95 protein-coding genes and 1 riboswitch (2 of these 96 cut by a window edge) are annotated in these 115343 nt (G+C 61.7%); of the genes, 49 read left to right on the top strand and 46 right to left on the bottom strand.

Annotated elements, in window-relative coordinates; all coding sequences use genetic code 11:
* The 3 genes from gltB to hemE form a co-directional block, all read left to right on the top strand.
* Positions 1 to 2329 carry the 3' portion of a glutamate synthase large subunit gene (gene gltB, locus HBO09_RS03710; protein WP_169992069.1) on the top strand. It extends 2117 nt beyond the left edge of the window, so the window shows 2329 of its 4446 coding nt (coding positions 2118-4446); its start codon lies off the left edge, out of view; the stop codon is at positions 2327 to 2329.
* 32 nt (positions 2330 to 2361) lie between these two features.
* Positions 2362 to 3780 (top strand): FAD-dependent oxidoreductase, encoded by a 1419-nt coding sequence (locus HBO09_RS03705; protein ID WP_034105894.1) that lies wholly within the window; start codon positions 2362 to 2364, stop codon positions 3778 to 3780.
* Between the two features lie 243 nt (positions 3781 to 4023).
* Complete coding sequence (hemE, locus tag HBO09_RS03700; protein ID WP_029296084.1) at positions 4024 to 5091, top strand: uroporphyrinogen decarboxylase; 1068 nt, start codon at positions 4024 to 4026, stop codon at positions 5089 to 5091.
* A gap of 119 nt (positions 5092 to 5210) precedes the next feature.
* On the opposite strand, the gene HBO09_RS03695 is transcribed toward hemE, so the two are convergent.
* On the bottom strand, positions 5211 to 6485 hold the full coding sequence (locus tag HBO09_RS03695) for an MFS transporter (protein ID WP_169992071.1): 1275 nt from the start codon (positions 6483 to 6485) through the stop codon (positions 5211 to 5213).
* Between the two features lie 122 nt (positions 6486 to 6607).
* On the opposite strand from HBO09_RS03695, the gene HBO09_RS03690 reads away from it, so the two are divergent.
* The gene (locus HBO09_RS03690; RefSeq protein WP_169992073.1) at positions 6608 to 7501 is read left to right on the top strand and encodes a LysR family transcriptional regulator; all 894 of its coding nucleotides are present in this window, start codon (positions 6608 to 6610) and stop codon (positions 7499 to 7501) included.
* Between the two features lie 333 nt (positions 7502 to 7834).
* Here HBO09_RS03690 and HBO09_RS03685 read toward each other — a convergent pair whose 3' ends face one another.
* From HBO09_RS03685 to HBO09_RS03590, 20 genes are all read right to left on the bottom strand, one after another.
* Positions 7835 to 8284: a hypothetical protein gene (locus HBO09_RS03685; RefSeq protein ID WP_169992075.1), complete on the bottom strand. Its 450-nt coding sequence runs from the start codon at positions 8282 to 8284 to the stop codon at positions 7835 to 7837.
* 27 nt (positions 8285 to 8311) lie between these two features.
* A complete protein-coding gene (locus HBO09_RS03680) occupies positions 8312 to 9538 on the bottom strand; it encodes a beta-ketoacyl-ACP synthase (protein WP_169992077.1) in 1227 nt (408 codons plus the stop codon).
* Positions 9538 to 10266 (bottom strand): 3-oxoacyl-ACP reductase FabG, encoded by a 729-nt coding sequence (fabG, locus tag HBO09_RS03675; RefSeq protein ID WP_076961735.1) that lies wholly within the window; start codon positions 10264 to 10266, stop codon positions 9538 to 9540. The genes HBO09_RS03680 and fabG overlap by 1 nt, the downstream gene beginning before the upstream one ends.
* Positions 10259 to 10723: a hotdog family protein gene (locus HBO09_RS03670; protein WP_169992079.1), complete on the bottom strand. Its 465-nt coding sequence runs from the start codon at positions 10721 to 10723 to the stop codon at positions 10259 to 10261. The genes fabG and HBO09_RS03670 overlap by 8 nt, the downstream gene beginning before the upstream one ends.
* Positions 10720 to 11886 (bottom strand): beta-ketoacyl-[acyl-carrier-protein] synthase family protein, encoded by a 1167-nt coding sequence (locus HBO09_RS03665; RefSeq protein WP_169992080.1) that lies wholly within the window; start codon positions 11884 to 11886, stop codon positions 10720 to 10722. Before HBO09_RS03665 ends, HBO09_RS03670 begins: the two co-directional genes overlap by 4 nt.
* Positions 11883 to 12365, bottom strand: coding sequence for a hypothetical protein (locus tag HBO09_RS03660; protein ID WP_169992081.1), 483 nt, complete (start codon positions 12363 to 12365; stop codon positions 11883 to 11885). The genes HBO09_RS03665 and HBO09_RS03660 overlap by 4 nt, the downstream gene beginning before the upstream one ends.
* Positions 12362 to 13111, bottom strand: coding sequence for a class I SAM-dependent methyltransferase (locus HBO09_RS03655; RefSeq protein ID WP_178120188.1), 750 nt, complete (start codon positions 13109 to 13111; stop codon positions 12362 to 12364). Before HBO09_RS03655 ends, HBO09_RS03660 begins: the two co-directional genes overlap by 4 nt.
* On the bottom strand, positions 13108 to 14355 hold the full coding sequence (locus HBO09_RS03650) for an NAD(P)/FAD-dependent oxidoreductase (protein WP_346266401.1): 1248 nt from the start codon (positions 14353 to 14355) through the stop codon (positions 13108 to 13110). Before HBO09_RS03650 ends, HBO09_RS03655 begins: the two co-directional genes overlap by 4 nt.
* A 57-nt stretch (positions 14356 to 14412) precedes the next feature.
* The gene (locus tag HBO09_RS03645; protein ID WP_169992083.1) at positions 14413 to 16725 is read right to left on the bottom strand and encodes an MMPL family transporter; all 2313 of its coding nucleotides are present in this window, start codon (positions 16723 to 16725) and stop codon (positions 14413 to 14415) included.
* Entirely contained in the window at positions 16715 to 17365 is a 651-nt protein-coding gene (locus HBO09_RS03640) for an outer membrane lipoprotein carrier protein LolA (protein ID WP_169992284.1), read from the bottom strand. Before HBO09_RS03640 ends, HBO09_RS03645 begins: the two co-directional genes overlap by 11 nt.
* A 149-nt stretch (positions 17366 to 17514) precedes the next feature.
* Positions 17515 to 17943: an acyl-CoA thioesterase gene (locus HBO09_RS03635; RefSeq protein WP_169992085.1), complete on the bottom strand. Its 429-nt coding sequence runs from the start codon at positions 17941 to 17943 to the stop codon at positions 17515 to 17517.
* Complete coding sequence (locus HBO09_RS03630; protein WP_169992087.1) at positions 17936 to 19480, bottom strand: aromatic amino acid ammonia-lyase; 1545 nt, start codon at positions 19478 to 19480, stop codon at positions 17936 to 17938. The genes HBO09_RS03635 and HBO09_RS03630 overlap by 8 nt, the downstream gene beginning before the upstream one ends.
* Positions 19461 to 20399, bottom strand: a complete 939-nt coding sequence (locus HBO09_RS03625; RefSeq protein ID WP_169992090.1) for a glycosyl transferase — start codon at positions 20397 to 20399, stop codon at positions 19461 to 19463. Before HBO09_RS03625 ends, HBO09_RS03630 begins: the two co-directional genes overlap by 20 nt.
* Positions 20396 to 21130 (bottom strand): glycosyltransferase family 2 protein, encoded by a 735-nt coding sequence (locus HBO09_RS03620; RefSeq protein WP_169992092.1) that lies wholly within the window; start codon positions 21128 to 21130, stop codon positions 20396 to 20398. The genes HBO09_RS03625 and HBO09_RS03620 overlap by 4 nt, the downstream gene beginning before the upstream one ends.
* Before the next feature lie 236 nt (positions 21131 to 21366).
* Entirely contained in the window at positions 21367 to 23037 is a 1671-nt protein-coding gene (locus tag HBO09_RS03615) for an acyl-CoA synthetase family protein (RefSeq protein ID WP_169992094.1), read from the bottom strand.
* Positions 23034 to 23579 (bottom strand): hypothetical protein, encoded by a 546-nt coding sequence (locus HBO09_RS03610; RefSeq protein WP_169992096.1) that lies wholly within the window; start codon positions 23577 to 23579, stop codon positions 23034 to 23036. The genes HBO09_RS03615 and HBO09_RS03610 overlap by 4 nt, the downstream gene beginning before the upstream one ends.
* Positions 23576 to 23830 (bottom strand): acyl carrier protein, encoded by a 255-nt coding sequence (locus HBO09_RS03605; RefSeq protein ID WP_003209389.1) that lies wholly within the window; start codon positions 23828 to 23830, stop codon positions 23576 to 23578. Before HBO09_RS03605 ends, HBO09_RS03610 begins: the two co-directional genes overlap by 4 nt.
* A 9-nt stretch (positions 23831 to 23839) precedes the next feature.
* On the bottom strand, positions 23840 to 24109 hold the full coding sequence (locus tag HBO09_RS03600; RefSeq protein WP_169992098.1) for a phosphopantetheine-binding protein: 270 nt from the start codon (positions 24107 to 24109) through the stop codon (positions 23840 to 23842).
* A complete protein-coding gene (locus HBO09_RS03595; protein ID WP_169992100.1) occupies positions 24087 to 24899 on the bottom strand; it encodes a lysophospholipid acyltransferase family protein in 813 nt (270 codons plus the stop codon). Before HBO09_RS03595 ends, HBO09_RS03600 begins: the two co-directional genes overlap by 23 nt.
* On the bottom strand, positions 24875 to 25594 hold the full coding sequence (locus HBO09_RS03590) for a beta-ketoacyl synthase chain length factor (RefSeq protein WP_169992102.1): 720 nt from the start codon (positions 25592 to 25594) through the stop codon (positions 24875 to 24877). The genes HBO09_RS03595 and HBO09_RS03590 overlap by 25 nt, the downstream gene beginning before the upstream one ends.
* Before the next feature lie 348 nt (positions 25595 to 25942).
* On the opposite strand from HBO09_RS03590, the gene HBO09_RS03585 reads away from it, so the two are divergent.
* Positions 25943 to 26713 carry a ParA family protein gene (locus tag HBO09_RS03585; RefSeq protein WP_169992104.1) on the top strand — a complete coding sequence of 257 codons (771 nt, stop codon included), beginning with the start codon at positions 25943 to 25945 and terminating at the stop codon, positions 26711 to 26713.
* A gap of 116 nt (positions 26714 to 26829) precedes the next feature.
* Here HBO09_RS03585 and trxC read toward each other — a convergent pair whose 3' ends face one another.
* On the bottom strand, positions 26830 to 27264 hold the full coding sequence (gene trxC / locus HBO09_RS03580) for a thioredoxin TrxC (protein WP_169992106.1): 435 nt from the start codon (positions 27262 to 27264) through the stop codon (positions 26830 to 26832).
* Positions 27265 to 27501: 237 nt separating this feature from the next.
* Between trxC and HBO09_RS03575 the strand changes: the two genes are divergently transcribed.
* Positions 27502 to 27789 carry a type II toxin-antitoxin system HigB family toxin gene (locus HBO09_RS03575; protein ID WP_169992108.1) on the top strand — a complete coding sequence of 96 codons (288 nt, stop codon included), beginning with the start codon at positions 27502 to 27504 and terminating at the stop codon, positions 27787 to 27789.
* A gap of 7 nt (positions 27790 to 27796) precedes the next feature.
* Positions 27797 to 28198: a transcriptional regulator gene (locus HBO09_RS03570; protein WP_029299232.1), complete on the top strand. Its 402-nt coding sequence runs from the start codon at positions 27797 to 27799 to the stop codon at positions 28196 to 28198.
* A gap of 6 nt (positions 28199 to 28204) precedes the next feature.
* On the opposite strand, the gene HBO09_RS03565 is transcribed toward HBO09_RS03570, so the two are convergent.
* The 4 genes from HBO09_RS03565 to HBO09_RS03550 all read right to left on the bottom strand — a co-directional run bounded on the left by HBO09_RS03565 (position 28205) and on the right by HBO09_RS03550 (position 36734).
* On the bottom strand, positions 28205 to 29668 hold the full coding sequence (locus tag HBO09_RS03565; RefSeq protein ID WP_169992110.1) for a protein adenylyltransferase SelO: 1464 nt from the start codon (positions 29666 to 29668) through the stop codon (positions 28205 to 28207).
* Between the two features lie 48 nt (positions 29669 to 29716).
* A complete protein-coding gene (gene mscK, locus HBO09_RS03560; RefSeq protein WP_169992113.1) occupies positions 29717 to 33055 on the bottom strand; it encodes a mechanosensitive channel MscK in 3339 nt (1112 codons plus the stop codon).
* A 70-nt stretch (positions 33056 to 33125) separates the two neighbouring features.
* Entirely contained in the window at positions 33126 to 34868 is a 1743-nt protein-coding gene (locus tag HBO09_RS03555) for a potassium/proton antiporter (protein ID WP_169992115.1), read from the bottom strand.
* A gap of 240 nt (positions 34869 to 35108) precedes the next feature.
* Positions 35109 to 36734, bottom strand: coding sequence for a methyl-accepting chemotaxis protein (locus HBO09_RS03550; RefSeq protein ID WP_169992117.1), 1626 nt, complete (start codon positions 36732 to 36734; stop codon positions 35109 to 35111).
* Between the two features lie 274 nt (positions 36735 to 37008).
* On the opposite strand from HBO09_RS03550, the gene HBO09_RS03545 reads away from it, so the two are divergent.
* On the top strand, positions 37009 to 37239 hold the full coding sequence (locus tag HBO09_RS03545) for a hypothetical protein (protein ID WP_029299225.1): 231 nt from the start codon (positions 37009 to 37011) through the stop codon (positions 37237 to 37239).
* A complete protein-coding gene (locus tag HBO09_RS03540) occupies positions 37236 to 37529 on the top strand; it encodes a cell division protein ZapA (RefSeq protein WP_169992119.1) in 294 nt (97 codons plus the stop codon). Before HBO09_RS03545 ends, HBO09_RS03540 begins: the two co-directional genes overlap by 4 nt.
* Here HBO09_RS03540 and HBO09_RS03535 read toward each other — a convergent pair whose 3' ends face one another.
* Positions 37530 to 39332, bottom strand: coding sequence for an acyl-CoA dehydrogenase (locus tag HBO09_RS03535; protein ID WP_169992121.1), 1803 nt, complete (start codon positions 39330 to 39332; stop codon positions 37530 to 37532).
* Positions 39333 to 39567: 235 nt separating this feature from the next.
* Positions 39568 to 43521 carry a trifunctional transcriptional regulator/proline dehydrogenase/L-glutamate gamma-semialdehyde dehydrogenase gene (gene putA / locus HBO09_RS03530; protein WP_169992123.1) on the bottom strand — a complete coding sequence of 1318 codons (3954 nt, stop codon included), beginning with the start codon at positions 43519 to 43521 and terminating at the stop codon, positions 39568 to 39570.
* Between the two features lie 29 nt (positions 43522 to 43550).
* Between putA and HBO09_RS03525 the strand changes: the two genes are divergently transcribed.
* The 4 genes from HBO09_RS03525 to HBO09_RS03510 all read left to right on the top strand — a co-directional run bounded on the left by HBO09_RS03525 (position 43551) and on the right by HBO09_RS03510 (position 48400).
* Positions 43551 to 43805, top strand: a complete 255-nt coding sequence (locus HBO09_RS03525) for a hypothetical protein (protein ID WP_169991618.1) — start codon at positions 43551 to 43553, stop codon at positions 43803 to 43805.
* A 174-nt stretch (positions 43806 to 43979) separates the two neighbouring features.
* Positions 43980 to 45464 (top strand): sodium/proline symporter PutP, encoded by a 1485-nt coding sequence (gene putP / locus HBO09_RS03520; protein ID WP_169992125.1) that lies wholly within the window; start codon positions 43980 to 43982, stop codon positions 45462 to 45464.
* 189 nt (positions 45465 to 45653) lie between these two features.
* On the top strand, positions 45654 to 47690 hold the full coding sequence (locus HBO09_RS03515) for a type VI secretion system tip protein VgrG (protein WP_169992127.1): 2037 nt from the start codon (positions 45654 to 45656) through the stop codon (positions 47688 to 47690).
* Positions 47687 to 48400, top strand: a complete 714-nt coding sequence (locus tag HBO09_RS03510) for a DUF4123 domain-containing protein (protein ID WP_169992129.1) — start codon at positions 47687 to 47689, stop codon at positions 48398 to 48400. Before HBO09_RS03515 ends, HBO09_RS03510 begins: the two co-directional genes overlap by 4 nt.
* 1 nt (position 48401) lies before the next feature.
* On the opposite strand, the gene HBO09_RS03505 is transcribed toward HBO09_RS03510, so the two are convergent.
* Positions 48402 to 49670, bottom strand: coding sequence for an aminotransferase class V-fold PLP-dependent enzyme (locus tag HBO09_RS03505; protein ID WP_169992131.1), 1269 nt, complete (start codon positions 49668 to 49670; stop codon positions 48402 to 48404).
* A gap of 246 nt (positions 49671 to 49916) precedes the next feature.
* Here HBO09_RS03505 and rlmJ point away from each other — a divergent pair, with 246 nt between their 5' ends.
* Positions 49917 to 50753, top strand: coding sequence for a 23S rRNA (adenine(2030)-N(6))-methyltransferase RlmJ (rlmJ, locus tag HBO09_RS03500; protein WP_169992133.1), 837 nt, complete (start codon positions 49917 to 49919; stop codon positions 50751 to 50753).
* A 119-nt stretch (positions 50754 to 50872) separates the two neighbouring features.
* Here rlmJ and msrA read toward each other — a convergent pair whose 3' ends face one another.
* From msrA to aceE, 4 genes are all read right to left on the bottom strand, one after another.
* Positions 50873 to 51520, bottom strand: coding sequence for a peptide-methionine (S)-S-oxide reductase MsrA (gene msrA, locus HBO09_RS03495; RefSeq protein ID WP_169992135.1), 648 nt, complete (start codon positions 51518 to 51520; stop codon positions 50873 to 50875).
* A gap of 67 nt (positions 51521 to 51587) precedes the next feature.
* Complete coding sequence (locus tag HBO09_RS03490) at positions 51588 to 54278, bottom strand: GGDEF and EAL domain-containing protein (protein ID WP_169992137.1); 2691 nt, start codon at positions 54276 to 54278, stop codon at positions 51588 to 51590.
* 414 nt (positions 54279 to 54692) lie between these two features.
* Positions 54693 to 56339 (bottom strand): dihydrolipoyllysine-residue acetyltransferase, encoded by a 1647-nt coding sequence (gene aceF / locus HBO09_RS03485; RefSeq protein WP_169992139.1) that lies wholly within the window; start codon positions 56337 to 56339, stop codon positions 54693 to 54695.
* 11 nt (positions 56340 to 56350) lie between these two features.
* Positions 56351 to 58996, bottom strand: coding sequence for a pyruvate dehydrogenase (acetyl-transferring), homodimeric type (gene aceE, locus HBO09_RS03480; protein ID WP_057958114.1), 2646 nt, complete (start codon positions 58994 to 58996; stop codon positions 56351 to 56353).
* Between the two features lie 383 nt (positions 58997 to 59379).
* On the opposite strand from aceE, the gene glnE reads away from it, so the two are divergent.
* From glnE to HBO09_RS03435, 9 genes are all read left to right on the top strand, one after another.
* Positions 59380 to 62319 (top strand): bifunctional [glutamate--ammonia ligase]-adenylyl-L-tyrosine phosphorylase/[glutamate--ammonia-ligase] adenylyltransferase, encoded by a 2940-nt coding sequence (glnE, locus tag HBO09_RS03475; protein WP_169992141.1) that lies wholly within the window; start codon positions 59380 to 59382, stop codon positions 62317 to 62319.
* Positions 62320 to 62517: 198 nt separating this feature from the next.
* A complete protein-coding gene (waaF, locus tag HBO09_RS03470; protein WP_169992142.1) occupies positions 62518 to 63552 on the top strand; it encodes a lipopolysaccharide heptosyltransferase II in 1035 nt (344 codons plus the stop codon).
* A 1-nt stretch (position 63553) separates the two neighbouring features.
* Positions 63554 to 64615, top strand: coding sequence for a lipopolysaccharide heptosyltransferase I (gene waaC, locus HBO09_RS03465; RefSeq protein WP_169992144.1), 1062 nt, complete (start codon positions 63554 to 63556; stop codon positions 64613 to 64615).
* A complete protein-coding gene (locus HBO09_RS03460; protein WP_169992146.1) occupies positions 64615 to 65736 on the top strand; it encodes a glycosyltransferase family 4 protein in 1122 nt (373 codons plus the stop codon). The genes waaC and HBO09_RS03460 overlap by 1 nt, the downstream gene beginning before the upstream one ends.
* Positions 65736 to 66542, top strand: coding sequence for a lipopolysaccharide core heptose(I) kinase RfaP (rfaP, locus tag HBO09_RS03455; RefSeq protein WP_169992148.1), 807 nt, complete (start codon positions 65736 to 65738; stop codon positions 66540 to 66542). Before HBO09_RS03460 ends, rfaP begins: the two co-directional genes overlap by 1 nt.
* Positions 66542 to 67276: a lipopolysaccharide kinase InaA family protein gene (locus HBO09_RS03450; RefSeq protein WP_169992150.1), complete on the top strand. Its 735-nt coding sequence runs from the start codon at positions 66542 to 66544 to the stop codon at positions 67274 to 67276. Before rfaP ends, HBO09_RS03450 begins: the two co-directional genes overlap by 1 nt.
* Positions 67273 to 68025, top strand: a complete 753-nt coding sequence (locus HBO09_RS03445) for a lipopolysaccharide kinase InaA family protein (RefSeq protein WP_169992152.1) — start codon at positions 67273 to 67275, stop codon at positions 68023 to 68025. Before HBO09_RS03450 ends, HBO09_RS03445 begins: the two co-directional genes overlap by 4 nt.
* A complete protein-coding gene (locus HBO09_RS03440; protein ID WP_169992154.1) occupies positions 68025 to 69476 on the top strand; it encodes a lipopolysaccharide kinase InaA family protein in 1452 nt (483 codons plus the stop codon). The genes HBO09_RS03445 and HBO09_RS03440 overlap by 1 nt, the downstream gene beginning before the upstream one ends.
* Positions 69477 to 69688: 212 nt before the next feature.
* A complete protein-coding gene (locus tag HBO09_RS03435; protein WP_169992156.1) occupies positions 69689 to 69985 on the top strand; it encodes a hypothetical protein in 297 nt (98 codons plus the stop codon).
* 175 nt (positions 69986 to 70160) lie between these two features.
* Here the strand turns inward: HBO09_RS03435 and HBO09_RS03430 are convergent, their stop codons facing one another.
* Complete coding sequence (locus HBO09_RS03430) at positions 70161 to 72257, bottom strand: TonB-dependent receptor (protein ID WP_169992158.1); 2097 nt, start codon at positions 72255 to 72257, stop codon at positions 70161 to 70163.
* Positions 72258 to 72434: 177 nt separating this feature from the next.
* Between HBO09_RS03430 and HBO09_RS03425 the strand changes: the two genes are divergently transcribed.
* From HBO09_RS03425 to HBO09_RS03405, 5 genes are all read left to right on the top strand, one after another.
* Positions 72435 to 72770: a YceK/YidQ family lipoprotein gene (locus tag HBO09_RS03425; protein ID WP_169992160.1), complete on the top strand. Its 336-nt coding sequence runs from the start codon at positions 72435 to 72437 to the stop codon at positions 72768 to 72770.
* A complete protein-coding gene (locus tag HBO09_RS03420) occupies positions 72767 to 73108 on the top strand; it encodes a YceK/YidQ family lipoprotein (RefSeq protein WP_169992162.1) in 342 nt (113 codons plus the stop codon). Before HBO09_RS03425 ends, HBO09_RS03420 begins: the two co-directional genes overlap by 4 nt.
* 150 nt (positions 73109 to 73258) lie before the next feature.
* Complete coding sequence (locus HBO09_RS03415) at positions 73259 to 75013, top strand: carbamoyltransferase (RefSeq protein ID WP_169992165.1); 1755 nt, start codon at positions 73259 to 73261, stop codon at positions 75011 to 75013.
* Positions 75006 to 75911, top strand: a complete 906-nt coding sequence (locus HBO09_RS03410; RefSeq protein ID WP_262381169.1) for a glycosyltransferase family A protein — start codon at positions 75006 to 75008, stop codon at positions 75909 to 75911. The genes HBO09_RS03415 and HBO09_RS03410 overlap by 8 nt, the downstream gene beginning before the upstream one ends.
* A 226-nt stretch (positions 75912 to 76137) precedes the next feature.
* Positions 76138 to 77544, top strand: coding sequence for a hypothetical protein (locus HBO09_RS03405; RefSeq protein ID WP_346266400.1), 1407 nt, complete (start codon positions 76138 to 76140; stop codon positions 77542 to 77544).
* A 2-nt stretch (positions 77545 to 77546) separates the two neighbouring features.
* On the opposite strand, the gene HBO09_RS03400 is transcribed toward HBO09_RS03405, so the two are convergent.
* Complete coding sequence (locus HBO09_RS03400) at positions 77547 to 78203, bottom strand: phosphotransferase (protein WP_169992170.1); 657 nt, start codon at positions 78201 to 78203, stop codon at positions 77547 to 77549.
* Positions 78204 to 78327: 124 nt separating this feature from the next.
* On the opposite strand from HBO09_RS03400, the gene msbA reads away from it, so the two are divergent.
* The 3 genes from msbA to HBO09_RS03385 all read left to right on the top strand — a co-directional run bounded on the left by msbA (position 78328) and on the right by HBO09_RS03385 (position 82630).
* Complete coding sequence (gene msbA, locus HBO09_RS03395; protein ID WP_169992172.1) at positions 78328 to 80148, top strand: lipid A export permease/ATP-binding protein MsbA; 1821 nt, start codon at positions 78328 to 78330, stop codon at positions 80146 to 80148.
* A 105-nt stretch (positions 80149 to 80253) separates the two neighbouring features.
* Complete coding sequence (gene hldE / locus HBO09_RS03390) at positions 80254 to 81690, top strand: bifunctional D-glycero-beta-D-manno-heptose-7-phosphate kinase/D-glycero-beta-D-manno-heptose 1-phosphate adenylyltransferase HldE (RefSeq protein ID WP_169992174.1); 1437 nt, start codon at positions 80254 to 80256, stop codon at positions 81688 to 81690.
* A 10-nt stretch (positions 81691 to 81700) separates the two neighbouring features.
* Positions 81701 to 82630 (top strand): NAD-dependent epimerase/dehydratase family protein, encoded by a 930-nt coding sequence (locus tag HBO09_RS03385; RefSeq protein WP_169992176.1) that lies wholly within the window; start codon positions 81701 to 81703, stop codon positions 82628 to 82630.
* 73 nt (positions 82631 to 82703) lie between these two features.
* Here HBO09_RS03385 and HBO09_RS03380 read toward each other — a convergent pair whose 3' ends face one another.
* The 4 genes from HBO09_RS03380 to HBO09_RS03365 form a co-directional block, all read right to left on the bottom strand.
* Positions 82704 to 83669, bottom strand: a complete 966-nt coding sequence (locus tag HBO09_RS03380) for a metal ABC transporter ATPase (RefSeq protein WP_169992178.1) — start codon at positions 83667 to 83669, stop codon at positions 82704 to 82706.
* A 41-nt stretch (positions 83670 to 83710) separates the two neighbouring features.
* Positions 83711 to 84523, bottom strand: coding sequence for an aldo/keto reductase (locus HBO09_RS03375; protein WP_169992180.1), 813 nt, complete (start codon positions 84521 to 84523; stop codon positions 83711 to 83713).
* Complete coding sequence (locus HBO09_RS03370; RefSeq protein ID WP_169992182.1) at positions 84520 to 85695, bottom strand: FAD-dependent oxidoreductase; 1176 nt, start codon at positions 85693 to 85695, stop codon at positions 84520 to 84522. Before HBO09_RS03370 ends, HBO09_RS03375 begins: the two co-directional genes overlap by 4 nt.
* A gap of 84 nt (positions 85696 to 85779) precedes the next feature.
* Complete coding sequence (locus HBO09_RS03365) at positions 85780 to 86115, bottom strand: multidrug efflux SMR transporter (RefSeq protein ID WP_029299169.1); 336 nt, start codon at positions 86113 to 86115, stop codon at positions 85780 to 85782.
* A 201-nt stretch (positions 86116 to 86316) separates the two neighbouring features.
* On the opposite strand from HBO09_RS03365, the gene HBO09_RS03360 reads away from it, so the two are divergent.
* Complete coding sequence (locus tag HBO09_RS03360; RefSeq protein WP_169992184.1) at positions 86317 to 87207, top strand: LysR family transcriptional regulator; 891 nt, start codon at positions 86317 to 86319, stop codon at positions 87205 to 87207.
* Positions 87208 to 87230: 23 nt separating this feature from the next.
* Positions 87231 to 88508: a lipid IV(A) 3-deoxy-D-manno-octulosonic acid transferase gene (gene waaA / locus HBO09_RS03355; RefSeq protein ID WP_169992186.1), complete on the top strand. Its 1278-nt coding sequence runs from the start codon at positions 87231 to 87233 to the stop codon at positions 88506 to 88508.
* A 110-nt stretch (positions 88509 to 88618) separates the two neighbouring features.
* Here the strand turns inward: waaA and HBO09_RS03350 are convergent, their stop codons facing one another.
* Positions 88619 to 90058: a TolC family outer membrane protein gene (locus HBO09_RS03350; RefSeq protein WP_169992188.1), complete on the bottom strand. Its 1440-nt coding sequence runs from the start codon at positions 90056 to 90058 to the stop codon at positions 88619 to 88621.
* 196 nt (positions 90059 to 90254) lie between these two features.
* A riboswitch (TPP riboswitch) is annotated at positions 90255 to 90360 on the top strand.
* A gap of 150 nt (positions 90361 to 90510) precedes the next feature.
* Here HBO09_RS03350 and thiC point away from each other — a divergent pair.
* Together thiC and cytX are read left to right on the top strand one after the other, a co-directional pair.
* Entirely contained in the window at positions 90511 to 92400 is a 1890-nt protein-coding gene (thiC, locus tag HBO09_RS03345) for a phosphomethylpyrimidine synthase ThiC (protein WP_169992190.1), read from the top strand.
* A gap of 154 nt (positions 92401 to 92554) precedes the next feature.
* Positions 92555 to 93844, top strand: a complete 1290-nt coding sequence (cytX, locus tag HBO09_RS03340; protein WP_169992192.1) for a putative hydroxymethylpyrimidine transporter CytX — start codon at positions 92555 to 92557, stop codon at positions 93842 to 93844.
* Here cytX and HBO09_RS03335 read toward each other — a convergent pair.
* Positions 93813 to 94559: an RsiV family protein gene (locus tag HBO09_RS03335; protein WP_169992194.1), complete on the bottom strand. Its 747-nt coding sequence runs from the start codon at positions 94557 to 94559 to the stop codon at positions 93813 to 93815. The genes cytX and HBO09_RS03335 overlap by 32 nt on opposite strands.
* Before the next feature lie 202 nt (positions 94560 to 94761).
* On the opposite strand from HBO09_RS03335, the gene HBO09_RS03330 reads away from it, so the two are divergent.
* From HBO09_RS03330 to HBO09_RS03290, 9 genes are all read left to right on the top strand, one after another.
* Positions 94762 to 95379, top strand: coding sequence for an NUDIX domain-containing protein (locus tag HBO09_RS03330; protein ID WP_169992196.1), 618 nt, complete (start codon positions 94762 to 94764; stop codon positions 95377 to 95379).
* The gene (locus HBO09_RS03325; RefSeq protein ID WP_169992198.1) at positions 95370 to 95819 is read left to right on the top strand and encodes a DUF1249 domain-containing protein; all 450 of its coding nucleotides are present in this window, start codon (positions 95370 to 95372) and stop codon (positions 95817 to 95819) included. The genes HBO09_RS03330 and HBO09_RS03325 overlap by 10 nt, the downstream gene beginning before the upstream one ends.
* Before the next feature lie 97 nt (positions 95820 to 95916).
* A complete protein-coding gene (gene cpdA / locus HBO09_RS03320) occupies positions 95917 to 96732 on the top strand; it encodes a 3',5'-cyclic-AMP phosphodiesterase (protein WP_169992200.1) in 816 nt (271 codons plus the stop codon).
* Between the two features lie 333 nt (positions 96733 to 97065).
* Positions 97066 to 97674 carry a YqiA/YcfP family alpha/beta fold hydrolase gene (locus HBO09_RS03315; protein WP_169992202.1) on the top strand — a complete coding sequence of 203 codons (609 nt, stop codon included), beginning with the start codon at positions 97066 to 97068 and terminating at the stop codon, positions 97672 to 97674.
* A 44-nt stretch (positions 97675 to 97718) separates the two neighbouring features.
* The gene (gene parE, locus HBO09_RS03310) at positions 97719 to 99623 is read left to right on the top strand and encodes a DNA topoisomerase IV subunit B (protein ID WP_032862074.1); all 1905 of its coding nucleotides are present in this window, start codon (positions 97719 to 97721) and stop codon (positions 99621 to 99623) included.
* A complete protein-coding gene (locus tag HBO09_RS03305) occupies positions 99623 to 100618 on the top strand; it encodes an esterase-like activity of phytase family protein (protein ID WP_169992204.1) in 996 nt (331 codons plus the stop codon). The genes parE and HBO09_RS03305 overlap by 1 nt, the downstream gene beginning before the upstream one ends.
* A complete protein-coding gene (locus tag HBO09_RS03300; protein WP_169992206.1) occupies positions 100615 to 101136 on the top strand; it encodes a TIGR02281 family clan AA aspartic protease in 522 nt (173 codons plus the stop codon). Before HBO09_RS03305 ends, HBO09_RS03300 begins: the two co-directional genes overlap by 4 nt.
* 10 nt (positions 101137 to 101146) lie before the next feature.
* Entirely contained in the window at positions 101147 to 103411 is a 2265-nt protein-coding gene (gene parC, locus HBO09_RS03295) for a DNA topoisomerase IV subunit A (protein WP_057437367.1), read from the top strand.
* A gap of 176 nt (positions 103412 to 103587) precedes the next feature.
* Entirely contained in the window at positions 103588 to 104295 is a 708-nt protein-coding gene (locus HBO09_RS03290) for an ABC-type transport auxiliary lipoprotein family protein (protein ID WP_057444497.1), read from the top strand.
* 175 nt (positions 104296 to 104470) lie between these two features.
* Here the strand turns inward: HBO09_RS03290 and HBO09_RS03285 are convergent, their stop codons facing one another.
* Positions 104471 to 106003, bottom strand: a complete 1533-nt coding sequence (locus tag HBO09_RS03285; RefSeq protein ID WP_169992208.1) for an AhpA/YtjB family protein — start codon at positions 106001 to 106003, stop codon at positions 104471 to 104473.
* Positions 106004 to 106136: 133 nt separating this feature from the next.
* On the opposite strand from HBO09_RS03285, the gene serB reads away from it, so the two are divergent.
* Positions 106137 to 107348, top strand: a complete 1212-nt coding sequence (gene serB, locus HBO09_RS03280) for a phosphoserine phosphatase SerB (RefSeq protein WP_169877657.1) — start codon at positions 106137 to 106139, stop codon at positions 107346 to 107348.
* Between the two features lie 133 nt (positions 107349 to 107481).
* On the opposite strand, the gene asd is transcribed toward serB, so the two are convergent.
* The 3 genes from asd to HBO09_RS03265 are packed head-to-tail and all read right to left on the bottom strand — an operon-like array spanning position 107482 to position 110768.
* Entirely contained in the window at positions 107482 to 108342 is an 861-nt protein-coding gene (gene asd, locus HBO09_RS03275; RefSeq protein ID WP_104911461.1) for an archaetidylserine decarboxylase, read from the bottom strand.
* A gap of 16 nt (positions 108343 to 108358) precedes the next feature.
* On the bottom strand, positions 108359 to 109174 hold the full coding sequence (locus tag HBO09_RS03270) for a rhodanese-like domain-containing protein (protein ID WP_169992210.1): 816 nt from the start codon (positions 109172 to 109174) through the stop codon (positions 108359 to 108361).
* Positions 109175 to 109232: 58 nt separating this feature from the next.
* Positions 109233 to 110768, bottom strand: coding sequence for an HDOD domain-containing protein (locus HBO09_RS03265; RefSeq protein WP_169992212.1), 1536 nt, complete (start codon positions 110766 to 110768; stop codon positions 109233 to 109235).
* A gap of 166 nt (positions 110769 to 110934) precedes the next feature.
* Between HBO09_RS03265 and motA the strand changes: the two genes are divergently transcribed.
* Complete coding sequence (motA, locus tag HBO09_RS03260; protein ID WP_169992214.1) at positions 110935 to 111786, top strand: flagellar motor stator protein MotA; 852 nt, start codon at positions 110935 to 110937, stop codon at positions 111784 to 111786.
* 3 nt (positions 111787 to 111789) lie between these two features.
* Complete coding sequence (gene motB / locus HBO09_RS03255; RefSeq protein WP_169992216.1) at positions 111790 to 112812, top strand: flagellar motor protein MotB; 1023 nt, start codon at positions 111790 to 111792, stop codon at positions 112810 to 112812.
* A gap of 149 nt (positions 112813 to 112961) precedes the next feature.
* On the opposite strand, the gene rsgA is transcribed toward motB, so the two are convergent.
* Complete coding sequence (gene rsgA / locus HBO09_RS03250) at positions 112962 to 113993, bottom strand: small ribosomal subunit biogenesis GTPase RsgA (RefSeq protein WP_169992219.1); 1032 nt, start codon at positions 113991 to 113993, stop codon at positions 112962 to 112964.
* 108 nt (positions 113994 to 114101) lie between these two features.
* On the opposite strand from rsgA, the gene orn reads away from it, so the two are divergent.
* Together orn and HBO09_RS03240 are read left to right on the top strand one after the other, a co-directional pair.
* Positions 114102 to 114644 (top strand): oligoribonuclease, encoded by a 543-nt coding sequence (orn, locus tag HBO09_RS03245; RefSeq protein WP_010213620.1) that lies wholly within the window; start codon positions 114102 to 114104, stop codon positions 114642 to 114644.
* A gap of 204 nt (positions 114645 to 114848) precedes the next feature.
* Positions 114849 to 115343: the 5' portion of a trimeric intracellular cation channel family protein gene (locus HBO09_RS03240; RefSeq protein WP_169851492.1), read on the top strand. It continues 120 nt past the right edge of the window; the window shows 495 of its 615 coding nt (coding positions 1-495); its start codon is at positions 114849 to 114851; the stop codon falls past the right edge of the window.

The raw sequence follows: 115343 nt of genomic DNA, 5'->3' as shown, positions 1-115343 counted from the left end.
CAAGGGCCTGCTGAAGATCCTGTCGAAGATGGGCATCTCCACCGTCACGTCCTATCGCGGTGCGCAACTGTTCGAAGCTATCGGCTTGTCCGAAGAAGTCTGCGAACTGAGCTTCCGTGGTGTGCCGAGTCGCATCAAGGGCGCACGTTTCGTCGACATCGAAGCCGAGCAGAAAGCCCTGGCGGCCGAAGCCTGGAGCGCACGCAAGCCGATCCAGCAAGGCGGCCTGCTCAAGTTCGTGCACGGTGGCGAATACCACGCGTACAACCCGGATGTGGTCAACACCCTGCAAGCCGCCGTGCAGCAGGGCGACTACGCCAAGTTCAAGGAATACACCGCGCTGGTGGATAACCGCCCGGTCTCGATGATCCGCGACCTGTTCAAGGTGAAAACCCTGGATACGCCGATGGACATCGCCGAAGTCGAACCGCTGGAATCGATCCTCAAGCGCTTCGACTCCGCGGGTATTTCCCTGGGCGCCTTGTCACCCGAGGCCCACGAAGCCCTGGCCGAAGCGATGAACCGCCTGGGTGCGCGTTCCAACTCCGGCGAAGGCGGCGAAGACCCGGCGCGTTACGGCACCATCAAGAGCTCGAAAATCAAGCAAGTTGCCACTGGTCGTTTCGGGGTGACCCCGGAATACCTGGTCAACGCCGAAGTGCTGCAGATCAAGGTGGCCCAGGGCGCCAAGCCCGGTGAAGGCGGGCAACTGCCGGGCGGCAAGGTCAACGGCCTGATCGCCAAGCTGCGTTACGCAGTGCCAGGCGTGACCCTGATTTCGCCACCGCCGCACCACGACATCTACTCGATTGAAGATTTGTCGCAGCTGATTTTCGACCTCAAGCAAGTCAACCCGCAGGCTCTGGTCTCGGTGAAACTGGTAGCAGAGGCCGGCGTGGGCACCATCGCCGCTGGCGTGGCCAAGGCCTATGCCGACCTGATCACCATCTCTGGCTACGACGGCGGTACCGGCGCATCGCCGCTGACCTCCATCAAGTACGCCGGCGCACCCTGGGAGCTGGGCCTGGCCGAGACTCACCAGACCCTGCGTGGCAACGACCTGCGCGGCAAAGTGCGGGTGCAGACCGACGGCGGCCTGAAAACCGGCCTCGACGTGATCAAGGCCGCGATCCTCGGCGCCGAAAGCTTTGGCTTCGGTACCGCGCCAATGATCGCCCTGGGCTGCAAATACCTGCGCATCTGTCACCTGAACAACTGCGCTACCGGCGTGGCGACGCAGAACGAGAAGCTGCGCAAGGATCACTACATCGGCACCGTCGACATGGTGGTGAATTTCTTCACCTACGTCGCCGAAGAAACCCGCGAGTGGTTGGCCAAGCTCGGCGTGCGCTCCCTGGAAGAGTTGATCGGGCGTACCGATCTGCTGGACATCCTCCAGGGCCAGACCGCCAAGCAGCAGCACCTGGACCTGACGCCACTGTTGGGCAGCGATCACATCCCGGCAGACAAGCCACAGTTCTGCCAGGTAGACCGCAACCCGCCGTTCGACAAAGGCTTGCTGGCCGAGAAAATGGTCGACATGGCCGGTTCCTCGATCAATGACGCCAGCGGTGGCGAGTTCGCCTTGGATATCTGCAACTGCGACCGTTCCATCGGCGCACGGATCTCCGGCGAAATCGCGCGCAAGCACGGCAACCAGGGCATGGCCAAGGCGCCGATCACCTTCCGCTTCAAGGGCACGGCCGGTCAGAGCTTTGGCGTGTGGAACGCCGGCGGCCTGCACATGTACCTCGAAGGCGACGCCAACGACTACGTGGGCAAGGGCATGACCGGCGGCAAGCTGGTGATCGTTCCGCCAGCGGGTAGCATCTACAAGACTCAGGACAGTGCCATCATCGGCAACACCTGCTTGTACGGCGCCACCGGTGGCAAGCTGTTCGCCGCCGGTACTGCCGGTGAGCGTTTCGCCGTGCGTAACTCCGGTGCCCACACCGTGGTCGAAGGCACTGGCGATCACTGCTGCGAGTACATGACCGGGGGCTTTGTCGCGGTACTGGGCAAGACCGGTTACAACTTCGGTTCGGGCATGACTGGCGGTTTCGCCTACGTGCTGGACCAGGACAACACCTTCGTCGACAAGGTCAACCACGAGTTGGTCGAGATCCAGCGGATCAGCGGCGAAGCCATGGAGTCCTACCGGAACCACTTGCAGCACGTGCTGGACGAGTACGTCGAGGAGACCGGCAGCGAATGGGGTCGTAACCTCGCCGAAAACCTCGATGATTACCTGCGTCGTTTCTGGCTGGTCAAGCCCAAGGCTGCCAACCTGAAGTCGTTGCTTTCCAGCATCCGTGCCAACCCGCAGTGATATGCGCCTGAACAGTTTGATGAGGTTTTAACATGGCTGAACGTCTGAATAACGACTTCCAGTTCATCGATGTCGGGCGCAAAGATCCGAAGAAGAAACTGTTGCGTCAACGCAAGAAAGAGTTCGTGGAAATCTACGAACCCTTCAAACCCCAGCACTCGGCCGACCAGGCCCACCGCTGCCTGGGGTGCGGTAACCCGTATTGCGAATGGAAGTGCCCGGTGCACAACTTCATTCCCAACTGGCTCAAGCTGGTGGCCGAGGGCAACATCCTCGCCGCCGCCGAGCTGTCGCACCAGACCAACACCTTGCCGGAAGTGTGCGGCAGGGTTTGCCCTCAGGATCGTCTGTGCGAGGGTGCTTGCACCCTCAATGACGGTTTTGGCGCGGTGACCATCGGTTCGGTGGAGAAGTACATCACCGACACCGCGTTCGCCATGGGCTGGCGCCCGGACATGTCCAAGGTCAAGCCGACCGGCAAGCGCGTCGCAATCATTGGCGCAGGCCCTGCTGGCCTGGGTTGTGCCGACGTGCTGGTGCGTGGCGGCGTGACCCCGGTGGTGTTCGACAAGAACCCGGAAATCGGTGGCCTGCTGACCTTCGGCATCCCCGAGTTCAAGCTGGAAAAGACCGTGTTGAGCAATCGGCGCGAAGTCTTCACCGGCATGGGTATCGAGTTCCGCCTGAACACCGAAATCGGCAAAGACATCACCATGGAACAACTGCTCGAAGAATACGATGCCGTATTCATGGGCATGGGCACCTACACCTACATGAAGGGCGGCTTTGCCGGCGAGGACCTGCCGGGCGTGTATGACGCGCTCGACTTCCTGATCGCCAACGTCAACCGCAACCTGGGCTTTGAAAAGTCGCCGGAAGACTTCGTCGACATGAAAGGCAAGAAGGTCGTGGTGCTCGGCGGTGGCGACACCGCGATGGACTGCAACCGCACGTCGATCCGCCAGGGCGCCAAGTCGGTGACCTGTGCTTATCGTCGTGACGAAGCCAACATGCCCGGCTCGCGCAAAGAGGTGAAGAACGCCAAGGAAGAAGGCGTGAAATTCCTCTACAACCGCCAGCCGATCGCCATTGTGGGTGAAGATCGCGTCGAAGGCGTGAAGGTGGTCGAGACCCGTCTCGGCGAGCCCGACGCCCGTGGCCGTCGCAGCCCTGAGCCGATCCCCGGCTCTGAAGAGATCATCCCGGCCGACGCCGTGGTCATCGCTTTCGGCTTTCGCCCAAGCCCTGCGCCGTGGTTCGAGCAGTTCCAGATCCAGACCGACAGCCAGGGCCGCGTCGTCGCCCCGGAACAAGGCCAGTACAAGCACCAGACCAGCAACCCGAAAATCTTCGCCGGTGGCGATATGGTGCGCGGCTCTGACCTGGTAGTCACCGCGATCTTCGAAGGCCGCAACGCCGCCGAAGGCATCCTGGACTACTTGCAGGTCTAACTCTGATCCCCCGCTGCAAGGGGATCAAAAATGTGGGAGCGGGCTTGCTCGCGAATGCGGTGTATCAGTCACTAAATATGTCGACTGAGCCATCGCATTCGCGAGCAAGCCCGCTCCCACATTTGTTTTGCGGCGCTCTCATATCCGCGACAAATTGACCCGATAGACAAAAGGCTGACCTGCAACCGTGCCTTTTGCGTCCGGCTCTGAGAAAATGCCCGCACTTTTTTTGCGGATGCCGACATGACTGCCCTCAAGAACGACCGTTTCCTTCGTGCCCTGCTCAAGCAACCTGTAGACGTCACCCCCGTGTGGATGATGCGTCAAGCCGGTCGCTACCTGCCGGAGTACCGCGCCAGCCGCGCCAATGCGGGCGATTTCATGAGCCTGTGCATGAATCCGGAGTTCGCCTGCGAAGTCACGATGCAGCCGCTGGACCGCTATCCACAACTGGATGCGGCCATCCTCTTCTCCGATATCCTGACCATCCCCGACGCCATGGGCCAAGGCCTGTACTTTGAAACCGGCGAAGGCCCGCGTTTCAAGAAAGTGGTCAGCACCCTGGCCGATATCGAAGCCCTGCCGATCCCTGATCCCCACAAAGACCTCGGTTATGTGATGGACGCCGTCAGCACCATCCGCCGCGAGCTCAATGGCCGCGTACCGTTGATCGGCTTCTCCGGCAGCCCGTGGACCCTGGCCACCTACATGGTCGAAGGCGGTTCGTCGAAAGACTTCCGCAAGACCAAAGCCATGCTCTACGACAACCCACAAGCCATGCACCTGCTGCTGGACAAGCTGGCGCAGTCGGTCATTTCCTACCTCAACGGCCAGATCATGGCCGGTGCGCAAGCGGTGCAGATCTTCGACACCTGGGGTGGCAACCTGTCGGCGGCGGCTTACCAGGAATTCTCCCTGGCCTACATGCGCAAAATCGTCAGCGGCCTGATCCGCGAACACGAAGGCCGCAAAGTGCCGGTGATCATGTTTACCAAGGGCGGCGGCCTGTGGCTGGAAAGCATTGCCGACGCCGGTGCCGACGCGTTGGGCCTGGACTGGACTTGCGACCTGGGCGAAGCCCGTCGCCGTGTGGGCAACCAAGTGGCCCTGCAAGGCAACATGGACCCGACCGTGCTCTACGCCAAGCCAGAAGCGATCCGTACCGAAGTAGGTCGCATCCTCGCCAGCTACGGCAAGGGCAGCGGCCACGTGTTCAACCTTGGTCATGGCATCACCCCGGAAGTGAACCCGGAGCATGCGGGCGCGTTCCTGCGGGCGGTGCATGAGTTGTCGGCGCAGTATCACGAATAACACGCAAAACATATGTGGGAGCGGGCTTGCTCGCGAATACGGAGTGTCAGTTGATACATTCATGACTGATACAGCGCTTTCGCGAGCAAGCCCGCTCCCACATTTGAAGCAACACCGTATCAGGTCTTTACGTTCCCCAGCGGCGGTAACTTCGCCAGCTTCAGCGCCACCAGCAGTGCAACGATCAGCAGCGCAACGATAAACCCGCCAATCCCGTTCCAGCCGGCGTAATGCCAGAAAAACCCACCCGCCGTCCCGGCAATGCTCGACCCCGCGTAATAGCTGAACAAGTACAGCGACGAAGCCTGGCCCTTGGCTTTCAGGGCGCGGCGGCCAATCCAGCTGCTGGCTACCGAGTGGGCGCCGAAGAAGCCGAAGGTGAAGATCAGCATGCCGATGATGATCAGTGGCAGCGGGCCGAACAGGGTCAGGGTGATGCCGGCGAGCATCAGCACGATGGTGGCCCACAGTACGCGGCGGCGGCCCAGGCGGTCGGCCAGCGAGCCGATCTTCGCCGAACTGTAGATGCCCGACAGGTACACCACCGACAGCAAGCCCACCACCGCCTGGCTCAGGTCATAGGGATCGGCCAGCAACCGGTAGCCGATGTAGTTGAACAGCGTGACGAAGGCACCCATCAGCACGAAGGCTTCAAGGAACAGCCACGGCAGGCCGGCATCCTTGAAGTGCATGACGAAACCGTTGAGCAGGTTGCGCGGCTTGAGGCTACTGGCGCGGAAGTTGCGCGAGGGCGGCAGGATTTTCCAGAACACCGTCGCCGCAATCAGCGCCAGCGCGCCGATGATCAGCATTGCCGTGTGCCAGCTGACAAAGTCGATCAACACGCCAGTGATCAGGCGCCCGCTCATGCCACCAATCGCATTGCCGCCGATATACAGGCCCATGGCCAGGCCGATGTGCTGCGGATGGATCTCTTCGCTGAGGTAGGTCATGGCCACGGCCGCCAAGCCACTGAGGGACAGGCCGAGCAGCGCGCGCATCCACAGGATGCCTTCCCAGGTCGGCATCAGGCCGCTGGCGATGGTGCATACCGCCGCGCAGAACAGTGAGGTGACCATCACCGGCTTGCGCCCCAGGCGGTCGGAGATCGGTCCGGTGATCAACAGGCCAAAAGCGAGCATCGCCGTGGAGACTGAGAGGATCAGGCTGCTTTGCGCGGCATTGATGGAAAACTCGTGGGACAACGCCGGCATCATCGGCTGCACGCAATACAGCAGGGCAAAGGTGGCAAACCCGCCGGAAAACAGTGCCAGCACCGTGCGCATGAACATCGGCGTATCTTTTTCGATGTACACATCGTTGAGTTGCGCCACCACCTCGTCGAGGGCGGTGGGTGGCAGTTCCTGGGAGAGTGGAGCAACAGCAGATTTCACGCGGGACCTCGGTGGCAAAGGCTGCCAGGGCTGGCAATGAAAAAAGAATATAGCTGGCTAATGATTCTTTCCAATATATTGTTCGACCTGTTTGATAGCTTTTACGACCTAATGAGGTTTTCATGGAATTGCGCCACTTGCGCTACTTCATCGCCGTAGCTGAAGAGCTGCATTTCGGCCGGGCTGCCCAGGTATTGGGCATCTCCCAGCCGCCGTTGAGCCAGCAGATACAGGCCCTGGAACAGGAGGTCGGCGCCCGGCTGTTCGAGCGTACCAATCGTCGGGTCGAGCTGAGCGAGGCAGGGCGTTTGTTCCTCACGGAAGCCCGATTGGTACTGGCTCAGGTCGACAAGGCCGCAGACGTGGCGCGCCGTGCGCAGTTGGGGGAATTGGGCGAATTGAAGATTGGCTTCACCTCGTCGGCGCCGTTCAACTCCAGCATCCCAAAGGCGATTTTTGCTTTTCGCCAGGCCTTCCCGGCGGTGCACCTGAACCTACAGGAAATGAGCAGCACCGAAGTGGCGGGCGCGCTGGTGGACGAGTCGATCCAGGTCGGCTTGATGCGTCCGTTGCCCCTGCCAGACTCGTTGAGTGTCGTGGAGTTGATGCGCGAGCCCCTGGTGGCGGTGCTGAGTGCCGGCCATCCGTTGGCCCAAGGCAGCGAACGGGGTCTGCACCTGACGCAGTTGGCTGACGAGCCTTTTGTATTTTTCCCACGGGCCTACGGCAGTGGTTTATATGCGCAACTGATCAACCTGGCCCGCGATGCTGGCTTCAGTCCGTACTTCGCCCAGGAGGCCGGCGAGGCCATGACCATCATCGGTCTGGTGGCGGCGGGGTTGGGGGTGTCGGTGTTGCCGGCGTCGTACCAGCGCATCCGCATTGACGGCGTGGTCTACCGCACCTTGCTCGACCCTGAGGCAGTGACGGCGGTGTGGCTTGTGCAGCGTAAGGACCAGCAGTCGCCCATGGCCAAGGCGTTTGTCGAGCTGTTGACGCGCAAGGCGTTGGTGTAGCGGCGGTCACATATCAGGTAACGGAACCGGTTTAGCGATTTGCCTTGGCGTTGCGCAAAATCGTTTCTTTTTCACTGAGTGACATGGATGACACTTCTCTATCAACCCAAAGACAGGAGGCGTTTTGCCACGGATTGTCCTATCCGGCTTTTCAGGCATACTGCCCCGGTTCCCGAAAGGGGCTTGTGAGACTCTGAGGATCCTGGAAATCCAGCTATCGCAGAGCCGGGCAGGACAAGGGCGATGACAAGCCAGCCTGCTTGTGAAGAGGGCGCCGAAAGGCGCCCTTTGTCGTTTCTGGTGTTAGGTGGATGCTGGCTTGCCAGGCGCCACTCAGTTCTGCTTCGACGTCCCCGTCTCCTTGAACAACTGCTCCGCCGTGCCCGCTTGCGCGGCGCCGCTTGTGCGCAGCCCGGCCATGATGTCGCGGTCGAGCATGCTGATCCAGCGGTTGTAGTTGCGATGAATCTTGCCGTTCTTGTAGCCCAGTTCCTGGCTGTCACGGTAGGTGATGGCGTAGCTGGTGCCGGTATAGCGGATGTCGATTTCGGCGTAGTAGCGGTTGCGCACGTTGATCTGGGCCTGGATCAGGCGTGGGGCGGCGCGCTGGACGGTCCAGTTGCGCTTGTCCAGGGCGGTGAGGATGCTCTGTTTCATTTTCTCTTCGCTGACTTGCTCGTTGGCGGCGAGCGCGTGCTGGGTGTTGAGCACCGGTTTGCTGGTACAGCCGGCAGCGGTCAGCAGGGTCAGGGCGATGAGGGTGGCGCGTAGCAACGAAGACATTCCGTTCTCTCCAATCAAATAAAAGGCTTACTGCCAGCGGCGAAAGATCAGCGACGTGTTGACGCCGCCAAAGGCAAAGTTGTTGTTCATCACGTAGTCGTTGTGCATCTGGCGGAACTCGCCGCGCAGGTAATCCAGTTCGCCGCAGCGCGGGTCGACTTGATCGAGGTTGAAGGTCGGCACGTATTGGTCACGGTTCATCATCTCGATGCTGAACCACGACTCCAGAGCCCCGCAGGCACCCAGGGTATGGCCCAGGAAACTCTTCTGCGAACTGATGGGCATGCGGCTGCCGAACAGGCTGCTGGTGGCCAGGGTTTCGGCGATGTCGCCTTGTTCGGTGGCGGTGCCGTGGCCGTTGACGTAGCCGATGGCATCCGGCGTCAGGCCGGCATCTTCCAGGGCAAGTTCCATGGCGCGGCGCATGGTGACCTGCTCGGGACGGGTGGTGTGCTGGCCGTCGGCATTGCTGCCAAAACCGACGATCTCGGCATGGATATGCGCGCCACGGGCCAGGGCATGTTCCAGCTCCTCAAGCACCAGCATGCCGCCGCCCTCGCCGATCACCAGGCCGTCGCGACCGCTGTCGTAGGGCCGTGGGCTGGTCTGTGGGGCGTCGTTTTTCAGGCTGGTGGCGTAGAGCGCATCAAACACCATGGCTTCGGTGGGGCACAGCTCTTCGGCGCCACCGGCGAGCATCAGTGGCAGGCGGCCGAACTTGATCGCTTCATAGGCATAGCCAATGCCCTGGCTGCCGCTGGTGCAGGCGCTGGACGTGGGGATCAGGCGCCCGGTGAGGCCAAAGAAAATGCTGATATTGGCCGCGGTGGTGTGCGGCATCATGCGCACATAGGAGTTGGCGTTCAGGCCCTCGGCCACCGAGTTAAGCAGCATATTGCCAAAGGCCTTGATCTCATCGGTGCTGCCGGTGGATGAGCCGCAAGCCACGCCCATGCGCCCATCCTTGATCGACGCATCGCCCAGCAGGCCGGCGTCCCGTAGCGCCTGCTCTGCTGCCCACACGGCCAGGCGCGAGACCCGGCCCATGCTGCGCAGTTGTTTGCGGGTCCAGTGGGCCGGCACCACGAAGTCGTCAATCGGCCCGGCCAGGCGGGTGTTCAGTTCACTGAAGCGGTCCCACTCGTCCATGCGCCGGATACCGCTGCGCTGGGCACGGAAGTTGGCGACGATGGTTTCCCAGTCGCAGCCCAAGGAGGTCATGCCGGCCATGCCGGTGACTACCACACGTTTCATCAGCACAGGCCCCCGTTCACGGCCAGGACCTGGCGGGTGATGTAGCCGGCTTCGGCCGACATCAGGAAGTTCACCGCGCTGGCGACCTCTTCGGGGGTGCCCATGCGTTGTGCGGGGATCATCTTCATCAACTCTTCCACCGGCACATTCTCATCGAGCATGGCCGTGTCGATCAGGCCGGGAGCCACGCAGTTGACGGTGATCTTGCGCTTGCCCAGCTCAATGGCCAGGGCCTTGGCCGCGCCGATCAAGCCGGCCTTGGACGCGCTGTAGTTGACCTGGCCGCGATTGCCGATCAGCCCCGAGACCGAAGTAATGCACACAATGCGCCCGGCCGCGCGACGGCGGATCATCGGCATCATCACCGGGTGCAGCACGTTGTAGAACCCATCGAGATTGGTGCGCATCACCACGTCCCAGTCGTCTTCGGACAACGCCGGGAACGCGCCATCGCGGGTCAGCCCGGCATTGAGCACCACACCGTAATAGGCGCCGTGGGCTTCAACGTCGGCTTCGAGGATCTGCTTGCAGGTGGCACGGTCAGCCACATCGAATTGCAACACCCGCGCCTTGCGGCCCAGGGCCTGGACTTCGACCTGTACGGCATCCGCCTCGGCGCGACCACTGCGACAATGCAGCACGATGTCATGGCCGGCCTGGGCCAGGCGCAGGGCGATAGCGCGGCCGATACCCCGGCTGGAGCCGGTGACCAGTACGGATTCAGTCATGACGCGTGTCCTTCGATTCAGCTAAATAGTTGGCCGCCTGGGGCGGTCGAAATACGTTCAGGCGCGCGCTGGCCTGGATCCCGTCGCCGGTCAGGTGGCATTCGAACACACCCATGCCGTTGTCGTCTTCCAGGGAGCGCAGGCCGTGGATGGTCAGCTCGGTGCCGACGGGAAAGTGCTCGACGTTGCATTCGAACTTACGGGTGCCCAGCAGGAACCCCAATTCCACCGCGTCGCCGTTCTGGCGTGCGCGACAGCCAGCATAGGCGGCGACGCTTTGCGCCATCAACTCGACGCCGACCCAGGCCGGCAGGCTGCCGTCGGGGCGGTTGAACAGGCCACCGGGCTTGACGGTGAGGCGGGTGCGGATCTGCTCTTGATCGAACGACAGCACCTGGTCGATCAGGATCATGTCCCCGGCGTGGGGCAGCAGTTCGGCGAGCGGCCAATGGGTCATGGGGCGTCTCCGATAATCAGGCTGACGTTATTGCCGCCGAAGGCAAACGAGTTGCTCATCAGGCAGCGTTTTTCCAGGGTGTCGCCGACCTTGGCCCAGCGCAGGGCGGGCAGCGCCGGGTCGGCCTGGCCATCCCAGATATGTGGCGCCAGCGCGCCCTCGACCAGGCTCAGCCAGCAGAACGCTGCTTCCAGCGCCCCGGCGGCACCCAGGGTATGGCCGGTCATCGGCTTGGTCGAGGAGCACGCCACGCCAGCGGGAAACAGCGTCGCCACGGCCAGGCTTTCCATGGCGTCGTTATGCTGGGTCGCGGTGCCGTGCAGGTTCAGGTAGCCGATCTGCTCCGGTGCCAACTTCGCATTGGCCAGGGCCTTGCTCATCGCCTGCAATGCACCCTTGCCCGTGGGTTCCGGCGCGGAAATATGGTGCGCATCGCAGCTCGCGCCGCTGCCCAGCAGGGCGATGGGGGCCGGGGTTTTGCTCATCAGAAACAGCACCGCCGCCTCGCCGATGTTGATGCCATTGCGGTTCACCGAAAACGGGTTGCTACGCTCGGAGGACACTGCCTCCAGCGAGGTAAAGCCATTGAGGGTCAGCTTGCACAGGCTATCGACCCCGCCACACAGCACTGCATCGCACAGGCCCAGGTCCAGCAGGCGGCGCGCGCTCATCATCGCGCGGGCGCTGGAGGTGCAGGCCGTGGAAATCACATAGGCCGGGCCGCTCAGTTGCAGCCAGTCGGCGAGGAAGTTGGCCGGGGCGCCGAGTTCTTGTTGCCGGTAGTCGTAATCTTCGGGGAACTGCCCTTGCTGCAGGTAATGGGCAATGCCGCGACTGGCTTCATCGATGCCCGAGGTGCTGGTGCCCAGTACGATGCCGATGCGCGAGGGGCCAAAGGTCTGGATCGCCTGCTGGATCGGGCCTTCGATCTGCAAGGCGGCCTCCAGCAGCAACTGGTTATTGCGGCTGTTCTGTTGGGCCAGGTGCGGCGGCAGCGGCGCCAGTTCGCCGGGCACGCTGCCCACCGGCAGCACCCGCTCGGGTACCCAGCCGCTCTCGGCGCGCATGCCCGAACAATCCCCTGCAAACAGGTTGCGCCGCACTTGCTGCTGGCCACGGCCCAGGGCGCAGATGATCCCGAGGGCATTGAGGTAGGCGGTCATGGGCTGCTCTCAAGCGCGGTGACGCGATAGTTCAGGTGCTGGGCGGGCATGTTCACGGTAAAGATCAAGGGCGCTCGATAGAGCACTTGCCAGTGCGGCTTGAGTACCCGCACGCCATCGTCTTCACGGGCTTGGGGGTAGTTGCCTGGCAGCTCGGCGGCGGGCGTCAAAGCAAACAGCAAGGCGGCAAACAATTCACGGGCCTGGGGATTGGGCGGCAATAATCCATCTGCTTGCCAACTGCCGGCCACCAGCTTTTGCCGGGCCTGGGGGATGCCCAGTGGGTCCATCAGCGACCAGCGCAGCGCTTCGCCCTCGCGCTGGATCACCAGCAACCAGTCCTGGCGCTGGCCGTCCTGTTCGCGCTCGATATGCAATTGCAGGGGCAAGGCCAGGCTTGGCGTATGCACCGGCAGCGGCGGCTGGCTGGCGCAGGCGCTCAGCAGCAACAGGCAGCCGATCAACAACGCACGGATCATGCTTGCGGGCCTGCGAATGGCTTGCGCGCAACCACATTCACCAGGGTTTCTTCACGCTCGCCAAACGGTTTGGGCTGGCGCAGGCCCCAACGCTCCAGCAGGCCGAAGTCAGTCGAACGGCTCCACCACAGGTACGGGTACGAGACATTCTGCGGGCCGAACTCGAAACCCTGGTCGCGGATCATCTCCAGGTACTCAGCGGCGCTTTTCTGCACATGCATCGGGTGGCGGAACAGCCAGCGAATCACCCAGGTATCGATATAGGCTTCGGTGGACTCGGCAAACAGCAGGTAACCGCCGGGCTTGAGCACCCGATAAAACTCGGTCAGCGCCCGTTGCTGCTCCACCAGGTGGTGGAAGGTCTGGTGGCAGAACAGGATGTCGACACTTTCATCGGCTACGTTGAGGGTGGCGCAATCGCTGCCGATCAGTTCGATCTCAATGCCCTGGCGTGCGGCTTCGGCACGGCTCAAGTCGAGGCTGTGCGGGTCGGCGTCCAGGCCGATCAGGCGCTTGGGGGCGAACACCTGCTGCAAATAGTGGAACGACTTACCCTGGCCACAACCGGCATCCAGCAGCACCGGCGCCTGCGGCAACGGCGCGCTGAACAGGCTGCGCAGGTCGTTGATGGCCACGCGCAGCACGTGATGCTGCCAGGTATGGCTGCGCAGGAACCAGAAGCCGAATCTGGTTTCTTCGACGTAGTTTTTGCTCAAGTACTCTTTTGACACAGATGGGTTGCTCATAGGTTTTCCCCCGCGCAGATTTCCGAAAGCATCCGCAAGCGGCGCTTGGGTTCGCTGACAAACGGGTTGCGCTCGTCCCAGGCATAACCGGCGAGGATCGAGCTGATCATGCGGCGGATCTCCGGGGAGCTGCCCGGGTGGTAGATCACATCCTGGAACGTGCCGGCGTACCAGCCTTCGACGTAGCAACGGAAGGTGTCGACCCCGCGCTTGAGCGGCTCGGCAAACTCGGTCTGCCAGTCCACGCTTTCGCCCTTGAGCTGGCGGTGCAAGAGGCCGGCGGCCATGCTGGCCGAGCGCATGGCAATGGTCACGCCCGAGGAGAACACCGGGTCGAGGAACTCCGCCGCGTTGCCCAGCAGCGCAAAGCCCGGGCCGTGCAAGGTGGTGACGTTTGCCGAGTAGCCGCCGATGGTCCGCGCCGGGGTATCCCAGACTGCGTTCGCCAGCACGTTGGACAGGCTCGGGGTTTGCTCGATAAAGCCGCGCAGGCAGGCATCCAGATCCCCATCACAACCGTCGAAATGCTCCTTGGCCGCGACCACGCCCACCGAGCAGCGCCCGTTGCTGAACGGGATGGTCCAGAACCAGATATCACGTTGGGTGGGGTGGGTGGTGATGAGGATCTTGCTGCGGTCGAAGCCTGGGTGTTCGATACGGTCTTCGACGTGGGTAAACACCGCCTGGCGCAAGGGGAAGTTCGACGGTGCTTCAAGGTTCAGCAGGCGGGGCAGCACGCGGCCGTAACCGCTGGCGTCGAGCACGAAGCCGGCCTTGATGTGGTATTCGCGGCCGTTCTCGCGGCGCACATGCAGGTAGCGGTGGCCAGCAGCAAAATCCACCCCGACCAGGGTCTGGCCGTAACGGATCTCCACGCCTTGCAGCGCCGCCTGATCGGCCAGCAACTTGTCGAAATCGGCACGTTGGACCTGAAAGGTGGTGGGCTTGCCTTCGCTGAACGTGTCACCGAAATCAAAGGCACTGTAGCGCTCGCCCCAGGCAAACGCGGCACCGGTTTTCAGTTGGAAACCGGCGGCGTTGACCGCCTCGAGCATGCCGGCTTCTTCGATAAAGTCGATGCAGTGGGACAGCAGGCTCTCGCCGATGGAAAAACGCGGGAAGTGCTCGCGCTCGATGATCAACACATCGTGCCCGTTACGCTTGAGCAACGCGGCCGCAATGGCACCGGACGGACCGGCACCGATCACCACGACCTGGCGACGTTCCATTTCAACTGTGGGCACTGTGGCTCCTTGCCGGGTTGGCGATCATCACATTCAACTCAAAAAAATTAGTGGGCGTCATTGCGCATGTTCCTGGCGGCCGGCCCATGGCGCCAGCATAAAGCTGAAAGCCAGGCCCAGGCTGACCGACAGGCCGAAATTACTTACCGCAGGTGTGCTGGAGACTGCCAGCAGGCCGAAGGACAACCAGGTGGTGACGGCGGCCAGCAATGTCCCCAGCAGACTGACCGCGGCACCGCCGATCTGTTCGCGCATGAGGATCGCATAATCGACGCTGATCGCTGTGACCAGCAGCAGGCCAAACAGGCTGAACAGGGTCAACGGTTGCCCCAGCCAGCCGAGGCTGGCCAGGCTGCACAGGGCGGCCAGCAGCGGCAGGGCGACAATGCGCAGCGCGCCGCCCAGGCCAAAGGGCAGGACCAGCAGCAAGACGATCAGTACACAGGACAATAATTTCAATTCGGCGGCGCTGACCTGGGTCGCGGCAAATACCTGGTTCAAGTCGCCGAGGCGGTCTACCAGTTGCACGCCCGGCAAATCCTGGGCCTGGACCCGTAGCAGCGCCGGGTTGTTCAGGCCTTGCAGGCTGACCATCGCCGCCACGCCGCCATCGACATTGCCCAGCCACAACAGGCGCCAGGGCTCGGCCAATGGTCCGCTCAGGGCCGCGTCGATATCTTCGGTGGGCAGCGCCTGCAGTTGCGCAAGCTCGGCTTGCAGGGCGCTGGCGGGGATGCCGAGGTCCAGCAGCGGTTGCCACAGCGCCGGCAATTGCTTGAGGGCTTCGCGCACTTGCTGCTGTTCGCTGGGCGTGCTGACCAGTTGATTGAGCGCCAGGTAGCCCTGGAGCTTGTCCATATGCACCAGTTGATCCAGACGCTGGCTCAGCGCTGCCTGGCGCTCCAGCAATTGCTGTTGATTGTCCGCCCGCACCAGGAAGAACTGGCTGGTGGGCTGGTAGCCGGTGATGCGCGCAATGGCCTGGGCTTCTTGCAGCAACTGCGGCGGCGCGCCGATCCACTGGCGAATATCGTTCTTGCTGTTCAACTGCCACAGGCCACCGGCGCAGAACAGCAGGGCCAGCACTAGCAACGCCTGGCTTGGCAGGCGTTTGAGCAGCGACTCGCGCACCCCCAGCAGGAATTCGGCGACCCGCAGCGGCCATTGTGCCGGGCGCAGGTCCATGCCGCTGAGCAGCGCCGGCAACAGGCACACTGCCGACAGGTAGGCGCCCACCAGGCCGGCGGCGGAGAACACGGCGATCTGGGTCAGCGCCGGGAACGGCGTCCAGGCCAGGGCCAGGTAGCCGATGCAACTGGTGGCCAGGCTCAGGCTCAGGCCCGGCAGGGTCAGGCGCAAGGCCGGCCAACTGCGCCAGGGTTGCAGGCTCCAACTCTTGGACAGGTAGTGCAGCGGGTAGTCGACCGCGACGCCGATCAGGCTCGCGCCCAGCACCAGGGTCATTACATGCATATGGCCAAACAGCGCCACGCAGGCGACTGCGCCAAACAGCATGCCCACCAGCACCGGGACAAAGGCCAGCAACACGCGCCAACGGCGGAACGCCAGCAGTAACAGCAACAGAATCCCCACCGTTGCGCCACCGCCGACCCAGGTCATCTCGCGGCTGGCCTGTTGTTGACCGTTGGCCGCGTACAGCAGGCCGCTGGCGGCGAGCAGCTGCACGCCTTGCTCGCTGGCCTGCTCGCGGCTGGCTTGCAGGAGGTCGGCGATTTGCAGCGGCAGTTTCATATCAAAGGCATTGCCCTGGGTGCGCGCGCGCAGCAGCACCCAGCTTTGGCCGTCGGCATCGGCGATCAGCGCGCCGCTGCCGATATCCAGTTGCACCGCGCCGTGTTGCGGCTGGCTGTTCTGGATACGCCCGGTCAGGCCCAGCCAATCGTCCTGGCTCGGCACCAGGCTGAAGCCAGTAAAGGGGTCGAACAGTGCCTGCACCCGCTGCGTGATAAACGCCGCAGGCTCGCCCATCAACTGTTCGCGGTCCTTGGCCGAGAGCATCGCCAGGCGTCCTTGCAGCAGTTGTTGGCGCAGGGCTGGCAGGTCGGCCTGCAAGGTCCAGGTGACCTTTTCAAACAGGCCGCTGGCTTGCCAACGCTCACCCAGCTGTTGGGCCATGGCCAGTGCTTGCTGGCGCTCGGTATGCCCGACCAGCACCAGCATTTCGCGGTTCAGCGGTTCCTGCATGCGCTGCTCGGCCGCCAGCTCCAACGCGTTCGGGGTGTTGCCCGGTACCAGTTCCATCAGGTTGGCCGACAGCGGCGCGCCATGGCGCCATTGCCAGCCGGCCAGGGCCAGCACGGCCACCAGCAGGATCAGGAACAGGCGCGGCAACCAACGCTCACTGGGCAAAGTCGTGTTGCTCCGCGTCGCTCAAGGGTTGCGTGCTGGTGCTGTCCTGCATGCGCAACAGGGTGCTGTCGCCCTGGGTTTCCAGCAGCTCGATGGTGTGCACCAACTCGCCGCCGTCGATATTGATCTGGGTGAACACTTGCTTGAGCAGCAGCGAGCGTGGGATCAGCGTGAGTTTCCAGGCCTTGGCCTCGCCTTGCAGTTGCAACTCGAAGTCGCGCTGCAAGCCACTGCTGTCGCCTTGCAACACGGCAAGGAACAAGCGGTTCTGCTCGGCACCGGCGCTTTTGTTCGGCAGGGGCTGCCAGCCGTTGGCATCGCGACGGGCAATGCCCTGGGCGTTGATGCGGTAGTCCTGTTGCAGCGGGGTTTTGAGCAGCCAGAGCAGGCCGTGGTCCCGGGCCAATACGAAGGTGCCTTTGCTGGTCAACGGCTGGGGCAGGGCACGCAGGTGTTTCTCCTGGATAAAGTTGCCATGGATCACCGAGGGCTTGGCCAACTGATCGCTCAGTTGTTGCAAGTCGAAGGCATAAGCCCCAAAGCTCAAAAACAACCCAACCCCTGTAGGAGCGAGCTTGCTCGCGAAAAACCGGAGGACGCCGCGCAGTGTCAGGCGCCCCGCGTTATCGTTGACGACCATCGCGGGCAAGCCCGCTCCTACAGGGCCGTCCTTTCGACACTCCTTTGTAGGAGCGAGCTTGCTCGCGAAAAACCCGAGGGCGCGGCGTAGTGTCAGGCGCCCCGCGTTATCGTTGACGACCATCGCGGGCAAGCCCGCTCCCACAGGGGTCAGCATTTCAGGGCCCTTTCGACGGCGGTGGTGAACACGGTTGGCGAGGCCAGTTGCATTTCGCGGCTGGCGATTTCGACAGCCACTTGCACGGTGCTGGCGCGGGTCAGGCGTTCGCCGCTGGCAAGGTCGGTGATCAGGTAGTTGACCTTCAAGCGGTTCTCCCACTCCACCAGGCTGGCGCGCACATTGATGGTTTGGCCAAAGGTGGCGCCACGCACGTAGCGCAGTTGCATGTCGATCACCGGCCACGCATAGCCGGATTCGAGCATCGCCGTGTAGTTGTGGCCGAGCTTGTCCAGCAACGCGCAACGGGCGACTTCCAGGTATTTCACGTAATGGCCGTGCCAGACCACGTTCATCGTGTCGATGTCGAAGAACGGCACGAGGATCTGCGTGTCGCTGTGCAATACGCCGGGGCTACGCATGCAGCCTCCAGTGTTGTGCGGCGATACGTTGCAGGCACAGGCGCAGTTCGCCTTCCAGGGCGCGGTCTTCAATCACCGGCGGGAAGTCCTTGGCCAGCTCGATGTGCATGGACGCCAGGGCCGGCGGCAATGGCCGTGCATCTTCAACCTGGGCGCGCAGCCACACGCCCTGGTTGGCGGCGAGCAAGGTGGCGGCGGCCACCTGTTCGGTCAGCTCCAGCACGCGGATCGCATCGCGGGCGGCGATGGTGCCCATGCTCACCTTGTCCTGGTTGTGGCATTCGGTGGAGCGCGAGAACACGCTGGCCGGCATAGTGTTTTTCAACGCTTCGGCAGTCCAGGCGCTGGTGCCGATCTGCACAGCCTTGAAGCCGTGGTTGATCATCGCGCGATCCGCCGGGGCGCCTGACAGGTTGCTAGGCAGGCCGTGGTTGTAGCGCTCGTCCACCAGCAGCGCCAGTTGTCGGTCGAGCAGGTCGGCGACGTTGGCCACCAGGTTTTTCAGGCTGTCCATGGCAAAGGCGATATGCCCGCCGTAGAAATGCCCGCCGTGCAGCACGCGCTCGGCCTCGGCATCGATGATCGGGTTGTCGTTGGCGCTGTTGAGTTCGATCTCGATAAACGAACGCAGCCAGTTCAGGCTGTCGGCCAGCACGCCGAGGACGTGGGGCGCGCAGCGCAGCGAGTAGCGGTCCTGCAAACGGTGCAGCGGTGCGGTCGGGGCGTCGATGGCCAGGTCCTTGCGCAGCCAGGCCGCAACCTGCATCTGCCCGGGGTGCGGCTTGGCGGCGAACAGGCGCTCGTCAAAGTGCTCCGGGTTGCCTTGCAACGCCACCACGTTCAACGCGGTGATGCGCGTGGCCAGTTGCAGCAGGTAGTCGGCGCGGGCGAAGGCCAGACAGGCGAGGCCGGTCATCACGGCGGTGCCGTTCATCAGTGCCAGGGCTTCCTTGGGGCGCAGTACCAGCGGGGTCCAGCCCAGTTCGCGATGCACATCGCCAGCCTGGCGGCGCTCGCCTCGGAACAGCACTTCGCGTTCGCCGGACAAGGTCGCAGCTACGTAGGACAGCGGCGTCAGGTCGCCGCTGGCGCCCACCGAGCCCTCTTCGGGGATCAGCGGCAAGATGTCGTGTTCAAGGAACGCATGCAGGCGCTCCAGCAGTTCAATCCGCACCCCGGATACGCCATGGCACAGCGACTGCAAGCGCGCCGCGAGCACCGCACGGGTGGCCTGGGCGTCGAGCAACTTACCCAGGCCGCAGCCGTGGAAGGTGTACAGGTGACGCGGCAAAGCCTCGACATGCTGCAACGGTACCGCCACCACGCACGAGTCGCCGTAGCCGGTGGTCACGCCGTAGATCACGCCTTCCTTGTCCAGCAGCGAATCGAGAAACTGCGCGCCCTTGGCGATGCGCTGGCGGTACCCGGCATCGTCTTGCAGGCGGGTGGGCGCCTGACGGTTGGCCAGGGCCAGCACGTCTTCGATGCGCAAAGGGAGTTCGCCGAAGGTTACCGGCTCAAGCAGATGCGTCGTCATCGGTCTTCCAGAATGGGTAAAAGTTGAACCATTGTTGGGGCGCTTGCAGGCAGAACTGGCCCAGGCGCTCGGCATAGCGAGCGGCCCAGTGGGCGAGCACTTGCTGGCGGTCGCTGCGTTTCCATTCGATCAATTGGGCGAAGGGCTCGATGATCAATCGATAGCGCCCCTGGTGCTTGAGGCACATCAGCAGGTTGACCGGGCATTTGAGCAGGCCGGCCAGCAGCCATGGGCCCTGGGGGAATGCCGCGTCATGGCCGAGGAAATCCACGCGCACCGTGCGCCCGCCATGCAGCGGGATACGGTCGCCGGCAATCGCCAGCCATTCACCGTCGTCCAGGCGCTGGCTGAGCAGCAGCATCACCGCCGGGTCCAGTTCGCTGACCTGGATCAGCCGCAGGTTACTCGCCCCGGCTTCGCCCAGCAGACGGTTGAACTGTTCGGCATGCTTGGTATGCACCAGCACGTTCATGGTGACTTTCTCGCCCAGTTCCGCCAGGGCGCGACACACTTCCAGGTTGCCCAGGTGGGCGCCCACCAGCATCTGCCCGCGCTCGCCGCGCAGTTGCCCGCGCAGTTGGGCTGGGTCGATGATTTCGATCTGTTCCAGGCGCAGCTTGCCGTTCCACACATCGAGTTTGTCCAGCAAGGCGTCGGCGAAGGCCATGAACTGGCCGAAGACCTTGGTGTGGCTGGGGCGCAGGTCGTCGCGCCCGCTCCAGTCGGCCAGGCGCTGCTGGTATTGCCAGATGCTCTGGCGCGCAGTGCGGCCAAACAGGAAAAAGTACAGGACGATGCCATACAGCAACGGGCTCAGCAGCCGGCGCCCGAGGACTTTGGCGGCGAACGCGGTGAGCTTCATCAGCCAGAAACTGCCGCGCTCCTGGCGGTCGGCCCAATGCCGGGGGCTGTCGCTCATGCCTGCCACCGTCGCCACAGAATCAACGGCGCACGCATCAACATGCCGAAGAACAGCCGGGTGTGCATCGACGAAATCAGCAGGTTGTCGTGGAACAGCCGAAAGTGCGAGAGGCCATCGGCCGGGTAATGCACCTTGGTCGGCAGCCAGCGCATCGGCTGGTTGCGCCACGACAGGCGCACGAGGATGTCGGAGTCGAAATCCATGCGCTTGCCGATCCGCGCCGAGTCCATCAGCGCCAGCACCGGTGACAGGGGGTAGATGCGAAAGCCGCACATTGAGTCGCGGATTTGCAGGGACAGGCTGTTGATCCATACCCAGAAGTGGGTCAGGTAACGGGCGTAGAGGCGGCCCTTGGGCACGCTGTCGTCGTATTCGGGGTAGCCGCAGATCACCGCGTCCGGGTGGGTGCGCGAGGCGTCGAGAAACAGCGCGACTTCGCGCAGGTCGTGCTGGCCGTCGGCGTCTACTTGCAGGGCGTGGGTAAAGCCCAGGCGTGCGGCTTCGCGAAAACCGTTCTGCACTGCCCCGCCCTTGCCCTGGTTGGTGGGCAGGGTCAGCAGCGACACGTTATCCAGGCTTGCCAGTTGTGCCAGCACCGCCGCGCAGGCCGGGCTGCTGCCATCGTCCACCAGCAGGCAGGGCAGGCCGTGGTCCAGCAGGCTGCGGACCACGGCGGGCACGGCGGCTTCGTGGTTGTAGACCGGGATCAGGGCGCAGGGGTTATGCATGACAGGCCTGCTCGCGGTGTAGGGAGGTGAATGGGGCTGTGGGTTTGGCTGTGGTTGTGGCGAGCGGGCTTGCCCCGCGCTGGGCTGCGAAGCAGCCCCAAAACCGGCCATGGGATTCTGTCTGGTACACCGCGCGGGTCCTGTTGGGGCTGCTTCGCAGCCCAGCGCGGGGCAAGCCCGCTCGCCACAACAAGCCCGCTCGCCACAGCAAACCTGCTAGCCACAGGAACAGGGTGTCACTCATGGGGTTGCTCCAGCAAAACCCGCCCACTGGAGCACGCCGCACTGTCGTTGCGATAGGCAAAGTACAACTTGCCGCGCTCACGATCGAAACGCAGGTGCAGTTCGATCACATCGCCAGGGCGTACCAGTTGCTGGAACTTGAGCACTTCCATGCCGGCAAAGGTCGGCGGCAGGTCGAGCAGTTGCTGGCCCAGGTTGAACGCCCATTCCACCTGCACCACCCCTGGCAACACCGGAGTGTGGGGGAAATGCCCGCTGAAGTAGGCCAGGTCCGGCGGGATGCTCAGTTGCAGGGTCCATTCGCCGTCAGTCTCGACTTGCGCCAGCACCTCAGGTGCCTTGGGGCGCGGCGCCAACAGCAGGGCTTCGATTTGCGCCTGGGGCAGTTTGCCCTGTGGGTTGAGCGGCAACTGGCGCAACAAGCGCCAGCGGCGGGGCAGGGCCAGGGCTTCGCAGTGTTGGCTCAGGTGTTGGCGCAGGGCCTGGGTGACGCTGCGCCGGCCTTGGTTACGCAAGGCGTGCAAGCCGTCGCCACTGAGTACCACCAGGGCGCCGAGGGATGCGCGGTTTTCCTGGACCACCCCCAGGCGCGCTTCCGCAACCCACGCGTGCTCGGCCAGGGCTTGTTCGAGCATGGGCAGGGAGATGCGTTTTTCTTCCAGCTTGACGATCCTATCCAGGCGTCCGAGCAGTTCGAAGCGGCCGTCGGCATGAATCTGCGCGGCGTCGGCAGTCTGCTCGACATGCCCTGCCGGCAGGTACGGCGAAGCGATGCGCAAGGCGCCCTCGGCATCCTGGCTCAGGCATACATCGGCAAACGGCTGCCAGGGCGTTTGGCCCTGGCGCCAGGCAATGCCGCCGGTTTCCGAGCTGCCGAGGATCTCGGTCGGCCACTGTCGCAGGCGTTGGTGCAGGCTGTCGGCGGCGTCGGCGGGCAGCGCGCCACCGGATGAAAACACCCGCTTGACCGTGCTCAAGGCCGGCCAGTCGAGGTTATCGCCCATGCGTTTGAGCAGGGCCGGGCTGGCCACCCAGGCAAAATGCGGGTGCTGGCGGCTGATGCGCTGCACGTCTTCGGGGAACGGCAGTTGCTGGCGCACAAAGCTGCGACCGGCGCACAGCGGCCACAGCACGCGGAACAGCAGGCCATAGATATGCTGGGTGGCGACGCTGCCGATGATGCACGCCTGGCCCAGGTCGGCGCCCCACAAGGCTTCCAGGGCCTGCACCTCGTTGGCCAGTTGGCGCAGGGTCTTGTCGATGCGCTTGGGCTCGCCGCTGGAGCCGGAGGTACACAGGCCCAATTGGCAGGCGTCCAGGTCCAGGGCGGCGGCGGCCAGTGGCGGTTGGTAGAGCGCGTCCAGGTCGCCCGCTTCGGTCAGCCAGGCGTCAACATCCGAGGCCCACCGTTGGCGGGTCTGGGGTTGCAGGTCGGCGGGCAGCAACACCCTGACCCCGGCCTGCCAGGCGCCCAGCAAGGCAATCGCCAGCTCGCCAGCGTCGTTCAGGTGCACCGCCAGGCGCTGGATGCCACGGGCTTGCAGACCGGCCGCCAGGCTCAGGGCTCGTTCGCACAGCTGTGCATGGTTCATCGCCGGTTCAGTGGTGACCGAACGCAGTTCCACAGGCTCAAGCAACAGATGCTCAAGATTGACCCAATTCATACGCGGCCTCGAACCCTTTGTCGTATCAGCCATTCCACGGCAAACAACAAACCCATCAGCCCATAGGCGATCAGGCCGTTGTACAACGTCCACCAGCTCAACGGTGCCCACAGGGTGAGCGCGGCGGCGAGCAGGCCGTTACACAAAAAAAATACACTCCAGACCACGGTGACCTGGCGCGTGTACGCAATGGCCTTTTCAGGCAGATGCGGATCGCTCAGGCGGGCCAGGCGCTCGACCATCGGCGGGCCGTATTTCAGGCTCAGGCCGAACAGCGCGAGCATGAAGATGCTGACCAGACTCGGGTACCAGCGCAGCAGTTGCGGGTTGTCGAACCAGGCCAGCAGCAGGCAAAACACCACCGCGACTAAGGCCATCCAGCCACTGCCGGGGCGCCGTGCGCCGGTCAGCGCGCGCAACAGCCACAGGCTGGCCAGCAGCAGGCCGAATTGCCAAGGCGCGAAATGCTCTGTGCCGTAATACACCGCAAAAGGGTACAGCAGCCCTACCAGCAACAGGCCAAGGCCGATCAGCCGGCTCATGCGGCCGGTTGGACCAGACGGTAGACCGCCTCGACCACGTCATTGACCGTACGCACGGCCTTGAACTCTTCGGCGGCGATTTTCTTGCCGGTCTGGCGCTTGATATGGTCGATCAGGTCCACCGCATCGATGCTGTCGATTTCCAGGTCCTGGTACAGGTTGGCGTCGAGGGTGACGCGCTCTGGCTCCAGTTCAAACAGTTCCACCAGGGCGTCGCGCAGGGTGTTGAAGATATCGTCACGAGTTTGCATGGTCGGGTCTCAAGCTGCCTGTTTGGCCGTGACGAACGCCGCGAGGCTGGCCACGTTGATAAAGTGATTGCGGGTGTCCTTGGCGTCGGCATCGATCTTGATGCCGTATTTTTTCTGGATCGCCAGGCCCAATTCCAGGGCATCTACCGAATCCAGGCCCAGGCCTTCGCCGAACAGGGTTTGCTCGTTGCCGATGTCGCTGACCTCTATATCTTCCAGGCCCAGGGCCTCGATGATCAGGGTTTTAATGTCGTGCTCAAGGCTGTTGGGGTTGCTCATCTTCGGCGAGCTCCTTAATGAAATAGTGATGCAGGTAATCGTTGAGCTTGCGTGAGGCCTGGGGTGCGGGCCCTTGTAAGGCAAACACCTGTGGGTCTATATCGGCACCCACCTGCAAACTGAAGTGAAAGCGGCGGTGGGGGATGCGATACCAGGGCTCGGCCTTGGTCAGCGTGGTCGGGCTGACCTTGAGCACCACGGGGGTGATGATTGTCGCACCGCGCAGGGCGATGGCGGCGGCCCCGCGATGAAAGGCCGGCGCTGCGCCTGGCACGGTGCGGGTGCCTTCGGGGAAGATAATCAGGGTCTGGCCGTCACGCAGCGCGCCTGCGGCGGCATCGAGCATATCGATGCTGCCGTCGTTGCTGATGTAGCCTGCGTCGCTCACCGGGCCACGGGTGAAGGGGTTTTGCCACAGGCTCTGCTTGACCACGCAATTGGCCTGGCGCACCAGGCCGATCAGCACCACCACGTCGATCAGCGACGGGTGATTGGCGATGATCATCTGCCCGGGACGCCCGAGTTTTTCGGCGCCTTCGACGCTGTAGGTCAGAATGCCGGCGCGGTACATCATGTTGATAAAGAACCAGAACAACCGACCGACGGTCAGCCGCGCGCGGCGCTGGTGTTGCCGGGCGTCACCCGGCAGGCAGCTGAGCAGCGGAAACACCAGCAGGCGCAGGCACAAGCCGCCCAGGCCGAACAGCACGAAGCTGGCCGCCGTGGCGAACAGGCGCCAGTAGTAGGCGTCCCGGGGCTTGTCGGTCAGGGTTTGCGTTGCCAGTTCCATACTCGGTTCTTCCAGGCATGTTGGCAGGCACCTTGCTCGTTGAGCAGGGTGCGCAGCAGGTTCAGGGCGTGGGGCCACTGGGTCTCGGTGGGTTGGACCGTTGCGGTGTGCAGCGCCAGTTGCCATTCGTCGCCTGGGGTCAGCAGCAGGCCCAGGGCGTAGGGAAACGGCACATCATCGATCCAGCGCGCGTAGGCCGGGGGTGGCTGTTCTTCGGTAATCACCAGCAGTACGGCCGGCGCGCCTTCGTTGAGCAGGGCCGCAGCTTCGAGCATGCCGTGCTCCAGGCCGTCGCCTGCCGCTGCCAGGGCGGTCATTTCACTGGTTTCATTGCGCAGGATCGACCATAGGCCAATCACCGCATTGTGTACCGACAGGCTGAACTGGGTGGGCGACAGGGGCTGGTCATTGGCCAGGTCGCTGAGGATATCCAGGGTGCGCGGGGTTTCGCCATGACGCGAGACAAACACCAGCGGCAGGTCCTGCAGGCCTTCGGCCAAGGGCCAGCCGACGCTGAAGGCCATCCGGGCCAGGCGGCTCAGACGCCGGCGCTGCATGGCCGGCAGGAACGACACATCGGGCGCGGCATCGCTTTGGGCCAGCAGCACCGGGGCCTGGCACCAGTCGCGCCAGGCATCCACGCTGTCGAGCCCAGGGGCCCAGGCGCGCCATTGGGCGATGTTGAAATTGATCACTGAGAAGATTTCCCGCCCCTGCGGGCTTCCTTGTGCTGCTGTTTGCCCCGCAATGGCGGGACATGGCGCGATGGCCGAGTGGCGCGCATTATCCCGGTGCGGTGGGGTTCTAGCAAACTTTGGTAAAGAATTGTTCACGAGGTTTTACAAATTCAGCGAAAAGAATCATCGATTGTCCGCCAATGGCTGTGGGTGTCTGGTGTCAGGCAAGTCTTTGCTGGTTGGCGTAATACGAGATAGTTAGGCGGGATTGATCCTCAGATGCTGTAGTACAAGCTTGATCAAGGTAGCGAGCGGGCGCTTTTGCCCTCTACACTCGGGCATTCATTGATACACGGAGGTTTTTCCATGCGGCGCGTGGTGTTCAATCAAAAAGGCGGTGTTGGCAAATCCAGCATCGCCTGCAACCTGGCGGCGGTCAGCGCCAGCGAAGGCTATCGAACCCTGTTGGTGGACCTCGATGCACAGGCCAACTCGACCCAGTACCTGACGGGGCTGACGGGTGACGATATTCCCATGGGCATTGCCGATTTCTTCAAGCAGACCCTGTCATCCGGGCCGTTTTCGAAGAAAAACCAGGTGGATATCTACGAAACCCCATTCGACAACCTGCACGTCATCACCGCCACCGCAGAACTGGCGGACCTGCAGCCCAAGCTTGAGGCCAAGCACAAGATCAACAAGCTACGAAAGCTGCTCGATGAGTTGGCCGAGGATTACGACAGGATTTACCTGGATACGCCGCCGGCCTTGAACTTCTATGCGGTTTCCGCGCTGATTGCCGCTGATCGTGTGTTGATCCCGTTCGATTGCGACAGTTTCTCGCGCCAGGCGCTGTACGGCCTGCTGGCGGAAATCGAAGAACTCAAAGACGACCACAACGAAGGCCTGGAAGTGGAAGGCATCGTGGTCAACCAGTTCCAGGCCCGGGCGAGCCTGCCGCAGCAGATGCTCGACGAGTTGATTGCCGAAGGCCTGCCGGTACTCCCGGTGTACCTGGCCAGCTCGGTGCGCATGCGCGAGTCCCATCAGGAAAGCAAACCGCTGATCCACCTCGACCCGCGCCACAAACTGACCCGCCAGTTCGTGGCGCTGCATAACCTGCTGGAAAACACCTGATCCTCGAGGATGAGCACGCTCGATGTGGGAGCTGGCTTGCCTGCGATGACGGTGTGCCAGCTTGCATATCCATCAAGCTGGCCCTCGCCATCGCGGGCAAGCCCGCTCCTACAGGGTTACACCCCTTGGCTGCGCAACCAGCTCATCAATTGCGGTAACGCAAACGCCCCGCTCTGGCGTGCCACTTCCCGGCCGTTCTTGAACAGGATCAGGGTGGGAATCGAGCGAATCCCCAATTGTGCCGAAAGCTGCTGGTTGGCCTCGCTATCGAGCTTGGCTAGGCGGCACTTGCCCGCCAACTGCCCGGCTGCCTGTTCAAACACCGGCGCAAACGACTTGCACGGCCCGCACCACTGCGCCCACACATCCACCAGCAGCGGCAAGTCGCCCTTGATCTGGCTGGAATAGTCGCCCTGTTTCAGTTCAAACGGTTTGCTCAGCAACACCGGCTGCTTGCAGCGCCCGCACTTTGGGGCATCGCCCAGGCGTTCGTGGGGGATGCGGTTGAGGCCGTTGCAATGAGGGCAGGGGATTACCAGGGGATCGGACATGGTGGGATTCCGTTGAAGTTGCCAATGAACTCTATTTGGAGCCAAGACCGAAATTATCAAGGCTCGGCGGTGGCGACGCATGTGTTCACATTTTTGCCTGTGCGCACGTTTGGCCGCCTACCTAGGCTACGTATGCAAGTTTGAGATTGCACCGCTGGTCTGCTGAGCACCTATCGCATATTGCGATAATTTGATGCCGAGACTAACCTCCATAGCAAGATGCGATAAGGATATTGCATGCGAGTAATCAGTGTGAGACCCATTCGAAATGCCAAGGATAGATGGCCGCACTCAGCCAGTGCTCTGGATGAGTGGTATCGCAAAGTCAGGGTTATTACCCCGGAGGACTTCGCGGCATTGCGATCTGTCTTTCCTTCAGTGGACAACGTCGGGTCGTTGCATGTTTTCAATATCGGTGGCAACAAGCTGCGGCTCATAGCCGTTGTGCGTTACCGCATGCAGCGCCTCTACATTCGGCATGTTCTGGACCATCGCGAATATGAAAAGGGCAAGTGGAAGGAGTGACAGGAAAATGAGCGTATTGATTGAGCAGGCCGTTGAGCACTGGGAATTTGTGTCACCGCTGTTGCGCAAACCCAAAAGCGAGGCTGACTACGATGTGCTGGTCGAGGCCCTCGACGAATTGCTGGATATTGTCGGGGACGACGAAACCCACCCCCTGATGGGGTTGGTGGATATTATCGGCGACTGGGTCGAGGCCTACGATCTGGAGCATTGGCCGATACCCGAGGTGAGTGGTGTCGAAGTGTTGCGGTCAATGATGCAGGAGCACGGTTTGACCCAGAGTGATTTACCGGGCGTAGGTCCTCAATCGGTGGTCTCTGAAATTCTCAGTGGCAAGCGCCAGCTCAACGTGCGACAGATTCGTTGGCTGGCAGAGCACTTTAAAGTGCCTGTGGATATGTTCATCTGAAAAGAGCTATGACGAACAACTGATCTCCAAATGCTTGCCCCAATCGGGCGGTCGCTGCGCGTACTGCTCCATCCCGGCCTGTTCTTCAAACGGCTTGCTCAACACTTCATGCAGCCTGCGCACTTCGCTGTAGTCGCCGGACTCGGCGGCGGTGATGGCGTTCTGGGCTAAGTAGTTGCGCAGAATGTACAGCGGGTTGACGGCGTGCATCCGCGCGCGGCGTTCTGCCTCGCTGTCATTGCCATCCCGCCCAACCCGGGCCTTGTACTCATCGGCCCAGGCATCAAAGCCCGTGCGGTCGACGAAGTCATCGCGCAGGCGTGCCACGGCCAGTGCAGCGGATTCATCCCCCAGCCGGCGGAAGAACAAGGTGTAGTCCACTCCGCTGTTTTGCATCAGTTGCAGCAAGCGTTCTACCAGTTTCTGGTCGTCGTCTTCGGCGGTGGTCAGGCCCAGGCGGCGGCGCATCAGGTCCAGGTAGTGGGCCTGGTACAGCGGCAGGTACAGGCCCAGGGTTTCGCGCAGCGACTCAACGCTGATGTATGGCGTCAATGCCTGGGCCAGGGCGCTGAGGTTCCATTGGCCAATCGGCACCTGGTTGCTGAAGGAGTAGCGGCCTTCGTGATCGGAGTGGTTGCAGATGAAGTGGGCGTCGAAGTCATCCAGGAAGGCAAACGGCCCGAAGTCGAAGGTAATCCCCAGGATCGACATGTTGTCGGTGTTCATCACCCCATGGCAAAAGCCATAAGCCTGCCACTTGGCGATCAGCTCGGCGTTGCGCTCGACAATCTCGCGGAACATCGCTAGGTACGGCTCGGGTTGTTCCTGGCATTGGGCAAAGTGCAACTTCAGCACGTGTTCGGCCAGTTGCTGGTGCAACTCGGTTTTCTGGGTGTAATAGAAGTATTCGAAGTGCCCAAAGCGGATATGGCTCGGTGCCAGGCGCAGGACCATGGCCGCACGTTCCTGTTTTTCGCGCCATACCGGGGTGTCGGAGCCGATCACGCACAGGGCGCGGCTGCTGGGAATGCCCAGGGCGTGCAAGGCTTCGGAGGCGAGAAACTCGCGGATCGAAGAGCGCAGCACTGCACGACCATCACCCATGCGTGAGTAAGGCGTTTGCCCCGCGCCCTTGAGGTGCAAGTCCCAGTGTTCGCCCGCCGCGTTATACACCTCGCCCAGCAGCAAGCCGCGACCATCCCCCAGTTGCGGGTTGTAGGAGCCAAACTGATGCCCCGAATAGACCATCGCCCGTGGTTCGGCCTCGGCCCACAGCTTATGGCCACCGAACAGCTCGGCGAACACTGGCGTCTGGGCGACAGCCGGGTCGAGGTCCAGCAGGGCCATGGCGGCACTGCTCGCCACCACCAGCCGTGGCGCGTCGATGGGCTCGGGTAATACGTGGGTTGAGAAACCATCGCCCAGGCGGGCGAAGCGGTTGTCGAAGGTCAGGTCGTCGAGGGCTTTCACCGGCCATCTCCAGCAGAATGTCCGAGCATTCTGCTGGGGATAACGCGGTTAGTCGAGTTTGGTCGGTGGAGTGGGTTGGGGCGAGCCGTCATTGGCCGGCTTGCTCAAGGGTTCGATTTCCACCAGTTTGTATTCCTGACCGTGCAGGTTCTTCAGGTAAACCTCCATCTGCCGGAACGAAATATTGATGCTCTGCTTCTTGAATTCACGATTGATAAACCGGTTGACCTCATCGATCACCGGGTTACGGTCGCCCAGGTCGCGCACATGCATACGCAACTCGTGGTCGAGGGTGCTTTCGCCGAAATTCAGGAAGTACACGTGGGGTTCCGGGTCTTTCAGCACGCGCGGGTTATCCCTGGCGGCCTTGAGCAACAATTCCTTCACCAGGTCCAGGTCGGAGCCGTAGTCCACGCCGAGCTTGAGGGTGACCCGGGTAATGGTGTCGGTCAGCGACCAGTTGATCAGTTGCCCGGTGATAAAGGTTTTGTTCGGGACAATGATGTCCTTGCGGTCAAAGTCGGTGATGGTGGTGGCGCGGATGCGGATCTTGCTCACCGTGCCCGACAGGTTGCCGATGGTAATGGTGTCGCCGATGCGTACCGGGCGCTCGAACAGGATCATGATGCCGGAGATAAAGTTGGCAAAGATCTCCTGCATGCCGAAGCCCAGGCCCACCGACAGCGCGGCCACCAGCCATTGCAACTTGTCCCAGCTCACCCCGAGGGTCGACAGGGTCGACACAAAACCTACGCCGGCGATCACATACGACAGCAAGGTGGTGGTGGCATAGGCGCTGCCCTGGGCCAGGTCCAGCTTCGACAGCACCAGCACTTCCAGCAGGCCCGGCAGGTTGCGCGCCAGGGCAAAGGTGATGCCGATGATGATCAGCGCGCCGAGCATGTCGCCGATGCTGATGGGCACCATGCTGATATTGGCGCCGGTGCCGCTGGTGTATTCGTACAGGGTGACGTTGTCCAGGTAGGAGAACACCGAGATCAGGTCGGACCAGACCCAGTACAGCGCCGCGATAAAACCACCGAGCAAGGCCAGGCGAATCAGGCGCATGGACTGCTCGTTGACTTGCTCGATATCCAGGGTCGGTTCTTCGATCACCACTTCGCCGTCGCCCGCTTCCTTGGCGGCCTGGCGCTTGGCCAGTGCCCGCGAGTACGCCAGGCGCCGTGCAGCAACGCCCAGGCCACGGACGAAGGTGGCTTCGATCACCAACCAGAACATCAGCAGGTACAGGGTATTGATCAGGCGGTCGCTGAGTTTGAGCGCGGTGTAGTAGTAGCCAAAGCACACGGCGATAAAGAGCGCGATGGGCAGCGCGGTAAACGCGACGCCGACGACCTTGCGAAACAGCGAGGCTTTTTCGTGGGTCGGGCTGTTGAGCAACAGGCGGCTGAGCAGCCAGGCCATCAACCCATAGCAGGTGAGGACCACGGCGATGCCCAGCACATCATCGGCCAAGGCCGCGGGTTGATGCTCGGCGATGGACACCACGGCCACCAGCGCCAGCACTACCAGCCCCAGTTTGCGGATCCAGCCCTGGAGGAATTCGACCTGGGGTTTTTCCCAGCGGAAATGCAATTCGGCCACGCCACCCGGCGCGAGGATCCGGTAGGCGGTGTAGAACACCAGCCACGCCTGGGCGATTTGCACCAGGGCCATGCCCAGGTTGGCGTTCTGCCCACGCGCATCGATTTGCAGGGCGTAGCCGCACAGCGCCAGGCCGAGGGTCACGGGCAAGGCCAGGAGGATATTCACCAGGATCGCGATTGGGGTGTGCCACTGGCTGTCACGCTTGAAGTGACCGATATCCATGTGGATTTTTTTCAGCCGCTCATACAGGTTGCTGCGTCGCCACAGCAGTGCGCCGATCAGCAGCAGCAGGGGCAAAAACAGCAGTGGGCGCTGGGCCAGGCCGTCGTACAGTTCGCTGAGGCTGGAGGCCCAGGGCAGGGTGTCGACTTGTTTGCTCAGGCGGTTGGGCACGCCTTCCAGCCATTCGACGTCCAGCGGTTTGTTGCTGGGGATCCAGAACATCTGTTCGTCGAGGGTCGCGCGCAGGCTGGCGGCGGTGCTGAGCAGTTGCTTCTGGTTCAGTTGCAGGGTGATGGATTCGTTGAGCAGCGAACTCAGTTCCCGGCTCAGGCGTTCGAGCAGGTCGCTACGGGTCACGGCCAGTTCCAGCAGGGTGCGGCGCAGCTGTGGCGTGACCTGGTCCTCTGGCTGGTTGGCCAGCAGGTTGTCGACGTAGGCGCTCGGTGAACTGATCAGTTCGCGTTGCTGGTTGACCTCGAATTGGTACAGGCGAATGTTGGCGATGTCGTCGGCCAGGTCGCGATCGACCTTCAGGCGCGGCAAGGCCTGCTTCTGTTTATAGAGGATCTTCGACAGCAGCAGGCTGCCCTTGAGCACGTTGATCTGCTCGTCCAGGGCCGCATCGCTCTGGGTCACGTTGTCCAGCAGCTGTTTGGTTTGCAGGTTCTGCTGGGTCAGCTCATTGAGCCGGTCAGTGCTTTTGAGCAGGTAGTCGGAGAGCTTCAGGTTGGCTGCGCTTTCCGTAGCCAGCAGGCTGCTGCCGCCGGCCTTCTGTGCTTCGATGGACTGCTGGGTCACGGTCTCTTGGGACTGGGCCAGGCGTTTCTGGTTGATCAGGGTTTGCAGGTCCTGGATTTCCTGCTCCAGGCGCGCGGTTTTTTCCACCGCCAGGTCATGCTGGCTGTTGCCCAGGTCTTGCAATTGGCTGTTGCCGGCCAGTTCCTGGCGGCGCAACGGGATCAAGGCGTTGAGCGCTGCCATTTCGGCGTTCAGCAGGTTGCGCTGATCGCCATTGAGAGGTTTGCCATTGTCCTTGCCGGCCTTGAGGATGCTGTTGATCTGCTGGATGCGCGTCTGGCTGTTGCTGATTTCGGTCTGGGCGCGCTCGGGGCGGGTCTGGGCGGCGATGCTCAGGCTGTTGGCGTCGGCCAACTCTTTTTGCAGGTCGCCTTGCTGGGTGCTGCGTTGCACCAGCAGTTGTTCGAGCTGCGGCACCGGCAGGCTGGCGTAGCGTTGGGCAACCGGGACTACCTTGGTGCCCTTGAGCCGGGCCAGTTCACGGGCGTTTTCCGTGGTCTGGCGTGGCGCATCTTGCAATTGGCGCTTGAGATCGCTCAGACGTTGCTCGTAATCCTGCTTGTTGCCCAGCAACGTCAGGGTCTGCTGCAAAACGTTTTGCAGCGCCTTCATATCGGCGTCGGGCAGCTTGCGATCCGGCAGCTTGTCCAGGGTCTGTTGCACGCTCTCGATGCTTGGCGGATCGGCGGCGAACACGGGGCTGACGCAGAGACTCAGGCCCAGCAGGGCAGTGGCTAAAAAAGTGCGCAGGATTGTCATAGAGACCGGTCGAACAAGATGAAGAATAGGGGGCGTGCTGATGGCCAATGGCACACCGTCGCCCCGCAGTTTAGAGGAAGAGCCCGGGGGCCGGGCGACTTCCTTCGGGGAATCTGACGCCGACTTTGCCGATCTTGTTCCCGTCCATCACGGCGACTGTCCAAATGGTGTTGTTCCACTCCACCTGGTCGCCGACGATGGGCGCGCCACCGACCTTCTGCGTGATGAATTGGCCCAGCGGCATATCCGGATCGATACCGTCGAGCTTGAGCCCGTACAGCGCCGACACCGCGCCCAGTTGGGCGTCGCCTTCGAGCACGAAGTCGCCGAAGAAGCGCAGGTCCAGGCCCCGTTGCGGTGCCTGGCTGAATAGTTTGCCGAGGGCCGCGAGATTGTGTTCATGACCGATCACGCACAGCAGGTCGTCAGCTTCCAACACCGTACTACCCGACGGATGGAGCAGTTGCTGGCCGCGAAACAGGGCGGCGATGCGTGTGCCTTCGGGCATTTTCAGCTCACGCAGGGCGGCGCCGATGCACCATTTTTCGGCACCCAGGCGGTAGACGAACAGCTCCCACTCGCTGGTGACGTGCACTTCCAGGGCGGCCCGGGAAATTGGTGCGGGCTCGGGCGGTACCGTCACTTTCAAAAGCTTGGCCACCCATGGCAGGCTGGTGCCCTGCACCAGCAACGACACCAGCACGATAAAGAACGCCAGGTTGAAATACAGCTGGGCGTGGGGCAGGCCGGCCATCAGCGGGAACACCGCAAGAATGATCGGCACCGCGCCGCGCAGGCCGACCCAGGCGATAAACACTTTTTCGCGGCCATGAAAGGCCTTGAACGGCAGCAGGCCAACCGCCACTGACAGCGGCCGGGCAAACAGGATCATCCACAGCGCAAGGCCCAGGGCCGGCAGGGCGATGGGCAGCAGATCATGGGGCGTGACCAGCAGGCCCAGCACCAGGAACATACCGATCTGCGCCAGCCAGGCCATGCCGTCGAGCATATGCAGGATGCCGTGGCGGCTGCGCACCGGACGGTTGCCGATCACCAGGCCGCACAGGTACACGGCGAGGAAGCCGCTGCCGTGCAGGGCGTTGGTCAGGGCGAAGACGAACAGGCCGCCGGCAATCACCAGGATCGGATACAGGCCGTTGGCCAGGTTGATCCGGTTGACCAGCTGCAGCATCAGCCAGCCGCCGCCCAGGCCGATAATGCCGCCGATGCCGAACTCGCGGATCAGGTGGGTCAACAGGCTCCAGTGCAGGCCAGTCTGGCCGCTGGCGAGCATGTCGATCAGGGTCACGGTGAGGAACACCGCCATTGGGTCGTTGCTGCCGGATTCGATTTCCAGGCTGGCGCTGACCCGTTCGTTCAGGCCCTTGCCGCCCAGCAGCGAGAACACCGCGGCGGCATCGGTGGAGCCGACGATGGCGCCGATCAGCAGGCCCTGGATGATATTGAGGTTAAACAGCCAGGCCGCCGCCATACCGGTGAGGCCGGTGGTTATCAACACCCCCACGGTCGCCAGCGACAGGGCTGGCCACAGTGCCACGCGAAAACTCGCGACCCGCGTGCGCAAGCCGCCATCGAGCAGGATCACTGCCAACGCCAGGTTGCCCACCAGATACGCGGTTGGGTAGTTATCGAAAATGATCCCACCGCCATCGACGCCGGCGATCATGCCCACGGCCAGGATGATCACCAGGATCGGGATCCCCAGGCGGGACGAAAGAGAACTCACCAGAATGCTCGCACTTACCAGCAACGCGCCGATCAAGAACAGGCTGTTGATGGTCGTCGCATTCAAAGGCAGTACTCCGGAAATAAGGCGAGGCGCAGTCTGACCATGCAGTCTGCGTGCCAGCGATTCTAACCTGTGCAATTGCTGCGCTGTCAAAAAGCTTTTCAGGTTTACACATAACCAATGTGGGAGCGGCGGTGCGACGATTCGACTTGCTCGCGAATGCGCTGGATCAGTGATGGATAGGTTGACTGATACACCGCATTCGCGAGCAAGCCCGCTCCCACATTTTGATTGGGGTGTCTGTTAGAGGCGGAAACGCCCCACCATCCCATTCAAATCCACCGCCAGGCGCGACAACTCGCTGCTCGCCGCACTGGTCTGGTTGGCGCCCGTGGCCGATTGCACCGACAGGTCGCGGATGTTCACCAAATTGCGGTCCACTTCCCGCGCCACTTGCGCCTGCTCTTCTGCGGCGCTGGCGATCACCAGGTTGCGCTCGTTGATCTCGATGATCGCGCTATTGATGGTATCCAGGGACATTCCCGCGCCTTTTGCGATATTGAGTGTGGATTCAGCGCGCTCGGTGCTGTTACGCATCGAGTCCACAGCCTGTTCGGTGCCGGCCTGGATACTGCCGATCATCCGCTCGATTTCACTGGTCGATTGCTGGGTGCGATGGGCCAAGGCCCGTACTTCATCGGCAACCACCGCAAAACCACGCCCGGCTTCCCCGGCACGTGCGGCTTCGATAGCGGCGTTCAGGGCCAGCAGGTTGGTCTGGTCGGCCAGGCCACGAATCACATCCAGCACCTTGCCGATATCCCGCGACTCTTCGGCCAGGGCGCCGATCAGCGTGGCGGTGCCCTGCACATCGGCGCTCATGCGTTCGATGGCGCTGACGGTTTCCTGCACCAGGTCGCGACCGTCGCCTGCAGAGGTCGTGGCGTTTTTCGAGGCTTCGGAAGTGCTGACCGCATTGCGTGCGACTTCTTCGACGGCGCTGGTCATCTCGTTGACGGCGGTGGCCGCCTGCTCGATCTCATTGTTTTGCTGGGTCAGGCCACGGGCGCTTTCGTCGGTGACGGCGTTCAGCTCTTCGGCAGCCGAGGCCAGTTGGGTGGCCGAGCCGGAAATGCGCTGCAGGGTGTCGCGCAACTTCTCCTGCATTTTATTCATCGCGCGCAACAGGCGGCCGGCTTCGTCATCGCCATCGACCTTGATCGGCTGGGTCAGGTTGCCCTCGGCAATGTTCTCGGCGGCGTCCAGGGCCTGGGCGATGGGCAGGGTGATGCTGCGGGTCAGCAGCCAGGCAAACAGCACGGTCAGTGCGGTGGACAGCACCAGCAGGGCCACTACCAGGTCAAAGGCCGAGTCATATTGATCGGCAGCCTTTTGGTTGGTGGCATTGGCCATGCTGTTGTTGAGGTCCAGCAGGTGCATGAGGGCCGCGTTGACCTGCTCGGAGTTGTTCAGCAATTGCGTGTTGAGCAGGGTGCGCAGTTCTTCTATCTGGTTGTTGCGCGACAGGCTCTTCATCCGCTCTTCAATCTGGTAGTACTGGCCCAGCAGACGTACGTACTCGTCGTAGGCCGAGCGTTCCTCGCGGCTTTCGATCAGTTTTTCATAAGTGCTCTGTGCCGTACGAATCTGCTGGTTGCGCAGTTCAAAGGCTTCCAGGGTCTTCTGTTGCACGTCTGGCTCGCGGTTGGTCAGCAGGCGATAAGACAGGACACGCAGGCGCAGGGTCAGTTGGGTAAAGTCCTCGAGGGCGCGAATGCTCGGCACGCTGCTCTGGGTGATGTCTTCGGCGGCCCCACGGATTTTGCTCATCTGGTTCAGCGCAAAAATACCGAGAAACAACATCAGCGCACCAATGCACGCGAAGCCGAGAAACGCGCGCGGCGCGATATTCATATTACGAAGAGACATGAGTGGTCCTGGGAGAGGCGCGATCCGTGCGGCTTTGAGGCGGGGTAAGCAAGACCTATCGGACATGCGACCAAAGTCTTGAGGGGCTGTGCGCTTTTGTCGCACCCGGCGCGGATTGGAATGGATTCAGGAACCAGATGGCGTAAATGCAGTCACTAAGGCTCCACAGCGTGGCCTGACCCGTGAAATCGGGGCTGCGCGCCAGGATAACCCTGGCTTCCACGGTGAATTTTCTTTATCGTCACCTCCCTTTGAAAAAGCCCGAGAATTCAAAATGTTAGAAACATCCCTCAGCCAACTGGAACAACTGGTCAGTGACCTGGTGCAGCAGAATCAAGCATTGCTGGGCACCAACGAATCCCTCAAGGCAGAACTGGCTCGCGCCAAGGATGAGAACGACAGCCTGCAACTGAACCTGATGGAACAGGAAGAAAAGCAGGGCGCCACCGCGGCCCGTATCCAGGCGTTGGTTGAGCGTGTGAGCGCAGGTCCTGTGAGCGCATGAGTGAAGGGATAAAGGTCGTTTCGATTCTCGGTGAGGATTACTCGATCAAGGCACCGGACGGGGAAGACAACACCCTGCTCAAAGCCGTGACCATGCTCAAGGCGTCCTTGGCCACCACCAAGCAGAAGTACCCGACCCTGATCGGCGACAAACTGCTGGTGCTGGCGGCGCTGAATCTATGTGCCGAGCAGATCGAGATGCAGCAGCGTCACCAGCAGGAACTCGACCGTTACCAAGAGCAAGTCAGCGCCACGGTCGATGTGATTTCCAAGGCCATCGGCCAGCCCTGATCAGAACCATTCATCCTGCATGGCCAGGCACGTATCGTCCCGTGCCTGCAGGATCGACAGTTCATGATGGCAGCCCGGTATCTCCCAGGTCAGGAAGTACCGGGCCGCTTGCAGCTTGCCTTTATAGAAAGCCACATCCGCCGCGTTGCCTTTGGCCAAGCCTTCTTCGGCGCGGATCGCCTGTTCCAGCCAGCGCCAACCAATCACCGTATGCCCAAACACTTTCAGGTACAGCGCCGAGTTCGCCAGGCTGCTGTTGACCTTGCCCTGGGCGAGATCCGTCAACAGCCCCAGGGTGACGCTTTGCAGGCGCGTCACCAACTGCTCCAGCGGCTCGCGCATGGCCGTGAGTGACGGATATTCCTGGGCCCGTGCGCCGGTCTCAGCGATCAGGCGAATCAACTGCTTCAAACCCGCGCCGCCGTTTTGCGCGAGCTTGCGCCCCAGCAGATCCAGGGACTGGATGCCGTGGGTACCTTCGTGGATCGGGTTCAGGCGGTTGTCGCGGTAGTACTGCTCCACCGGGTATTCGCGGGTGTAGCCGTGGCCGCCGAGAATCTGGATCGCCAATTCGTTGGCCTTCAGGCAGAACTCCGAGGGCCAGGACTTGACGATCGGGGTCAGCAGGTCCAGCAACTCATGGGCCTGCCTGCGTCCGGTTTCGCTGTCCAGGGTGGTGGTGTCATCGAACAGCCGCGCGGCGTACAGGCCCAGGTCGAAGGCACCTTCCACATAGGCTTTTTGCGTGAGCAGCATGCGCTTGATATCGGCGTGCTGGATGATCGATACCGGTGCGGTGTTCGGGTCCTTGCTGTCGGGCAGACGGCCTTGCGGACGTTCCCGGGCGTACTCCAGGGAATACAGGTAACCGGCGTAGCCCAGCATCACCGCGCCCATGCCGACGCCAATCCGCGCTTCGTTCATCATCTGGAACATACAGGCCAGGCCCTGGTGTGGCTTGCCCACCAGATAGCCGACACACTCGCCGTTATCGCCGAAGTTCAACGCCGTGGAGGTGGTGCCGCGCCAGCCCATCTTGTGGAACAGCCCGGCCAGCAACACATCGTTGCGCGGGCCCAGGCTGCCGTCATCGTTGACCAGGAACTTGGGCACGATAAACAGAGAAATACCCTTCACCCCGGCCGGTGCGTCCGGCAGTTTGGCCAAGACCATATGCACGATGTTTTCCGACAGCGGATGATCGCCGCCGGAGATAAAGATCTTGTTGCCCTTGAGCCGGTACGTGCCATCCGCCGCCGGCTCGGCGCGGGTGCGAATGTCCGACAGCGACGAGCCGGCATGGGGCTCGGTCAAGGCCATGGTGCCGAAGAAGCGGCCTTCGATCATCGGTTGCAGAAAGCGTTGCTTCTGCTCCTCGGTGCCAAAACTCTCGATCAGATTGGCCGCGCCCATGGTCAGGAACGGGTAGGAGGTAGATGCCGCATTGGCTGACTGAAAGTGCGCAAAGCAGGCCTGGGACAGCAGCGTCGGCAGTTGCATGCCACCGGCTTCGAAACTGCGGGCGGCATTGAGAAAGCCCGCTTCGAGAAAGGCGTCGACGGCAGGTTTCACTTCCGGGATCAGGATCGCCTGGCCGTCTTCGTAGCGCGGTTCGTTCTCGTCACCCTTGCGGTTGTGAGGGGCGAAGTACTTTTCGGCGATGCTGCGCGCAGTACCAATGGCGGCGTCGAAGGTTTCGCGATTATGTTCGGCAAACCGCTCACGCTGGGTCAGGCCCTCGGCATCGAGGACTTCATACAGCTCGAAAGCCAGATTGCGGGAACTGAGGAGCGTCTCGGACATGGCGGCTTACCTATGTGGGAATAGGCCGGAGTCTAAGTGCGTAAATAAAGACGCGATAGCAAGATTGATCTGGGTGATGGAGCAGCAAAACACAGCGTAAAGGTCTGACGCGGTCAATGTAGGAGCTGGCTTGCCTGCGATGGCCATCGCAGGCAAGCCAGCTCCTACATTTATCCGGTTTCGACAGATGCAATGCAGTGGGGCACCCATTGCAGGTGCCCCACTTTGGCAGTGATCAGCCGATCGTCATCAAGCTCGCGTTACCACCGGCCGCAGCGGTGTTGACGCTCAACGCGCGCTCGATCACCAAACGCTCCAGCGCAATGTTGGTTTCGCCCGAAGACAGGCCATTGACCCCGACAATCGCGCCGCTGCGCTGGGCCACTTGTTGGCAAACCCCACGCAGTTGGTCGGAATCGCCATGGTGCAGGACCGCATCGAAGATCACTTCGTCCTTGGTCCAGTCGGCCACACGCTGGATCTTCGCCTGAACTTCCTTCGGCAACCGTGGGAACAGCGCCTTGGTCAGGTCAGATTCCGGCCACACCGCCGAGCTACCCACAGCTAGTACGGCCGCCAGTTGTGCCAGCAGATCGCCTTCCACTTCTGCCAGGCACAGTACGTGCTCGCGGGGCAGGATGGCGTAGCTGTTGCGTTCGCCGGTCGGGCCGGCCAGCAGGCGGGTGACACCGCTTTGCGATTGCGCGGCAAACTGGCTGCACAGCACGCTCAGGTCGCTGAACTTATTACTTTCGGCCCAGGTTTTCAGGGCGGTCAACGGTTGGCTCATGGCGTCACGCAGGCGTACATCCGGCGCGGCCAGTGCGTCACCACGCACGAAGGATTGCTCGATCGCATCGGTAGGACGGGTCGACAGCAGGCGGTACAGGTACAGCGGGCCACCGGCTTTCGGACCGGTACCCGACAAGCCTTCGCCGCCGAATGGCTGCACGCCGACCACGGCACCAACGATATTGCGGTTGACGTAGACGTTACCGGCATGGACGTTGTCGATCACCTTGGCGATGGTCTCGTCGATACGGGTGTGCACGCCCAGAGTCAGGCCGTAGCCCGAGGCATTGATCTGGCCGATCAACTGGTCGATTTCCTTGCGCTTGTAGCGCACCACGTGCAGCACCGGACCGAAGATCTCCCGTTGCAGCTCGTCGAAGCTTTCCAGCTCGATCAGGGTTGGCATCACGAAGGTGCCGCGCTTGATTTCTTCGCTGTCGGCAATCGCTACCTGGTACACGCTGCGGCCTTTGTCGCGCATGGCCTGGATGTGTTTCTCGATGCCAGCCTTGGCTTCGGCGTCGATCACCGGGCCGATATCCACGGACAGGCGCTCCGGGTTGCCCAGACGGCATTCCGCCATGGCACCCTTGAGCATTTCGATGACGCGGTCTGCCGAATCTTCCTGCAGGCACAGTACGCGCAGGGCCGAGCAACGCTGGCCGGCACTGTCGAAGGCCGAGGAGACGACGTCGATCACTACCTGCTCGGTCAGGGCCGAGGAGTCGACGATCATCGCGTTCTGGCCACCGGTTTCGGCGATCAGCGGGATTGGGCGGCCCTGGGCATCCAGGCGACCGGCAACGTTACGCTGCAGCAGGCGCGCCACTTCGGTGGAACCGGTGAACATCACGCCTTTGACGCGATCATCACCCACCAGGCGGGCACCGACGCTTTCGCCTTGGCCCGGCAGCAGTTGCAGCACGCCTTGCGGAATACCGGCTTCCAGCAGCAGACGCACGGCTTGCGCGGCGACCAGCGGGGTTTGTTCGGCCGGCTTGGCCAGTACCGGGTTACCGGCGGCCAGTGCAGCGGCGACTTGGCCGCTGAAGATCGCCAGCGGGAAGTTCCACGGGCTGATGCAGACCACCGGGCCCAGTGGGCGGTGGGCATCGTTGGTGAAATCGTTACGCGCCTGCACGGCGTAGTAGCGCAGGAAATCCACGGCTTCACGCACTTCGGCGATGGCGTTGGCGAAGGTCTTGCCGGCTTCACGGGCCAGCAGGCCCATCAGTGGCTGGATCTCGCCTTCCATCAAGTCCGCGGCACGTTCCAGGATCGCGGCGCGCTCGGCCGGTGGAGTGGCCTGCCAGATCGGAGCGGCATTGAGGGCGCACTGGATCGCATTGTCGACGTCTTCGACGGTGGCTTCCTGGACATGGCCGACCACATCACGCAGGTCGGAGGGGTTCAGCACCGGCGCAGCGGGTTCATCGCTGGAGGCGCAACCGAGCATCGGCGCGGCTTTCCAGTTGTTGTGCGCGGTAGCCAGCAACGCGCAGGACAGCGACGCCAGGCGGTGTTCGTTGGCCAGGTCGATGCCGGCCGAGTTGGCGCGGTCGCTGCCATACAGGTCACGCGGCAGTGGGATACGCGGGTGCGGCAGGCCGAAGCCGCCTTCCAGCGTCGCCATCTGCTCGATGCTGGCCACTGGATCGGCCACCAGCTCCTGGATCGAGATGGATTGGTCGGCGATACGGTTGACGAACGAGGTGTTGGCGCCGTTTTCCAGCAGGCGACGCACTAGGTAGGCCAGCAGTGTTTCGTGGGTACCGACCGGAGCGTACACACGGCACGGACGGTTCAGCTTGCCTTCGGAGACCTTGCCTACAACCTGTTCGTACAGCGGTTCACCCATGCCGTGCAGGCACTGGAACTCGTACTGGCCGGGGTAATAGTTCTGGCCGGCAATATGGTAGATGGCCGACAAGGTGTGGGCGTTATGCGTGGCGAACTGCGGGTAGATGACTTCCGGTACCGACAGCAGCTTGCGTGCGCAGGCGATGTAGGAAACGTCGGTGTACACCTTGCGGGTGTAGACCGGGTAGCCTTCCAGGCCCTCGACCTGGGCGCGCTTGATTTCGCTGTCCCAGTACGCGCCTTTTACCAGGCGGATCATCAGGCGGTGACGGCTGCGGCGGGCCAGATCGATCACGTAGTCGATCACGTACGGGCAGCGCTTCTGGTACGCCTGGATCACGAAACCGATGCCGTTCCAGCCGGTCAGTTGCGGCTCGAAGCACAGGCGCTCGAGCAGGTCCAGGGACAGTTCCAGACGGTCGGCTTCTTCGGCATCGATGTTCAGGCCGATGTCATATTGCTTGGCCAGCAGGGTCAGGGACAGCAGGCGCGGGTACAACTCGTCCATCACGCGCTCGTACTGGGCGCGGCTGTAGCGAGGGTGCAGGGCCGACAGCTTGATGGAAATGCCCGGGCCTTCATAAATCCCACGGCCATGGGAGGCTTTGCCGATGGAGTGAATAGCTTGTTCGTACGAGGCCAGGTATTTCTGGGCGTCGTGTTCGGTGAGTGCGGCTTCACCGAGCATGTCGTAGGAGTAGCGGAAGCCCTTGGCTTCGAACTTGCTCGCGTTGGCCAGGGCTTCGGCGATGGTTTCGCCGGTGACGAACTGCTCGCCCATCAGGCGCATGGCCATGTCGACGCCCTTGCGGATCATCGGCTCGCCGCTCTTGCCGATGATGCGGCTCAGGGACGAGGTCAGGCCGGCCTCGTTATGGGTGGCGACCAGTTTGCCGGTCAGCAGCAGGCCCCAAGTGGCCGCGTTGACGAACAGCGATGGGCTGTTGCCCAGGTGCGGATGCCAGTTGCCGGTGCTGATCTTGTCGCGGATCAGTGCGTCCCGGGTGCCCTTGTCGGGGATACGCAGCAGGGCTTCGGCCAGGCACATCAGTGCCACGCCTTCCTGGGACGACAGGGAGAATTCTTGCAGCAGACCCTGGACGATCCCGGCACGGCCGCCAGCGCTCTTCTGGTTGCGCAGTTTTTCGGCAATCGAGGCGGCCAGCTTGTTGGTGGCTTCGGCCATCTGGGCCGGCAGGCGGGCCTGCTCGATCAGCATCGGCACGACTTCCGGCTCGGGGCGGCGGTAAGCGGCGGTGATCGATGCACGTAGTACCGATTGCGGCAGGATGCTTTCGGCAAATTCGAGGAAGCATTGGTGGGCGTGGTCGTTCTGCACCTCACCGGCGTCGTCTGCGTCCTTGATGCCCGAGCCGTTGAGCTCGGTCAGGGTTGCACCACCCTCGAGTTTCTCCAGGTAATTGAAAATTGCCTGCTTGATCAGCCAGTGCGGCGTGCGATCAATGGAGGTCGCGGCGGCCTTCAGGCGTTCGCGGGTCGGGTCATCGAGTTTGACCCCAAGGGTGGTCGTAGCCATATTTTTATCCTCATGGGTGCCACTACTGCGTGGCATCAGCTGGCGGCAAGATTAGCTTTGCGCAGTACGAGGTGCAACCGGGTGCAACCCATTTTCTTCATGAAATCCACGCTGCTCGTCAGAAATCATTTTTACTCGACGGAATCGGCTGGGTATTGGTGCATTTGCTTCTGGATTTGGCTGTTCTTGCTCCGAAAAGGAGCAAAAAACCGCCGTTTGCCGAAAATCATCCCTGGGTGCAACTTATTCTCGCGAAACTGGTTGCACCTTATTTGCTTTGTTGAATAGCATTCGCGCCCAAGGTGCAACCAACTGCTAGGTTCGGTTCATCGGCTGATGGCTTTCCTGGGGAAACGTCAGTCATAAATGCGCGGCATGCAGTTTCGTCTACAAGCTACTCTCTTGTAGGTGGGCTGACAGACCGCCGCTACATAAAAACAAAGCCAGGGCGTAACTCAATGAGCGTAAGTAATCCAACCCTGATCACATTTGTGATCTACATCGCGGCAATGGTGTTGATTGGTCTGATGGCCTATCGCTCCACCAATAACCTTTCCGATTACATCCTCGGTGGTCGCAGCCTCGGCAGCGTCGTCACCGCACTCTCGGCTGGCGCCTCGGATATGAGCGGCTGGTTGTTGATGGGCCTGCCAGGCGCCATCTACATGTCGGGCCTGTCGGAAAGCTGGATCGCCATCGGCCTGATCGTCGGTGCTTACCTGAACTGGCTGTTTGTGGCCGGTCGCCTGCGCGTGCAGACCGAACACAACGGCGACGCCCTGACCCTGCCGGACTACTTCTCCAGCCGCTTTGAAGACAAAAGCGGCCTGCTGCGGATCATCTCTGCGGTGGTGATCCTGGTGTTCTTCACCATCTACTGCGCTTCCGGCATCGTGGCCGGTGCCCGTCTGTTTGAAAGCACCTTCGGCATGTCCTACGAGACCGCGCTGTGGGCCGGTGCTGCAGCGACGATTGCCTACACCTTCATCGGTGGTTTCCTGGCAGTAAGCTGGACAGATACCGTACAAGCCACCCTGATGATCTTCGCGTTGATCCTGACGCCCATCATCGTGCTGCTGGCTACCGGCGGTGTCGATACCACCTTCCTGGCCATTGAAGCGAAGGATCCAACCAACTTCGACATGCTGAAAAACACCACCTTCATCGGCATCATCTCGCTGATGGGCTGGGGCCTGGGCTACTTCGGCCAGCCGCACATCCTCGCGCGCTTCATGGCGGCGGATTCGGTCAAGTCGATTGCCAAGGCGCGTCGCATCTCCATGACCTGGATGATCCTGTGCCTGGCCGGCACCGTGGCTGTAGGTTTCTTCGGTATTGCCTACTTCTCGGCACACCCTGAAGTCGCCGGTCCCGTGACCGAAAACCCAGAGCGTGTGTTCATCGAACTGGCCAAGCTGTTGTTCAACCCTTGGATTGCTGGCGTGCTGCTGTCGGCCATTCTGGCTGCCGTGATGAGCACCCTGAGCTGCCAGTTGCTGGTGTGCTCCAGCGCCCTGACCGAAGACTTCTACAAGGCTTTCCTGCGCAAGGGCGCTTCCCAGCTTGAATTGGTATGGGTCGGTCGCATCATGGTGCTGGTGGTTGCGCTGATCGCTATCGCGATGGCCGCCAACCCGGAAAACCGCGTACTGGGCCTGGTGAGCTACGCCTGGGCCGGCTTCGGTGCCGCGTTCGGTCCTGTGGTCCTGATCTCGGTCCTGTGGAAAGGCATGACCCGTAACGGCGCACTGGCCGGTATCCTGGTCGGCGCGATCACCGTGATCGTGTGGAAGCACTTCGAGCTGCTGGGGCTGTACGAAATCATCCCAGGCTTCCTGTTCGCCAGCCTGGCGATCTACTTCGTGAGCAAGATGGGCGCCCCGACTGCCGGTATGGTTGAGCGCTTCGCCGCTGCCGAGAAAGACTACAACCTCAACAAATGAGGCGTTCATGCAGGCCCTGATGGCCCGCTGAACTGAAAAAAAGGCCCGCATCCCTGGATGGCGGGCCTTTTTTTTGGGTGTGACGGTGGCGGTTGTCTTGTAGGGAATTACTGAATTGCCTGCAGCCCGCGCAGCTCGGCAAATGGCTGGTGCAGAATCCCAGGCCCTCCACTTGCAGAGAAACACCGGATGTTCGCTCCTGCCAATCAAAGTGCGTTTAGCCTGACCGTCGACGGCCAGCCCAGTGACCTCAAGGTCCTGGCATTCAAGGGCGAGGAGGCAATCAGCCAGCCCTATTGTTTTGATGTTGAACTGGTCAGCGAACAGCCGGACCTGGATCTGGAAAACCTATTGCACCGCCAAGCCTTTCTGGCCTTCGATGCGCTGGGCCACGGCATTCACGGGCAAATCCAGAGCGTTGCGCAAGGTGACTCGGGGCGGCGCCTGACCCGCTATCAATTGAGCCTGGTGCCGCAACTGGCTTACCTGCAACACAGTGCCCAGCAACGTATTTTCCAGCACAAAACGGTGCCGCAGATCGTCAGCCTGGTGCTTGAAGGGCAGGGCATCCAGCGCGATGCCTTTGAATGGCGCCTGGGCACGACCTATCCCGAACGTGAGTACTGCGTGCAGTTCGATGAAAGCGATCTGGCGTTTATCCAGCGGCTGTGTGCCGAACTGGGGATTCACTATCACTTTCAGCATTCGCCGGACGGGCATCTGCTGGTGTTCGGCGATGACCAGACGGTGTTCGCCCAGGCAGACCAGCCGACAGGCTATGCGCCGGGCTCGGGGATGGTTGCGGCGATGCCCGTGATCAAGCGTTTCAGTGTGCGTCTGGAGGCTCGGACCACCGGGGTCAACCTGCGCGACTATGACTTTCGCAAGCCGCGCCTGACGCTGGAAAGCACTGCCCTTGGCGAGCAACTGCCGGCGCTCGAGGTCCAGGGCTATCCCGGGCATTTCACTGACCGTGGCCATGGCAAGCACCTGGCGCAGCGGGCGTTGGAGCGTTACCGCAGCGACCAGCGGCAGGCCCGGGGTGAGGGCGATCAGGCGGCGTTGGTCAGCGGGCAGTTCCTCACGCTGGCCGACCATCCGCGTCAGGAATGGAATGGCCTGTGGCTGGTGACGCGGGTGATCCACCAGGGCCGGCAACCGCAAGTGCTGGAGGAATCCGTGGGCGCGGTGGATGAGCAGGGGTACCGCAACGAGTTTTTCGCTACGCCCTGGGATGTGCTGTTTCGCCCGCCGCTGCCTGAGGCCAGGGCACCGATTGCCGGTTATCAGAACGCCGTGGTCACTGGGCCCGTGGACAGCGAAATCCATTGCGACGAGTTTGGCCGGGTCAAGGTCCAACTGGCTTGGGATCGCCACGGCCAATCCGGCGAACATTCCAGCTGCTGGCTGCGGGTCGCCAGCGCCTGGGCCCATGAGCACTACGGCAGCGTGGTGATTCCGCGGGTGGGCATGGAAGTGCTGGTGGGCTTCGTCAACGGTGATATCGACATGCCGCTGGTGGTGGGTTGCCTGGCCAACGGCGCGACGCCGGTGCCCCTCGACCTGCCGGCGGACAAGACCCGCAGCATCTTCCGCAGCCAGAGCAGCCCGGGGGGTGGCGGCTATAACGAGCTGCGCATCGAAGACCGCAAGGGCGCCGAGCAGATCTATCTGCGTGCCCAGCGTGACTGGACCCAGCACGTGCTCCACGATTTGCGCCTGCAGGTGGATCACCAGCGCCATGTGCAGGTAGGAGGCGAGTCGCACCACGAGTTGCACGGCCAAGAGCAGCGGATTACCCACGGCGACCGGCTGACGGAAGTGAAGCAGGACGATCATCTGGTGATCGCGGGGCAGCAGCAGGTGCAGGTGGCGCGCTATTCGTTGCAGGCGGGCCAGCAGATCAGCCTTGGCGCGGGCCAGCAAATGGTGGTCGATGGTGGTGCCAGCCTGACGCTGCAGGCCGGTGGGCAATGGCTGACCCTGTCGGCCGGGGGGATTTTCAGCAGTACGCCGATCCAGTTGGGCGGCGCACCGTCGGTGGCAGCAGCGCCATCACCTTTACGCCCGGGTATTCAGGAAACCCTGCTGGCGGCGTTGGCCGCGCCGTTGAGTGCCGCACAAGTGTTCAGTTTCAAGCGCAGTGCGCCATTCTGCGAGGAGTGTGAGCGCTGCAAGCAGGGCGTCTGTGACACCCCTCGGCATCGAGTCGGAGGCCTGCAATGATGACTCCGCGCGAATGGCTGGCCCAGGAGCCGCTGCAGGACGGCGAGCAGGTGTTTGTCATCCTGGCCAGCACCAGTGATTGCCAGCCGGTGGCGGCCTGGCGCCAGGCGGATGGCGGGCCGCTGAGCCCGGTGTGGGCCGGCAGCGAGTACGGCGCCTGGGTTGAGGTGATGCCCTATGTGGCGTTGGTCAGCGACAACAGTGGGTTTCTCGACTGGGCGGCGCAATGTACTGCTACCGATTGGGGCTGGCTAGCCGTGTCCTCCAGCCCGCTCGTCACGGTGGTCGAACATCTCGCGAGCCTGACCAAGGTGCGTTTGCCCGAGGGGCAAGAGGTGTTCTTTCGTTTCTGGGATGGCGGCTATCTGCTGCCGATCCTGCAAACGCTGGGGCCTGGAGCGGCGCAAGTCATTCCAGTGTTTCGCCGCTACTGGCTCAATGGGCAGCCTCAGCAAGTGCCGGCCAGGGTGGCGGGGGCGGCGAGAAAAAGCCCCTGGTGGGACGTGCCGGCCACCCTGCTCAAGCAGCTTGGCGAGCAGTCCAGCGTGACCCTGGTAGACAACCTGCTGCAATGGCTGGCCCAAGAGCACCCTGACCTGCACGACGCCTTCGCACCCGCGATCTTGAAGCACAAGGTCGCGTATTTTGTGCGCCAGCCCTACGCCGGAAACCAGGCATTGGTTGCCTACCTGGCCGGCGAGCGGGGTTGAATCAGGCGTTCAAGGATTGCTGCAAGTCATCGAGCAGGTCTTCAATCGCCTCGATGCCCACCGACAGGCGGATCATCTCCGGACGCACACCGGCCTTGGCTTGCTCTTGTGCGTTCATCTGCCGGTGCGTGGTGGATGCCGGATGGCAGGCCAGGGATTTGGCATCGCCGATATTCACCAGGCGTTTGAAGATTTGCAGCGCATCGTAGAAGCGCACCCCGGCTTCATAGCCGCCTTTGAGGCCAAAGGACAGGATCGCCGAGGGCTTGCCCTGCATGTATTTTTGCGCCAGATGATGGTGGGGGTGATCTGGCAGGCCGGCGTAGCTGACCCATTCCACCTGTTCGTGGGCCTGCAAGAACTGCGCGACTTTCAGCGCGTTTTCGGTGTGTCGCTCCATGCGCAGGGCCAGGGTTTCCAGACCTTGCAGCAACAGGAAGGCGTTCATCGGCGCCAAGGCCGCGCCAGTATTGCGCAGTGGCACGGTGCGGGCCCGGGCGATAAAGGCCGCTGGGCCGAACTTTTCGGTGTAGACCACGCCGTGGTAGGCCGGCTCCGGCTCATTGAGGCCGGGGAATTTTTGCGGGTAGTCGGTCCAGGGGAAGGTGCCGCTGTCGACAATCACCCCGCCCAGGGAGTTGCCGTGGCCGCCGACATATTTGGTCAGGGAATGCACGACGATATCCGCGCCAAACTGGATCGGCTTGCACAGGATCGGCGTGGCGACGGTGTTATCCACCATCAGCGGTACGCCCCGGGCGTGGGCGGCGTCGGCCAGGGCTTGCAGGTCGACGATATTGCCGGCCGGGTTGCCGATACTCTCGCAGTACACCAGCTTGGTGTTTTCGTCGATCAGTTCGGCGATGGCTTGGGCCGAGTCGTCGCGGGCAAAGCGCACGTCAACGCCGAAGCTGGGCAGCAGGTGGGCGAACAGGGTGTAAGTGCCGCCGTACAGCTGTGGGGTGGAGACGATATTGTCGCCGGCGCGGGTCAGGGCCTGGATGGCATAGTGGATCGCCGCGCTGCCTGCCGACACGGCCAGGGCCGCGATTCCGCCTTCCAGCGCGGCCATGCGCTGTTCCAGCACGTCATTGGTGGGGTTCATGATCCGCGTGTAGATATTGCCGGGCACGTCGAGGTTGAACAGGTCGGCGCCGTGCTGGGCGTTATCGAACTCGAAAGCGACGTTCTGGTAGATCGGTACGGCGACGGCCTTGGTGGTGGGGTCCGATTTGAAGCCGTGGTGCAGGGCGAGGGTGGCGTCTTTCATGATGCTGTTTGACCTCCTTGGATTGCATGGGCAGCCCGGACAATGGGGGAGCTGGCTTGCCGGCGATGGCATCGCCGATACGGGTAATACCCCGTAGCCTGCATCGCGGGCAAGCCCGCTCCCACATAACCTACTAGAACGTTTTCGGTGCGTGCCCTACGTTTGTGGCATAAGCACCGCCTGGCATGCGGCCCTGCACCTTTGCCTGCGTAAAAGGTAAACTTCGCCCCCTGCGCAGGAGCAACCATGAATTATCGTCACGCCTTTCACGCCGGCAACCACGCCGATGTCTTCAAACACCTGACCTTGACCCGCCTCATCGCCCTGATGTCGCGCAAGGAGCAGCCGTTTGCCTATCTCGACACCCACGCCGGGATCGGTCTGTACGACCTGCAAGGCGACCAGGCCAATCGCACCGGTGAATACCTGGAAGGCATCGCCCGCCTTTGGGGCGAGGAGGACCTGCCAGCGCTGACTGCGGACTACATGCGGGTGCTGCACGAGATGAACCCGGACGGCCAATTGCGCTATTACCCAGGTTCGCCGGAACTGGCACGGCGCCTGACCCGGCCACAGGACCGCGTGTTGCTCAACGAAAAACACCCGGAAGACGGCGTGCTGCTCAAAGACAACATGAAGGGCGACCGCCGCGTGAAGGTCCATCTGGGCGAGGGCTGGCATGTGCCACGGGCCTTGCTGCCGGTGCCGGAAAAGCGTGCCTTGATGCTGATCGACCCGCCGTTCGAGAAGCTCGATGAGATGCAGCGCTGCGCCGCCTCCCTCAAGGAAGCCGTGGGCCGCATGCGCCAGACGGTCGCCGCAATCTGGTACCCAGTGAAAGACCAGCGCATGCTGCGCCGCTTCTATCAGGACCTGGCCGGCACCGGCGCGCCAAAGCTGCTGCGCGTGGAATTGCTGGTGCATCCGCTGGACACCCCCAACACCCTGACCGGCTCGGGCCTGGCGATCGCCAACCCGCCGTGGGGGCTGGAAGAGGAGTTGCGTGAGTTGCTGCCGTGGCTGTCGAAGAAGCTGGGGCAGACCCAGGGTGGGTGGCAGATGGATTGGCTGATCGCCGAGTAACGGCATCAAGTCGGTCACAGAACAAATGTGGGAGCGGGCTTGCTCGCGAAAGCGGTGTATCAGTCGCCATATTCTCTGACTGACACACCGCATTCGCGAGCAAGCCCGCTCCCACATTTTTAGATCGGGCAGGTCACGCCAGTCCCGCCGATCCCGCAGTAACCCTGGGGATTCTTCGCCAGGTACTGCTGGTGATAGGCCTCGGCGAAGTACACCGTCGGTGCCTGGTCGATTTCAGTGGTGATTTTACCCAGGCCGGTCTTGGTCAGCTCTTGCTGGTAAGCCTGTGCACTGGCATTGGCAGCGGCCAGTTGCTCAGGGGTGGTGGCGTAGATCACCGAGCGATACTGGCTGCCGATATCATTGCCTTGGCGCATGCCCTGGGTCGGGTTATGCAGTTCCCAGAACATCTTCAACAGTTCTTCGTACTTGATTTTGGCCTGGTCATACACCACCAGCACCACTTCGCTATGGCCGGTCAGGCCCGAGCAGACTTCTTCATAGGTCGGGTTTGGCGTGAAGCCGCCGGCGTAGCCGACCACCGTGCTGACCACGCCGTCGCGCTGCCAGAACTTGCGTTCGGCACCCCAGAAACAGCCCAGGCCAAAGATCGCAAAACCCACATCGTCCATGAACGGGCCCAGCAGCGGGTTACCGTTGACGAAGTGTGTCTCGGGCAGGTTCATTGGGGTTTCACGACCAGGCAGGGCTTGTTCGGCAGTAGGCAGCACGTTTTTATTCACCAGGATTTCCGAGCGCAAGACCATGATCAGTCCTCTCGTCAGGTTGAGTTAACAGTTCAGACCACCAGTGTGCCCGAGTGTTACAGCGCTGTCAGGCGATTGGCCCGCGCGGATAGCGTTTGAGCTTGTCCAGCAACTCGGAGCCGGGGATTGGCCGGTCGAACAGGTAGCCCTGGCCGACGTCGCACCGGTGGCGGCGCAGGAACGCCAGTTGCTCGGCGGTCTCAATGCCTTCGGCGACCACCTTGAGCTTGAGGTTGTGCGCCATGGCGATCACCGCCGAGGTGATTTCCATGTCGTCCTGGTTGTCCGGGATTTCATGGATAAAGCTGCGGTCGATCTTGATGATATCGATGGGGAATTTCTTCAGGTAACTCAGGGATGAGTAACCGGTGCCGAAATCATCCATGGCCAGGGTCAGGCCGAAGCTCTTCAATTGGTCCAGTTGCAGACGCGTATCTTCGGTAGCTTCTAGCAGCAGGCCCTCGGTCAGCTCCAGCTCCAGCAGGTTGGCCGGCAGTTGTTCTTCCTTGAGGATGCTGGCGATGGAAGCCACCAGGTCCGGGTCGGAAAACTGCTTGGGCGACAGGTTGATCGCTACCTGCAGGTTGCCCATGCCGGCGGCGCTCAACTGCTTGCTCATGCGGCAGGCCTGGCGTGCGATCCATTTGCCGATGGGGATGATCAGGCCGGTCTCTTCGGCGACGCTGATGAACTGGTCGGGGCGGATCATGCCCTTTTCCGGGTGGTTCCAGCGCAGCAGCGCTTCCATGCCCAGCAGGCGCCCGCTGCGCAGGCACAGTTTGGGCTGGTAGAACACGTCCAGCTCGTTCTGGGTCAGGGCGCGGCGCAGGTTGTTTTCGACGAACAGTTTGTAACTGGCCTCGGCATTCAGGGCTTCGGTAAACACCTGCACCTGGTGCTTGCCGTTGGCCTTGGCCTTGTGCAGCGCCAGGCCGGCGTTGCGCATCAGGGTCTGCGGGTCGCGGCCATGCAGCGGCGCGCAGGCCAGGCCTACAGAGCCGGTGACACTGATCAACTGGTTGTCGACGAACATCGGCTTGTCGAGGGTCATTAACAACTGGCAGGCCATTTGTTGGCCGGCTTCAAGGTCGGCGTTGTCCAGCAGTACCGCAAATTCGTTACTGGCAAAGCGCGCCAGGCTGCCGCCGGCATTGAGGCTGTTGCGCAGGCGCCGGGCCAGGCTGATCAGCAGCTTGTCGCCGGTCTGGTGGCCGAGGCTGTCATTGATCCGCTTGAAGTTGTCGATGTCCACCAGCAGCAGGCTGATGGGCGCGTCGCTGTCCCGCGCGAAGCGCTCATCGAGGTTGCGGATAAACGCCGGACGGTTGCCCAGGTTGGTCAGGTTGTCGGTGTAGGCCAGGCGCTCGATACGCTGCTGGGCGAGCTTGGTCTGGGTAATGTCTTCGTAGATGCCGATGTAGTGGGTCAGTTCGCGGTTGTCGCCATAGACCTTGGAAATCGACAGCTGGCCCCAGTACGGTTCGAGGTTTTTACGCCGGCTCTTGAATTCGCCCTGCCAACTATTGCTCTTGGCCAGGCTGGAGGGCGCGTCGAACAACAGTTCGCTGAGGTTTTCCAGGGCCGGCAGTTGCGCCAGGCGATGGCCGTGGACTTCTTCGGTGCTGTATTGGGTGATCGCGGTGAAGCTGGGGTTGACGTACTCCACCACGCCGTCGCAATTGACCAGCAGGAAGGCATTGGCACTTTGCTCCACCGCGCGCTGGAACAGGTGCAGGGCGCTGGTGGCGGTGCGACGGTTGTGGTTGTTGATGACCTGGGCGAACTGATCGGCCAACTCGCCGGCAAAGGCGATCTCATCGGACAGCCAATCCCGAGTGCCAGTGCTTTGCTCCAGGCACAGCACGCCCACCACCTGACCATCGACACGGATACTGGCGTCGAGCATCGCATGGATGTCCATGGGCCGCAGGCTTTCGACCATTTCCCGGGTGCGCGGGTCGCGCATCGCATTGCTGGCATCGATGGCACGGCTGCTGTGCAGGGCTTCGAGGTAGTCCGGGAAGCCGCTGGCATCGATCGGCGCCGGCATATGGTGCTGTTGGTCGGCGCGATGAAACGCAGAGATCGGCACCAGTTGCTGGCCTTCGAGGTTCCAGATGCTGGCGCAGTCGATCTGGTAGATATCACAGGCGCTGCGGGTGATCAGTTCGGCGGCTTCTTGCAGGGAATTGGTGGTGCTGTAGCGCTGGCGGGCCAGCAGCAGGATCAGTTCCTGCTGGGCGCGCACCCGTTCCAGGTGTTGCAACTGCTCCTGTTGCGCGCGCTGGTTGAGCTCCAGGGCGATCTGCAGACGGCTGTTCTGGTCTTCCAGATCGGCGGCGGGCACTGGTGCCAAGTCGCTGAGCAAACCGCCCACCACCATCAGGTAGCCGCGCAACAGGTGGCGATTGTGTTGCTTATAGGCCTCGCCCACCTCCAGCAGGCTCAGCGGGCCGTCGTTGGTGTGCAGGGTGTAGCGCACCTGGTAATGGGGGCTGGCGGTCAGTTGCTGCTGGATTGCATCGTGCAACTGGTAGCGTGCCTGGGGTTCCATCAGGCTGGCGTAGGGCGAGCCGATCAGCGAGCACAGCTCTACCGCGGGCAAGCCGAATTGGCGTTCACAATTGGGGTCGAGGTACAGCAGCGCCCAGCTAGCCTCATTAAGCCGTTCGAAACGCAGCATACCGAGGCGCGAAGGCACCGGTAATTGCGTCACTACCTCGGTCGCCGTTCGGGCGACATCGGGTTGGCTTTTCATGGGGAAACTCGCTTGGAAAAATGCGCATCGCGCCGGGCTATCGCCCTCGTTACTGCTGTCTGCGGCAAGGTTGCATCATGCAGAGCGGACTGACAAGAGAGGATGAAGGCTAAGTGCTATATGTGGGTTATCGGCCGCAAAGCGGTTTTCTACAGTCGCAATGATGGACGGTTATCCTGCATGCCTTTTGTAGGAGCGAGCTTGCTCGCGAAAATCGTTAACGATAACGCGCCTGACCTGAATGAGTGTGGCGTCCTCGAGTTTTTCGCGAGCAAGCTCGCTCCTACAGAAGGGGCACGGGCAATTCAAACAGGCAAAAAAAAGCCCCGCCAAATTGGCGGGGTTGAGGTACGAGCGTGGCGCTCGGAAATCGTTGCAGCCAGCCTCCCCGTTGAAGGGGGAGGCCGCTGCGGCTTACAGCAGGATGGTGCGGATATCGTTCAGCAACTGGCTCAGGCGCTGGGTGAAGCGTGCAGCGGCCGCGCCATTGATCACACGGTGATCGTAGGACAGCGACAACGGCAGCATCAGCTTCGGCTGGAAGGCCTTACCGTCCCACACAGGCTGGATGGTGGCCTTGGAAACACCGAGGATCGCCACTTCCGGCGCGTTGACGATTGGCGTGAAGCCAGTGCCGCCAATGTGCCCGAGGCTGGAGATGGTGAAGCAGGCGCCTTGCATGTCGTCCGGAGTCAGCTTCTTGTCGCGGGCCTTGGCCGCCAGTGCAGCCGCTTCGCCAGCAAGTTGCAGCAGGCTCTTCTGGTCGACATTCTTGATGACCGGTACCAGCAGGCCATCCGGGGTGTCGACCGCAAAGCCGATGTGCACGTACTTCTTGCGGATGATCGCTTTGCCGCTTGGTGCCAGCGAACTGTTGAAGTCCGGCAGTTCCTTGAGCAGGTGCGCGCAGGCCTTGAGCAGCAGTGGCAGTACGGTCAGTTTCACGCCGGCCTTTTCGGCCACGGCTTTCTGCGCAACGCGGAAAGCTTCCAGGTCGGTGATGTCGGCCTGGTCGAACTGAGTCACGTGCGGAATGTTCAGCCAGCTGGCGTGCAGACCGGCTGCGCCGATTTGCATCAGGCGCGTCATCGGCACTTCTTCGATTTCGCCGAAGCGGCTGAAGTCTACGGTGCGGATCGGCGGAATGCCCGAACCACCGGTAGCAGCGCCGGCAGCCGGAGCTTCCTTGGCTTTTTGCATCATGGATTTGACGTAGACCTGCACGTCTTCCTTGAGCACGCGACCGTGTGGGCCGGTTGGGCTGACAGCGCTCAGCTCGACACCGAATTCACGGGCCAGTTGACGCACGGCAGGGCCGGCGTGAGCCTTGGCACCACTTGGCGCAGGGGCAGCAGCCGGGGCCGGGGCAGCTTCGGCTTTTGCCGCAGGAGCCGGAGCGGCGGCAGGTGCAGCTTCAGCCTTGGCGGCAGGAGCAGCAGCGGCTGGCGCTGGGGCCGCAGCCGGGGCAGCGCCACCCGCGACTTTCAGCTTGAGGATGAAGTCGCCAGTGCCGACTTCGTCTTCCAGCTTGACCGCGATGCTTTCCACTACGCCGGCAGCCGGCGATGGGATTTCCATGGAGGCCTTGTCGGACTCCAGGGTGATCAGCGACTGGTCGGCTTCGACGGTGTCGCCGACTTTGACCAGCAGTTCGATGATCTTGGCTTTGCCCGACGAGCCGATGTCCGGGACGTGAATGTCCTGGACAGTCGCTGCCGCCGGTGCAGCAGCCGGGGCCGCTGGGGCCTCGGCAGCAGCAGCTGGCTTTTCAGCCGGCGCAGGGGCAGCAGCGCCAGCAGGCGCCGCCGCCGGTGCCGCGTCAGCGGCACCTTCGATTTCCAGTTCCAGCAGTTCGTCGCCTTCTTTCAGGCGGTCGCCCAGCTTCACTTTCAGGCTCTTGACCACGCCGGCCTTGGGAGCAGGGATTTCCATGCTCGCCTTGTCCGATTCCAGGGTCAGGATGCTCTGGTCGGCTTCGACTTTGTCGCCGACCTTCACAAACAGTTCAATTACTTCACCTTCACCGCTGCCGATGTCAGGTACGCGAATGAGCTCGCTCACAGATAGTTTCCTCAGCAGTCCAGTGGGTTGCGTTTTTCCGGGTTGATCCCGAACTTGACGATGGCATCAGCCACCACCTTGGGTTCGATCTCACCACGGTCAGCCAAGGCTTCCAGGGCTGCCAACACCACGAAGTGACGATCGACTTCGAAGAAGTGACGCAGCTTCTTGCGGCTGTCACTGCGACCGAAACCGTCGGTGCCCAAAACTTTGAATTCCTTGGACGGGACCCACTGGCGAATTTGTTCAGCAAACAGCTTCATGTAGTCGGTAGAGGCGATAACCGGACCCTTACGGCCAGCCAGGCACTCTTCGACGTAGCTCAGCGCAGGCTTCTGGCCTGGGTGCAGACGGTTGCTGCGTTCCACGGCCAGGCCGTCGCGACGCAGTTCGTTGAAGCTGGTAACGCTCCACACGTCAGCGCCGACGTTGAACTCTTCACGCAGGATCTTCGCCGCTTCACGCACTTCGCGCAGGATGGTGCCGGAGCCCATCAGTTGGACGTGGTGGGCCGCTTCCTTGGTGTCTTCTTCGAGCAGGTACATGCCCTTGATGATGCCCTCTTCAACACCGGCCGGCATGGCAGGTTGCTGGTAGGACTCGTTCATCACAGTGATGTAGTAGAAAACGTCCTGCTGCTCTTCGGTCATCTTCTTCATGCCGTCCTGGATGATCACCGCCAGCTCGTAGCCGTAGGTTGGATCAAAGGTGCGGCAGTTCGGGATGGTGGCAGCCAGGATGTGGCTGTGACCGTCTTCGTGTTGCAGGCCTTCGCCGTTGAGCGTGGTACGGCCGGCGGTGCCGCCGATCAGGAAGCCACGGGTACGGCTGTCGCCGGCAGCCCAGGCCAGGTCGCCGATGCGCTGGAAGCCGAACATCGAGTAGAAGATGTAGAACGGCAGCATCGGCTGGTTGTGGCTGGAGTACGAAGTACCGGCAGCGATGAAGGAGCTCATGGCGCCCGCTTCGTTGATGCCTTCTTCGAGGATCTGGCCCTTCTTGTCTTCTTTGTAGAACATCACCTGGTCTTTATCGACTGGCTCGTAGAGCTGGCCGACGGAGGAGTAGATGCCCAACTGACGGAACATGCCTTCCATACCGAAGGTACGGGCTTCGTCCGGGATGATCGGGACGATGCGCGGGCCGATTTCCTTGTCCTTGACCAACTGCGCGAGGATCCGCACGAAGGCCATGGTGGTGGAGATTTCACGGTCGCCCGAACCGTCAAGGATTGCCTTGAGGGTGCTGAGGTCCGGTGTCGGTACGCTGAAGCTCTGGGCGCGGCGCTGTGGCACGAAACCGCCCAGTGCAGTGCGACGCTCGCTGAGGTAGCGGGCTTCGGCGCTGTTTGGCTCCGGCTTGAAGAACGGCAGGTTCTCCAGCTCTTCGTCCTTGACCGGGATGTCGAAGCGGTCGCGGAACAACTTCAGGCTGTCGACGTCGACTTTCTTGGTGTTGTGCGCAGTGTTCTTCGCTTCGCCGGCACCGGTGCCATAACCCTTGATGGTCTTGGCCAGGATGACGGTAGGTTGTTCTTTGTGGTTGACCGCTTCGTGGTACGCCGCGTAGACCTTGTACGGGTCGTGGCCGCCACGGTTGAGTTTCCAGATCTCGTCGTCGGACAAGTCTGCAACCATCGCCTTGAGTTCAGGCGTGTTGAAGAAGTGTTCACGTACGAACGCGCCGTCTTTGGCTTTGTAGTTCTGGTACTCGCCGTCGATGACTTCGTCCATGCGACGTTGCAGGATGCCGTCGACGTCCTTGGCCAGCAGTGGGTCCCAGAAACGGCCCCAGATGACTTTGGTCACGTTCCATTGAGCACCGCGGAACACGCCTTCGAGTTCCTGGATGATCTTGCCGTTGCCGCGAACCGGGCCGTCGAGGCGCTGCAGGTTGCAGTTGATGACGAAGATCAGGTTGTCCAGCTTTTCGCGGCCGGCCAGGGAGATGGCGCCCAGGGATTCCGGCTCGTCGCACTCGCCGTCGCCCAGGAAACACCAGACCTTCTGCTTGCCTTCGGGGATAAAGCCACGGGCTTCCAGGTACTTCATGAACCGTGCCTGGTAGATCGCCTGGATCGGGCCCAGACCCATGGATACGGTCGGGAACTGCCAGAAGTCAGGCATCAGCCAAGGGTGCGGGTACGACGACAGGCCGCCACCGTCGACTTCCTGGCGGAAGTTGTTCATCTGGTCTTCGGTGATGCGACCTTCCATGAACGCACGGGCGTAGACGCCTGGCGAGGTGTGGCCCTGGAAGTAGATCAGGTCGCCGCCGTGTTCTTCGGTCGGGGCCTGGAAGAAGTAGTTGAAGCCGATGTCATACAGGGTTGCGCTGGAAGCGAAGCTGGAGATGTGACCGCCCAGGTCAGAATCTTTCAAGTTCGTGCGCATAACCATCGCCATCGCGTTCCAGCGTACCAGCGAGCGAATGCGGCGTTCCATGAACAGGTCGCCAGGCATGCGTGCTTCGTGGGTAACGGGGATGGTGTTGCGGTATGGCGTGGTGATGGCGTAGGGCAGTTGCGAGCCGCTGCGGGTCGCGAGTTCGCCCATACGGGTCATCAGGTAATGCGCACGGTCTTCGCCTTCTTTGTCGAGAACCGATTCCAGGGCGTCCAGCCATTCCTGGGTTTCGACGGGATCGAGGTCTTGCATGGCTTGCTCCAGGGCGGAAAGGCTACCAGAATCGGTTGCCTGAAGTTTGCGACTGGCCTTGTGGGCAGACGACATAAATTCTTGGATGGCCGAAGGTTGCTTCGGCGTCCTGTAGTTTTACTACAAATCGTCGGCCATTTCAGCCTTTCGAATGTATATACGAGTAGTAAAACTACACAAGACTGAGCGTATGGCTCGGTCTGGCTGGTGAGCATAATCGTTATTGTTGATCTTTTGCGAACAAGAAAAGGTAGAAGTTTAATGTTGCCTGCCAAAATTAATGAGTTTTCAGCTATTTCTAACTTTTGTTCGACAGTCCTTCATCGAGCGTGGTTCTTGCGTTCTCAGCCACAAGCCATTTACACGCCGACCAAGGATAGACCATGAGCCTTCCAATGCTGGTTGAACTCCCTGCCGTTCTGTTGCCGTTTGCCAGCCGGGCCGAGCAGTCATTTCGTGACGCAGTGGCCATGCTGGATGCCGATCATGGCCTGTGCGCGTGGACGCCGCAACGTTGGGCCGACTTTGCCCGGGTATGCGCCGCCAGTGATTTTGTGATTGAACAGAGTGTTCGTGACCCTTTGATGTTGCTTGAGCTGGTGGCCTGGGGCGAACTGGATCGTGGCTTTGCACCCGATGAGCTGTGTGGGCAGATTGCCGCAGCTGTGCAGCAGGCTGAAACAGAAGATGAGCTGGGCCGCGTGCTGCGTCGCCAGCGCACTCGCCAGCAAGTGCGGATTATCTGGCGCGACCTGACCCGACAGGCGGACTTGGTGCAGACCTGCCGCGACCTGTCGGACATGGCCGACGCCAGCATCGACCAGGCTTACCAGTGGCTGTACCAGCGCCATTGCGCGCAATTCGGCACCCCCACCGGCGGGCGCAGCGGCGAGCCGCAGCAGATGGTCATCCTCGGCATGGGCAAGCTGGGCGCGGTGGAGTTGAACCTGTCGTCGGACATCGACCTGATCTTCGCCTACCCCGAGGGCGGCGAGACCGTGGGGGCCAAGCGCGCCCTGGACAACCAGGAATTCTTTATCCGCCTGGGCCAGAAGCTGATCAAGGCCCTGGACCCAATGACCGTCGATGGCTTTGTGTTCCGCGTCGATATGCGTCTGCGGCCTTATGGTTCCGCCGGGGCGCTGGTGCTGAGTTTCAATGCATTGGAGCAGTACTACCAGGACCAGGGGCGCGACTGGGAACGCTACGCAATGATCAAGGCGCGGGTAGTGGCCGGTGACCAGGTGGCGGGTGCGCAATTGCTCGACCTGCTGCGCCCGTTCGTCTACCGACGCTACCTGGACTTTTCCGCGATCGAAGCGCTGCGCACCATGAAGCAGTTGATCCAGCAGGAAGTGCGGCGCAAGGGCATGGCCGACAATATCAAGCTGGGCGCGGGCGGCATCCGCGAGGTGGAGTTCATTGCCCAGGCATTCCAGCTGATTCACGGCGGCCGCGACCTCAGCCTGCAACAGCGGCCGTTGCTGAAGGTGCTGGGCACCCTGGAAGGCCAGGGTTACCTGCCGCCGGCGGTGATTACCGAGTTGCGCAGCGGCTATGAATTCCTGCGTTACACCGAACATGCGATCCAGGCCATCGCTGATCGCCAGACACAGATGCTGCCCAACACTGACGAAGACCAGGCGCGGATCGCGTTCATGATGGGCTTTGCCGACTGGTCCGCGTTCCATGAGCAATTGATGTACTGGCGTGGCCGGGTGGACTGGCATTTCCGCCAGGTGATTGCCGATCCCGACGAAGAAGAGGGCGTAGAAAGCGAGTTGGTGGTGGGTGGCGAGTGGCTGCCCTTGTGGGAGGAGTCCCAGAATGAGGAAGCCGCCTGTCGCCAATTGGCCGAAGGTGGCTTTGCCGATGCGCCCAAGGCCCTGAAGGCCCTGGCCAGCCTGCGCGGCAGCCCTCAGTTGCGGGCGATGCAACGCCTGGGGCGTGAGCGTCTGGACGCGTTTATCCCGCGCCTGTTGGCCCAGGCGGTCGAACACGCCAACCCGGACCTGGTGCTGGAGCGCGTACTGCCGCTGGTGGAAGCGGTGGCGCGGCGTTCCGCTTATCTGGTGCTATTGACCGAAAATCCTGACGCCCTGCGTCGGCTGTTGACCCTGTGTGCTGCCAGCCCGTGGATTGCCGAGCAGATCACCCGCTTCCCGCTGCTGCTGGACGAATTGCTCAATGAAGGCCGGCTGTTCAAGCCGCCCTTGGCGCCGGAGTTGGCCGCCGAATTGCGCGAGCGCCTTACGCGCATCCCCGAGGATGACCTTGAGCAGCAGATGGAAGCCCTGCGCCACTTCAAACTGGCTCACCGCCTGCGCGTCGCTGCGTCGGAAATCGCCGGCAGCCTGCCGCTGATGAAAGTCAGCGACTACCTGACCTGGCTTGCCGAGGCGATTCTTGAGCAAGTGCTGGCCCTAGCCTGGCGCCAGACCGTGGCGCGCCACGGCACGCCGCAACGCCTGGACGGCACCTTGTGCGATCCCGGATTCATTATTGTCGGCTATGGCAAGGTCGGCGGCATCGAGTTGGGGCACGGCTCGGACCTGGACCTGGTGTTTATCCATGACGGTGACCCGCAGGCCGAAACCGACGGCGCCAAGCCGATCGATGGCGCGCAGTTCTTTACCCGTCTCGGCCAGCGGATCATTCACCTGTTGACCACCCAGACCAACTCCGGGCAGTTGTACGAAGTGGATATGCGTCTGCGACCTTCTGGCGCATCCGGGCTGCTGGTCAGCTCCCTGGGGGCCTTTGCCCGTTATCAGGAAAACGAGGCCTGGACCTGGGAGCATCAGGCCCTGGTGCGGGCACGGGTATTGGTCGGCAGCCAGGACGTGGGCCGCGCGTTTGAAGGCGTGCGGGCGCGGGTGTTGGGGCGCACGCAGGACCTGGCGAAGCTGCGCCAGGAGGTCAGCGAGATGCGTGCCAAGATGCGGGATAACCTGGGCACCAAGTCGACCGGGGCCGGCACGGCGGCGAATGCCTTCGAGCCCACGGCGGTGTTCGATCTCAAGCAGGACGCCGGAGGTATCGTCGATATTGAATTTATGGTGCAATACGCCGCTTTGGCGTGGTCTGCGCAACATCCATCGTTGCTGCGCTACACCGACAATATCCGCATCCTGGAAGGCCTGGAGCAGGTCGGGCTGATGCCCGCCGCCGATGCCCACTTGCTGCGCGAGGTGTATAAGGCCTACCGCTCGGCGGCCCATCGCCAGGCCTTGCAGAATGAGGCGGGTGTGGTTGCCGGGGATCAGTTTGCCGACGAACGGCGGCAGGTGAAACGGATCTGGCAAGAACTGGGGTTAAGCTAAAACACTACAGCGACCCCAATTGAATGTGGAGACCGGCTTTGGGTGGGAGCGGGCTTGCCCGCGATGCAGGCGCTGCGGTCTGGCTGACAGCACGCGGTGATGCTATCGCGGGCAAGCCCGCTCCCACACAAGCCGTGACCTACAGTAATTATCGAGGCGGGGAGGCATGAGCCTCCCCGAATCGTTTGTGGAAACTACATGAATATTCTGATCGTTGGGCCCAGTTGGGTCGGTGACATGGTGATGGCACAGACACTGTTCCAGTGCCTGAAACAGCGTCATCCCGACTGCCAAATCGACGTGCTCGCCCCTGAGTGGAGCCGGCCGATCCTGGAGCGCATGCCCGAAGTCCGGCAGGCCTTGAGCTTCCCGCTCGGCCATGGCGCGCTGGAACTGGCGACCCGGCGACGGATCGGCAAGTCCCTGGCCGGCCAGTACGATCAGGCGATCCTCTTGCCCAACTCGATGAAGTCGGCGCTGGTGCCATTCTTTGCCGGCATCCCCAAGCGTACCGGCTGGCGCGGCGAGTTCCGCTATGGCCTGCTCAATGATGTGCGCAAGCTCGACAAGGCCCGCTACCCGCTGATGATCGAGCGTTTCATGGCCCTGGCCTACGCGCCCGATGCGCAGTTGCCGACGCCGTATCCACGGCCAAGCCTGCAAATCGATCCGGTCACCCGCGACGGGGCCCTGGCCAAGTTCGGCCTGACCCTCGATCGACCGGTGCTGGCGCTGTGCCCGGGCGCCGAATTTGGCGAATCCAAGCGCTGGCCGTCGGAGCATTACGCGAAGGTCGCCGAACTGAAAATCCGCGAGGGCTGGCAAGTCTGGCTGTTTGGCTCGAAAAACGATCACTCGGTGGGTGAAGACATCCGCCAACGCCTGATCCCCGGCCTGCGCGAAGAAGCGGTCAACCTCAGTGGCGATACGTCCCTGGCCGAGGCCATCGACCTGCTGTCCTGCGCCGATTCGGTGGTGTCCAACGACTCCGGCCTGATGCATGTGGCCGCCGCGCTGAACCGCCCGCTGGTGGCGGTGTACGGCTCCACGTCGCCAGGCTTTACCCCGCCATTGGCCGACAAGGTCGAAGTGGTGCGCCTGGGCCTGGATTGCAGCCCGTGCTTTGACCGCACCTGCCGTTTCGGCCACTACAATTGCCTGCGCCAGTTGCTGCCCGACTCGGTAGCCGAGGCCTTGCAGCGGTTGCAGGGCAACGTGGTCGAGGTTCATTGAGTTGCGGGTACTGGTAATCAAGACCTCATCCCTGGGCGACGTGATCCACGCCTTGCCGGCATTGACCGACGCGGCCCGGGCGATTCCGGGGATTCGCTTCGACTGGGTGGTGGAAGAGGGCTTCGCCGAAATCCCCACTTGGCATCCGGCGGTGGACAAGGTGATCCCAGTGGCGATTCGCCGCTGGCGTAAGAACCTCTGGCAGACCTTCAAGAGTGGCGAATGGCGCCGCTTCAAGAAGCAGATCCAGTCCACCAAATATGACCTGGTGATCGACGCCCAGGGCCTGCTTAAAAGCGCCTGGCTGACCCGCTATGTGCGGGCGCCGGTGGCGGGTTTTGACAAGAATTCAGCTCGCGAGCCCATCGCCGCACGTTTCTACTCCCGTCGCCTGGCGGTTGCCCGTGGCCAGCATGCGGTTGAGCGCCTGCGCCAGTTGTTCGCCGTGGCCCTGGGCTATGACTTGCCTAAAGGCTTGGGGGATTACGGCCTGAGCACTGAAAAACTGCTGGGCCTGCCGCCGAAGAAACCTTTCGTGCTGCTGCTGCACGGCACTACCTGGGACACCAAGCACTGGCCCGAAGCCTACTGGCGCGACCTGGCTGAGCGCATCGGCAGCCTGGGGGTGGACGTCAAGTTGCCGTGGGGCAATGCTGCCGAAAAAGCCCGCGCCGAACGCCTGGCCCAAGGCCTGGCCAATGCCGAAGTCCTGCCCAAGCTGAACCTGGCGGGCGTGGCGCGGGTACTGGCCGGCGCCAGGGCTTGTGTGGCCGTGGATACCGGCCTCGGGCACCTGGCCGCCGCGCTGGATGTGCCGACGATCTCTCTGTTCGGCCCGACCAACCCGGGCCTGACCGGTGCCTATGGCAAGGCGCAGATCCATTTGGGCAGCGACTTCCCCTGCGCGCCGTGCCTGCAAAAGAAATGCACCTACCAACCGACCGCCGAAGACCAGCGCCGGTTTGATCTCAAGCGCGAGTGGCCGCTGTGCTTTACTCGCCTGAACCCTGAGCGTGTGGCCAGCCGACTGAGCACGTTGTTATTGGCTGAGGAGCTGCACTGATGCAACTGGCATTTGTACTGTACAAATATTTCCCCTTTGGTGGCTTGCAGCGCGACTTCATGCGCATCGCCCTGGAGTGCCAGCAGCGCGGCCACCAGATTCGCGTCTACACCCTGATCTGGGAAGGCGACGTGCCCCCCGGTTTTGAAGTGCTGGTGGCGCCGGTCAAGGCGTTCTTCAATCATCGGCGTAACGAGAAGCTGACCGCCTGGATGCAGGCCGACCTGGCCAAGCGCCCGGTGGACCGCTTGATCGGCTTCAACAAAATGCCTGGCCTGGATGTGTACTACGCGGCAGACGGCTGTTTTGAAGACAAGGCGCAGAACCTGCGCCACTCGCTGTACCGCAGTTTTGGCCGCTATCGGCATTTTTCCGAGTACGAACGCGCGGTGTTTGCCAAGGACGCCAAGACTGAAGTGCTGATGATCTCCGAGGTCCAGCAACCGCTGTTTATCAAGCATTACGACACGCCGCTGGAGCGCTTCCACCTGTTGCCGCCGGGTATCGCCCAGGACCGTCGGGCGCCGCCGAATGCGGCTGAGATCCGCGCCGGCTTCCGCGCCGAATTCAACCTTGCGGACGACGACTTGCTGCTGGTGCAGATCGGTTCGGGCTTCAAGACCAAGGGTGTGGACCGCAGCCTCAAGGCGCTGGCCGCACTGCCGTCAGACCTGAAAAAGCGCACCCGTCTGTTTGTAATTGGCCAGGACGACCCCAAAGTATTCCAATTGCAGAGTGCTACCTTGGGGCTGGGCGACAATGTGCAGTTCCTCAAGGGGCGCAGTGATATCCCGCGTTTCCTGCTGGGCGCCGACCTGTTGATTCACCCGGCGTACAACGAAAACACCGGGACCGTACTGCTCGAAGCCCTGGTGGCCGGGTTGCCGGTATTGGTCACGGCGGTGTGTGGGTATGCCCATTACATCAGCGAGGCCGATTGCGGCCGCGTACTGGACGAACCTTTCGAGCAGGCCCAGCTCAACCAATATCTGGCTGGGATGCTCAGCGATCAGCAGCAACGTGCGGCCTGGAGCCGCAATGGTCTGGCCTTCGCCGAGACGGCCGACCTCTATAGCATGCCGCAGCACGCTGCGGATGTAATTCTGGCGGAGCAACACTGATGAAGTTGATTCTTGCCGAACCGTTCAAGAGCCTTTGGGCCGGACGCGATGCGTTCACCGAAGTCGAGCTGTTGAACGGCGAGGTTTACCGTGAACTGGAAGCCCGTCGCACCTTGCGTACCGAGGTGGATGGGCGCGGCTACTTTGTGAAAATCCACCGTGGCATCGGCTGGGGTGAGATCTTCAAGAATTTGCTCACCGCCAAATTGCCGGTGCTGGGCGCCGGGCAGGAGTGGCAGGCAATCCAGCGCCTGCACGAAGTGGGCGTACCGACCATGACCGCCGTGGCCTATGGCGAACGCGGCGCCAACCCGGCCGACCAGCATTCTTTTATTGTCACCGAGGAACTGGCGCCGACCATCAGCCTGGAAGACTTGAGCATGGATTGGCTCAAGCAGCCGCCCGAGCCACGCCTCAAGCGCGCGCTGATTGCCGAAGTGGCCCGTATGACAGGGATGATGCATCGCGCTGGCGTCAATCATCGTGACTGCTACATCTGTCATTTCCTGCTGCACACCGACAAGCCGGTGACCGCCGATGATTTCAAACTCTCGGTGATCGACCTGCACCGCGCCCAGGTGCGGCCACGCATCAGCCAGCGCTGGCGCAACAAGGACCTGGCAGCCCTGTATTTCTCGATCCTGGATATCGGCCTGACCCGCCGCGACAAGTTGCGCTTCCTCAAAGGCTACTTCCAGCAGCCCCTGCGCCAGATCCTGGCCGAGGAAGGCGCGTTGCTGCAGTGGCTGGAGCGCAAGGCCGGCAAGCTCTATGACCGCAAAGTCCGGTACGGAGGTGCACTCTGATGGCGGGTTGGAACCTGGAACCTGCTTACTCGGAGCTTGTGGACGATTTTGGTAGCCTCGACGCAGTGTTTGCCCTGCAAGGCGAGCGGCTGACCCGTGATCCGCTGTCCGAAGTGATTCGCGTGGAACGCGGCGGGGTCAACTATTACGTCAAGCGCTACACCGGCGCTGGCAAAGGCTTGCGCCGGTACCTGGGCAAGCCACGGGTCAAGTCCGAGTGGCAGAACCTCAAGCGCTTCGCCAAGTGGGGCATCCCTACAGCCGAAGTCGTAGCCTGGGGCCTGGAGCGCAAGGGCCTGGCCTATGATCGTGGGGCGATGATCACCCGCGAGTTGCCACGCACCGAAGACCTGGCGGCCCTGGCTGAACGCAAGGACCCGCAATTGTCCGACCCGGTGTGGGTCGACAAGGTCAGCCGCCAGCTCGCCGAATATACCCGGACCATGCACGACCACCGGTTTACCCATAACGATTTGAAGTGGCGCAACCTGTTGATCGACGACCAGCAGACCCTGTACCTGATCGACTGCCCCAACGGCGACTTCTGGCGCGGGTTCTGGCTCAAGTACCGGATCACCAAGGACTTGGCGTGCTTGGACAAAGTTGCCAAATACCACTTGTCGGCCACCCAGCGCCTACGCTTCTACATGCAATATCGTCGGCGCAAGCACCTGGGGGCATCGGATAAACAGCGGATCCGCCACGTGCTGAAGTTTTTCGAGGGACGCGAATGAACGACTTCCTGGCAACTGAAGACCGGGCCTTGCTGGAGCGCAATGGCCTGGCTGACTTTGACGCCCTGTGGGCCAGGCAACTGGACGCGGTGGACGAGCCCAACACCAGTCGCGGCGGCTGGAGCAGCGTGTTCCGTCTGGAGCTGGAGGGCCGTGGCTTTTACCTCAAGCGCCAGAGCAACTACCTGACGCGTACCCTGCATCGGCCGTTTGGCGAGCCGACCTTTGCCCGTGAGTTCCGTAATATCAGCCGCTATCGGCAGAAGGCGATCCCGGCTTTGCAGGCCGCTTTTTATGGTGAGCGCAAAGTCGCTGGCGAGTATCGCGCCTTGCTGCTGACCCGCGCGCTGGATGGCTGGAATGACCTGGATTCGCTGCTGGAGCAGTGGCCAGCCCTGAGCGATGCCCAGCACCATGCGATCCTCGTGGCCTGCGGTCAACTGGCGCGCAAGCTCCATGGCGTCGGCCAGGTGCATGGCTGTTTTTACCCCAAGCATATCTTCCTGCAGGCCACCGGCGACGGTTACGCGGCGCAGCTGATCGACCTGGAAAAAACCCGGCCGCTGTTGCTGGGCCGGCGTGATCGGGTCAAAGACCTTGAGCCATTGCTGCGCCGTGCCGGGGCCTGGACCGCAGAGCAAGTGCGACAATTTCTGGCGGCCTACCTCGACCAGCCGGTGGACAGCTCCCTGGTGGATACCTGGGCAAGTTACCTGGCTGGGCGGCGCAGTCATAAGGAGGCCCGCTGATGCGCTTGTCTGAACTCAAAAATGCCGGGCGCACGCCTACGCTGCCCTTGAGTATCGAGTTGGCGGATGCGGCAGGCCCAGGGCAATTGCAGTTGCTGAGCCTATTGCGGGTGTTGCCGGGCCAGCGTTATGTGGGCGCGGCGATCTGGCGCGGCCGGCCGGTGCTGGCCAAGTTGCTGGTGGGTGGCAGCGCCGCCCGGCATTTTCAGCGTGAACTCCAGGGCGCGCGCCTGCTGGCCGAACAAGGCCTGAGCACGCCGCTGTTGCTGGCTGACGGTCTGCAAGACGGTGAGGGCGGCTGGTTACTGTTCGAGTTCCTGGAAGGGGCCCGGAGCCTGGCCGATGACTGGACGGCAGTCGAAGCCTTGCCGCCATTGGCCGATGAGCAACAAGAGGTTCTGGCGCAAGCGCTGGGTGCAATTGCACAGATGCACACCAAGGGCCTGTGGCAGGAAGATCTGCACCTGGACAACCTGATGCGTCAGGGCGACAAGCTGTATCTGATCGATGGTGGCGGGATCTGCGTCGAACAGGCGGGCAAACCCCTATCACGCAACCGGGTACTGGAAAACCTCGGGGTATTTTTTGCCCAGTTGCCGAGCAACCTCGAGCCGTTTACCGAAGAGTTGTTGGTGTACTACCTGTTAAGCAATGGCGAACACGCGTTGCCCCTCGAAGCCCTGCAAAAGCAGGTGCACAAAGTGCGGGCCTGGCGCTTGAAAGACTTCCTGGGCAAGGTCGGCCGCGAGTGCACCTTGTTCAGCGTCGTGCGCGGGGCCTTTGGGCTGCGGGCGATCCGCCGGGAAGAAGAGGCGACCCTGCTGCCGGTACTGGCAAACGTCGATGAGCTTATCGGCCAAGGCCAGCTGTACAAGGGTGGCGCCTCGGCCACGGTGGCCAGGGTGGATGTCGCCGGGCGGCCGCTGGTGATCAAACGCTACAACATCAAGGGGTTTGTGCACTGGCTCAAGCGTTTCTGGCGGCCAAGCCGCGCCTGGCACGCCTGGTGCGAAGGCAATCGCCTGACCTTCCTGGGCATCGCCACGCCCAAGCCCCTGGCTCTCCTGGAACGGCGCTTTTTCTGGCTGCGCAGCCGGGCATATCTGGTCACCGAGCACTTGGCCGGGCCAGACCTGATTGAGCATCTGGCCCCTTATGTAGAAAACGGCGAGGTGCCCGAGCCTGAGCTGGTGGCCCTGGAGCGCTTGTTTGGCGAACTGATTCGCGAGCGGATCAGTCATGGCGACTTCAAGGGGCGCAACCTGTTCTGGCAGGGGGGGCGTTGGGTGCTGATTGATCTGGATTCGATGTGCCAGCATGGGGGGCTGAGTAGCTTTGCTGCGGCCTACGCCAAGGATCGGGCACGATTTATGCGCAATTGGCCTGAGAGTAGCGCGCTTTACCAAGTGATTGATCAGCGGCTGCCCAAGTTGAGCGAGTTGGTTAGGTGATCTGCGTTAGGTCGTCATAAGTCGTAGTGATTTCTTCAGGGTTGGGAAATCGTAATGTTTTCTATGGCTAGGGGTGCGACTTAATATTTTGATTAAGTCGTGCTCTGGACTTTGCTCATTGGGGTTAATAGGTTGTCTCGACGCTTGATGGGAATATCTTATATAGATAGATTTCATTGAGTGATCGAAATGTTAATTCCAGGAGTATGCAGATGACTTCGATTACAGGCTTTAATCCATTTTCTTTTTACAGTGATCTAGCTGGTAAAAATAAACCAATAGATCCGGTGAATCCGCCAAGCCCAATAGACAAGGTGCAGTCGGGTCTGCGCAATCCTACAGATACAACCGCTGGCGATGACGCCGAATTTTTCAACGCCGATACCCAGGAATGGCAGCCAACCGCTTCTGATGGCAAAAATGGTGGTGGTTATGTGAACTTTGGCTCTCCCTATCGAGAGCCTATAGATCATGAGTTGGTTTATGGGCAGGATGGGGGCGGCAATTAAAGGTTCATAAATAAATGCTTGAAAGGTTGAGTGGGTCTTTTTATCTATAGTTATTTATTGCGCTTGTTGGTTGGTTGTTTTTTAGAAAGTAGAAGTTTGGAAGTTTGATTGTAGGAAGTGTCTTTTTAATGTGAGAGCCAATGGGTAACGTAAGTTGCCCATTGGTTTGTATCGTTTAAAAGCTGTATTGGGCTCCTGCACCCGCATACCAGGACCTGCCCGGGGCGGCTTCGTAATAACGGTCGTTGCCGTCGCCGACAATCACAGAGCCGACGTATTGGCGATCCAGCAGGTTGTCCAGGCGTAAGGTCTGGTGAAAGGTCCAGTGTTCGACCTTCTGCTCAAACCGCGCACGCCAGTTGAACACGCTGTAACCCGGAGCAGCATGCTTCTGGTTGGTGTCTTCCACATAGATCTTGCTGCGGTACATACCTTCGACGGCGGTGCTGACCCAGTCCCGTGGCTTCCAGTTCAGCTCGGCGAACAGTGTGGTCTGCGGAACTCCGGGCAGGTAGTTGCCCTTGTCCACGGTTTTGCCGTTGTTAGTGAAGTCACTGTCATAGGTGGCTTGCAGGCGGGTGTAGGCGAGGTTGGCGCTCCACTGTTCGCTTAGTTGGCTTTCCATGCCCAGTTCGAAGCCGCGGCGTAGGGTGCGGCCTGCGTTTTGGTAGCTGGTGCGTCCATCCTTAGATGCCTTGATCACCAGCTCATCTTCCGTGGTTATTTGGAATATGGCGGCGTTGACCTTCGTATTGTTGTCCACTTGCGCCTTCAAGCCCACTTCGTATTGAGTGCTTTCGGATGGCTTCAGGCCAAAGTTGAAGCCTTCGATGTCTCCTGGAGCGTAGGCCAGTTCTGCCTGAGTAGGGGTCTCGAAGCCCTTGCCGGCGCTTACGTAGCCATGTAATGCGGGGGTGAAGGCGTACATCACGCTCACTGAGGGCGTATTTTTTTGATAGGTTTTGTTGCCGCTGGCATCTCCAATACCATTGCTAAAGAAATGGTCATCGACGTCCAGTTCCATGGTGCTGTGGCGCAGCCCGGCTTGCAGAGTCCAGCGGTCGATGGCCCAGTTGGCCTGGATATATGGGTCGAGGCTGCGGGCGGTGTCGATTTCATTACGGCGCAATTCGCCTTTCACGCCAAGGGTACTGTCGCTGTAGTTCTTGTAGCCGTGACGATTGTCTTCGCTCTGATCGAAATCCAGGCCAGTGATGATCATCAGTTCGCCCGGTGCACTGTTGATAGGCTGCATCCAGCGCACGCCAGCGCCATAGAATTTGCGATCGAACTGCACCACTCCGCCGCCGCCAAGCTCGTTGGGGGGAGCGCCTTTGGGAATCGACAAATACTGAATCACACTCCGCCGCCCGGTATACGCATTGACCTGCAAAGTCGCATCGCCAATATACCGTTCGTAATTCATCCCCAACTGCTGGTGATCAATGCTCTTGCGCGTGTTGTACGCCAGGGCGTTGCTGCTGACCGAGCGCGGGTCAGCCTTGTAGCCGGCCCATGTTTGCCCCAGTGGATCCTGGGTGCCGTTCTGCTCCAGGCTGCTGTAGATCAGGGCCAGCTTGCTGTCGTCATCGGACTCGACGTTGAGCTTGGCGAAGGTCTGGTCGCGGCGGGCGCTGCTGTGGTCGCGGTAGCCGTCGGTGTCCATGCGCGAGGCGTCGAGGACAAAACCAGCGCCCTGCACCGCGCCTTCGGCGCTGAGGTGGTTTTTGTTCAGGCCGTCGCTGCCGACCAGGGTTTCGGCGCCGATACGGGGCGGGCCTTCGCCGTTGCGCGAGAACATCTGGATCACCCCGCCGGCGTTGCTGCCATACAGGGTGGCGGCTGGGCCGCGCAGTACTTCGATGCGGTCTGCCGTGTCGAGATTGAAGGTGGCGGCCTGGCCCTGGCCATCAGGGGTGCTGGCGGGGATGCCGTCGGCAATCAGCTTGATCCCGCGCACGCCAAACGCCGAGCGCGCGCCAAAACCCCGGGAAGAAATCTGCAAGTCCTGGGCGTAGTTCTGGCGGTTTTGCACCACCAGTCCTGGCACACGGGACAGGGCCTCCGAGGCGTTGATGCCCAACTGGCCGTCGCTGATCTGCTCACGGCTGATGCTGTCCACCGAGTAGGGCAGGTCAAAGCTGGGGCTGGCGCTGCGCGAGCCGGTTACCACGCTGGGATCGAGGATCAGCGGCGAGTCGTCGCCCAGAGCGGTGTTGCACAAGGCAAACAGGCCTGGCAGCAGCAGGGTGAAACGGGCGTGATTGATCATGGGCAAGCCTGTGTTCGTGGCACGCAGAGGGGGCTGCGTGCGAAAAAGGGCGCGAGTTTAACGATTCAGCCAGGTTTTGCCATTTCAGAGTTTTCTTACGTTGCCTATCGGCGTGTCTGATCTGGGGTGCTGCCAGGGGCAATGTTAGCGTGGCGCACAGCCAGGAGAAGACGCGTGATGAACATGAAAGTGACAACTGCCTTGAGTGTGATGTCTCTGATGTTGAGCGGTTGCGGAACAGTCAACACGGTCTTGCGTGATGATCTTGCGGCAACCCGTGAGCTGCGCAAGCAAAAAACCTATTGCCAATCCATTCCTCGGGTCTACAGCGGTGTAGCCTTCGATTTCTGCCTGCTCAATGCGCAGCCGGATTTTACCGGTGTACTGGTGCCGGCGGTGTTGGTGGACATTGTGGCGTCAGGTGCCGTCGACACGGTTTTGCTGCCTTACACTATTTACCGGCAAAGTACTGATGGCAACATTGGCATTTACTGGCAGGCGAGGCGTTCATGAGTCGTACATCCAAAGTCCTGTTGCTCGCTTGCCTGCTGGTTGCGGGCGGTTGCAGCACGGTCAATACGGTCTTTCGTCCAGACGCAGTTGCCAGCCAGAACCTCAAGGCGCTGCGCAGCAACTGTGAAAATGTGCCACGTATCTACAGTGGTGTGATCTATGGTTTTTGTTCGCTCAACGGCGAGCCCAATGGCAGCAGGAGCATGAATGACCAGGCCATCAACGATATCCCTTCTGTCGCTGTCGATTTCATGGCCTCCGGTGTTCTCGATACATTGATGTTGCCGTATACGGTCTATCGTCAGCACCGTGATGGCAGTATCGAGATCTTCCGCTGATGCCGCTTGTTTCTCCCTGCCATTTGCCGCTAGAGGCGTTTTGCCGCTTTTAAGCTATAATCCCGCCCTTTAGCTTTTCTCGCCGAGGCGAGGAGCACACATTTTTCAGGCGTCAGCGCCTGCATGCAGACTAAAAGAGGCTAGACCCCAGTGGCATTGACGATTCTTGGCCTGTCCGGCGCCCTTAGCCATGATCCTTCCGCAGCGTTGTATATCGACGGCAAGCTGATCGCGGCCGCCGAAGAAGAGCGCTTCGTACGCGATAAACATGCAAAGAACCGCATGCCCTACGAATCGGCGAAGTTCTGTCTGGAACAAGCCGGCATCAAGCCTTCTGACGTTGATGTGGTGGCGATCCCGTTTGCCCCGATCAGCTTGTTCGGCGAGGCCCGCTGGCACTACGCCAAGCGCTACTGGTACGCCCCGGACCGCGCCCTCGACGCGATCCTGATGGGCAACCGTCGATACAAGCGCTACCGCAACAAGATTGTCTGGTGCCTGGAGCAACTGGGTTTTGATCCGAAGAAGATCAAGATCGAACCGGTTGAGCACCACCTGGCCCACGCTTCCAGCGCCTATCACTGCTCGGGCTTCCAGGAGAAGACCGCGATCCTGGGGATCGACGGCAAGGGCGAATACGCCACGACCTTCTTCGGCTATGGCGAGAACGGCAAGATCCACAAGATCAAGGAATTCTACGATCCGGACTCCCTCGGCGGCCTGTACGGCGCGATCACTGAGTTCCTTGGCTTCGAGATGCTTGATGGCGAGTTCAAGGTCATGGGCATGGCGCCGTATGGCGATGCCAGCAAGTACGACTTCTCGCGCCTGGCCTCCTTTGAAAACGGCGAGCTGGTGATCAACACCGACTACGCCAACGTCATTGGCCTGCGCCGCTATAAAGAGAAAGGCAAGGGCTTCTACTTCTCGCCAAAACTGATCGAGTGGCTGGGTCCCAAGCGCGAAGGCGACATCGCCGACGAGCCTTACATCCACTACGCAGCCAGCATGCAAGCGCTGTTCGAGAAGCTGGCCTTGCAGATGATCGACCATTACCTGGGCGATATCCTCAAGGAAACCGGCAAGCTGGCCTTCGCCGGCGGCTGTGCGCTGAACGTCAAATTGAACCAGAAGATCATTGCCCGCGACGACGTCAAGGAGCTGTTCGTGCAGCCAGCGTCCGGCGATGCCGGCACCGCGGTAGGTGCGGCGGCCTATGTGTCCCATGCCCGTGGCGTACCGGTAGAGAAGATGGAACACGTCTATCTCGGCCCGTCCTACAGTAACGAAGAAGTGATTGCCGCGTGCGCCAAGCACCCGAGCAAGCCTAAGTGGCGCCAGATCGATGACATGCCCAAGCGCATCGCCCAGATCATGGTCGACGGCAACCCGGTGGCCTGGTTCCAGGGGCGCATGGAGTTCGGTCCGCGTGCCTTGGGCGGTCGTTCGATCATCGGTTGCCCGAGCGCCGTGGGCGTGGCTGACCGGATCAACCACCAGATCAAGTTCCGCGAGCGCTGGAGGCCTTTCTGCCCGTCGATGCTCGACACCGTGGCCCCGCAGATGATCAAGGTCGATCACCCGGCCCCGTTCATGACCTTTACCTTTGAAGTGTCGGAAGAATGGAAAACCCGCGTGCCGGAAGTGGTCCATGAAGATGGTACCTCCCGCGCCCAGGTGCTCAAGCGCGAGTACAACCCGCGCTACTACGACATGATGAAAGAGCTGGAAGTGCTGACCGGCAACGGTGTGTCCCTGAACACCTCGCTCAACCGCCGTGGCGAAGCGATGATTTGCTCGCCAACCGACGCGTTGAACATGTTCTTCGGCTCCGACCTGCAGTACCTGATCATGGAGGACATCCTGGTGGTCAAAGATGGTGTGGAAGGGCAAGTCATTGACTGAAGCACTGATTGGCGTCGTCATCCCTGCCTATAACTATGCGCGCACCCTTGGGCGTGCGGTTGAGTCGGTGCTGGCGCAACTCGACGAAGCCGATGCGCAGTTGTTGGTGATTGATGACGGCTCTACCGATGAGACGCCGCAGGTGCTGGAGGCCCTAATGGCCAAGCACCCCGGGCGTTTCCAGGCTCTGCGCAAGCCCAATGGCGGCCTGGCCTCGGTGCGCAATCGTGGCATTGAGGAGTCTGCGGGCCAGTACCTGATGTTCCTGGACGCTGATGATGAAATGGCTCCAGGTGCCCTGGCCCTGGTCGGGCAGCATATTGCCACTCACCCGGACAGTCGCTTGATCATCGGTGGCCACTGGTCGGTATTTGAAGATGGCAAGCGCCGTCTGCATGCCGTCAAGCCGTTGCCTGCTACGCCATATCTGCGGGTGCGCGGGTATTTGCTGGACAAGACCATTGCGATCTCCAATGGTGCCTGCGCCATGCACCGGGACATCTTCACGGTGGGCAACTACCCCGAACGCATGCGCAACGCCGAGGATATCCCGGTGTTTGCTCAGGCCCTGGCGCGCGTGCCCTGCACGGTCATCGACCAGCCGCTGGCGCTGATCTACAAGCACGCGGACAGCTTGCGCCATGACATCAATCACAGTGTCGCAGCAGGCGTGAGCCTGGTGGACGAGGTGTTTTCGCCAGTGCGTATGCCGGCAGAGTTGCAAGGCTTGCGCAGTGCGTTTCTCGCGCAGCGCTGCCTGTCTTTATTTCGCAATTGCTTCAGTGCTGGGGAATACGCGCTTGCCAAGCAGTTTTACTGCCAGGCGGTACGTACAGACTGGCGTGCTCTGACGCGCTGGTCGTACACACGCAAGGCACTTCAGCTGATGTTCAAGTAAGCGTTTTATAGCCTGTTACGCTACGCCGAGAGTTACCTGTACAACGCCTGGGTTGATTGCATTGACTAGGCGTTGGGTTTTGGCGGTGCAGTGGTTTTCTGGAACATATGTTTTCAAATCTTGTGCACACGATGTGACGCCAGGTTTTAAGGAGCGGGGTGTGGTTGGTATAGGCAGTAAGTTGTGGGCCCGGGTTTTGAGTGTTGTCGTCGAACATCCCGTTCGAGTGGCTTTTTTCGGGAGTCTGCTGCTATCCCTGATCGCCGTATTGGGCGCCGCGACTGTCGGGCGTGATGCTGCTTTCTACCTGACCATTGCCCAGGACGTCCAAGTCCACGGCCCGAAATCCGCCTTTGCCGTATTCAACTGGCCCTGGTTCTCCCTGCTCCTGGCGGGTACCCATTCGGTTTCAGCCCTGCCCATAGAACTGAGTGCTTACTTGTGGTGTTCGCTGTTTGCCGCTGGAACCTGTGCGCTTCTGGTTGACTGCGTTCGCCAGCGCTCGGTGCAGGTTGCACCCTGGGCCTGCCTGGTGGTGCTGGCGATGCCGGCGTTCAACCAGTTTCGTGGCGAGATCCTGCGTGAGTTCGGCTTCTGGTTTTTCTGCATCCTGACGTTGTGGCTGGCCATGCGCTGGCAGGCCCGTGGTGGATGGCTGCGGGCGGCAATCATCCATCTGGCGATTGTCGCGGCGGCAGCGTTCCGGTTGGAGGCGTTGTTGCTGTTGCCGGCGTTGGGCTTGTGGCAGTTGCCTGGCCTGTGGGTCCGCGAACGGCGCCTGGCACTCCTGCAATTTGTCGCGCTGCCGCTGCTGGGTGTGGTGGCGGGGATGGTGCTGGTCTCGGCCACTGGCGGTTTTTCATCGTCCCGCGTTGCCTACTATCTGGACCTGATCAATCCGAGCAGTGTCTTGGCGTCGTTTGATTTGCTGCGCGAGCAGTTCGCCAACTCGCTGATCAACAAGTACTCCCAGGATGAAACGGGGCGCATCATCTTTTTTGGCATCCTGGCGGCCATGGTCATCAGTTTTGTGAATATCTGCGGACCCTTTGCCGTGCCGTTTTTACGGGGGCGCAGTTGGCAGGCAATCAAGCTCTACTGGCATGAGTACCGGCCTTTTGCTTGGGCGGCGGTGTTGTATCTGTTGGTGTTGCTGCTGTTCTTTATCCAGCAGCAGTTCATGAACGCGCGTTACATGAGTTTCTTGAACCTGCTGTTTGTACCGGCGCTGGCGCTGGCGCTGCAGATGTTTGCCCAACAGTTCCCGCGCCTGGGCAAGGCCCTGGTGGCGGTCGGCCTGTTGGTGATGCTGTCCAATGTGGTGTCTACCGGGCCGGGCAAGGTCCAGTACGTAGAGGCGGGGCGTTGGATGGAGGCGAATGTCGAGCCGGATGTTCCTGCGTATTTCGATGATGGCCGTATCGGCTATTACGCTGGTCGCGGTTATCAGCTCCAGCAATTGACCCGGGAAGTGGCCATGTCGCCGGCTTATGCGGATAAATTCCGCTACTTCCTGATCGAAGCCCGTGGCAACGAGCCCTGGCTCACCAGTTGGCTGGCCGAGCGCAACCTGCGTATCGTCGAGCGCTTCGCCAATCGCCGAGGCGCCACAGTACTGATCATCACCCAGTGAGATCAGTCCAGTAGTTGTCGCAGGCGCTCAATCAGTGGCGCCTGTTGACTGCCTGCCGGCAAGCCCTGGCGATAGCCGTCGAAAAATGCTTGCCCGGCATCATCACCCAACAGCCATTGCCGATCCTCTGCGTAGCGTCGCAGATGGCTGAAGTTGCGCCGCCGTTTGCTCTGGCTCAGCGGGCTGGCCTGGCAGCTCAGGTCGGCAATGTCGATCAAGCCCAGGGTGTTTTCCGGTGTCAGGACCACGTTGCCAAAGTGCAGCGAACGAAAGTACACGCCCTTCTCGTGCAATTGCGCAATGAAGCCGCCCAGGCGCTCACGCAGGGCGTCGGCGTCGGCCTTGGCAAGTTTAAGCTGGCGGATGGTTTCCCCGGCCAGCGGGCTGTAATACACCGCATCCCGCGCAATGCTGGGGATGCGATACACCGCAATGATGCGCGGGCAGGGGATGTCTCGTTGCTGCAGTGCGCGGGTGTTGTTGGCGAAGCGTTGTGCATAGGGGTAGAACAGCGCCGAACTGAGCAGGCGCTTGCGCCGGAACAGTTTGAGCATGCAACCATCGGTCAACCGGAGCACCTTGTCGCCAGAACCATCGGCTTCCAGCACCTGCGCGCCGGCGCGCAATGCCTCATAGGTGTTGTGATCGATTACTTGCATGCCTGACTCCCATCAATAGCCGGTTATCTTAACCGACTTGGTGCAAGGCTGGCCCCTGCTCATGTTTTTTGGGGCGAAGAGGCCTGTGATATGATCCGCGCCTTACTGATTTGCGCGGATTCCCATGAGCAGTCCTGAACCGAAAACCCAGTCGACGCTGGCGATTTACTTTCGCCTCCTGACTTACGTACGGCCTTATGTGGGTCTGTTCATCCTGAGTATCGTCGGGTTCCTGATCTTCGCATCGACCCAGCCGATGCTCGCTTATATCCTCAAGTATTTCGTCGATGGCCTGGCGAACCCCGAGGCCAGCCTGTTCCCCGGCAACCCCTACCTGGGCAAGTTGCAGCTGCTGGAAACCGTGCCGCTGATGATCGTGCTGATCGCGGCCTGGCAGGGCGTGGGTTCTTTCCTCGGTAACTTCTTCCTGGCCCGGGTTTCCCTGGGATTGGTCCATGACCTGCGCGTGGTGCTGTTCAACAAGCTGTTGGAGTTGCCAAACCGCTTCTTCGACAAGAACAACTCCGGCCACCTGATTTCCCGTATTACCTTCAACGTCACCATGGTCACCGGTGCTGCCACCGATGCGATCAAGGTGGTTATCCGTGAAGGCATGACCGTGATTTTCCTGTTCTGCACCCTGGTCTGGATGAACTGGAAGCTGACCTTGGTAATGCTGGCGATCCTGCCGGTGATCGGCATGATGGTGAACAGCACCAGCCGTAAATTCCGCAAGCAAAGCAAGAAAATCCAGGTATCCATGGGCGACGTGACCCATGTGGCCTCCGAGACGATCCACGGCTACCGCGTGGTCCGCAGCTTTGGCGGTGAGCAGTATGAAAAGGTGCGCTTCGAGCAGGCAAGCCTGAGCAATACCGAGAAGCAACTGGCGATGACCAAGACCGGCGCGGTGTACACGCCAATGTTGCAACTGGTGACCTACAGTGCGATGGCCGTGGTCATGTTCCTGGTCCTGTATTTGCGAGGCGATGCGTCTCCGGGCGACCTGGTGGCCTATATCACCATGGCCGGCCTGCTGCCCAAGCCGATTCGCCAGCTTTCCGAGGTCAGCTCGACGATCCAGAAGGGTGTGGCGGGTGCCGAGAGTATTTTCGAGCAGTTGGATGAGCCGGTGGAAGTCGACCAGGGCGTGATTGAGCATGAGCGTCTGGCTGGGCGCATTGAAGTGCGCAACCTCAGCTTCCAATACCCCGAAAGCGACAAGAAGGTGCTCAACGACATCAGCTTTATCGTCGAGCCTGGGCAAATGGTCGCGCTGGTGGGGCGTTCGGGCAGCGGCAAGTCGACCCTGGCTGGCTTGATCCCTCGTTTCTATCAGCATGAGCAGGGGCAGATTCTGCTCGATGGCGTACGCGTGCAGGATTTCACCCTGCGCAACCTGCGCCGGCAAATCGCCCTGGTGACCCAGCAGGTCACCTTGTTCAACGACACCGTGACCAACAACATCGCCTATGGTGACCTGGCCGGCGCGCCAGCTGACGCGGTGCACCACGCCGCTCGCGAAGCGTACGCCGATGAGTTCATCGTGAAGATGCCCCAGGGCTACGAAACCCTGGTCGGCGAGAACGGCGTGCTGCTGTCCGGCGGCCAGCGCCAGCGCATCGCGATTGCCCGGGCCTTGCTCAAGGATGCGCCGCTGCTGATTCTCGACGAGGCCACCTCGGCCCTGGATACTGAGTCCGAGCGCCATATCCAGGCGGCCCTGGACCATGTGGTGAAGAACCGCACGACCCTGGTGATCGCTCACCGCCTGAGCACCATCGAGAAAGCCGATCTGATCCTGGTGATGGACGACGGCCAGATTGTCGAGCGCGGGACCCATGTCGAGCTGCTGGCGAAGAATGGCTACTACGCCCGCTTGCACGCCAAGGAGTTCGAAGAGGGCGACCCAGTGGCGCCCTCCCATGTGACGGATGCCTATTGAGGCGCCATTGCCGCCGGGCTGGGATCGACCGCCAGGATTGAATCGGTCGATGCTTTTCCCTGTGCTAATATCGCGCCCCTGTTCATTTTGTATGTGGGTTGCTCCATGAAGTTGTCCATGCCGCGATTCGATCAAGCCCCTGTCTTGGTGGTCGGCGATGTCATGCTCGACCGTTACTGGCATGGCGGTACCTCACGGATTTCCCCTGAGGCACCGGTACCGGTAGTCAAGGTCGAGCAAATCGAAGACCGTCCAGGCGGCGCTGCCAACGTTGCCCTTAACATCGCCGCACTCGGCGCCCCGGCCTCCCTGGTCGGCGTGACCGGCGACGATGAAGCCGCCGACAGCCTGACCAACAGCCTGCGCGGCGCCGGCGTGCGTGCCTTATTCCAGCGCATCGCCCACCAGCCGACCATCGTCAAGCTGCGGGTCATGAGCCGTCACCAGCAATTGCTGCGTATCGATTTTGAAGAACCCTTCGCCACCGACGCCCTGGCCCTCAGTGACCAGGTCGACGCGTTGCTCGAAGGCATCAAGGTGTTGGTGCTGTCGGATTACGGCAAAGGCGCGTTGAAAAACCACCAGGTGCTGATCCAGGCTGCCAAGGCCCGTGGCATCCCAGTGCTGGCCGATCCCAAGGGCAAGGACTTCTCGGTCTACCGGGGCGCCAGCCTGATCACGCCGAATCTCAGCGAATTTGAAACCATCGTCGGCGGTTGCGTCGATGAGCATGACTTGGTGAGCAAAGGCGCAAGCCTGATGGCCGATCTCGACCTCGGCGCCTTGCTGGTGACCCGTGGCGAACACGGCATGACCCTGCTGCGTCCCGGTCACCCGGCCATGCACCTGCCGGCGCGGGCGCGGGAAGTATTCGACGTCACCGGCGCCGGTGACACAGTGATTTCCACCCTGGCGGCAGCGATTGCGGCGGGCGAGGAGTTGCCCCATGCGGTGGCCCTGGCCAACCTGGCTGCGAGCATCGTGGTGGGCAAGCTGGGCACGGCGTCCATCAGCGCCCCGGAACTGCGTCGTGCGATCCAGCGCGAGGAAGGCTCGGAGCGTGGCGTGTTGAGCCTGGAGCAATTGCTGCTGGCGATTGACGATGCCCGGGCCCATAACGAACGCATTGTCTTCACCAACGGCTGCTTCGATATCTTGCACGCCGGCCATGTGACCTACCTGGAGCAGGCTCGCGCCCAGGGTGATCGCCTGATCGTGGCGATCAACGATGATGCTTCGGTCAGCCGCCTGAAAGGCCCTGGCCGACCGATCAACAGCGTGGACCGGCGCATGGCGGTCCTGGCTGGCTTGGGCGCGGTGGATTGGGTGATCAGCTTCTCCGAGGGGACCCCGGAAAACCTGCTGGCCCAGGTCAAGCCGGATGTGTTGGTCAAGGGCGGTGACTACTCGGTCGACCAGGTGGTCGGCGCCGATATCGTCAACGCCTATGGCGGCAAGGTCAAAGTCCTGGGGTTGGTAGAGAACAGCTCGACCACCGCGATTGTCGAAAAAATTCGCCAAACCAACGATGCCGCCCAATAGGTTTACCGCTATGTCTGATGCTCTCGTACTGATTACCGGCGGTGCTGGCTTTATCGGTTCCAATCTGGTCGATGCACTGCTAGCCAAGGGTTATGCGGTGCGGGTGCTGGATAACCTGTCCACCGGCAAGCGCAACAACCTGCCGCTGGACAACCCGCGCCTGCAGCTGCTGGAAGGCGATGTGGCCGACGCAGCCTTGGTCGCCCGTGCGGCGCTGGGGGCGACGGCCGTGGTGCACCTGGCGGCAGTCGCGTCGGTGCAGGCGTCGGTGGATGACCCGGTCAGTACACACCAGAGCAACTTCGTGGGTAGCCTGAATGTCTGCGAAGCCATGCGTCAGGCTGGGGTCAAGCGCGTGGTGTTTGCCTCCAGTGCGGCGGTGTATGGCAACAACGGCGAGGGCGACTCTATCGACGAGCAAACCGCCAAGGCACCGTTGACGCCCTATGCATCGGACAAGCTGGCGAGCGAGCACTATTTTGACTTCTACCGTCGCCAACATGGCCTGGAGCCGGTGATTTTCCGCTTCTTCAATATTTTTGGCCCGCGCCAGGATCCTTCATCGCCGTACTCCGGGGTGATCAGCATCTTCAGCGAGCGCGCGCAAAAAGGCCTGCCGATTGCCATATTCGGCGACGGTGAGCAAACCCGTGACTTCATGTACGTCGGGGACTTGGTGGCGGTGCTGGTACAAGCGGTGGAAATGGCCGAAGCGCCTCTGGGCGCGATCAATGTCGGCTGGAACCGCACCACCACCCTCAAGCAGCTGCTGCAGGCGCTGTCGGAAATCGTCGGCGCGTTGCCGGCTGTTACCTACACAGCGCCGCGCTCGGGAGATATCCGGCATTCCAGGGCCAACAACCAGCGCTTGGCGGCGAGCTTCACGTTGCCTGAGCCGACGCCACTGAAAGTTGGTCTGGAAAGACTGCTCAACCAGTAGCCCCTAGCCACAGCAACTGCTGCACCCTGGCAAGCCTGTTTGCCATAGAGACGTCGGCATCTAAGGGGTCGCTTTAGCGACCCGCCTTCTTCGGCACGATCTTGCGCAAGATCTGCCTGGCCCGCCCGGTCAACTGCTTCAACTTCGATTCCTTCTCCGGCGTGCTCAGGCCCTGTTGCCTGAGCCAGTCCTTCCAGCGGATCCGCTCATCACGCACCAGCCAACCCTCCTGCTGGGCAAAACTCTCAGCCAGGTATAACCCGCGGGTGCTCGCCGGGATCAGTTGATCCTTCTTCAGGGTATACAGCTCGGCGCACGGCTGGCCGTCCTTCAGGGGCATCAGGTACAAGTCCGGGCGCTGGCGGTCCAGGCGCGCCACCAGTTGGTCGCCCTCCAGGCGTTCGTCCACATGGAACAGACTCAAGGACTTGGCTTCCTTGGGCACTTCCAGGCGCAGGTCGTAGATCAATTGCAGTGAGGCCGTGGGCAGGTGCACATAGGCCCGGGGGCGTTCGATCAACTGCATGCTGGCGCAGCGCACCGGGCGGGCGGCACCGGACAACGGCGACAGGCGAAACGGCAAGGCCTCGCGGTAATGCAGCGCGCTGGAGTAGGGCGCCGGTAGCCAGGTGTCGTTGAAACGCCCGCCCAGCCAACCTTCCGGGGTTTCCAGCAGGCATTCCTCGGCGATTTCCTGGATGGCGGTGTGCAGCGGCAGGTTCAGTTCGTGGGCCGGCACGTAGCCGGAAATCAGCTTGAGCACCACATCGCCACGGTCTTGGCGACGCTGGCGCACCAGTACCCAGTAATCGCGGTTTTGCCAGTGCAGTGTCAGGCGCACCGACACCCCGAGGTTGGCCAGTTCCAGGGCGAAGCGCTCGGCATCCGCCACCTCCACCGGCTTGCGTCGCTGCAAAGTCTGGGCAAAGTTGAGCGGCATGCCCACGCTCTGGTAGCTCAGGCCTTCGGGGGTGGCTTCGACGTACAGGGACAGAGTTTTAAAGTTACTGGGGTTTTTTCTTATGAGCGTTCGCGGCATGTCGGCTCCTTCTTGCGTCGGGGTCGGCCGCGTCGGCGGCATCAGGATTGGCGAATGATCTTGGCAGCGGTTGCCACATTATGGGCAAGGTGCAGCGGGTTGATGGTCCCGACAATAGCACTGGCCACGCCCGTTTGCGCAAACAACAAGATGAAACTGGCGTGAATTGGATCCACTCCCGGTTCCAGGCACGCATGGCCACTGGCCAGGGCCTTTTTCACCAGGATGCCTTTGCCATGGGCGGCGGCATAATCAATCACGGCTTTTTCGTTTTGCTCGTTCAGATTGTAGGTGACCATGGCGCAATCGCCCTGTTCCAGAGCCTTCACGCCGCCTTCTACGGTTTTTCCGGAGAAGCCGAAACCTCGAATCTTGCCCTCGGCCTTGAGGTCCGCCAGGGTCTGGTAGACCTCGCAATCGTTGAGGATATGCAAGTCGTTGCCGTCGGAATGCACCAGCACCAGGTCGATAAAATCCGTTTCCAGGCGTTTCAGGCTGCGCTCCACGGACAGCCGGGTGTGGGCCGCGCTGAAGTCGTGACGGGACACGCCGTCGGCAAATTCTTCGCCGACCTTGCTGACAATCACCCAGTCCTGGCGCTGGCCACGCAGTAGCGGGCCCAGGCGTTCTTCGCTGTGCCCATAGGCGGGGGCGGTGTCGATCAGGTTGATCCCCAGCTCGCGCGCCTGGCGCAGCAACATCCGCGCCTCCTCATCGTTGGGGATCTGGAAGCCATTGGGGTACTTCACCCCCTGGTCGCGCCCCAGCTTCACGGTGCCCAGGCCCAGTGGCGACACCAGCAGGCCGGTGCTGCCCAGGGGGCGATGAAGGTCATGCAGGGTCGGCAGGCTCATGGCAACAGTTGCTCCCAGGCGGGTTGGGCTACGGCGGGGCGAGGCAGTTCAGGCAGTGGCGTGCTTGGCGTTGGCTGGATGCCGTCGCGTTCCAGAGCGCTGAGTACCCGGTCGGCGAAATCCGGCGCCAGGGCCAGCTTGGTTGGCCAGCCCACCAACAGGCGGCCCTGCTCGGCGAGGAACGCGTTGTCCGGTCGGGTCAGGCCCGTTTGCAGGGGCTCGGCGCGATCCACCCGCAGGGTCGTCCATTGGGTCTGGCTCATGTCGATCCACGGCAGCAGGTGCGCCAGTTCCTTTTGCGCCGTGGCGATCTGCTCGGCGGGCGTGCGGTGCACGCCTTCGGTCTCGGCAATGTCACCGCCCATGTACCACACCCAATTGCCATCGGCGGCCGGGTGCGTGGTGATGGTGATCCGTGGCTTGGTGCCGCCGCCCAGGCAGTGCGCGTACAGGGGTTTGAGGCCGGGGCCCTTGGCGATGATCATATGCAGCGGGCGCTTTTGCATGGCCGGTTGGCTCAGGCCCAGGGCCGTGAGCAGCTCGGCGGTGCCGCCGCCGGCACTCAGTACGATGCGCTGGGCGCGAATCGCCCGGCCATCGACTTTCAGGCCGACCAGGATGCCACCCTCAAGCAGCGGCTCGATCTGTTGCCCGGCGAGCAGGCCATCGCCGGCCAGTTGCGCCAGGCGTTCGATCAGGCTCGGTACGTCCACCACCAGCTCGGCCAGGCGATAAACCTTGCCCTTGAAGCGACGGTCTTGCAGGGCCGGCGGCAAATCGTCGCCCTTGACCTGGTCGACGCGGCCACGCACCGCCTTGCTGGCGAAGAAACTGGTGAGGTTGCCGGCCAGGGTGCCGGGCGACCACAGGTAATGGGCCTGGGACAGCAGGCGCACGCCCGTAAGGTCCAGTTCGCCGGTGCCGGCCAGCGCTTCACGCCAGCGTCGTGGCATATCGGCAATGGCTTCGGAAGCGCCGGTCAGGGCACCGTGCAAGGCGTATTTCGCACCACCGTGAATGATCCCCTGGGACTTTACGCTCTGCCCGCCACCCAGGGTTGCGTTCTCCACCACAATCGTGGAAAACCCCTGGCTGCGCAGGCGCGCATTGAGCCAGAGGCCGGCAACCCCGGCGCCGACAATCAGGACGTCGGTGGAAATAACGGATGGCATGGGGCGACCTCAGTGTTCAGAACAAGAGGCCAAGTATACAGACTCGACGGCGGGATCTTTGCTCAGGATCAACAACGTAGGAGGTCAGTGACCGGCAGTTTTCGAAAACAACTGAATCACCACCACTCCCAGCACAATCAAGCCCATCCCCAGCATCGCTGGCAGATCGAGCTTCTGCCCATAGATAAACAGCGCAGCGATGCTGACCATGACGATCCCCATCCCCGCCCATACCGCGTAGGCCACGCCCACCGGCACAGTGCGCACTACCAGGGTCAGCATCCAGAAGGCCACGCCATAGCCGACGATAACCAGCAGCAGCGGGATCGGCGTGCTCCAGCCCTTGATTGCTTTCATGGAAACGGTGGCGATCACTTCCGAGCAAATGGCAATGGCCAGGTAGTAGTAGGCGACGTTCATGGGGCAATCCTCGGGATGGGCTCAGTACTGTAGGAGCGAGCTTGCTCGCGAAAATCGTTAACGATTACGCGTATAGCCTGGTTGAACGTGGTGTTCTTGGGTTTTTCGCGAGCAAGCTCGCTCCTACAAAGGTGGGCATTTTAGTGCGTTATCAGATGGGGTAAAGTCATTACCTATCCGAATTTAAGATGGGTTTGGCCGATGAGCGTGCAATGGAACCTGGATCAGATGCGCCTGTTTGTCAGCGTCGCCGAACAACGCTCGTTTTCGGCGGTGGCGCGGGACCAGCGCAAGGCGCAGTCGGCGGTGAGTAATGGGATTGCCTTGCTGGAGGCCGACTTGGGCGTGAGCCTGTTTGATCGTAGCAGCGGTCGCCAGCCCCGTTTGACCGAGGCCGGCACGGTCCTGCTGGAGGAAGCCCGGGAAGTGCTGCGCCAGTGCGAGCGTCTCAACGGCCGCGCTCTGTCCTTGATGCGTGGCGAAGAAGCGCGGCTGCGCCTGGCCCAGGACGAGGCCATGTTGTATCAGCCGGTACTCGATAGCCTGGAGGCGCTGGCGGGGAAATTTCCCAGCCTGGAGGTGCAGTTGTCCAGCACGGCCCAGGGCGATGTCGCGCGCAAGCTGGTGGAGCGCAAGGCTGACCTGGGGTTGCTGTTCTACCACGACCAGATCCCCGAAGCCCTTGAGCGGCGGGTGGTCGGCAGTGTGGAGATGGTCACGGTGTGCGGCGTCGGGCATCCGCTGGCCAGGGATGGTTTTGTCGATTGCCAGCGCCTGGCGCAGTTTCGCCAGTTGCTGATGTCGACCCAGACCAGCGTCTACCCCGGCAGTGAGGCTGCCAGCCCGCAGGTGTGGCGCGCCGACAGCTTCTACGTGCTGGCCGAATGGTTGGCCCGTGGTCTGGGCTGGGCCTGGTTGCCCCGGCATGTGGTGCAATATCCGACCTATCACGGGCAGATGGTCGAGCTCGATAGCGAATGGACCCCGCCGGCCCTGGTGGTGGAGCTGGTGTGGCGGCGCGATGAGCCCCTGGGCCCGGCGGCGCGCTTTCTGGCCGAACGTTTTACCGCGTGTTTGCAGGCGATCGGCTGAAAAAGCCGATAAACTCCGCCGCCATGAATAGAACTCTCTACAGCTGTCTGTTTTACCTGGCGCTGCCGTTGGTGGCCTTACGTCTATGGCTGCGGGCCCGCAAGGCGCCGGCCTACGCCAAGCGCGTCAGTGAGCGCTTTTCCTACGGTTTGCCGGTACTCAAACCCGGTGGGATCTGGGTGCACGCGGTGTCGGTGGGCGAGAGCATCGCCGCCGCGCCAATGATCCGTGGTTTGCTGGAGCGTCATCCACAGTTGCCGATCACCGTCACCTGCATGACGCCCACCGGTTCCGAGCGGATCCAGGCATTGTTCGCCCATGAACCGCGCATCCAACATTGCTACCTGCCCTACGATTTGCCATGCGCCGCCAAGCGTTTTCTGGACCGGATCCAACCTAAACTCGCGGTGATCATGGAAACCGAGTTGTGGCCCAACCATATCCATCAGTGCGCCAAGCGCGGAATTCCCGTGGCCCTGGCCAATGCGCGGCTGTCGGCGCGCTCGGCCAAGGGCTACGCACGTTTCGCCAAACTGACTACGCCGATGCTGGCAGAAATGAGCCTGTTCGCCGTACAGACTGCAACCGAGGCCGAGCGTTTTCGCAGCCTGGGTGCGCGCCCGGAAACGGTCGAAGTCACCGGCTCGATCAAGTTTGACCTGACCATCGACCCACAACTGCTGGTACGCGCTGCCGCGCTACGCGAGCAGTGGCAGGCCAGCGAACGCCCGGTGTGGATCGCCGCCAGTACCCATGCGGGCGAAGATGAAGTGGTGCTGGCTGCCCATCGGCAGTTGCTCGCCAGCTACCCCAATGCCCTGTTGATTCTGGTGCCCCGGCATCCGGAGCGTTTCAACGCGGTGCTGGAGCTGTGCCAGCAACAGGGTTTTGCCACGGTACAGCGCTCCAGCGGCGCGTCGGTGAGTGCCGATACGTCGGTATTGCTGGGCGACACCATGGGGGAGTTGCTGTTTCTCTACGCCTTGGCCGACAGCGCCTTTGTCGGCGGCAGCCTGGTGCCCAACGGCGGGCATAACCTTCTGGAACCGGCGGCGCTGGCCAAGCCGGTGATCAGCGGCCCGCACCTGTTCAACTTCCTCGAAATCGCCGCGATGATGCGCGAAGCCGGGGCGTTGCAGGAGGTGGAGGATGCCGAAGGGTTGGCCGAGGTGGTGCGGCAGTTGTTTGAGCTGCCGCAGGATGCACAGAAGATGGCACAGGCGGGGCTTAAGGTGATGCAGGCCAATCAGGGGGCATTGAAGCGCTTGCTCGAGGGTCTCGATCGCCTGATCAACCGCTGACATTGTGGGAGCGGGCTTGCTCGCGAAGACGGTGTGTCAGTCAATACATGTGCTGACTGACACACCGTCTTCGCGAGCAAGCCCGCTCCCACATTTGTTATGCGGTGGGTTTAGTTGCTGGGGCGGGCCTTCAGTTGTTCGGCCGCAGCCTTGGCCAGGTCCGGCGGCAGGAAGTCCTTGTCCGGGTTGTAGTCTGCCTTCAGGTACCGAGCCAGATCCTGCAGATCCCCCGGGTTCAACGTCCCCGCCGCCTGCTTGAGGCGCAGGTTGTCGAGGATGTAGTCATAGCGGCTGTTGTTGTAGTTGCGCACTGAGGTGTACAGCTGGCGCTGGGCGTCGAGCACGTCGACGATATTGCGCGTACCCACCTGGTAACCGATTTCCGTGGCTTCCACTGCGCTCTGGTTGGAGATGATCGACTGGCGGCGCGCCTGTACCTGCTCCACATCGGTATTCACCGCGCGGTGCAGGTTACGGGTGTTTTCCACCACTTGGCGGCGCAGGCCTTCGCGTTGCTGTTCGGTCTGGCCCAGGCGCGAATAGGATTCGCGCACCTGGGAGCTGGTGAGGCCGCCGCTGTACAGCGGGATATTCAGGCGCAGGCCGATGGTGCGTTGTTCGACATCGCCACGATAGGGTTGGCCGAAGGCATTGGGGTTGCTGAAACCGAGGGCGTCGTTATCGCCTTTCTCGTATTGCGCCACCGCGTCCAGGGTCGGCGCGTGACCGGCCTTGCGTTGCTTGAGGGTTTCTTCGGCCGCCGTGACCGCATAGTTGCTGGCCAGAAGATTCAGGTTCTGCCGCCCGGCGGTGTCGACCCAGGCCTTGGCGTCGTTCGGCGCCGGTGGCAACACCGGCAGCGTGTGGACAATGCCCTGGATCGCGTTGTACTGGCGGTTGGTCAGGGTGATCAGCGCTTCAAACGCGTCATCCACCTGGCGCTGGGCAAGGATCCGGTTGGCCCGTGCGGTGTCGTAGCTGGCCTGGGATTGCAGCACGTCGGTCTTGTCCGACAGGCCCACGTCGAAACGCTCGTTGGACTGGTCCAGTTGGCGCTTGAAGGCAGCTTCCTCGGCCTTGGTCGAGGCCAGGTTGTCCTGGGCACGCAGCACGGCGAAGTAGTTTTCTGCACTTCGCAGGATCAGTTCCTGCTCGGTAGCCGAAAGTTGCAGGGCCGCTTGTTCATTGACGGCTTCGGCAGCCTGCAACTGGAACCAGCGGTCGGCGCGAAACAGCGGCTGGCTCAGGGTTGCGCGCCAGGTGTGGGCGTCGCGATTGGCAGTGGCCGAGGGTGTGTCGATCTGGGTGCGCACGTTGTTCACGTCGGCGCCGGCCGAGAGGTTGGGCAGCAAGCCGGCGCGGGCCTGGGGCACCACTTCTTTCTGCGCGCCGTATTGGGCGCGGGCGGCGGCCAGGTCGGCGTTGTTGTCCACCGCTTCCTGGTAGACGCTGACCAGATCGGTTTTGGTCGACAAGGGCGCTTCTGCTGCCCAGACCATTCCATTGGTCGCACAAGACACGGCAAGAGCCAGTGAAAGTTTGCGCAGCATGAGGCGATCCCTAGATAAATATTACGGCGATAATTTAGCGCCCAAGGCTACGACGAGCAATCCATAGCGTCAAGGCGTTGAGGCGGTAGCCGAGTGTAGTGGCCGCACTGCGGCACAACAATCCTGTAATTGCGCCATTCATCACGCTGAATGCACCGCTATTGGCAATTTGCCTGCTCCATGGTCTAGACTGGCCGCGTTCTTGTCGGGGTGCCTTGCTATGAGGCTGAGATCGGTAAATACCGGATCCCGTTGAACCTGATCAGGTTAGCGCCTGCGTAGGGAACAAGATTTCTCGTCACCCGGCGAGTCCTCTTGTGCTTCGTCCGGGATGTTGTTCGACAATCGAACGGCCCTCGTGCGTCAAGCACAGCACTGCTTGCAGTGCGTCCATCCGTCACAGGTTCGCTCCGACAAAAATCCACTGCCTGGATGTGTCTGGAGAGCCCGTGATGAGTACAAAACTAAAAAACACCGTGCATTTGAGTGAGTCGGCCAAAGTTGACTCGGGATCCGTGCAGCCGTTTACCCGCTCGCAAAAAGTCTATGTGCAGGGCACTCGCCCGGATATCCGCGTACCGATGCGCGAAATCAGCCTCGACGTGACGCCCACCGACTTCGGCGGCGAGATCAATGCACCCGTGGTGGTCTACGACACCTCCGGCCCGTACACCGACCCCAACGTGATTATCGACGTGCGCAAAGGCCTGGGCGATGTGCGCTCGCCGTGGATCGAATCCCGTGGCGATACCGAGCGCCTGCCGGGCTTGAGTTCGCACTTCGGCCAACAGCGCCTGAGCGACGCCGAACTGACCGCCCTGCGTTTTGCCCACGTGAAAAACCCGCGCCGCGCCAAGGCCGGGGCCAACGTCACGCAAATGCACTACGCGCGCCAGGGCATCATTACCGCCGAGATGGAATACGTCGCCATCCGCGAAAACATGAAGCTCGAAGAAGCCCGCGCTGCCGGCCTGCTGACCCCGCAACACGCCGGCCACAGCTTCGGCGCCAGCGTGCCGAAAATCATCACACCCGAATTTGTGCGTGAAGAAATCGCCCGTGGTCGCGCCATTATCCCGGCCAACATCAACCACACCGAATTGGAACCGATGATCATCGGCCGTAACTTCCTGGTGAAGATCAACGGCAACATCGGCAACAGCGCCCTGGGCTCGTCCATCGAAGAAGAAGTGGCGAAACTGACCTGGGGCATTCGCTGGGGTTCGGACACGGTGATGGACCTGTCTACCGGCAAGCACATCCACGAAACCCGCGAGTGGATCATCCGCAACTCGCCGGTACCGATCGGCACCGTGCCGATCTACCAGGCCCTGGAAAAAGTCGGCGGCGCCGCCGAAGACCTGACCTGGGAGCTGTTTCGCGACACCCTGATCGAACAGGCCGAGCAGGGTGTCGACTACTTCACCATCCACGCCGGCGTGCTGCTGCGCTATGTACCGCTGACCGCCCAGCGTGTCACCGGTATTGTTTCCCGTGGCGGCTCGATCATGGCCAAGTGGTGCCTGGCGCATCACAAAGAGAATTTCACCTACACGCATTTCGATGAAATCTGCGAAATCATGAAGGCCTACGACGTCAGCTTCTCCCTCGGCGATGGCCTGCGCCCGGGGTCGATTGCCGACGCCAACGACGCCGCGCAGTTCGGCGAGCTGGAAACCCTTGGCGAACTGACCAAGATCGCCTGGAAGCACGACGTACAAACCATGATCGAAGGCCCGGGCCATGTGCCGATGCAGTTGATCAAGGAGAACATGGACAAGCAACTGGAGTGCTGTGAGGAGGCGCCGTTCTACACCCTCGGCCCGCTGACCACTGACATTGCACCGGGCTACGACCACATCACCTCAGGCATCGGCGCGGCGATGATCGGCTGGTTCGGTTGCGCGATGCTCTGCTACGTCACGCCCAAGGAACACCTGGGCCTGCCGAACAAGGATGATGTGAAGACCGGCATCATCACCTACAAGATTGCGGCCCACGCCGCGGATTTGGCCAAGGGCCATCCAGGCGCGCAGATCCGTGACAACGCCTTGAGCAAGGCGCGGTTCGAGTTCCGTTGGGAGGACCAGTTCAACCTCGGCCTGGACCCGGACACCGCACGCTCCTATCACGACGAAACCCTGCCCAAGGATTCGGCCAAGGTCGCGCATTTCTGCTCGATGTGCGGGCCGAAATTCTGCTCGATGAAGATCACCCAGGAAGTGCGTGAGTACGCGGCCAACCAGCGCATCGAGGCTGTGGACGTGGATGTGGCCAAGGGCTTGGCCGAGCAGGCAGAGCGGTTCAAGCAGGAAGGTAGTCAGCTCTACAAAAAGGTCTGATCCAAGATCGCGGGCGCCTGTAAGGGCGTCATCGCGAGCAAGCCCGCTCCCACATTCGATCGAGTTCCACCTCTGGAATACGGTCGAATGTGGGAGCGGGCTTGCTCGCGAAAGCGACCTCTCAAACAACAAATACTCCTCAGAGATTCCACCCTTGAGCATTCAACCGAGTACCTACTCTCCCGACATTGCCGTGCCCCTAGACAAACGTGTCTTCGGCGCCCGCGATCTGTTCTCCCTGTGGTTCTCCCTCGGCATCGGCCTGATGGTCCTGCAAACCGGCGCGCTGCTGGCGCCTGGCTTGGGTCTGTCGGGCTCGTTGCTGGCGATCTTCCTCGGTACCCTGGTGGGTGTGCTGTTGCTGGCCGCCGTCGGGGTGATCGGCAGTGACACCGGCCTATCGTCCATGGCCGCCCTCAAGCTCAGCCTGGGCGCCAAAGGCGCCAGCCTGCCGGCGCTGTTGAACCTGCTGCAACTGATTGGCTGGGGCTCGTTCGAAATCATCGTCATGCGCGACGCCGCCAGCCTGCTGGGCACCCGTGCCTTCAACGAAGGCAGTCTGTGGGCCAGCCCATTGCTCTGGACGCTGTTCTTCGGCGGCCTCGCCACCTTGCTGGCGGTCAGCGGCCCGTTGACCTTCGTACGGCAGATCCTGCGCAAGTGGGGGATCTGGCTGCTGCTGGCGGCCTGTCTGTGGCTGACCTGGAACCTGTTCGCCAAGGCCGATCTGGCCGCGCTGTGGGCCCAGGCGGGCGATGGTTCGCTGCCGTTTGCCGTCGGGTTTGATATCGCCATTGCCATGCCGTTGTCCTGGCTGCCGCTGATTGCCGACTACTCACGCTTCGGCAAGCGCGCCACGCGGGTGTTCGGCGGCACGGCCCTGGGCTTTTTTATCGGTAACTTCTGGCTGATGAGCCTGGGCGTGGCCTACACCCTGGCGTTTGCGCCCAGTGGTGAAGTCAACGCGCTGTTGCTGGCATTGGCCGGAGCTGGCCTGGGGATTCCGCTGCTGTTGATTCTGTTGGATGAGTCGGAAAACGCCTTCGCGGATATCCACTCGGCGGCGGTGTCCAGCGGCATGCTGCTGCGCCTTAAAGTCGAGCACCTGGCGTTGGCTATTGGCGTGGTGTGCACGCTGATCGCCTGCTTCGCGCCCTTGGCCCAGTATCAGAATTTCCTGCTGTTGATCGGCTCGGTATTCGCGCCGCTGTTTGGCGTGGTGCTGGTGGATCACTTCATCCTGCGCCGGCGTGGCCTGGCGCTGCCTGCAAGCTTGCGCTGGCCGGCGCTGCTGGCCTGGCTGGGTGGTATCAGCACCTATCATCTACTGGCCAATCTGTATCCGGATGTCGGTGCGACCCTGCCGGCACTGGCGCTGGCAGGGCTGCTGCAATTTATCCTTGGGCGTGCCTTCAGTGACGCACGGGCACCAGCTCAGGCTTGATGATGCCGTCGAGGCGCGCGTAAGGAATCTGCAACTCGACGTGGCCCATGGCGTAGGGCGCAATGGTGGTCGTAGGGTACTTGAGCACCACCGCGCCATAGGTCAGTGCCACGTTCGGGGTTTTCTGGAAGGGCCAGCTTTTCACGTAGTCCGGCTCCAGGCTCAGGCGGGTGCTGATCAGCCAGCTGTTGTGGGCCACTTGGGCGGCTTTCCAGAACGCGTCTTCCTTGCCGGGGCGCAGCATGTCCGCCAGGGTCAGGTTTTTTTGTTGCTGGCGCGAGTAGTTGATGAAGCCGCGGCCAGGTTCGCCGTGGGCGCCGCCGGTGTCCAGATAGCTGGACAGTTCGATGATCACCAAGCCGTCATGCTGCTCCCGTACCTTGGCTTGCAAATACATGCTGTTGCGTGGGCCGGACTCGCGCAGGAATTTTTCCCGATAGGCATTCAGTGACGCCGGCAGTGGCGTGCCGGGAGAGGTGCGAGTCATTTCCAGCAGGCGTTGCTCGATCAATGCGTCGAGCTTGGGCTCGTTGGCGAAATGCACCGTATCGATGTTCACCAGTGGGCAATCGGCAGTGGTGCAGCCCGGTTGCACCACTTCGGATGCATCGCGGGTGGCTTCCAGCGGCGCGCGGTAGCTGGGTTGGAACAGGCTCTGGCAAGCGCCGAGCGTCAAGGCAATACAGGCCACGGAGGCGACTTTTAACAGCGACATGGGCGTCCTTCATAAAGCGGAGAAGAGCGAAAGATATGGGGCTTCGACTGTCGGCATCCCAGTCAGTTCGCCACTAAGCTGATTACAGTGAGTTTGACCGCCGCCGCCTGTCCCGGCAACAGGAAAGGGGCTGCACCGACGAGGGCGGGCGCTGTAGGATGGCGCGATGCCGAGACACACACCGCAATAAACGAGGGTTGATATGACCGACAGTGCGAAATCGACGCCGAACAGATTTGAAGTGGTTCAGCGCGACAATGCCTACCAGGGCTTCTACAAGCTTGATCGTGTACAGCTGCGCCACGAGCTGTTCGACGGCGGCATGAGCCCGGTGATCAACCGCGAGATTTTTGTCCGCCACGATGCCGTCTGTGTCCTGCCCTACGATGCGCAACGCGATGAAGTGGTGTTGATCGAACAGTTCCGGGTTGGCGCCATGGGTCGTACCGACAATCCATGGTTGGTGGAGATGGTTGCCGGTCTGATCGACAAAGACGAGCAACCGGAGGAGGTTGCGCACCGCGAAGCCGAGGAGGAAGCTGGGCTGACCTTCTCTGCGCTGTGGCCGATCACCAAATATTTCCCGTCGCCGGGGGGCAGCACCGAATTCGTCCACCTGTTTTTGGGACGTTGCGACAGTACCGGGGCTGGCGGCATCCATGGCTTGGTCGAAGAAGCAGAAGATATCCGCGTGACCGTGTGGGCCTTTGAAGATGCCCTGCAAGCGGTACGCGACGGTAAAATTTCCAACGCAGCCAGCATTATCGCCCTGCAATGGCTTGCGCTTAATCGCGCGGAAGTGAGGGGGCTATGGCAGTAAAGGCACGGGAACGCTACCGGGTCGACTTGATCGGCTTGCAAGCCGCTTGCGAGGCTAACTATGCGCGGCTGATGCGCCTGTTGCCGGACATGCGCCATACCCCCCAAGCGCGGCGGATCGCCGTGACACACGGCGACCAGATGCTCGGTGTGCTGACCCTGGAAGTCATCCTCACCTGCCCATACACCAGCACCCTGCGCGTACGCCAGGAGCACAGCCTGCCGTGGCTGCCGGTGCCGCAGCTGGAAGTGCAGGTGTATCACGATGCGCGGATGGCCGAAGTGGTCAGCGCCGAACATGCACGACGCTTTCGCAGCATCTATCCTTACCCCAATGTGTTCATGCACCAGCCCGATGAGAAAGCACAGCTCAATGTGTTCCTCGGTGAATGGTTGAGCCATTGCCTGGCCCTGGGCCATGAGTTTGAAGTCGTCCGATAGCGTTCAACGGCGTGCGTTTGACGGCTTTCCTCTTTGTGTCCTGCCCCAGCATAATTGCACCCATTGTCCATCTATGTGATTGCCCTGGGAGAACGCCTTGCCGAGCGTATCCACCGTGAACCCCGATGCGCCGGCGTTGCTGGTGCAACTGTCTGACAGCCACCTGTTTGCCGAGGCCGACGGCACGCTGCTGGGCATGAACACCCGCGACAGCCTGCAACGGGTGATCGAGCTGGCGCGAGCCCGGCAACCGCAGATTGATTTGCTGTTGGCCACCGGCGACTTGTCCCAGGACGGTACGCTTGAGTCCTACCAGCTGTTTCGCGACCTGAGCCAGCAGATTGGCGCCCCGGCGCGCTGGATTCCCGGCAATCACGATGAGCCGCAGGTCATGGCCCAGGCGACCATGGGCAGTGCGTTGCTGGAGCAGGTGGTGGATGTGGGCAACTGGCGGGTCATTTTGCTGGACTCCGCCGTGCCGGGCTCGGTGCCGGGTTATCTGGCGGATGTGCAGTTGCAACTCCTGGCCCAGGCCTTGAGTGAAGCGCCGGGTCGCCATCATCTGGTGTGCTTCCATCATCACCCCGTGCCCATTGGCTGTGCCTGGATGGAGCCCATCGGTTTGCGTAACCCCGAGGCGCTGTTTGCCGTGCTCGACCGTTTTCCCCAGGTGCGGGCGGTGCTGTGGGGGCATGTGCACCAGGAAATCGACCGGGAACGTAATGGCGTGCGCCTGCTGGCGTCGCCGTCCACCTGCATCCAGTTCGCCCCCGGCAGTGAGGATTTCAAGGTCAGCGAAGAGGCCCCCGGCTATCGTTGGTTGCGTCTGCATCCGGATGGGCTGCTGGAAACAGGGGTAGAACGGGTCGAAGGCTTCACCTTTACCGTGGATTACGGCAGCAACGGCTACTAAACCTGCAAACACACATCACAATGTAGGAGCGGGCTTGCCCGCGATAGGCATAGGTTTCTACACAACTTTGCTGCATCGCATAACCCCAGGCAGATAGGGCTGTTGTGGCGAGCCCGCTCGCCACAGGGGGGGGCGCGTCAGTTTCTGAGAGTTGTGTAGATACTTGTGCCGCGATAGAGGTGTTAGCCAACCAATTCATGGCGAATAGACTGCTATCGCGGGCAAGCCCGCTCCCAAACCCCTGGCAGACCGCGTTCGGCAGTAACCCTGCTCACACCGCGTCATTCCCTGTAAACTGCGCCCCTTTGGCCGATAACGCACGGAGAGCCCGGCATGTCCGCTTCGATCTTGTATATCCACGGTTTCAACAGCGCGCCGGCCTCGACCAAGGGCAGTTACCTGATGGGCGTGATGGACAGTCTCGGGCTGGCCGACCAGCTGCGGGTGCCGGCCCTGCATCACCACCCCCGCCAGGCGATTGCCCAGTTGGAGCAGGCGATCGGCGAGCTGGGGCGGCCGCTGCTGGTCGGCAGCTCACTCGGCGGCTACTATGCAACCCATCTTGCCGAACGCCATGGCCTCAAGGCCCTGCTGGTCAACCCGGCGGTCAGGCCCCATCGCATGTTCGACGGTTACCTGGGCACCCAGAAGAATCTCTACACCGATGAAACCTGGGAACTGACCCACGATCACGTCGCGGCCCTGGCTGAGCTTGAGGTTGCAGCGCCCCAGGATGCCCAGCGCTATCAGGTGTGGTTGCAGACCGGGGACGAAACACTGGATTATCGCCTCGCCGAGCAGTATTACCGGGCCTGTGCCTTGCGTATCCAGGCTGGCGGCGACCACGGTTACCAGGGCTTTGGCCGACAGTTGCCGGCGCTGTTGAGTTTTGCCGGCATTGGCGCAGATCAGTACCAATCCTTCGATTTCACCGCATTGTGAAACCGCAGGTTACTTTTTAATCGAACGACTCACGACGAGACCCCATGGCCACTCCCAGCGCTAGCTCTTATAACGCCGACGCCATCGAAGTCCTCTCGGGCCTCGACCCGGTGCGCAAACGCCCCGGCATGTACACCGACACCAGTCGGCCGAACCACCTTGCCCAGGAAGTCATCGACAACAGCGTCGACGAAGCCTTGGCCGGGCACGCCAAGTCGGTCCAGGTCATTTTGCACGCCGACCATTCCCTGGAAGTGTCCGACGACGGGCGCGGCATGCCGGTGGACATCCACCCCGAAGAAGGGGTGTCGGGTGTCGAGCTGATCCTCACCAAGCTTCACGCCGGCGGCAAGTTTTCCAACAAGAACTACCAATTCTCCGGCGGCTTGCACGGTGTGGGTATTTCCGTGGTCAACGCCCTGTCCACGCAGGTGCGGGTCAAGGTCAAGCGCGACGGCAACGAATACCAGATGACCTTCGCCGATGGCTACAAGGCCACCGAGCTGGAAGTGGTTGGCACTGTCGGCAAGCGCAATACCGGGACCAGCGTGTACTTCGCGCCGGATCCGAAATACTTCGATTCCCCGAAATTCTCCATCAGCCGCCTCAAGCACGTACTCAAGGCCAAGGCCGTGTTGTGCCCGGGCTTGCTGGTCAGTTTTGAAGACAAAGGCACCGGCGAAAAGGTCGAGTGGCACTACGAAGACGGCCTGCGCTCCTACCTGGAAGACTCGGTCAGCGACTTCGAACGCCTGCCCAACGAACCTTTCTGTGGCAGCCTGGCCGGTAACAAGGAGGCCGTGGACTGGGCCTTGCTGTGGTTGCCCGAGGGTGGGGACAGTGTCCAGGAAAGCTACGTCAACCTGATCCCCACCGCCCAGGGCGGCACCCACGTCAACGGTCTGCGCCAGGGCCTGCTGGATGCCATGCGCGAATTCTGTGAGTACCGCAGCCTGTTGCCGCGCGGCGTGAAGCTGGCGCCGGAAGACGTGTGGGAACGCATCGCCTTCGTGCTGTCGATGAAGATGCAGGAGCCGCAATTCTCCGGCCAGACCAAGGAACGCCTGTCGTCCCGCGAGGCGGCGGCGTTTGTCTCGGGTGTGGTCAAGGATGCTTTTAGCCTGTGGCTCAACGAGCATCCGGAACTGGGCCTGGCCCTGGCGGAACTGGCGATCAACAACGCCGGCCGTCGCCTCAAGGCCAGCAAAAAGGTCGAGCGCAAGCGCATTACCCAGGGCCCGGCATTGCCCGGCAAGCTGGCGGACTGTGCCGGGCAGGACCCGATGCGCTCCGAGCTGTTCCTGGTGGAAGGTGATTCTGCCGGCGGTTCGGCCAAGCAGGCACGGGACAAGGAGTTCCAGGCGATCCTGCCGCTGCGCGGCAAGATCCTCAACACCTGGGAAGTCGATGGCAGCGAAGTCCTGGCCAGCCAGGAAGTGCACAACATCGCCGTGGCCATTGGCGTCGATCCAGGCGCCGAGGACATGAGCCAGTTGCGCTACGGCAAGATCTGCATCCTCGCCGACGCCGACTCCGACGGCTTGCACATTGCTACCTTGCTCTGTGCACTGTTCGTCCAGCATTTCCGCCCGCTGGTGGATGCCGGTCACGTCTACGTGGCGATGCCGCCGCTGTACCGTATCGACCTGGGCAAAGAAATCTACTACGCCCTGGACGAAGCCGAGCGCGACGGCATCCTCGATCGCCTGGTGGCCGAGAAGAAACGTGGCAAGCCGCAAGTCACTCGATTCAAGGGCCTGGGTGAAATGAACCCACCGCAACTGCGGGAAACCACCATGGACCCGAACACCCGGCGCCTGGTGCAGTTGACCCTGGAAGACTACGCCGCGACCTCGGAAATGATGGACATGTTGCTGGCCAAGAAGCGCGCCGGCGACCGCAAGGCCTGGCTGGAGTCCAAAGGCAACCTGGCCGAGGTATTGGGCTGATGCGCAGCGGTTTCGCCCTGGCGATACTGTTGTTGAGTGGGTTGGCAGCGACCCAGGTCGTGGCCCAGCCTCCGGCCGAGCTCAAATTGCTGTCCGAGCACCCGGTAGACGGCATGAGTGGCGGTAACCTGTCGGGCCTGGCCTTGTGTGGCAAGGAGTTGTGGACGGTCTCTGATCGCGACGACGACCAGATCTACCGCCTCGATACCCGCGCCGACACCTGGCAGGCCGAGACGGTAAAGATCGATGTGCCGCCGGTGCCTGAGTCGGGCCTGCCTTGGGGCTTGCGCGCACGCACCACGGCGGCGTCGGTGATTCGCGGCGGCGACCTGGATTTTGAAGGCATCAGCTGTGACGCCGCGGGTAATCGCTATATCGTCAGCGAAGCCCACGCGGCGGTGCTGCAGGTGCCGGCAAGCGGCGATCCAGAGTGGCTGAAGATTGCCCCTGGCATGGTTCGCGAGGCTCGGGCCAGTGGCTTGCTGCTGCACTTCAATGCGTTGTTTGAAGGCCTGGCGGTCAACCCCGAGGGCAATCAGATCTGGCTGGCTGCCGAGCGTGAGCGGCGCGGGCTGATTTCGATCAAGCGTGGGCAGAGCGTTTGGGATTGCGACGGCCCCTGCGTACTGTTGAGCGAAGCCGGCCAGGAAATGCAGCCGGCGCAGTTTCCGGGAGCCAAGGCGGTGTCCAAGGACTTTGCCGACCTAGCGCTGTTCAATGGCAAGCTGTTTACCTTGGAGCGCAATGCGTTCCAGATCTGCCGGCGCGATAGCGTAACGGCCAAGGTCGAGCTGTGCTGGTCGTATGCCGATGAGGCGTTGCTGCCAAATCGACGTTACTCCCAGAGTTATGGTCTGGCGGAAGCCTTGCTGATTGACGCCGACGGAGCCTGGATTGGCATCGACAATAATTTCGGCGCCCGGGCCGACGGTGAAAAACGCCCGATGGTCTATCGTTTTGCCGCTCCGGCCGGTGGCTGGAGCGCCCAGCCGTGAGTACGCAGCCGCCTGGCAAGCGCGCCGGACGCATATTGATGTTCGTGGCGTGGGGCGCCGGGCTGTTTCTGGCAACACGGTTTTTTGGGCAATGGGAAGCGCGTCAGGAAAACCCCAACGCCGTAGTTACCTCGCAGCAACACGCGGGTTATATAGAAGTGAAACTGGTCGGCAACGGCCAGGGGCATTTTGTCGCCACTGGCCAGATCAACGGCCAGCCGGTGGATTTCATGCTCGATACCGGTGCCACCGACGTGGCGGTACCGGCCGAGTTGGCCGAACGCCTGGGGCTCAAACGCGGTTTGCCGGTGACCTTGAGCACCGCCAACGGCCGCAGCCAGGGCTATCGCACCCACCTCGACCGCCTGCAACTGGGCGATATCGTCCTGCAGGACGTACGCGCCCTGGTGGCGCCGGGCCTGGGTGGCGAGCAAGTGCTGTTGGGCATGAGCGCATTGAAACAACTTGAATTTACCCAGCGTGGCGGCACCTTGCTGCTGCGCCAGACCAGACAATGATGAGGCCCGCATGAGTGACATCCTTGCAGACAGCTTAGACGGCGTAGAGCGCCGGTCGCTGGCTGACTTCACCGAAAATGCCTACCTCAACTACTCCATGTACGTGATCATGGACCGTGCCCTGCCACATATCGGCGATGGCCTGAAACCGGTACAGCGGCGCATTATCTACGCCATGAGTGAGTTGGGCCTGGACGCGGATTCCAAGCACAAGAAGTCGGCGCGTACCGTTGGTGACGTGCTCGGCAAGTTCCACCCCCACGGCGACTCGGCGTGCTACGAAGCCATGGTGCTGATGGCCCAGCCGTTCAGCTACCGCTACACCCTGGTCGATGGTCAGGGCAACTGGGGTGCGCCGGATGATCCCAAGTCCTTCGCCGCCATGCGTTACACCGAGGCGCGGCTGTCGCGCTACTCCGAAGTACTGCTCAGCGAGCTGGGCCAGGGCACCGCAGACTGGGGCCCGAACTTCGACGGCACCCTCGACGAGCCGCTGGTCTTGCCGGCGCGCCTGCCCAATATCCTGCTTAACGGCACCACCGGCATCGCCGTGGGCATGGCCACCGACGTACCGCCGCACAACCTGCGCGAAGTCGCCACCGCCTGCGTGCGTCTGCTCGATGAGCCCAAGGCCACGGTCGAGCAGCTGTGCGAGCATATCCAGGGCCCGGACTACCCGACCGAAGCGGAAATCATCACGCCGCGTGCCGACCTGCTGAAGATGTACGAGACCGGCAAGGGCTCGGTGCGCATGCGTGCCGTGTACCACATCGAAGATGGCGACATCATCGTCACCGCCTTGCCGCACCAGGTCTCCGGCGCCAAAGTGCTGGAACAGATTGCCGCGCTGATGCAGGCCAAGCCGTCGAAATTGCCGCAAGTCGCTGACCTGCGTGACGAGTCCGACCACGAGAACCCTTGCCGCATCGTGATCATCCCGACCAATAGCCGGGTCGATCACGAAGTGCTGATGCAGCATCTGTTTGCCAGCACCGAGCTGGAATCCAGCTACCGGGTCAACGTCAACATCATCGGTCTGGACGGCAAGCCGCAGCTGAAAAACCTGCGCAACCTGCTGGTGGAGTGGTTGGAGTTCCGGGTCAATACCGTACGCCGCCGCCTGCAGTTCCGGCTGGACAAGGTCGAGCGTCGCCTGCATCTGTTGGACGGCTTGCTGATTGCCTACCTCAACTTGGATGAAGTGATCCACATCATCCGTACCGCCGAGCACCCGAAGGCCGAGTTGATCGCGCGTTTCGAACTGAGCGAAATCCAGGCCGACTACATCCTCGACACCCGCCTGCGCCAGTTGGCGCGCCTGGAAGAGATGAAGTTGCGCGACGAGCAGGACGCGTTGCTCAAGGAACAAGCCAAGCTGCAAGCGCTGCTGGGTAGCGAAGCCAAGCTCAAGAAGCTGGTGCGCAGCGAATTGATCAAAGATGCAGAGACCTATGGCGACGACCGCCGCTCGCCGATTGTCGAGCGTGCCGAGGCCAAGGCCCTGACCGAAACAGAGCTGTTGCCCAACGAGAAAATTACCGTCGTTCTGTCGGAAAAGGGTTGGGTTCGCTCCGCCAAGGGGCATGATATTGATGCCACTGGCCTGTCGTACAAAGCGGGGGATGGGTTCAAGACCGCCGCCGCAGGGCGCTCCAACCAGTTTGCGGTGTTTATCGACTCCACCGGGCGCAGTTATTCGGTGCCGGCCCATACCTTGCCGTCTGCGCGGGGCCAGGGCGAACCACTGACCGGCCGCCTGGCGCCACCGCCAGGGGCGAGTTTTGAGTGTGTGTTGCTGCCCGATGATGATTCGCTGTACGTCATCGCCTCCGACGCCGGCTACGGGTTCGTGGTCAAGGGCGAGGACTTGCAGGCCAAGAACAAGGCGGGCAAGGCCCTGTTGAGCTTGCCGAACAACGCCAAGGTGATCTTGCCGCGTCCGGTCGAGGACCGCGAAGGCAATTGGCTGGCATCGGTGACCACCGAAGGGCGCTTGTTGGTGTTTAAGATCAGCGACCTGCCGCAGTTGGGCAAGGGCAAGGGCAACAAGATCATTGGTATCCCAGGGGAGCGGGTGGCCAGTCGCGAAGAGTACGTGACCGACATCGCGGTGATCCCGGAGGGCTCGACCCTGGTGCTGCAAGCCGGCAAGCGCACGTTGTCCCTGCGCCCTGACGACCTGGAGCATTACAAGGGCGAACGCGGGCGCCGCGGGAACAAATTGCCCCGTGGCTTCCAGCGAGTGGATGCATTGCTGGTAGAAACACCCGCTTAAAGCGATATAGAGCGCCCGATCTACGATTTAACGCGTAGATCGGCGCTTTCGCGCTGGAGTCATGGCGCATATTCACGGATGATATGGCCTTTCCAGCGCCGGCGTGGCTGAGCGCGTATAGGTTATTTTTAGTATTACATTGTGGTTTGCCTTGTGGCAGCCACCTGGATGGGATGATGACTGCTCCACGCCTTCCTTTATTTTTGATGCTCGCTGGCCTTTTGGGGTTGGCGGGTTGCACTACGCACCAACCGGTGTCGCTGTACCAGCTGGATAGCGGAAATCCGGCGCAGCCAGCGCAAAGTGCTGGCATGGCGGTCTTGCTCGGGCCGGTAGTGGTTGCCGATTACCTGCAGCGTGAAACCCTGCTGCAACGCCAGGACGATGGCAGCCTGCAAGGCTCCATCGACGGCCGTTGGGCCGGTAGCTTGTCGTCGGATATCAACCAATTGATGCTGCGCCAGGTGGCCGGTCATCTGGACAGCCAGCGTGTGGTGCTGTCGCCGGCGCCCACCAGCTTTACGCCCGATGTGCAGGTATTGTTGACCATCACGCGCCTGGACTCCGGAGCTTCGCAGCCGGCCATCCTCGATGCGCAATGGCGCCTGATCGACCGCCGCGGCCAGGTGCGGGACAACCGCATCGTGCATCTGCAGGAACAGCATGCGGGCAGCACGGCCTCCCAGGTCCAGGCCCAGGGTGTGTTGTTGCAGCGTTTGGCAGAACAGCTGTCGGTAGCCCTCAAGCCGCTGGCCAACCAGCCACCGATTGCCGAGGCCCCGCGCAAACAGGCCCCGGCCCCCGCCAAGCCGGCGGCCCCGGAAAAGCCGAAGATCCCGATGGCTTCGCCGATTCGTACGGATATGGAAGTGTTCCGCTTCTGAGGTAAATGCCCCCTGTAGGAGCGAGCTTGCTCGCGAAAACCTCAAGGGCGCCGCGCTCATTCAGGATAAGCGCGTTAACGTTGACGATCTTCGCGAGCAAGCTCGCTCCTACACAGAGCCAATAAAAAGCCCACCCTTGAGTGATCAAGGGTGGGCTTTTTATTGGGGGGATGATTCAACCCTTGTTGCGGGTCTCATGCATCCGCGCCAACTGGCGCTCCAGCATCGACGGATAAGGCTCCATCAACCGCTCGACACAGCACGCGCCTTCCGGGCTGGCAATCGGGCGGATACGCGCGCGTTGGCGGATCAGTGCGTCGTCGCTGATCTTGCGCTCCACCAGCAGCAGGTTGCGGCTGTGTTGCGACAAGGCCAGGGCGTCCTGGGCGTTTTCGGTCAGCAGCAGATCGATCTGGCTCATGCCATACAGGTCGTCGCCCAAGGTCAGGCCCAGTTGCAGTTGCAGGGTGATGCCGCTGTCAGCGACTTCAATTTGCAACGCGTGGCCCAGGGCGCGCAGCAGCTCACCGCAGCAGATGGCATTGGTCAGGTAGTCTTCGCCACTGTCTTCGCTGTGGAACAGCATCAGCGTGCTGCCATCATTGAGGGTGTGCAGCTCGCTCTGGTACAGCGAAGCCGCCTGGTCGAGGCAGTCGCGGTAGCGTTCCAGCAACTCGGTCAGGCGGGCGCGGGGCAGGCGGCGCAATTGCTCCTGGGCGCCCAGTTGCACGGCCAGTACGGCGCTGTGCTGTGGCTGGGTGTTCTGGGAGACGGCAGGTTTTGGTGTCGGCAACGGTGCAGGCGTTGAGTCGTCGCGCAAGTCGGCAAACGGGTCGTCATCGTCCAGGCTGTCTTCGTCGGCCTTGATGGCCGTGCGCGGTACTGGCTTGAGGCCCACCACCGGCGCCGACTCGTCGAAGCTCGGGTCACGCAGGTTGCGCACCGCAAACTCGGGTTCGTCGTCGTAATCGGCGTCGTCAAACTCCGGTTCAGGCTCGACCTGCTGCACCGCCGGTTCCGGGGCGAAGCTTGTGTGCAACTGGCGGGCAAGGTCGCCGATCTCATCCTGGCGGTCGGTGGCCGGGGTATGTTCGTCGATATCGCGCAGCCAGATACGCAGTTGCATCAGGGGCGTGGAGATATGCCGGCCCAGGCGCAGGCTCAAGGCCAGAGCCAGAGCCAGCAGGATCGCGCTGAGGATGCCCATGCTTTGCAGGCTGATGGTCATCGGCTGCTGGAACTGTTGCATGTCCAGGCTGATGCGCAATTGGCCGGCCTTCACATCCTGAAACGTGATATTGCTCTGGTACAGGCCTTCGGCCTCACCCAGCAGGCCGTTTTTCGGGCGTTGCCCGGCTTCGGCCATGATCCGGTTGTCCACGCTGTAGATAGCGGCGTGGGCCACCAGCGGGTTCTTGGTCAGGTTGTTGAGCAGCACGTTGAGACTGAGGATGTCATTGGACACCAACAGTTCGGTCGCCGACGTTGCGGTCTGGGTCGTCAAGCTTTCGCCCAGGGCGTCGGCTTGCTCGTGCATGGCCTGTTTGAACTGCAGCCCCATCACGCAGGCATAGATCACCAGGGCCAAGGCGACCAGGATCACGTTATGGCTGGCAATGCGTAATGCGATCGGTACACGGCGGTGGCGCAGTGCCCGGAAGATCAGCAGGAAGAAATTATCGGTTTTTACTGGCGTGGGCCGGTTCACTTGCGCTCGGCTCTTGGTCCGTGAAGTTGACGCGCAGTATAGCGACAGGCCCAAGACCGGCAAAGCGCTGGCTGTGCCCGATGGTCACTGAAAGTGGGTAGAATGCGGTTTTTTTCCAGCCCGGGGGTGCGCTTTGCGCGAAATTGTCCTGATTAACATCACAGGTGAGGACCGTCCGGGTCTTACCGCAGCCATTACTGGTGTGCTCGCCCAGGGTGGTGTGACCATTCTCGACATCGGCCAGGCCGTGATCCACGACACCCTGTCGTTCGGCATCCTGGTCGAGATCCCGAGCACTGAGCAGGCCTCGTCCGTGCTCAAGGACATCCTGTTTACTGCCTATAAGCTGGATCAGCAGGTACGTTTCACCCCGGTTTCCGAAGAGGATTACCAGCATTGGGTGGCCGGCCAAGGCAAAAAACGCCATATCGTCACGCTGTTGACGCGCCGGGTGACCGCCGAACAATTGCAGCGGGTCAGTTCGATCACCGCGCAATATGGTCTGAACATCGATCATATCGACCGTCTGTCGGGCCGCATGCCGCTGGACATGCCGGCGGACCAGGGCAAGGGCTGTATCGAATTTTCGGTGCGCGGTGAGCCGGCCGATCCGCAGGCCTTGCGCGCCGAGTTCCTCAGCGTCGCCCAAGAGTTGAACGTCGATATCGCCTTCCAGGAAGACTCGCTGTTCCGTCGCAATCGCCGCCTGGCGGTATTCGACATGGACTCGACCCTGATCGAAGCCGAGGTCATCGACGAGTTGGCCAAGGCTGCGGGCGTTGGCGAGCAAGTTTCCGCGATCACCGAGCGCGCCATGGCGGGTGAGTTGGACTTTCGCGCCAGCTTCAAGGAGCGCCTGGCGCTGCTCAAGGGCCTGGACGTTAGCGTGCTGGATTCCATCGGCGCCTCGCTGCGCTTGACCGAAGGTGCCGAGACCCTGTTCGCCGAACTCAAGCGCCTGGGCTACAAGACGGCGATTCTGTCGGGCGGCTTTACCTACTTCGCCAAGCAATTGCAGGCCAAGCTGGGCATCGACTATGTGTTCGCCAACGAGCTGGAAGTGGTGGATGGCAAGGTGACGGGCGTGGCGGTCGAGCCGATTGTCGACGCGCAACGCAAAGCTGACTTGCTCAAGGAGTTGGCGCACAAGGAAGGTTTGCGTCTGGAGCAGACCATTGCGGTCGGCGACGGTGCCAACGACTTGCCGATGCTGGCTATCGCCGGGTTGGGCGTGGCGTTCCGTGCCAAGCCGTTGGTCAAGCAATCGGCCAAGCAGGCGATTTCGACCTTGGGCTTGGACGGTGTCCTGTATCTGTTGGGCTTTCGCGACCGCGACGGCCAATAACGACAGGAACGCGGTCAAAAATGTGGGAGCGGGCTTGCTCGCGAAGGCGGTGTGTCAGTCAACTAAGGTGTCTACTGTCACACCGCTTTCGCGAGCAAACCCGCTCCCACATTTGATTTTCGCTGTATTCGGATCAGGCTTTTGGCAGCGCGATACCCTGGCCCATCTGCACCGGGGTGCCTGCCGCCAGCTCTTGCGCCCACTGCACCTGGCCTGGGCCAAACAGCACGATAGCCGTCGAACCCAGCTTGAAGCGCCCCAGTTCCGCACCTTTTTCCAGGTGGATCGGCGCACGGGCGGCTTCGTCGTAGCGGAAGGTTTTCAGCTCGCGTTTCGGCGGCGTCACCAGGCCCGCCCATACGGTCTCGATCGACGCCACAATCATCGCGCCAACCAATACCACGGCCATCGGACCGCGTTCGGTATCGAACAGGCAGACAACTCGCTCATTGCGCGCAAACAACTCCGGCACGTTTTCGGCGGTGGTCTGGTTGACCGAGAAAATCCGCCCAGGCACGTAGACCATTTCCCGCAGGGTGCCGGCCAATGGCATGTGCACGCGATGGTAGTCCTTCGGCGACAGGTAGATGGTGGCAAAGTCACCGCCCATAAATGGCGCAGCAACGGCGGCGTCGCCACCGAGCAATTCCAGCACGCTGAAACTGTGGCCCTTGGCCTGGAATACACGGCCATGCTCGATCGGGCCGAGCTGGCTGACCGCACCGTCTGCCGGGCTCAACACCGCGCCCGGGGTCGGGTCCAGTGGGCGCGCGCCGTCTTTCAAGGCGCGGGTGAAGAAGGCGTTGAAGTGCTCGTAAGCGGTCACGTCTTCCACCAGTGCCTGGGACATATCCACTTGGTAACGCTTGGCGAACCAGGTGGTGAAGGCATTCTTGAACCAGCGCACGCGGCACTCGGCAATGCAGCCGGCCAGGCGCGACAGCAGGTGATGGGGCAGCAGGTACTGGCTGAGGATAAACAAACGCTTTTTCATGAACTGTCCTTAAACCTTAAATCTCGACGGGGGTGTCGGGGTGGTTGCCCCATTCGCCCCAGGAACCGGCATAACCTTTGACTCGCGGATAACCGAGCGCCTTGGCCACCAGGTAGGTGAAGCCAGAACGGTGGTGAGTCTGGCAGTGGGTAATGATTTCTTTGTCTTTGGTCAGGCCCAGGCCTTCGAGGATCTGCGGCATGTCGCGGCGGATCCGCAGGTTGCGCGCCTTGTCCATGCCGGCAGTCCACTCGAAGTTCACCGCGCCGGGAATATGCCCGCCTTTGGCAGCGAGGACTTTTTCGCCGGAGTACTCCAGCGGGCCACGGGCATCCCAGATGCACAGGTCGGCCGCGCCGAGGCGGCTTTGCAGGTACTCGCGGGTGGCGGTGGGTTCGTCGTGCAGGGTCAGGCTGACCGGCCCTGCAACGGCGGCGGCGACCTCGGTGGACACCGGGTGCTGTTCATCCAGCCAAGCCAGCAGGCCGCCATCGAGGTAGTGATATTTCTTGTGGCCGATCACGTCGAGCAACCAGATGAACCGCCCGGCCCAGCCGCCGCCTTCGTCGTCGTACACCACGTAGGTGGCGTCCGGGGTGTGGCCAAGTTCGCCGAACAGCTTTTCCAGGTCGGCCTTGGCCGGCAGCAGCCCCGGTGCGGGTGGCTGGCCCAGTTGGGTGCGCTTGGGATCAACGAAGTGCGCGCCGGGGATATGCCCTTGGGCGTAACGTGCGGCGCTGGTGAGGTCCACCAGAATCAACTGCTCGGCGGCGAGGTGATCCAGCAGATCGCTGGGCTCGATCACCAGCGGCAAGCCAGAAAAGTCAGGCATGTGAGGTCTCCCGGGCACTAGGTTTGGGCGATAAAAGAGGGCGATTGTAACGCAAGCATCAGGTGGTGCGGTTGGTAAAGCAGTGCAGGGCTTTCTCGATGCATTGGGCGGTTTTGCCGAAGGCCTGCACGGTGGTTTCGGAGAACGGCCCGCCACCCTGGTCGGCAATCATCAGCATCACCACCCGGCCATTACAGCTCAGGGAGCGCAACAGCAGGTGCTCGCCCACGAACAGGCGTCGCACTGAGGCAGGTAGCAGCGCCGCGAATTGTGCGTGATTGTCCGGGGTCAGGCGCACCTGCGCAGACTTCTCCAGCAGGCGTTGCAGCAGCGTGCTTTGTGCGGTCTCAAGGCTCAGGTTGGCGGCGTCCTTGGGCAGGCCGTCGACCTGATGCACGCGCAACGTGGCCAGGGCCTTGTCGGCCATCAGCAGCATGACGCGCTGCATGCCGCTGGCCACCAGGGCCTCCTTGGCGCAGGTGGTCAAGTGCATGGCGTTGGCGAAGCGACTCGGCTCCACCAACAACTCGCTGCAACGCTTGCGCCAGATTGCCAGGGCTTCGGCTGTGGGTGGCGGTGCTGGCAGCAGGCCGCGATGCACACGCTGCACGTGCCACGGCCAGATCAGCGCCAACGCCGGATGCCAGAGACCAGCGGTCAGGGTATGGCGGGCGCTGGTGGCGGCCTGTTGGTGCACTTGCTGCTGCACATCAGGCAGCGGTTGCTGCAGGTACAGCGCGGTAAGGTACTGCCAGCGCTGGGTGTGCGGGCAGGTCCAGGACTCTTGCGCCGCCAGTGCCATGCCATTGGCCAGTAGCACGGTGTTGGCCGGCTGGTTCAGCCAGCGGCGCAAGGCAGGGTCGTCATCGAGTTTTTGCTGTTGGCTCAACGGCACTTCATCGCGGGCGATGTGCAGGGCCTTGACCAGCAAGCGTTGTTCCTTGAGCAGCAGTTGGTAGCCCTGGGACACCCAGATCGGCAGGCGCCAGGCCTCGGTCAGCCCCAGGCACAGCTCCAGCAGGCGCACGCCAAACAGTTCCTGCTCGACCTTGCGTGCCGACTGGCCCTTGTGAATCACCCGCAGTTCCCATTCTTCCAGGAGCTTGGGGTAGGCCACGGCCATCGGCCACAGCGGCGAAAGAAACAGCAGGCTGCCCCAATGGATATCCTGCCAAAGCCGCGCCAGGCGGCTGGCGAACAGGCCGCTGGCTTGCTGCGAGGCATGTTGGCTGATCAGTTGCAGTTGGCGCAGGGCCACGGGGATTTCATTGAGTGGCACTGACGGCAGGCGCGCGAGCAATTCTTCGGTGCGCTTGAGGCCGAGGCGGTTGATCGCCACTTCAAGGTTTTCCGCAGGTTCTGCCAGGCTGCCGTGGGCCTGGTTGTTGGCTTCGCGCATGACGCTCAGGACCAGTGCCGGGCTGTCTTGCATCAGCTCTGCAATATCTCGCAACGAACGGCGGCTGTCGCCGATGGCCTTGCACACGGCCATGTGGCTCGCTTGCGGGACGGGCAGGTGAACCTCGTCCAGGCGCTTTATCCAGCCAGCCAGAGAGTTGGGTTTTGTTGTTGGGACTGTCGTTTCGTTTGCCATGATTGGGGCGCGATCATCACTTGCGGTCAACACGCCCGGAGCGGGCCGAACTGGCTTTTCGCCTTAACGGGCTATAGTCTGGCGCAGTTTTGCCGATAAGTAGAAGAAGAGTTTTTAGATCTTCCGAATATGTCCATGAACCCGACGGCGCAAGTACTCATCCCCTATGGCTAAAATTATCGGCATCATCGTCGTCATCGCAAGCGTGCTCGGCGGATACGTTCTGTCCCACGGTAAAATTGCTGCGCTGATCCAGCCCTTCGAAGTGCTGATCATCGGCGGTGCGGCGTTTGGCGCTTTCCTGCAGGCTAACCCCGGCTACATGACGATGCACGTGGTCAAAAAGTCGCTGGGCATGTTCAGCTCGCGCTTTTCCCACACCTTCTACCTGGAAGTGCTGGGCCTGGTCTACGAGATCCTCAACAAGAGCCGCCGTGAAGGCATGATGGCTATCGAGGGTGATATCGAGGACGCTGCGGCCAGCCCGATCTTCGCCAAGTACCCGGCCGTGCTCAAAGACGAGCGCATGACGGCCTACATCTGCGACTACCTGCGCATCATGTCCTCCGGCAACATGGCCCCGCACGAGCTGGAAGGCTTGTTCGACATGGAGCTGTTCAGCCTCAAGGAAGAACTCGAACACCCATCCCACGCCGTGACCGGCATCGCCGACGGCATGCCCGGCTTCGGTATTGTCGCGGCAGTACTGGGTATCGTGGTGACCATGGCGTCCCTGGGCGAAGGCGACCAGGCCGCGATCGGCATGCACGTGGGTGCAGCGTTGGTGGGGACCTTCTTCGGTATTCTCGCGGCGTATGGTTTCTTTGGTCCGCTGGCCACCTCCCTGGCCCACGATGCCAAGGAAGAGCTGAATATCTACGAAGCCATCAAAGCGTCGCTGGTGGCATCCGCTTCCGGCATGCCGCCGTCCCTGGCCGTGGAGTTCGGGCGCAAAGTGTTGTATCCGAAGCATCGTCCGAGCTTTGCCGAGCTGGAACAAGCAGTTCGCGGTCGCTAAGCCATGGAAAACAACCAGCCAATCATCATCAAGCGCGTCAAGCGCTTCGCTGCCGGGCACCACGGCGGCGCCTGGAAAATTGCGTTTGCCGACTTTGCGACGGCGATGATGGCGTTCTTCCTGGTGCTGTGGCTGATGTCCACCGCGACGCCGGAACAGAAGATCGCCATTGCCGGTTATTTCAAGGATCCCATCGGCTTCTCCGAGAGTGGCACGCCGTTTGTGATCGACCTCGGTGGTTCGCCAGAGTTGGCTCCCGAGCGCACCATCAACCCGGAAGTGCAGACCGAAGCGCCCCAGGAAAACATCCCGATTGAACGCCAGACCGTCGAAAGCATGGCCGAACAGGTCGAGCAGGAACGCCTGGAATTGTTGCTGCAAGAACTGCAGAACAAGGTTGACGAGAATCCGCAACTGCAGAAATTCAAGGATCAGATCCACTTCGAGATCACTCCGGACGGCTTGCGTATCCAGATCATGGATGCGGCCAACCGACCGATGTTCGATTCTGGCAGTGCGCGCCTGAAGCCTTACTTCGAAGACATCCTGCTGGCCATGGCCGACACCATCAAGGCGGTGCCGAACAAGATCAGCGTCAGCGGCCACACCGATGCCAAGCCGTATTCGGGCCTGGGTGATTTCGGCAACTGGGAGCTGTCTGCCAACCGCGCCAACGCTGCGCGCCGTGCCCTGGTGGCCGGCAGTTATCCGGATACCCAGGTAGCGCGCGTGGTGGGTTTTGCGTCATCGCAGCTGTTTGATGTGAAGGACCCGTTCAACCCGATCAACCGGCGCATTGATATTGTGGTGCTGACCAAAAAGGCCCAGCGCGCCATTGAAGGTGAACAGGGCGCCACACCGCCGGTACCGACCCAGGGCGATGGCGCACCGGGTGAAGTGCCGGTGGACCCGAACGCCCTGCCGCCAGAGCAGCAGCCGTTGCCGGCCCATGAGTTGCGCCAGAAGCTGAATCTGTTTGATGAGGGCGGGGTGAAGGCTCCGGGAGAAGCCCCAGCCGGTAGCTGATGCGCTTTGTGTCGGAGCGGGCTTGTGTGGGAGCGGGCTTGCTCGCGAAGACGTCGGCCCAGTAAACATTGAGGTTGGCTGACCCACCGCTTTCGCGAGCAAGCCCGCTCCCACACAAGCTCGCTCCTACATAAGCGTGTGCCTACAGCTTAATAGCTGCTCTCTGGCAAGCTGGCGATGATCGAGCGATAGCTGTTCATCCGCTGCTGCTGCACGCGGCCATCTTCCAAGGCCTTGAGCAAGGCGCAGCCTGGCTCGCGATCGTGCTTGCAGTCGCGGAAGCGGCAGGTGCCGATCAAGTCGTTGAACTCGATGAAACCGGCCTCTACATCGCTGCGGCTGACGTGGCCCAGGCCGAATTCACGGATGCCCGGTGAGTCGATCAACTCGCCGCCGCCCGGGAAGTGAAACAGGCGAGCGGTGGTGGTGGTGTGCGTGCCCTGGCCAGACAACTCCGACAGCGGGCCGACGCGGGTCTCGACTTCCGGCAACAGGCTGTTGACCAGCGACGACTTGCCCACGCCCGACTGGCCGACGAACACGCTGATGCGCCCGTCCAACTGCTGTTGCAGCTGTTCCATGCCATTGCCATGGTGCGCCGAGACTTCCAGTACCGGGTAACCCAGATGCCGGTAAACCGCGAGCAGCGCATTCAGCGCTGGCGCGTTGTGTTCGTCGATCAAGTCGAATTTGTTCAACAGCAGCAGCGGGCGGATGCCGGCGTGTTCGGCAGCCACCAGGTAGCGGTCGATCAGGTTGGCGTGGGGCTCGGGCAGCGGGGCGAAGACGATGACAATCATGTCGACGTTGGCCGCTACCGGCTTGAGTTGGCCGCGGCTGTCGGGGCGACGCAGTTCGGTGGTGCGCGGCAGTTGCGCGACGATCACCCCGATACCCTGGTTGCCGGCACGCCAGACCACCTTGTCGCCGGTTACCAGCGCGGGCAGGTTGGCGCGCAGGTGGCAGCGGAACACTGCGCCGGCCAGTTCGCCTTCCAGGGCTTCGACTTCGACCTGCACCCCAAAGTGTGCGATCACCAGGCCCGTTTGTTCGGGGCCCAGATCGCCGCCCTCTAGCGCTTCCACGGCAGAGGACTCACGTTTGGCGGCGCGGGCAGCGCGTTCACCCTGGATTTTTTCGATGCGCCAGTTTTGGCGGCGGTTGAGCTGGCGTTTGGCCATTGGTGTTCCGTGTCGATAATGCAAAAGGTTGGGTAAAACGGTCGCGAGTCTAGCACGCCGCCGCCTGCTAAACTGCGCAGCTACGCCAAGGTGCCAAGGAACTACAACATGCAAAACCCACAGAACCTGATTTGGATCGATCTGGAAATGACCGGTCTGAACCCTGACACCGACGTCATCATCGAGATGGCGACCATTGTCACCGACAGCAACCTCAACACCTTGGCCGAAGGTCCGGTGATCGCTATCCACCATAGCGACGCGGTGTTGGCCACTATGGACGAATGGAACACCCGCACCCACGGCAACTCGGGGCTGACCCAGCGCGTGCGCGACAGCCGCATCAGCATGGCCGAGGCTGAGGCTGAAACGATTGCCTTCCTGGAAAAATGGGTGCCCAAGGGCAAGTCGCCAATCTGTGGCAACAGCATCTGCCAGGACCGCCGCTTCCTCTATACCCATATGAAGGCGCTGGAAAGCTACTTCCACTACCGCAACCTTGATGTGTCGACCTTGAAAGAGCTGGCTGCGCGCTGGGCGCCAGAGGTCAAGGACAGCTTCCATAAGGGCAGCACCCACCTGGCCCTGGACGATATCCGCGAGTCGATTGCCGAGCTGCAGCATTACCGCAAGCATTTCATCAAGGCCTGATCCTACCGTTTGGCAGGTTTGTTGTGGGTATGTCGTGGCGAGCGGGCTTGCCCCCGCTGGGGCGCGCAGTGGCCCTAATTCAGCCACTGCAACCCTTCGGTCGGATATCATCGCCCACTATCGGGGCTGCTACGCAGCCCAGCGCGGGGCAAGCCCGCTCGCCACAACACGCCAGCTCTGCACAATATTCTTGCAAGGATCGCCATCATGCTGTTGATGCTCTACCTCATTGCCATCACCGCCGAAGCCATGACCGGTGCCTTGTCCGCCGGTCGGCGCGGCATGGATTGGTTTGGCGTGGTGCTGATCGCGTGCGTCACAGCCCTTGGCGGCGGTTCGGTGCGTGATGTGCTGCTGGGCCACTACCCGCTGACCTGGGTCAAACACCCGGAATATCTGGTACTGACTTCGGTTGCGGCCTTGGTGACGATCTTTATCGCGCCACTGATGCGCCATTTGCGCTCGTTGTTTTTGGCGCTGGACGCCGTCGGCCTGGTGGCCTTCACCTTGATCGGCTGCATGACGGCTCTGGAAATGGGCCACGGCATGCTGGTGGCCTCGGTCAGCGGCGTGATTACCGGGGTGTTCGGCGGCATCCTGCGGGATATATTCTGCAACGACATTCCGCTGATCTTCCGCCGCGAACTGTATGCCAGCGTGTCGTTCCTCGCGGCCTGGTGCTACATGCTGTGCATCTAC

It is taken from the genome of Pseudomonas sp. WS 5027 (genome assembly GCF_012985695.1).
In the GTDB taxonomy this organism is placed as follows: Bacteria; Pseudomonadota; Gammaproteobacteria; order Pseudomonadales; family Pseudomonadaceae; genus Aquipseudomonas; species Aquipseudomonas hygromyciniae.
The sequence above is the reverse complement of the archived record's forward strand: the minus strand, read 5'-3'. Positions and strand labels throughout refer to the sequence as shown.

Bases quoted from the DNA above. Each gene is read 5' to 3' on its own strand.
- HBO09_RS03615 (WP_169992094.1), bottom strand. From the start codon at position 23,037: ATGAATTGGGTCAATCTTGAGCATCTGTTGCTTGAGCCTGTGGAACTG.
- HBO09_RS03265 (WP_169992212.1), bottom strand. From the start codon at position 110,768: ATGGCAAACGAAACGACAGTCCCAACAACAAAACCCAACTCTCTGGCT.
- HBO09_RS03290 (WP_057444497.1), top strand. From the start codon at position 103,588: ATGACTGCTCCACGCCTTCCTTTATTTTTGATGCTCGCTGGCCTTTTG.
- orn (WP_010213620.1), top strand. From the start codon at position 114,102: ATGCAAAACCCACAGAACCTGATTTGGATCGATCTGGAAATGACCGGT.
- HBO09_RS03490 (WP_169992137.1), bottom strand. From the start codon at position 54,278: ATGAAAAGCCAACCCGATGTCGCCCGAACGGCGACCGAGGTAGTGACG.
- HBO09_RS03315 (WP_169992202.1), top strand. From the start codon at position 97,066: ATGTCCGCTTCGATCTTGTATATCCACGGTTTCAACAGCGCGCCGGCC.
- HBO09_RS03335 (WP_169992194.1), bottom strand. From the start codon at position 94,559: ATGTCGCTGTTAAAAGTCGCCTCCGTGGCCTGTATTGCCTTGACGCTC.
- mscK (WP_169992113.1), bottom strand. From the start codon at position 33,055: ATGACAATCCTGCGCACTTTTTTAGCCACTGCCCTGCTGGGCCTGAGT.
- waaA (WP_169992186.1), top strand. From the start codon at position 87,231: ATGAATAGAACTCTCTACAGCTGTCTGTTTTACCTGGCGCTGCCGTTG.
- HBO09_RS03630 (WP_169992087.1), bottom strand. From the start codon at position 19,480: ATGACGACGCATCTGCTTGAGCCGGTAACCTTCGGCGAACTCCCTTTG.
- HBO09_RS03705 (WP_034105894.1), top strand. From the start codon at position 2,362: ATGGCTGAACGTCTGAATAACGACTTCCAGTTCATCGATGTCGGGCGC.
- thiC (WP_169992190.1), top strand. From the start codon at position 90,511: ATGAGTACAAAACTAAAAAACACCGTGCATTTGAGTGAGTCGGCCAAA.
- HBO09_RS03550 (WP_169992117.1), bottom strand. From the start codon at position 36,734: ATGTCTCTTCGTAATATGAATATCGCGCCGCGCGCGTTTCTCGGCTTC.
- HBO09_RS03595 (WP_169992100.1), bottom strand. From the start codon at position 24,899: ATGGAACTGGCAACGCAAACCCTGACCGACAAGCCCCGGGACGCCTAC.
- parC (WP_057437367.1), top strand. From the start codon at position 101,147: ATGAGTGACATCCTTGCAGACAGCTTAGACGGCGTAGAGCGCCGGTCG.
- asd (WP_104911461.1), bottom strand. From the start codon at position 108,342: ATGAAAAAGCGTTTGTTTATCCTCAGCCAGTACCTGCTGCCCCATCAC.
- rfaP (WP_169992148.1), top strand. From the start codon at position 65,736: ATGAAGTTGATTCTTGCCGAACCGTTCAAGAGCCTTTGGGCCGGACGC.
- HBO09_RS03575 (WP_169992108.1), top strand. From the start codon at position 27,502: ATGCGAGTAATCAGTGTGAGACCCATTCGAAATGCCAAGGATAGATGG.
- parE (WP_032862074.1), top strand. From the start codon at position 97,719: ATGGCCACTCCCAGCGCTAGCTCTTATAACGCCGACGCCATCGAAGTC.
- HBO09_RS03350 (WP_169992188.1), bottom strand. From the start codon at position 90,058: ATGCTGCGCAAACTTTCACTGGCTCTTGCCGTGTCTTGTGCGACCAAT.
- trxC (WP_169992106.1), bottom strand. From the start codon at position 27,264: ATGTCCGATCCCCTGGTAATCCCCTGCCCTCATTGCAACGGCCTCAAC.
- rsgA (WP_169992219.1), bottom strand. From the start codon at position 113,993: ATGGCCAAACGCCAGCTCAACCGCCGCCAAAACTGGCGCATCGAAAAA.
- HBO09_RS03655 (WP_178120188.1), bottom strand. From the start codon at position 13,111: ATGAGCAACCCATCTGTGTCAAAAGAGTACTTGAGCAAAAACTACGTC.
- HBO09_RS03665 (WP_169992080.1), bottom strand. From the start codon at position 11,886: ATGACCGCCTACCTCAATGCCCTCGGGATCATCTGCGCCCTGGGCCGT.
- HBO09_RS03585 (WP_169992104.1), top strand. From the start codon at position 25,943: ATGCGGCGCGTGGTGTTCAATCAAAAAGGCGGTGTTGGCAAATCCAGC.
- HBO09_RS03435 (WP_169992156.1), top strand. From the start codon at position 69,689: ATGACTTCGATTACAGGCTTTAATCCATTTTCTTTTTACAGTGATCTA.
- HBO09_RS03670 (WP_169992079.1), bottom strand. From the start codon at position 10,723: ATGACCCATTGGCCGCTCGCCGAACTGCTGCCCCACGCCGGGGACATG.
- HBO09_RS03440 (WP_169992154.1), top strand. From the start codon at position 68,025: ATGCGCTTGTCTGAACTCAAAAATGCCGGGCGCACGCCTACGCTGCCC.
- HBO09_RS03535 (WP_169992121.1), bottom strand. From the start codon at position 39,332: ATGTCCGAGACGCTCCTCAGTTCCCGCAATCTGGCTTTCGAGCTGTAT.
- motB (WP_169992216.1), top strand. From the start codon at position 111,790: ATGGAAAACAACCAGCCAATCATCATCAAGCGCGTCAAGCGCTTCGCT.
- rlmJ (WP_169992133.1), top strand. From the start codon at position 49,917: ATGAATTATCGTCACGCCTTTCACGCCGGCAACCACGCCGATGTCTTC.
- HBO09_RS03360 (WP_169992184.1), top strand. From the start codon at position 86,317: ATGAGCGTGCAATGGAACCTGGATCAGATGCGCCTGTTTGTCAGCGTC.
- motA (WP_169992214.1), top strand. From the start codon at position 110,935: ATGGCTAAAATTATCGGCATCATCGTCGTCATCGCAAGCGTGCTCGGC.
- HBO09_RS03305 (WP_169992204.1), top strand. From the start codon at position 99,623: ATGCGCAGCGGTTTCGCCCTGGCGATACTGTTGTTGAGTGGGTTGGCA.
- HBO09_RS03640 (WP_169992284.1), bottom strand. From the start codon at position 17,365: ATGGTCGTCAACGATAACGCGGGGCGCCTGACACTGCGCGGCGTCCTC.
- waaF (WP_169992142.1), top strand. From the start codon at position 62,518: ATGAATATTCTGATCGTTGGGCCCAGTTGGGTCGGTGACATGGTGATG.
- HBO09_RS03685 (WP_169992075.1), bottom strand. From the start codon at position 8,284: ATGTCTTCGTTGCTACGCGCCACCCTCATCGCCCTGACCCTGCTGACC.
- HBO09_RS03680 (WP_169992077.1), bottom strand. From the start codon at position 9,538: ATGAAACGTGTGGTAGTCACCGGCATGGCCGGCATGACCTCCTTGGGC.
- HBO09_RS03625 (WP_169992090.1), bottom strand. From the start codon at position 20,399: ATGAGCGACAGCCCCCGGCATTGGGCCGACCGCCAGGAGCGCGGCAGT.
- HBO09_RS03400 (WP_169992170.1), bottom strand. From the start codon at position 78,203: ATGCAAGTAATCGATCACAACACCTATGAGGCATTGCGCGCCGGCGCG.
- HBO09_RS03425 (WP_169992160.1), top strand. From the start codon at position 72,435: ATGAACATGAAAGTGACAACTGCCTTGAGTGTGATGTCTCTGATGTTG.
- HBO09_RS03380 (WP_169992178.1), bottom strand. From the start codon at position 83,669: ATGCCGCGAACGCTCATAAGAAAAAACCCCAGTAACTTTAAAACTCTG.
- HBO09_RS03450 (WP_169992150.1), top strand. From the start codon at position 66,542: ATGGCGGGTTGGAACCTGGAACCTGCTTACTCGGAGCTTGTGGACGAT.
- HBO09_RS03460 (WP_169992146.1), top strand. From the start codon at position 64,615: ATGCAACTGGCATTTGTACTGTACAAATATTTCCCCTTTGGTGGCTTG.
- HBO09_RS03430 (WP_169992158.1), bottom strand. From the start codon at position 72,257: ATGATCAATCACGCCCGTTTCACCCTGCTGCTGCCAGGCCTGTTTGCC.
- HBO09_RS03610 (WP_169992096.1), bottom strand. From the start codon at position 23,579: ATGAGCCGGCTGATCGGCCTTGGCCTGTTGCTGGTAGGGCTGCTGTAC.
- HBO09_RS03600 (WP_169992098.1), bottom strand. From the start codon at position 24,109: ATGAGCAACCCCAACAGCCTTGAGCACGACATTAAAACCCTGATCATC.
- glnE (WP_169992141.1), top strand. From the start codon at position 59,380: ATGAGCCTTCCAATGCTGGTTGAACTCCCTGCCGTTCTGTTGCCGTTT.
- HBO09_RS03540 (WP_169992119.1), top strand. From the start codon at position 37,236: ATGAGTGAAGGGATAAAGGTCGTTTCGATTCTCGGTGAGGATTACTCG.
- putA (WP_169992123.1), bottom strand. From the start codon at position 43,521: ATGGCTACGACCACCCTTGGGGTCAAACTCGATGACCCGACCCGCGAA.
- putP (WP_169992125.1), top strand. From the start codon at position 43,980: ATGAGCGTAAGTAATCCAACCCTGATCACATTTGTGATCTACATCGCG.
- msbA (WP_169992172.1), top strand. From the start codon at position 78,328: ATGAGCAGTCCTGAACCGAAAACCCAGTCGACGCTGGCGATTTACTTT.
- HBO09_RS03505 (WP_169992131.1), bottom strand. From the start codon at position 49,670: ATGAAAGACGCCACCCTCGCCCTGCACCACGGCTTCAAATCGGACCCC.
- hemE (WP_029296084.1), top strand. From the start codon at position 4,024: ATGACTGCCCTCAAGAACGACCGTTTCCTTCGTGCCCTGCTCAAGCAA.
- HBO09_RS03515 (WP_169992127.1), top strand. From the start codon at position 45,654: ATGTTCGCTCCTGCCAATCAAAGTGCGTTTAGCCTGACCGTCGACGGC.
- HBO09_RS03385 (WP_169992176.1), top strand. From the start codon at position 81,701: ATGTCTGATGCTCTCGTACTGATTACCGGCGGTGCTGGCTTTATCGGT.
- HBO09_RS03510 (WP_169992129.1), top strand. From the start codon at position 47,687: ATGATGACTCCGCGCGAATGGCTGGCCCAGGAGCCGCTGCAGGACGGC.
- fabG (WP_076961735.1), bottom strand. From the start codon at position 10,266: ATGACTGAATCCGTACTGGTCACCGGCTCCAGCCGGGGTATCGGCCGC.
- aceE (WP_057958114.1), bottom strand. From the start codon at position 58,996: ATGCAAGACCTCGATCCCGTCGAAACCCAGGAATGGCTGGACGCCCTG.
- HBO09_RS03635 (WP_169992085.1), bottom strand. From the start codon at position 17,943: ATGCGTAGCCCCGGCGTATTGCACAGCGACACGCAGATCCTCGTGCCG.
- HBO09_RS03570 (WP_029299232.1), top strand. From the start codon at position 27,797: ATGAGCGTATTGATTGAGCAGGCCGTTGAGCACTGGGAATTTGTGTCA.
- HBO09_RS03330 (WP_169992196.1), top strand. From the start codon at position 94,762: ATGACCGACAGTGCGAAATCGACGCCGAACAGATTTGAAGTGGTTCAG.
- HBO09_RS03690 (WP_169992073.1), top strand. From the start codon at position 6,608: ATGGAATTGCGCCACTTGCGCTACTTCATCGCCGTAGCTGAAGAGCTG.
- HBO09_RS03445 (WP_169992152.1), top strand. From the start codon at position 67,273: ATGAACGACTTCCTGGCAACTGAAGACCGGGCCTTGCTGGAGCGCAAT.
- HBO09_RS03605 (WP_003209389.1), bottom strand. From the start codon at position 23,830: ATGCAAACTCGTGACGATATCTTCAACACCCTGCGCGACGCCCTGGTG.
- hldE (WP_169992174.1), top strand. From the start codon at position 80,254: ATGAAGTTGTCCATGCCGCGATTCGATCAAGCCCCTGTCTTGGTGGTC.
- HBO09_RS03370 (WP_169992182.1), bottom strand. From the start codon at position 85,695: ATGCCATCCGTTATTTCCACCGACGTCCTGATTGTCGGCGCCGGGGTT.
- HBO09_RS03270 (WP_169992210.1), bottom strand. From the start codon at position 109,174: ATGCCTGACTTTTCTGGCTTGCCGCTGGTGATCGAGCCCAGCGATCTG.
- HBO09_RS03365 (WP_029299169.1), bottom strand. From the start codon at position 86,115: ATGAACGTCGCCTACTACTACCTGGCCATTGCCATTTGCTCGGAAGTG.
- HBO09_RS03660 (WP_169992081.1), bottom strand. From the start codon at position 12,365: ATGATCCGTGCGTTGTTGATCGGCTGCCTGTTGCTGCTGAGCGCCTGC.
- HBO09_RS03620 (WP_169992092.1), bottom strand. From the start codon at position 21,130: ATGCATAACCCCTGCGCCCTGATCCCGGTCTACAACCACGAAGCCGCC.
- HBO09_RS03545 (WP_029299225.1), top strand. From the start codon at position 37,009: ATGTTAGAAACATCCCTCAGCCAACTGGAACAACTGGTCAGTGACCTG.
- HBO09_RS03375 (WP_169992180.1), bottom strand. From the start codon at position 84,523: ATGAGCCTGCCGACCCTGCATGACCTTCATCGCCCCCTGGGCAGCACC.
- HBO09_RS03325 (WP_169992198.1), top strand. From the start codon at position 95,370: ATGGCAGTAAAGGCACGGGAACGCTACCGGGTCGACTTGATCGGCTTG.
- HBO09_RS03420 (WP_169992162.1), top strand. From the start codon at position 72,767: ATGAGTCGTACATCCAAAGTCCTGTTGCTCGCTTGCCTGCTGGTTGCG.
- msrA (WP_169992135.1), bottom strand. From the start codon at position 51,520: ATGGTCTTGCGCTCGGAAATCCTGGTGAATAAAAACGTGCTGCCTACT.